The following is a 115,343-nucleotide window of genomic DNA, read 5'->3' as shown; positions in this document are numbered from 1 at the left end:
CACTCATGAAATTGGCTTTGCCCGCGAGGCGGCAAATCAGATTGTGTTCATGGTTGATGGGCAAATCGTCGAACAGGGAGATGCCCGTCGGGTACTAAACCATCCGCAACACCCCCGCACCATCAACTTCCTCAATAAAGTGCTGTGATCAGCGGGGCGTCAACTACGCCCCGCTCTGTTAGAGCAACGCGAAACGGCGTTTTTCAGCGGTAAAATCCAGCGGTTTGATGCCGCGCTGATTACGATCCTGCTCGGTCAGTAGTGCCGGAGGAATAAACCAGGTCACTTCAAACAGTAACCCATCCGGATCGTGCCCATAGATACTTTTGTGCACGCCATGATCTTCCTCCAGCCCAAGAATGCCTCGCTGCGCCAACTGGTCGCGGATGCGCTCAAGTTCGTCCAGGCTGTCGACCTCCCAGGCCAAGTGGTACAACCCGGCCGGCGGCTCGTTTTCCGCCGGTGGCTCACCGTTGCCGCGAAATACCCCGGCCCGCTGCTGCCCCAGGTTCTTGCTGAACAGCGCCAGATCGTGATCGTTATCCGAATCGGCCGCCTGGGTAAACACCGCTTTATCCGGGCTGCCTGAGGGTTTAAGCTTAAACCCCAGCACCTGATGATAAAAATCCGCGCTTTGCTGCACATCGCTGACATACAGCACCGCATGGTTAAGCCGTTTAATACCCATCGATTTTCCCTTTCAGAAATGAATTAAAGTCAGAAAGAAAATAGCATGTGGCCACAAACCCACTAAATGCCGTAATCGCATTATCAAATGCCGGGCACGCAACCTGTCACTGCAAGGCATTCCGCGCTATCATATGCACTGTATTGAGCGACTTTATGAGAATGATGATGAACGGCAAGATAACGACTTTTTTTGAAGACAAAGGCTTCGGCTTTATTACCGATGAGAACGGGGAAAATCGTTATTTTCACGTGATTAAAGTGCAGAACCCGGAGCTGATTAAGAAAAACGCGGCGGTGACCTTCGAACCGACCAACAACACCAAAGGCCCATCGGCGTTTGCGGTCAAGGTACTGGCGTCGAGCAAGTACATCATCATCGCCAACGAAAGAATCAAGATCACCAGCATCAAAGCCTTCAACACCTTCACCAAAGAAGTGCCGGTGAAAGCGGACGTGGATAAAGAAAATACCGTGCTGTCGGTCGGCCTGTTGATGAACCGCATTCGCCCGCAGTCCGAAGAAGCGCCGCAAACCATGCAAACGCTGCGCATGCTGACCATCACCACCTTCCAGAACGACACCCATACCTTCTCTGAACATGAGATCGACATGGATGAAACCCTGAAAGTGTTGAAAAGCCTGTAATCACAACCACCGCCAGCCGCATATACCCTATGAATTTCGAGTTGGCCGCTCTGGCGCGTCCATGCGCTCGCGGCATTTGTACATCCCTGTACAGCACAGCCAGACGACCAGCTAGCTCATCCCCAGGCGCTTACTAAAGTCAAGTAACTGGGGGGAGATAGTGCAGGTAACAACGCTGCAGCTTGAAAGGCGACGGGTATAAAACATTCTAAGCAATTTGATACCACCTGTGTTAGCGTGGGCTTTCACCTGACACAGGCCATTTTATTATGTCTGATACCAGCAGTGTTAAAGGCTTTATCAACCGCTCTACCAAAATCGCCTGCCCGAAATGCGCCTACGTCACCACCCAAAAATGCTCGACTCTGCGGCAAAATGTCATGCTTATCTGCCCAAATTGCGGTACCGAGTTTGAACCCAAGCAGAACTGAAGCTCTTATTTAAACATGATGTGGCCAACGCTGTTGCCACTCACCGCGTTAAACGACTCCACCCGGTTACGCCCCTGCGACTTGGCGCGATAAAGCGCGATATCTGCCATATTCATTAGCTGTTCCAAGGATTTAACTTCGTTCATCCCCAGACTGGCGACGCCAACGCTGATGGTGATATTCAACGGCACTTTGCCCGTGGGGAGCAAATCGGCTTTTTGTACCAATTGCCGCAAATGTTCTGCCAGTGCCACCCCCTGCGCTGCCAATGCTCGCGGCAGCATAATGGCAAACTCTTCCCCCCCCAAACGGCCAAATAGCTGATCGTGACGCAACTCACGCCGCACGATATGGGCGAATGAAGCCAGTATCTGATCGCCCGCCAGATGCCCATGGGTATCATTAATCTGTTTAAAATGGTCAATATCGATCAGCAGCAGCGACACCGCCTCCTTCGATATATGTTTGTGCTCCAGCAGTTCGCCAGCCTTGCGAGTCAGTGCATTGCGCGCCAGTACGCCAGTCAGAAAATCGTGATTAGCGCTGTGCTCCAGTCGCCGCATCAGCTTGCGGTTAACGGCAATTGAGCTGGCAAGGATCAGCGGCCCCATCACCAGCATGGCGATCCCCAAACGGGCTGACATCAGCGTGTCGAGGAAGGCAACGTGGTTGTTCGGCGTTTCATACAACATCAGGTTGGCGGAGATACTGCTGATCTCGGTCATCCCCGTCAGCAACGTCAACAACGTCACCGTGAACAGTTGGTAGCGCACCGCACACCACAGCAGCGCAGGAATGGGGAATGCAATCGCTCCCGGACCGCCGATATACACACTGAACACCAGTGAAAACAGCAGCGCCAGCAGCGGCATACTGGCGCGCAGCTGCCAGTTGATTTGCATACGCAACAGTTGTTTGAGACGCGGTGCCGCCAGCAGCACCGGCAACAACAGCAGGTTGGTCGAGAACTGCTCGCTGAACCAGGCTAACCAGGCGATAACGACCGAGTTGTTGTACAGGCTGTCATTACGCAGTATCGATAAGGTCGACGCCACCGCCGCGCTACTCAGGCTGGCGGTAAACATATAAAGGATTGTCTGGGGCTTGCCCATCCGGCGCTGCGACTTTGGCAGCAGCGATATCACGCCATAACCGGTGGCAATCAGCGACATATTGCAGGCGTTCAGCCACATCGCCAGCGACAGGCTCTCGCCGTTGGCCAAATCGGCGCCGGTCATGCCAATACAGATGACCAGCCAACCGGCTGGCCTGGCATAGGCGGGTTTACGTAATAACAGGCCGAGTAAAATCGCATTTACCGGCCAAAACAGCGAAAGCGATCCTATTGGGCGGGTAAAAATACCCAGCATGGAAAGCAAAAAGGCCAGCAGAAAAAGTGTAATCAGCTGGATAGCCGCAGGCAAGCCATGTTTGTCGCTTATTCTGGCGTTCATCGCCTTACCCATACATTTATAATAACCAGAGCAATTCTATGCATATTCCCTCGCCCGGCATAATGCAAATGACATAAAAACCAGAGGCAGACTTAAAAAATACAGGCAGATCAGTCACAAAGATACATTCATTTTTATTTAACGGAATGTTCTTAACTCAAGCCGTCAACGGCAGAGTACATGAAAAAATAATGTTCAAGGATATCTAACAGCATAACGTAAAGCATCGCCAATCAGCACAACGCAAAAACCATAAAAATAAAAAGGGTATTTTACTTGCTGCACGAACCATTCTGTTGATTATTATTTTTCAGCCAGTGACTCCTGACAACAATTAAAACCAGGAATGTAAAAAAAAGCCCGCACAGTGTGGGCTCGCTTGAAAAGCAGCTAATTGACAGTTACGACACAGCCATTGCATGACCGTGTTGCTGCTCATTGTATCGCCGGAAGCTTAAGCCCACCTTAGCAACAAAAAACCCGGTCTAGGAACCGGGAATGTTTGTACAAAATGCAGTGTTAGCCCAAGCAGGCTAATAACATTCGCCATTTTACGCTGCAATTGTGTAGAAAAAATGAGCGCAGGGGAATGGCTATTAAGCCAGTTTGGCGGCAAAGCCCGCCACGCGCTGCCCGTAAAGGCTGGCCGTTTCCAAATCGCCAGACAACATTTCATCCACACCGGCGTCAGCAGGCGTTTGCACCAGCAGCCCTACCGAGCCTCCCAGGTTGTTGATATCGGTACGCTGCGCCGAATTGGGATTCGCGGGCATCAGCCCCAGGCTGCCCCACAGGCCACCATGCTGCGAGGCCAGAGTTTGCAGAGCGATCAGCGTAACCTGCTTATCACCGTTCAGGCTGGCGCTCCACCGAAAACCTTGTCCTGCCACTTACGGCCGAACCAGACTTTTGAACTGGCATCGGCAAACTTTTTAAACTGCCAGGACGGGCCCCCCATACAGGTCGGCGAACCAAAAATAATGGCATCCGCCTCATCGAGTTTCTGCCAGGCTTCATCGCTGATATTGCCTTCCTGATCGATAGCGATCAGTTCCGCTTGCGCGCCCTCGGCAACAACCTTTGCCAAACGCTCGGTGTGGCCGTAGCCGGAATGAAAAATAACCACTGTCTTCGCCATTAGGAACGCCCAGATCGTGGCAGTAGAGTGCCGACGGCACCCGAGGATATTCTTATCCAATCTAATCAACTGACCTTGGGGTGAATACCAAATTTATCTGACAGAGTTATTCAAAAAAAACGGGCAGCACTCATGCGCCAATGGCCTGTGGGCCCTGCTGTCGGGCGAAGTCAATAATCGCACGCAGCGGCCGCGGTATTTGCCGGTTGGCGGGGTGCCATAACGCGCCAAAGAGAACGGTACTCGACGAGCCATGGTTCGCAACAAAGGTATGCTGACCGAGCACAATATTACCATTGCCGAAACGGTATTGACGCTGGCTAGCGAGGCGGGTTTTAGCCCTTCTCAGATAGCCCCGGCCTGGACGCAGCACAACCCGGCAGTGATGGCCCCGATCATCGGTGCACGCACGCTGGCACAACTGGAAGATAACCTGGGAGCGCTGGAGGTCAGGCTGACAGAAGAGCAGTGGCAGCGTCTGGACACGACAAGCGCCATTGAACTGGGCTTCCCTCATGATTTTCTGGCGCTACAGGTTACGCGCGATATCATGTTTGGCGGTTTGACGATTGAGCGCAGATAAAAAAAATCCCGCTCAAGGCGGGATAAACTTAACAGGGATGGGGTAATACACTACAGGGAATGGATAACACACAACATCATCGGGTAGGACTACATTACCAATCCCAATGTATAGAACTGTCATCCCTGAGTAAGTTTGCTCCGGCAGATGTAACGCTGGATGCAAATGTGACATTTTTACTCTGTACTTCCTTACTCCAGTCCGGCGTAATCCCCGCGTCGCACTCACAAAAATGATTAATAAACAATCAATAAAGGGCTATTGCCGGTGCCAGATGGTAGAATGAGGTTCCCTACATCTACCCGGTGAAAGATATGTCTATCTTTGATGCCCTTAAGATGTTCAGCAGCACAACGATAAAAGTGACGTGTCCAGAATGCGCACACGTATTTGAACAAAATAGCCGCAAGGTGCGTAAAAACATCACCCTGATTTGCCCCAAATGCGGCCACTATTTCCTTCCTGACGAAAAGTAGTGCCTGCAACACCTCGCCGCCGTTAATGCGAAAGTACGTTAGCGCTGATTTTGAAAAAAAACCTCAGCGCCAACGCAAAATCCACTCCGAATTAACGTTAAAACATCTTCTGGAACATCGGAACTAATAATTTATTACCGTACTCACTGACATGATTATCATCATAATAGATAGGACGACCATCATGAGTGCTTTCGCACTTGCCATTTTTACAAAGTAGCGGCAACGGATTCAGGATCTTCACGCCGCATTTTGCTGCTGCTTCATCCTGAGCTTCCCACACAAATGAGTGGCGCTTCATATAATCACTTTCAGAAAGGTAAATATGTGGAGCTTCTTTGCCAAGCATCATTGCTCTGGAGATAGTTTTTGACACATTAGATGTCATTTCAGGCATAGGCCTGACCATAAAGACAGGGTGTTCAGCCGCCAGTTCACAGGCAGTATCTATCATGGATGCCTTAAATTCAGCCAAAAACTCAGGCGTTGGCGTCTGATATACGGTGGAAAAATAAACTATCGGGGTATTCATTCTTTCTGCAATAATCTGGCGCCCAAATGCATAGACTGAAGTCCTGTTAACGATGACGATTGGGATCGATTTATCAAGACCAGCTAATTTTTTCCGCTGCCACTGATTGAACCCATAGCAGTCTTGATTATCTGTTGCTTCACCAGGAACAGTTTTTGCACCATAGATTGTTGGGCAACCAGCATAAGTAAGATTTAAGACCCCATCATTTTTGCTCGGTAATGCAGCTTCCACCGCAGTAGTCATGGCATTAGCATGGCTGTCGCCAACGAGTATTGCCTTAATCTTGCTGCCGCCAAAAACGCACCCAGGAGAGGTTGTACCCGATATTGCAAAACAGCCCACCCGGCTTGGATTGGAATTAAGACTCTCGTTAGCGATAAGATCAATCTTTGCCGGAACTCTATCAGGATAATTAAATTTAAACATCGCTACGGATGCAACACCAATAATCATCATGCAGGCAGCGATACTGAACACATTACCCCATGCAGTTTGTCTGGATAATCCTTGACGCGTAGGATTTTCAATCAACCTCAACGACAACTCACCCAAAATGACGCTTAAAATGAGCCCGCCAATCATCCATGTCCATAATCCGGCAGTATTGTTGTACGCCAGAAATACCACAATCGGCCAATGCCAAAGGTAGATAGAGTAAGATGAAACCCCAATACGCTCCGCAACGTAGTTTGACGTAAAGATAGACCCTTGCCTGCCAGCAGCAAGCACCAACATTGCCCCACCAACCGGAACCAATGCATAAACACCCGGCCAGGCAAGCTTGGGTGTGAAAAAGACAATCGCAAAAGTAATCATGATGAAACCCACTAGTTCCATCAGATTTTCTTGGTTCTTAGAAAATTTCGCGTTACGGGTTAGCCACCATACAGCACCGCCTCCCAGCATCTCCCAAGCCCGCGTTGGCAATAAGAAAAACGCGGCAGAAGGCAATTTGATCGATAAATAACAGGCAAGGGAAAACGAGAGAATAAACCCAGCGAAGATCGTGAATTTTATCCCGCCAGCTTTCCAAAACCTCCACATAATCAGCAAGATAATGGGAAGAATAATATAAAACTGCCATTCAACAGATAGGGACCAGGTATGAAGCAACCACTTTTCATGAGATGCAGCATCGAAATAACCCGACTCTTTCCAGAACTTTACGTTTGAAATAAATAGAATCGCGACTAAAACATGCTTTGAAAGCGTGCTGTAATCTACCGTAGTGAGGAAGAACCAGCCAAGGACAAGCAGAGTCAAACACAAAGCCAGCAGTGCTGGGATAATTCTACGGGCGCGGGCCAGATAGAACCGCCAAATTGAGAATTTACCGGTTTCCAACCCAGTGACGATAATCTGCGTCATCAGAAAACCAGAAATAACAAAGAAAACATCCACCCCGACAAAACCGCCAGCAAAACCAGGTATACCAAAGTGGAAGAGAACAACAGCGATTACAGCCCAGGCACGAAGCCCGTTGATGTCATGCCGAAAAGTCCTTGCAGTAGAAGACATATATAATACTCATCTATCAAAATTATGAGGATAGCTAACAGCTTGTAATGTTTCTTGACGGTGCATTTTGCATCATGTGCAGAATTTTACCTATAGGAGGAATGACTAATCAGATTTTTACGGCGGATTCTTAAAGAAGTGATATCGTTCAGTAACTGACTGCCCTTAGCTACAGCGCTCAGTACTTTACACCACGCCACACTTGACTACCATTGCTTCTGCAGTCCACATCAGTACTCGTTACAGTACAGGCAGGTGTAGTGGCATAGTTAGCTTCGAAACCGCAGCACGGAACGGCGACCCCTTCGAGAAATTTATCAGCGTGGAGGGTATTCCCAACGTATCCCGCCAGAAGTGCAGCGACTACCTGAAAACTCAGACGATCCGCTCATGGATGCGCGAAGTTGGTCTGGTTCGGCGCGGCTGGTCGGCAAAGACAGCGATCGGCATGCGTGCTGATGAACCGCAACGCGCTGACTCTAACAAGGCTGCAGCCAAGCGTTACAACCTGGTCTATCCGCTTTGCCGCTGTTTAGTGGCATAAAGGGGCCCCTAATTTCCATTGAACGAGATGAGCCCCCTCAAAGGCCCCCAGAGACCACTTGATTTGGGTATAACTGAGTTGACCTCGATAGAGCTCGTGACAGAAAAATTCAGTAATTTCAGGGAGTATAAAGGATAAAAAGCGAATTCAGTAGAGGTGTGTTGACTTGAAAATGGTACGCCCTACAGGGCTCGAACCTGTGACCTACGGCTTAGAAGGCCGTTGCTCTATCCAACTGAGCTAAGGGCGCATTGGGATGCGGCAACCAAAGTTGCGGAGTGCGATTATACGGTCAGAGGTTACTGAGTCAATGCCTTTTCATGACGTTACGGCGGCAAGCGTGCTTTATGGTGTTTTTTCAACCATTACCGCCGCCGCTCGTTGAGTCGGATCGGAAACGGGTTGTTCAGGAATACGCTCCGACTGTTGCTCTGTGGAGCGCTGCTGGCAAATGCGTGCCGAGTGCACCATTGCATTAATATTGCCCCAATCGACATGTTCGGTCGCCAGCAGGTTGCAAGCGACCGACAGCGATTGACTTAGCGTGGCGTTGACCGGCGCGGCATTTAACGAAGCCTGCCCCGTGGGTACCCATGCCAATAGCAGAATCCCAATGCCTTTGATGTGGCTCATACGTAGAACCGCCGACACAGCGCCCCCAAACGTGCCCGCCAGGCGGGGCGTGCTTTGTGGGCGCTAAGCTGGTGCAATGCGACCAGCTGCGCTACGTCCGCCGGGTGCAGCGACGAATCAAACACCGTTTCACCCACATGTTTAGGCGGATAAGTCGGGTTATCAATTGGGTGATGCCGTGGGTGTAGCCGAGTGATGATCATCATGATGGTTGCTCCGTTAGCCCCTGTGACCGGTGCTAATACCGCAGTGTGAAAAGTCACAGCTTAAGTAGCACGAAGTAAAAAAGGCGTAGAGGATCATTCTGTTGGCATAAAAAAAGCGTAAATCATGCCTGGCAAACGCCGTCGAACACGATTCAGCGCCTGACAGCGCGCTCCGCTTCTGACAAAATAGCGCCATCCCCGGCTTTTCTTAATTGATGGATTTCCTCACTGATGTCAGCAAAGATTATTGATGGTAAAACGATTGCGCAGCAGGTTAGAAACGAAGTGGCTGAGCAAGTTAAACAACGTCTGGCCGCCGGCAAACGTGCGCCGGGCCTGGCAGTCGTGCTGGTTGGCGAGAACCCGGCCTCACAGATTTACGTCGCCAGCAAGCGCCGCGCCTGTGATGAGGTGGGCTTCCTCTCCCGCTCCTACGATTTGCCTGCCACCACCAGTGAGGCAGAATTGCTGGCGCTAATTGATCGGCTGAATGCCGACGGCGAAATCGACGGCATCCTGGTGCAGTTGCCGCTGCCTGCCGGCATCGATAACGTCAAAGTGCTGGAGCGTATTCATCCGGATAAAGATGTCGACGGTTTCCACCCTTACAACGTCGGCCGTCTGTGCCAGCGCTCACCTAAACTGCGCCCATGTACCCCGCGCGGCATCGTCACTCTGCTCGAGCGTTACAACATCGATACCTATGGCCTGAATGCCGTCGTGGTTGGCGCATCCAACATCGTTGGCCGCCCGATGAGCATGGAGCTACTGCTGGCCGGTTGCACCACCACAGTGACTCACCGTTTCACCAAGAACCTGCGTCATCACGTTGAAAACGCCGATCTGCTGATAGTCGCGGTCGGTAAACCGGGCTTTATTCCGGGTGATTGGATCAAACCGGGCGCGATCGTGGTGGATGTCGGCATCAACCGTCTGGAAAGTGGTAAAGTAGTCGGCGATGTAGAATTCGATGCCGCCAGCGAACATGCGGCCTACATTACTCCGGTTCCGGGTGGCGTTGGCCCAATGACCGTTGCTACACTGATCCAAAATACCTTGCAGGCCTGCGAGGTTTATCACGACGTTCAACCTAAATAAGTAAGGCAGTATGGAAACTTTTAATCTGGATAATCACCCGCACGTCGAACTGTGCGACCTGCTCAAGTTCCAGGGCTGGTGTGAAAGTGGCGGTGCCGCCAAAGAAGTCATCGCCGATGGGCAGGTGAAAGTAAACGGCAAGGTAGAAACGCGCAAGCGCTGCAAAATCGTCGCCGATCAGGTGGTGGAGTTTAACGGTGGCAAGGTTGTAGTTAAGCCGTAAGCCGTGCTCCGTAGAAAAGCCATTAAAAAAATGCCGGGATAGCCCTTCTGCCCGGCATTTTTAATATTCCCCCTTCACGGCTCAATGACGCTTAGCATGTTATACAATTCATGCAGTGCCGCACGTCTTCTGATCGTCAGCTTGAGGTTCACTTCTATTTTATTTTTTTAATGTCGCGTATCGTCATCGCATCAATGAAATTTTTCTGCTGATTAAGCTCGACCATCAACGATGGCAGACCTTCTTTTTCATCGAGTATCAAACGTACTTTCACTTTCCCTAAGTGTTGGTGTTGCGATTGCAGTAAAAAAATATAAGGGCTAAGTTTTATTGCCAGTAAAAACAACCCTGTAGCCAATAATGCGTGCAGATGGAAACTCGCTCCGCAGGCGATGCCAACCCCTGCTGATGCCCAGATGATTGCTGCAGTCGTCAGGCCCGAAATCGCATCGTCATGACGATGTAAAATCACACCGGCGCCTAAAAAACCGCCCCCACTGATAATTTGTGCCGCCAGCCGCATAGGATCACTGCGGATATTGATGGAAATCTCAGCGTAATACTCGGCAGACTGAATTGACACTACCGTTAATACACAACTGGCAACGGCAATAATGACGCAGGTTTTAAACCCGACGGGCTTGCCCTTGGATTCCCGTTCCAAACCAATTACGCCCCCCAAAACAAACGCCGATAATATCTTGGCTACCGTCGCCAGATGAAATGGCCCCAATCCGCCAAGTTCCGATAACAAGCTGTCCATGAGTGCCCCATTTCCTACAGCTAACCATTTAACTGGGTTATTGTTTGACGGGTTTCAAAGTGACCGGGGTTTTCTCTTTGGGCAGATAGTCCTTGAAGAAAATAAAGAAGAAGACCGAAACAATGGCCGCAATTATCGCCGAGAATATCCAGAAACTTTCCCATTGCGGCAGTGACTGTGGTCCTTTCTCCGTCACCGTACTATTAAAGATTTGCCCACAAATCGTTGAAGCGAAAAGTAAGCCAAAACCATTTGAGACGATAAAACGCAGACTCTGCGCCTGAGCTTTAATTTCTGGTCGTGCCTTACGGTCAACATAGATATCACCAACAGTGAAGAAAAAGTCCCAACAGAAACCTTGCAACATCAGACCTATCAGGACAAACATCATGTTGACCTCAATCGCTGCATGGGAGAAGAACATGGAACGGATGATCCAACAAACCGCCCCCATCATCAGAGTGACTTTGAAACCCGCTTTCAGTAAGAAAAATGAAAGCAAAAACATAAAGATAACTTCGCAAGCGATCCCCACTTGCATCATTGATGCCGCATTATCAAAACCGAGTGCCTTCAAAAATACCGGGATATAGGCTGAGTAGGCAGTTTTTGGGATCATCAATACAAAGATGCTCAGCATCAAAATTGTGAAGTTGCGATCTTTAAATAGCGCCAGTGCATCCAGACACAGCAAATCGCGCAGACCAAACGCGCTGCCTTTGGCCTTCGGCGGTGTATCTGGCAAAGTAAAACAGTACAATCCCAAGGCAACTCCAGTAGTCGAAGCGATATACCAGGTCATGGTATCGCCGGAATAGCCCATCTGACCAATGATGAAACCAATCGCCATAAAGCCGAAAGTGCCAAATACGCGAATCACTGGAAAATACTTCACACCGTTGATGTGATTGAAACTGATACTGTTTGCCAATGCTGTTGTTGGGTAGAACAACAGCCCAACCAGGAAGATCATCACCAACGTCATGGTGGTATCATGTGCTTCGATAAACTGTGGCACACAGAGGATCACCCCAGCGTTAATCAGATGCAGAATGCCCATCACTTTCTGCGAAGCAAAAAAGCGGTCCGCCACCATACCGATAAATAACGGCGAAATTATCGTTGCCAGCCCCAGCAATGCATAAGAGGAACCGATAATGGTCGCCATACCATAGGTGCTCAAGACCAGACCCATAGTCATATTCCAAGCGCCCTGCATGAAATACTGCACAAACATCATGATCAGCAAGCGAGGTGTCTTGTTAAGATCCATGAGTGCCTCCGCTAATTGAGGTTGACGATCAGACCGTCATAGGCGACGGTAATATGATTATCCCGGCAGGCCGCAACTAATTCTTCATGCAGCAATTTACCGCTGTGGGAGATGTGCGATACCACGACCTGACTATTGGCACGCAGGCATTGCATGGTCTTCAACTTTTCCTGTGCAGCAAATACCGTTTCCAGGCTCATATGGTTATCCGTACGATCATCACCGTTAAAACCATAGGTGCATTCAAGCACCACCAAATCCAAGGTTCTTCCCTGTAGCCATTGCCAGGTAAGTTCAGGGAACCAACCAGAATCATGACCATAGAAAATCGTTTTTCCGGCCTTTTCGATCACATATACGTAGCACAATTCCCATTTAGCATGGTTGGCCAACAACGGAGTGATCTTATAGCCATGACTTTCTACGGTAACGAAGGGCACCAGGCAGTGGAAAGCAAAGCGCTCTTTACTGTAACCGGGCAGAACAGCAGCGCAGCCATTGATTGCCAGGTCATTACCAAATATCGCCAACGGATTATCAATATTGAAACCATAGCCCTCCATCCTGCTGAACAGTTCACCCACGTTAAAATGGTCTGGGTGCGTATGGGTAAAAAGCAGATCGGTAAGCCCGCTAGCATCCAGCCCATCACGCAATAGTTGCTGACTAAACTCCGGGGCCATATCAATTAACATCACATCGTCAATAATCACAGATGAGTGGGTACGTAGATCTTTCCCTTTCAGAAAGCGAGCTTGCTGACAATGTTCACAACGACAAAACGGATTTGGGATCCCTTCAGAGGCTGCTGATCCCAGGAAATTTATTTTCATTTTTTATCCTTTTTATTCAAATCATTAATGCCAAACCCAATGACGTTTTTTCATCCAATAAAAATTGGAACGTGTCAACAATACTATTTGAGATAAAAAGTGAACAACGTACAAAACCCACATTAGTGACAATCTTCAAAATATTTATTTTTTATTCATTTAAATCAAATAATTAATTAAAAAAAACCAAAAAAATATGATTATTTTATTACATTACCCCCACTCAAATACCGAACAAAAAACAATCAAGTTAAAATGGAACGATCTAATATTTAATCTAAGTAAAAAATTGAGATAGCGATGTCTGCATGCGAATGCTAGCATCAAAATAGGTGGGTCAACGTGATGAGAAAAATGGCAACTATCAAGGATATAGCGAAGCTGGCGGGGGTCTCACACGGCACAGTTTCCAACGTATTGAACGGACGTGGCAATGTCAGTGTTGAGAAGATAGAAGCCGTCAAACAGGCTGCCAAACAAATGGGGTATCAGATCAATGCTCAGGCGCAATCTTTGCGCACCAGTAAAAACAGTGGTGTCGCGCTGATCCTACCCAATATCAACACAGAGCAATTCCATCAACTCTACCGTGGGCTGCAGCAATCGCTGCAATCCTTTTCTGCCGATGATTTAGATCTGTATATCACTAACGATCTCCCTTCTGCAGAGAAGAATATTCTGCAGACGCTAGCAGCAAAGTCCTACCGCACAGTCGTTACCGTCTCCTGTCTTAGTGACAGCGAAATCTACTACCAAACGTTACGATTACCAGCCGAGCAGATCCTGTTTGTCTATCGCAATCCCTTACAGTCGCAGGTTACATTCAACCTAGACTTTGCCCAAGCGGCGCGGGCGATTGGCTCGGAGATTGCCAAGAGTTCCCCTCAACACGTAGGTTTGCTTTGCGAACCAATCAATTACACCAACAGCCAAAATTTTATCAATACATTGAAAGAGACTTTGGCGCAGTTAAGTCCATCGACTCAATTAACAATCGTCCCCTCACCCGCCAGCGAATGTCCGACTGCCGCGTTTGCCCTTTTTGACAGGCTCCAACCTCAAATACTGGTTGCTCAAGACAGCGAAAAGAGCCGTTGTCTAACACTGGCGGCTTATTTAGGCAGCGATAAGCCATGTCCGCCTATCTGGCAATTAAGCGACGATCAACCTGCCATCGTCACGAATCTATACAATTATCAGATGGATTACGCCCGATTGGGGTTGGAAATAGCCCGTTACATCAGTGCTGAAGAACCACAACCCAAACATCAGGTTATTGCCAACCGCGGATTTGCTTTCGATGTCCAGCCCCCCCCAGCAATGCCTTACCGGGGTGAGACACTGAACATGTTGATTCTGCCAAGCCCCTCAACCGAAGCGCTAAAGAAACTGTTGCCGCATTTTTATCGCCAGACAGGCATCAAGGTTAATCTCGCCGTTTACCCGTATGATGAAGTGTTTGAGATCCTCTCAAACCTGCATTTGCACCCTTATTACGATTTACTGCGTATCGACATGGCTTGCTTCCCTTGGTTTGCCGAAAAAACACTCACGCCGTTGGCGAAGATAGCGCCTGGACTGCCAGAGTTACTGAATAACTTCTCTGAGGAAATCTGCCATCATTTCAGCAAACTTGATGGTAAAGCTTACGCATTCCCGTTTGATGCCAGCACACAACTCCTGTTTTATCGCCGCGACTTGTTTGAAGACCCAACAATCAAGCGCATGTTCTACGAAAAGTCAGGTAAAGAGCTGAAGGTTCCAAACAGTTTTGAAGAGTTCGACGTAATTACTGACTTTTTTACCACCCTTCATCAGCCTGGAAACCCACAACGCCCAATGGGGTCATCAACTACGCTGGGCAGTGCAGGATTGATCGCCACCGAGTATCTGATTCGTTACTACGCCCTGGGTGGCAGGTTAGTGCATGAAGATAAACCAGTGCAACTTGAGCCCTCTTTGGCCATTGATGCCTTGCAGCTATACCTTAAGCAACTCGCGGTCACCATGAATCTGAGCTGCGAATGGTGGAGTGCCTCGGTAGCCAAATTTGAGCAGGGGCAATTGGCGATGTTGATTATGTATATGAATTTATTCAACGATGTCGCACACAGCCCCCAGTCCCCCGCTATCGGTTATGCGCCGGTGCCGGGCAACATCCCACAGATGGGAGGCGGCTCGATTGGAATGTCCCGTTTCAGTGACAAGAAAGCGCCTGTTGAACAGTTCTTCCGCTGGCTGTATTCGTCAGAAATTACCGAACAACTGGTGCTTTTAGGGGGTAACAGCGCACATCAAAGCATTTACCAAAATCAGCGTATTCTGCACCAGTATCCCTGGTTCAAATTACTGCGTGATAATCCCAGCAACGGGGTACGTGAATCTCGCGGACAGCAAGACAAACTGTTCAATTTACGTCATGCCGAGATCATTATCGGCCAGGGGATCACCAACGTAGTGAATAAAATGATGTCTTCAGAACAGGCAATAACCTATATCAACCAACGCCTGATGCACGAAACCGGCGTCTGAAAACAAAAAAACCGGCTGGCTTACACCACCCGGTTTTTCAAATTGCCTAACTCTTCGCTTACTTACGGCGCCAGGTCGTCCCCTGCGGGCCATCTTCCAGTACGATGTTCATCTCGTTCAAGCGATCGCGCGCAGCATCCGCCAGCGCCCAGTCTTTAGCTTTACGGGCATCGTTACGTTGCTTGATCAAAGCTTCGATCTCCGTCACTTCACCGTCGTCTGCCTGTGCACCGCCCTTCAGGAACAGTTCCGGCTCTTGCTGCAACAGGCCCAGTACCTTCGCCAGCTTACGTAATTCCGCTGCCAGCCCATTAGCGGCATTCAGGTCTTCAGCCTTCAGGCGGTTAACTTCGCGCGCCAAATCAAACAGGACTGAGTAAGCTTCCGGGGTGTTGAAATCGTCATCCATGGCTTCGCGGAAACGGGCTTCAAACACTTCGCCACCGGCCGGTTGGGCGTTAACGTCGGTACCGCGCAGCGCGGTGTACAGACGTTCCAGTGCGGTACGCGCCTGTTTCAGGTTCTCTTCGCTGTAGTTCAGTTGGCTGCGATAGTGCCCAGACATCAGGAAGTAACGCACAGTTTCGGCGTCGTAGTAACCCAGCACGTCACGGATGGTGAAGAAGTTATCCAGCGATTTCGACATTTTTTCTTTGTCGATCATCACCATACCGGAGTGCATCCAGTAATTTACGTACGGGCCGTCATGTGCACAGCTTGACTGAGCAATCTCATTCTCGTGGTGCGGGAACATCAGATCGGAACCGCCGCCGTGAATGTCAAAATGGGTACCCAACTGCTTGCCATTCATGGCAGAACATTCAATGTGCCAGCCTGGACGACCTGCGCCCCACGGAGATTCCCAGCTCGGCTCACCCGGCTTGGACATTTTCCACAGCACGAAATCCATCGGATTGCGTTTTACGTCATCGATCTCTACCCGCGCACCGGCCTGCAGTTGATCCAGATCCTGGCGTGACAACAAGCCGTATTGCGGATCGCTGTCGATAGAGAACATCACGTCGCCGTTGCTGGCCACGTAGGCATGCTCGCGATCGATCAGGCGCTGGGTGATCTCAACGATCTCGGCAATATGCTGAGTGGCGCGTGGTTCGATGTCCGGGCGCTCAATCAGCAGAGAATCGAAGTCGGCGTGCATCTCTGACAGCATGCGCGTGGTCAGTTGATCGCAGCTTTCGCCATTCTCTGTAGCACGGCGGATAATTTTATCGTCAACGTCGGTAACGTTACGCACGTAGTTCAGCGAATAGCCGAGATAACGCAAATAGCGCGCAACGACGTCGAAAGCAACAAAGGTACGCCCGTGGCCAATATGACACAGGTCATAGATGGTTACCCCGCACACGTACATGCCCACTTTACCGGCATGAATGGGTTTAAATTCCTCTTTTTGACGACTCAGGGTATTAAAAATCTTTAGCATCGGGACATTCCGTGGTGTGCGTGATAACAAAAATGGTAATTAGGCGATTCACCCAGCAGCGTATTGAAACCCGAAGCCTGATCTAATGCAAGGTTAAGGCCGCGCTTTGCTAAGCTGAGAGGTGGAAAACGGTGAGAAATCAGCGATCGCCACAAATGTTATAATATAACAATTTTCATTTTACCACAGCCAGCGTGCGGTTTACCCGCTGCTGACTGATTAAAGGAGATATGTTATAACGGCGGTCTGATTGTTCACTCGATCCTTGTGACATCTCAATTCATCTTGTTAGGACTAAAACTATGGTTACTTTCCACACTAATCACGGCGATATCGTTATCAACACCTTTGCTGACAAAGCGCCGGTTACCGTTGAAAACTTCCTGAACTACTGCCGTGAAGGTTTCTACAATAACACCATTTTCCACCGTGTTATCAATGGCTTTATGGTTCAGGGCGGCGGTTTTGAGCCTGGCATGACCCAGAAAGACACCAAAGCGACTATCAAGAATGAAGCCAACAACGGTCTGAAAAACACCATCGGTACCCTGGCAATGGCTCGCACCAACGATCCACACTCTGCGACCGCACAGTTCTTCATCAACGTGGCAGACAACGACTTCCTGAATTTCCGCGGCGAAAACGCGCAGGGCTGGGGCTACTGCGTATTTGCTGAAGTGGTTGAAGGCATGGACGTGGTTAACAAGATCAAAGCGGTGAAAACCGGCCGTAGTGGCATGCACCAGGACGTACCGGTAGAAGACGTGATCGTCACTAGCGTTACCGTCAGCGAGTAATCGCGGCTGCATGAACACGCTGTTCATCGCAGATCTGCATTTAAGCGCACAGGAACCGGCAATCACTGCCGGTTTTCTGCGCTTTTTGCGGCAAGATGCCATTCACGCCGACGCCCTGTACATTCTTGGCGACCTGTTTGAAGCCTGGATCGGCGATGACGATCCCGAGCCGCTGCACGGCGAAATCGCCGCGGCGCTGAAGGCGCTGCAACAGGCTGGCGTACCCTGCTACTTTATCCACGGCAACCGCGATTTTCTGGTCGGTAAACGCTTTGCCCGTGCCAGCGGTATGCAACTGCTACCGGAAGAGAAAGTGCTGGAGCTATATGGGCGAAAAATCCTGATCCTGCATGGCGACACACTGTGTACCGACGATCAGGCCTACCAACAGTTTCGCCGTAAGGTACACAATCCGCTGATCCAAAAACTGTTTTTGGCCATGCCGTTGCGCTGGCGTCTTAAGATCGCAGCCAAAATGCGTACCCGCAGCCAGCAGAGTAACCAGTACAAGTCGGACTCCATTATGGACGTCAACCCACAGGCGGTTGAACAGGCAATGCTACGCCACCAGGTTCATTGGATAATCCACGGCCACACTCATCGTCCGGCGGTACATGAATTGGCACTGAGCAACGGCAAGGCCCACCGTGTAGTGCTGGGAGCCTGGCACGTTGAAGGCTCAATGATAAAAGTCAGTGCCGACGCCGTCGAGCTGATCCAATTCCCGTTCTAAGTTCCTGACTTGTCGCACAGGTAAAAAAATTCACGCTTTTGGCAATGAAAACCGGCGACGCAACCGTTTTCCTCGCCGTGCGCTCATGGTATGCTCTGTGCCCTCATTCGGCCTCCCGCCGCAGGCAACCGGCCGTCGTTTGTACAATACAGGAGCCTTACACCCATGGGAGCCAACGCCGCTTCAGCCACCCACGCTGGGGTTAAAATCGCAATTGTAATGGGATCGAAAAGTGACTGGGCCACTATGCAGTTTGCCGCCGAAGTCCTGACCTCGCTCGATGTCCCGTTCCATGTCGAAGTCGTTTCCGCTCATCGCACGCCAGACAAGCTGTTCAGCTTTGCCGAGCAGGCAACTGACAATGGCTTTGACGTGATCATTGCCGGTGCTGGCGGTGCTGCGCACCTGCCGGGCATGCTGGCAGCAAAAACGCTGGTTCCGGTGCTGGGTGTTCCGGTGCAAAGCGCCGCCCTGAGCGGTGTAGACAGTCTGTATTCGATCGTACAAATGCCGCGCGGTATTCCAGTGGGTACGCTGGCCATCGGCAAAGCCGGCGCAGCCAACGCTGCCCTGCTGGCGGCGCAAATTCTGGCACTGCACGATGCCGCGCTGGCGCAACGCCTGGCCGATTGGCGTCAGGCACAAACTGACGAGGTGTTGAACCACCCGGATCCGCGGGAGGAAGCATGAAGCCGGTTTGCGTACTGGGCAACGGTCAGTTAGGGCGCATGCTGCGCCAGGCCGGTGAACCGCTGGGCATCGCCGTGTATCCGGTGGGCCTCGACGCCGAACCGGAAGCCGTGCCCTACCAGAACAGCGTGATCACCGCCGAAATAGAACGCTGGCCGGAAACCGCGCTGACGCGCGAACTGGCAACCCATAACAGCTTCGTTAACCGTGATATTTTCCCTCGTCTGGCGGACCGCCTGACGCAAAAACAGTTGCTCGACCAGCTTGGCCTGGCCACCGCGCCGTGGCAACTGCTGGCTGACGCCGCCGAATGGCCACGGGTGTTCGCTACCCTGGGTGAACTGGCGATCGTCAAACGTCGCGTTGGCGGTTACGACGGCCGCGGCCAGTGGCGCTTGCGCCCAGGGCAAGAAGCCGAATTGCCAGCCGATGCCTATGGCGAATGTATCGTCGAGCAAGGGATAAACTTCTCCGGTGAGGTGTCGCTGATCGGCGCACGCGGGCATGACGGCCACTCGGTGTTCTACCCGCTGACCCATAACCTGCATGAAGAAGGCATTCTGCGCACCAGCGTGGCGCTGCCGCAGCCTGACCCTGCCCTGCAACGGCAGGCTGAACAGATGCTGGCGGCGATCCTCGACGAGTTGAACTACGTCGGCGTCATGGCGATGGAGTGTTTTATCGTTGGCGACAGCCTGCTGATTAACGAGCTGGCGCCCCGGGTGCACAACAGCGGCCACTGGACGCAAAACGGCGCCTCCATCAACCAGTTCGAACTGCACCTGCGCGCTATTCTCGCCCTGCCGCTGCCAAAACCGGTGGTGAGCACGCCGTCGGTGATGGTCAACCTGATCGGCACCGCCGTGAATCAACAGTGGCTGGCGCTGCCGTTGGTGCATTTGCACTGGTATGAGAAAGAGGTGCGCGAAGGCCGCAAGGTCGGTCATCTCAACCTGAACGATCCGAGCGCCGCCGCGCTGCAACAGGCGTTGCAGGCACTGGCACCTCTGCTACCGGCCGAATACCAAAGCGGCTTGGCCTGGGCACGGCAAAAGCTGGCTTAAAGGTTTACTCCACGCAAAAATAAAGGGTTCAGTTCACCGATAACTGAACCCTTTTTCTATGGTGCTATACCTATTGCTGTTATATTAAGATAAATATGCGGGTAAATCGGCGGCAAGTCTACTTATCAGTTCACCATTCACGTGATAAAATTTCGTCCGAATACAGTTAATTTCCCCTCTAAAAATACAATGCAATTACATTAATCTTCATGGGCAATGATAATTGGGAAAAGATTACCGTTGGCCCCACGCCGAAATATTGGCATAACCAAAATCATAAAATCCTGCCGACTCGACACGTCTTGCGATTGCTTCTATTTCATTGAGGCTGTTATTTTTAATTGCAGAGATGTCTTTAGCAAAAAGGCGAATAGTCGCGGCCATAAATCTTCCCATCGCCGTTTCGCCAACCGTGGGGGCGCAAAGATCGATACGGACATTCCGTATCCCCAGAGCAGTCAACGGCGCGGGAAGAGAACGCCCCCAGTCAGCGCTGGTCCCGATGGAGTTGGCGACAACCTCCCAAACCCCCATAGCAGCCTGCCGGTACTGATGGTTTTGAGAAGACTCTATGGGAAAAGGATGGGCTTCTTCAATAAATATCCATCCATTGGGTTTTAGCCAAGAAACTATCTTGGACAATATTTTTTCGCGCTCATTGAGATGGCACAATAACCATCGGGCATGAATTAAGTCGAAACTTTCCGGCTCAAAGGCATCCGTAATGACGTTATGTTCTATCGCGCGAAATGAATATCCCTCCGACAGATTTGTCAGATCTAAGTCCGTTCCTATAACCTCCCCATCGGGACAACGCCTGGATAACTCCTCAGCAAAACTCCCTGAGCCGATACCTATATCCAGACAACGCCAATTTTTATTAACGGGTATTTTTTCAAGGATTTTATAACTATATGGGTCGATTGATTGCGCAAGAAACTTTAGACGTTCCGGTTCTGAGGGAGGGGAACCAATTACGCGAGCATAGCTAGACTGAGTGTTACTCATAATGATTTACCCGTTGCGTTAATTTTATTTAATAAAGGTAGCAGGTATTATGAAAAAGTGGCAAACCATCAAAAAACCAAAAATAAAAAAATATTAATAAAAAATAATAATTCATAAAAAGGGATGCAGGAAAAAAATCCATTACGTCAGCCAGGTGTCTGCCCGTATTTCAAACTTCTTCGCGATCGATGAATTCTCGTCAGGGCAGAACACTCTCTGAAGACCAAATACTAAAGCGGCCGGATATGGGCGTAACAAAAACTACTCTGAGGGTTTACGCCGCACTAAAACAGAGGGTTCAGTTCACCAGTGAACTGAACCCTCTTCTGTTGCTCAGGGAACCTTAGCGCCGATAACCCTGCGGATTTTTGCTTTGCCAGTTCCAGGTATCGCGCATCATCTCATCGATCCCACGCTGCACTTCCCAGCCCAGTTCCTGCTTAGCCAAACTGACATCCGCCCAAAAAGCGGGTAAATCCCCGGCACGGCGCGGTAAGATCTGGTAAGGCACGGCAACGCCAGCGGCCTTTTCAAACGCATGCACCATCTCCAGCACCGAATGCCCTACACCGGAACCCAGGTTATAAGCTTTAAAACCGACGATCCGCTTCAGATGATCCATCGCCGCCAGGTGGCCCTGCGCCAGATCCATCACGTGAATATAATCGCGCACGCCGGTTCCGTCTTTGGTGGGATAATCGCCGCCGAATACGCTCAGGTGATCCCGCTTACCGACGGCCACCTGAGCAATATAAGGCAACAGGTTATTCGGGATGCCGCTGGGGTCTTCTCCCATCAATCCAGACTCATGGGCGCCCACCGGGTTGAAGTAGCGCAGAGAGACAATGGAAAAGACCGGTTCCGCCTTAGCGAAATCCTGCAGGATCTGCTCCACCATCCACTTGGAGGTGCCGTAAGGGTTGGTCGTGCCGCCGATCGGCATGTCCTCTCGGTAAGGCACCGGCGTCTCTTCACCGTACACCGTCGCCGAAGAGCTGAAGATAAACTGATGGACCCCAGCGTCGCGCATGGCCTCCAGCAATACCAGCGTGCCCGCTACGTTGTTCTGATAGTACTCCAGCGGCTTGCGGGTGGATTCTCCCACCGCTTTCAGGCCAGCGAAATGGATCACCGAAGCGATCTTGTGCTCGCCGAATATCCGGTTCAGGCACGCCGCGTCTCGCACATCCCCTTGGTAGAACACCGCCGCTTTACCGGTCAGTTGCTCTGCACGGAGCAAGGACTCTTCGGAAGCGTTGACCAAATTATCTACCACTACCACCTCTTCACCGCGCTCCAGCAGCGCCAATATCGTATGTGAACCTATGTATCCGGCACCGCCGGTCACTAAAATCGCCATCATGCTCCCCTTTCATCAGCCTCAGGCGCCAGCGCCCGAGGCATAAGCCTGTTTCATGCGCGCAGCCAGCCGACTAGCGCGTACCGATGTTGCGTAATGGCTTGCCGGCCATCAGATTGCGTTCGATATGTTCCAGAGAGATATTTTTCGTTTCCGGGATCAACGCCAGCGTGATGAAGATAAACACCAGGTTAAGCGCCGCGTAGACCCAGAAGGTAGAGGCGCTGCCCAGCGAATTGAGCATGGTCAGGAAGGTCGCCCCGACGATCATGTTGGCGATCCAGTTGGTGGCGGTGGAACAAGTGATACCAAAGTCACGGCCTTTCAGCGGTTGGATCTCAGAACACAGCACCCAAATCAGTGGGCCGGCGCTCATGGCAAAACCGACGATAAACATCAGCAGCATGATAACGGCGAAGTATTGCTCGGCCGGAGAATTCATCCCCACATGCATCATCGTCCCCAGGGCTCCCATACCCACCGCCATGACGATAAAGCCCAGCGTCAGCGTCGGTTTTCGGCCCCAGCGGTCAACCAGCCCGATGGCGATAAAGGTGGCCAGCACGTTGACCAGGCCAACGATCACCGTACCCCACATCTGCTGTGCGGTACTGGCAAAACCCGCCAGCCCAAAAATCTTCGGCGCGTAATACATAATGACGTTCATACCGGTGAACTGTTGCATCACCTGCAGCAGCACGCCAAGAAAAACGGCACGGCGGAAGTTTTTATTGTCTTTAAACAGCGACCAGCCGCTCTGTTTCAGCTTGAGGCTCTCACGAATTTCATTCAGTTCATGCTGCGCCTGGGCACTGCTGTCGCGTAGCTTCTCCAACACCTGACGCGCCTGCTCATGGCGGTTACGTGAAGCCAGCCAGCGTGGGCTATCCGGCAGGAAGAACACCCCGACCAGCAGCAACACGGCTGGAATGGTGATCACCCCCAGCATCCAGCGCCAGGCACCGGTGTAACTGAACGCGGTATCAGACAGATAAGCCGCCAGGATGCCGATGGTAATCATCAGCTGGTACATGGAAATCATGCTGCCGCGAATTTTTTCCGGCGCGATTTCAGACAGGTAAATGGGCGCCGTATAGGAGGCGACACCCACCGCCAGCCCGAGCAGGATGCGGGACACCAACAAAACTTCTACGTTAGGCGCTGCCGCTGAGCACAAGGAGCCCAGCACGAACAGCACGGCACCAATCATCAGGCTGTATTTACGCCCGATACGGAAGTTCATCCAACCACTGCCCACGGCACCAACCGCAGCGCCAAACATCATTGAGCTAACCACCCACTCCTGCTGGGAACTGGTCATATGAAACGAATCGGTGATAAACGGCAGAGCCCCCGCAATAACGCCGATATCCAGACCAAACAGCAGCCCGGCCAGGGCGGCCAAAAAACAGACAAAGAAAGTCATGCCTGCATTGCTTTGGCTTTTCTCAGCCGCCGACACTTTGACGGTAGTACTCATACTGCCTCCAATCGATAACGTTCTTAAGTTGCCATTATGATAGGAGGCAATCCGTCAGAGGTAAGTGAGTGCGATCACATTAGTGGAAGCGATTACACAAATTTATCTTAAGCATAATAAACGCCTAACCACCATAAAACCGTAAAATATCCTTGATTAAGAAAGATAATAATCGTATTTACTGTTTTGAAATGAAGATACCGCAACATATTTTTACCATATCGCAAGGTATCCCCTTTAATAAGGCAACCACTAATTGTAACCGATTTCACACCATAATCGGCCGAATGCAGTGGATTAAAGGCCTGCAGTTGGAGGGATAGCGAAGGAGATAAGGAGATATAGAGGGATATCGATCGTTGTTCGGCTGGCCCGCTCACCTGGGCCAGCTCGATATTCAGCGAGAATTAACCGTCGTAACTGCGGAACAGCGCCTGCCCGCGCAGCAAGCGCACACCCAGCCAACCACCGCACAGCGACAACAGCAACGCACTGAGTAGCGGCAGCGCCCACCACAGCACCGGTGTTGGTGCCCATGGGAAGTCAAACACCTGGCTTTGCAACAACCACAGTGCCGCTTCAGCGCCCACCGTGGCGGCAATGCCTGCCACCATCCCCAGTAGAGCAAACTCACACCACAGCGTGCTGCGTAACAAGCGTTTGCCAGCGCCGAGCGTGCGATACACCACCAGTTCCTGACGCCGCTGACGCATCCCCACCTGCACCTGCGCCATCAGCAACAGGCCGCCGCAGATCACCACCAGCACCACCATCACTTCCAGTGCGCGGCTCACCTGCTGCAGCACGCCGCCCACCTGTTTAAGGATCGATCCGATATCCAGCAGGCTGAGCGTCGGGAACTGGCGATTAAGCTGGGTCAGCATCTGCCCGTCGCCGTCGTAACGGAAACTGGTGAGCCAGGTTTGCGGCTGGCCGTCCAGCGCACCCGGCGGGAAGATGAAATAGAAGTTCGGTTTCAGACTTTCCCAATCCACCTGGCGCAGGCTGGTAACCCTGGCGCTGAACGACTGGGTATCACCGCTGAAGGTCAGCGTATCGCCCAGTTTGATTTTGAGTCGTCCGGCAATGCCCTGATCCATCGACACCTCACCGGCTTTCGGCGGCCAACTGCCGGCCACCAGTGGATTGTGCGCAGGAAGATCGGCCAGCCAGGTCAGGTTCAGCTCACGATTCACCGCCTCGCCGCCCGGATCGTCCTCATGCACCCGCTCGGTCGCCACCTGCTGATTAATCTCGGTCAGGCGCACGCGGACAATCGGATAGTAGGTCTCCGGTTTAATTTGATGCTGTTGCAGGAAGGTTTTCACCTGTGGCACCTGCGCCTCAGTCATATTCAGCAGGAAGTAGTTCGGGCTGTCCGGCGGCAGTTGTTGCTGCCAACGCTCAAGCAGATCACCACGCAGCACCAGCAATAACGCCAGCAGCATAAACGACAGCGAGAAAGCCGCCAGTTGGCTGACCGTGACCCAGGGTTGATGCAGCAGACGGTTAACCGCCAGTCGCAGTGCCAGGTTCTTCAGCGTAATGCGCCGCAGCAATAACAAGCTGCCCCAGCCGATAGCGCCCAACAGCAGCGCCAGCACCACAATACCGGCAAGGATCGACCACAGCAGCGTGCTGGCCCCCATTAATGCGGTCAGCAGCGCCACCACTATCACCGCCGTCACCGGCAGGAAATAACGCAGCGGCCAGACGTTAGCCACCACGTCGCGGCGCAACACCCGCAGCGGTTGGGTTGCCAGCAATTGCCGGTACGGCCGCAGCCCCACCAGCAGCGAAATCATCAGCAACGCGCCGACCGCCCACAGCCATGGCCAGGCCCCGGCGGCAGGCAGCTCCGCCGGCAGCACAGGTGCCAGCAGGCGGATCAGCACCGCTTCAAAACCCAGGCCGATAATGCCGCCACACGCTGCCGCCAGCAGGATCACCGCCAACCACTGGCCGACAATCAGCTTGCGCAAGGCGCTGCGGCCGGCACCCAACGTTTTCAGCACTGCGATCAAGTCATAACGGCTGCGGCAGTAGTGGCTCATCGCCACCGCCACGGCGGCAATCGACAGCAGCAAGGTTAGCAACGCCGACAGCAACAGGAACTGTTGCGATCGTTGCAGCGATTTACTCAGCGCACTACCGGACTCCTGCAAGCCAAACCAACGCTGGTCGGGCTGGAGTTGCGGCGTCAGGCGCGTTTCGTAACGCTGAATGCCCTCCGGGGCACCGGCAAACATATAACGGTAGGTCAGACGGCTGCCCGGTTGCACCGCCCCAGTTTTGTCCACGTCCGCCAGATTGATCATGATGCGCGGTGCCGTCTGGAACGGGTTAAAACCGGAATCCGGTTCCTGAATAATTTCACCGGCTATGCGCAGGCTGGTATCACCCACGTCCAGCGAGTCTCCCACTTTCACATTCAGCAACGCCAATAGACGCGGCGCCACCAGCACGCTCCCCGGTTCCAGTTTGACGTTGGCCGGGCGGGTCTCCAGCTTGCCGTACAGCGGATAGGCCAGGTCGGTGGCCTTCACATCCGCCAACTGGGGCCGATCGCCAGCATAGGTCATGGTGCTGAACGACAACTGTCGGCTGACTTTCAGCCCCTGTTGCTGCGCGTCCAGCAGCCAGCCTTCCGGTACCGGCCGGGCGCTGCGCAGTACCCGATCGCCGGCAATAAAATCGCGGCTCTGCTGGCTCAGGCCTTTGTCCATGCGATCGCTGATACTGCCCAATGCCAATACGCAGGCCATCGACAGCGTCAGCGCCAGCCAAACAATCAGCAGTGACGGCGAACGCCACTCACGCCAAAACCAGCGCCAGATCATGCTTCCTCCCACAGCTGGCCTTCGCGCAGGCGCAGCCGACGCTGGCAGCGAGCCGCCAGGGTTTCGTCATGGGTGACCAGGATTAACGTGGTGGAGAAATCGCGGTTGAGGGAAAACAGGAGATCGGCGATGCGTTCGCCGGTCTGGCGATCGAGGTTGCCGGTGGGTTCATCGGCAAACAGCACCCGCGGTCGGCCACTGAACGCCCGTGCCAGCGCTACGCGCTGTTGCTCACCGCCGGAAAGCTGTGCCGGCAAGTGGTCAAGGCGCTGGCCCAGCCCAAGTTGCTCCAGCAGTTGCACCGCCTGATCACGGCTCTGGCGATCGCTTTCGCCACGCAGCAACGCCGGTAACTGGACGTTTTCCAGCGCATTGAGCGTCGGCACCAGCATAAAGGATTGAAAAACAAAGCCGACATTTTTGGCGCGTAGCGCGGCACGGCCTTCTTCATCCAGCGCGGTCAGTGACTCGCCCAACAAATACACCTCCCCTTCACTACCGTCGTCCAGCCCGGCGAGGATCCCCAGCAGCGTTGATTTGCCCGAACCGGATTCGCCAATCAGAGCAATTGTCTGTGCGGGTTTGACAACCAGCTCGACTCCGGTAAGGATGGAGAGCTGATGCTCACCCTGACCAACGTGTTTACTAAGATGATGAACTTCAAGAACGTTTTCCGCTGGCATCTTCCCTTCCTTTTGCTGTTGGGATTATTCAGTTTACGCGCTGTCGCCGCCGATACCTTATTGATATTAGGCGACAGTTTAAGCGCCGGTTACCGCCTGCCGGTGGCGCAAGCCTGGCCGACGCTGTTGGCCGACCAATGGCAGAAAAAACCGGGTGAACCGCAGTTGGTCAACGCCAGCATCAGCGGCGACACCACCGCTCAGGGGCTGGCACGCCTGCCCGAGCTGCTGAAACAACATAAGCCACGCTGGGTACTGATTGAACTGGGTGCCAACGATGGTCTGCGCGGTTTCCCGGCGCAGGATCTGCAACGCGACCTCAGCCAAATCATCACGCTGGTGCAACAAGCCGGCGCGCAGCCTCTGCTGATGCAAATCCGTATTCCGCCCAACTATGGCCGCCGCTATACCGAGGCCTTCAGCGCGATTTACCCGCAGCTTGCCAAACAATTCGACATTCCACTGCTGCCGTTCTATATGGAACAGGTGGTGGTGAAAGCGGAATGGATGCAGGATGACGGATTGCATCCCAATAAGGATGCCCAACCGTTTATCGCCACCTGGATGGCGGAACGCCTGGAACCGTTAGTAAAACACGAGTCCAACTAAATAGGGCTGTACACTAGGTAAAGTTATGCAAAAAGCAGTATTGATAACCGGCTGTTCCAGCGGGATTGGATTGATTGCCGCGCAGGATCTGCGTAACCGAGGCTACCGGGTGCTGGCCGCCTGTCGCAAGCCGCAGGACGTTGAAAATATGCGTCAACTTGGGCTGGAAGGCATTGAGCTGGATCTGGACGACAGCGCCAGCGTCGAACGCGCCGCCGCACAGGTGTTCGAACTGACCGACGGCCGCCTTTATGGCCTGTTCAACAACGGCGGTTTTGGTGTGTACGGCCCGCTGAGCAGCATATCCCGCCAGCAGTTGGAACGGCAGTTCGCCACCAACCTGTTCGGCACCCACCAGTTGACCCAGTTGCTGTTGCCGGCGATGCTGCCGCACGGCGAGGGGCGTATTATTCAGACCAGTTCGGTGATGGGGCTGGTGTCCAGCGCCGGACGCGGTGCCTATGCGGCCAGCAAGTTTGCGCTGGAAGCCTGGTCCGACGCACTGCGAATGGAGCTGCACGGCACCGGCATTCAGGTCAGCCTGATAGAACCCGGTCCGATCTCCACCCACTTTACCCAGAACGTCAATCAGGCGCAGAGCGACAAACCGGTGCATAACCCCGGTATTGCCAAACGTTTGACGCTGCCGCCGGAGGCGATTTTACCCAAATTACGCCACGCGCTGGAAAGCCCAAGGGCCAAACTGCGGTATCCGGTGACCCTGCTGGCGCACGCACTAAGCGTTTTACGCCGCATTCTGCCCGGCCGCTGTCTGGACTGGGTGTTACGCAGCAACGGTTAATTTGGCTGTCCGGGGTTGAAGAATGCCGTCCAGCCCCCATCTAAAAGCCAATGGCTCCGCAAGATCAGAGAGAAAATTACATGCTAGCTCAAGCTGTTGTTGATATTAACGAAACAAACCTGCACCAGACGCTGGAACAGTCAATGTCCATGCCGGTGGTGTTCTACTTCTGGTCGGATCGCAGCCAACACTGTCTGCAACTCACCCCGATTCTCGATAAGCTGGCGGCAGAATATGCCGGTCAGTTCCTGCTGGCAAAAGTGGATTGTGACACCGAACAGGCCATCGCCGCTCAGTTCGGCCTGCGTTCGCTGCCGACGGTATATCTGTTCAAAGATGGTCAGCCGGTAGACGGTTTCCAGGGCCCCCAGCCGGAAGAAATGATCCGTGAATTCCTGCAGCGCTTCCTGCCAAAGGAAGAAGATCTGAAACTGGCGCAGGCGACCGAGCTGTTGGCCGAAGGCAATGCGGCAGAAGCGCTGCCGCTGTTGAAAGACGCCTGGCAAGCCAGCCAGCAACGCAGTGATATCGGTTTGACACTGGCAGAAACCCAGATCGCGTTGAACCGTACCGAAGATGCCGAAGCCGTGCTGGCGACCATTCCGTTGCAGGATAAAGATACCCGTTATCAGGGCCTGATGGCGCAGATTGAACTGCTGAAACAGGCTGCCGACACGCCGGAAATTCAGCTGTTGCAACAGCAAGTGGAGCAGCAGCCGGAGAACGTCGACTTAGCCGTGCAACTGGCGCTGCAACTGCATCAGGTTGGGCGCAATGAAGAAGCGCTGGAGCTGTTGATCGGGCATCTGAAGAAAGATCTCGCCGCCGCCAACGGCAGCGCGCGTAAAACACTGATGGATATTCTGGCCGCACTGGGCACCGGCGACGCACTGGCCGCCAAATACCGCCGCCAGCTGTATTCTCTGCTCTACTGATATACCCTTCGTCTTTCCAGCCGCATCGTTGTTGGCTTCACGTTCGAACCCCAGTCACTTAGTTATCTAAGCTCCTGGGGTTTCTCGCGTTTGCCGCCTAGATGCAACTGGAAATCCATTGGGTCTCTATCTCAAAGTAAATAATTGAGGAAATATCCTCTAAATAGTTCGAGTTGCATCAAGGCGGCAAGTTTGTAAGTCCCCAGGAGCTTACTCAAGTAAGTGACTGGGGTGAGCAAACGCAGCCAACGCCGAGGCAGCTTGAAATATGACGAGGATATTAGCGGTAAACCCGCACACCGCCTTCCACACCTTTCGGGCTGAACAACACCTGCCATAACTGAATATCACGCGAGCGGAATGCCCCCGCACAGGCGTTCAGGTAATAGGTGAACATACGTTCAAAACGTTCAGAATAGCCCTCAGACAGCATCGGCCACGCCTGTTTGAAATTCTCATACCAGGCCATCAGCGTGCGATCGTAATCGGCGCCGATATTGTGCCAATCCTCCATCACAAAGCGCCCTTCGCTGGCTTCGGCAATATGGCGCACCGAAGGCAGACAGCCATTGGGGAAGATATACTTGTTTATCCAGGCATCGACGTGAAGATTAGTTTGGTTGGCACCAATGGTGTGCAGCAGGAACAAACCATCGGGCTTAAGATTACGCGCTGCAACACGGAAGTAAGTGTCGTAGTTTTTCGGCCCCACGTGTTCAAACATGCCAACAGAAACAATACGATCAAACTGGCGGTTCAGGTCACGGTAATCCTGTAGAAGGATTTCGACGTCAAGACCTGCACAGCGCTCCTGCGCCAGTTTTTGCTGCTCGGCCGAAATGGTCACACCGTGCACTGTTACGCCGTAGTTTTCCGCCGCATACTGCGCCAGCCCACCCCAGCCACAGCCGATATCCAGCAACGACATGCCCGGTTTCAACTGCAGCTTTTCGCACAGCATTTTCAGCTTGGCCAACTGAGCCTGCTCCAGCGTTTCGGCCTCTTTCCAGTAACCGCAGGAATATTGCATATAGGGATCGAGCATTGCACGGAACAGATCGTTGCCGATATCGTAATGCTCTTTGCCCACCTGCCAGGCGCGTTTGCGTGACTGAAGATTGAACAACCGGGTATAGGCGATGCGCGCAATGTCGCTCAGGTTTTTTGGCAAGCGTTCATCAACGCCGGCCTGCAAGACGCGGGTGAATAGTGCGTCCAACCGCTCGCAGTCCCACCAGCCGTCCATGTAACTTTCGCCGAACCCCAGCGAACCCTCCTGCAAAATGCGTTTAAACAACGCCGGGTTGCGTACCTTGATATCGCAGGCACGGTTGCCATTGATGGCAATACCGGCAGCGGACAGCAATTCCTCCACAATGCGATACCAACGATCTTTTTTTGGGGCGAGTTCATCAACACTGATTGAGTCCATAACAATCCTTGGAGAAATGTCATTTCAAAAAGCATAGTCGCAAATAAAAATGACAAATATTCGAAGTGAAAAGCGGCAATGTTTTTTACTCTAGCCAAGACGGACAACGTCATGAAATGAATTAAAATTATTGGAAACATGCCAATTTGGAATGTTAATGGCCCAACGCCCCTGATTTATTAGTCTTTGCCCTGTAGCTGGCGTAATATCTGTTTACATATGTCTGACAGGAGGTTTGCCATGTTTACCCTTATTCCCATCGTGATTGTCGTCGCGCTGATCATCGTATTCGCCGGCGTCAAAATTGTTCCGCAGGGCTTCCAATGGACGGTGGAACGCTTCGGCCGCTACACCAAAACGTTGATGCCCGGCCTTAACCTGGTGGTGCCGTTTATGGACCGCATCGGCAGAAAAATTAATATGATGGAACAGGTGCTGGATATTCCCTCGCAGGAAATTATCTCGCGCGACAACGCCAACGTAGCCATCGATGCGGTGTGTTTTATCCAGGTCGTCGATCCGGCACGCGCAGCTTATGAGGTCAGCAATCTGGAACTGGCGATCGTCAACCTGACCATGACCAACTTCCGTACCGTGCTTGGCTCCATGGAGCTGGACGAAATTCTCTCGCAGCGTGACAGCATCAACAGCCGCCTGCTGCATATCGTCGACGAAGCCACCAATCCGTGGGGCATTAAAATCACCCGTATCGAGATCCGTGACGTACGCCCACCGGCAGAGTTAGTCTCGGCAATGAACGCCCAGATGAAGGCCGAGCGAACCAAGCGTGCAGATATTCTGGAAGCCGAAGGTGTGCGTCAGGCCGCCATCCTGCGTGCCGAAGGCGACAAACAGTCACAAATCCTCAAGGCGGAAGGTGAACGTCAGTCGGCGTTCCTGCAGGCCGAAGCCCGTGAACGTGCCGCTGAAGCGGAAGCGCGAGCCACACAACTGGTTTCTGACGCTATCGCCAGCGGTAATATCCAGGCGGTGAACTACTTTGTGGCGCAGAAGTACACCGATGCGCTGCAAAAAATCGGCTCTGCCAACAACAGTAAAGTCATCATGATGCCGCTGGACGCCAGCAGCCTGCTCGGTTCCATTGGTGGCATTACCGAACTGTTGAAAGACAACAAAGGCAAGTAATCATGCTCGAACAAATTGCAGCAAACCCACACTGGTTTTGGCTTTCCCTCGGCGGGCTGCTGCTGGCAGCAGAAATGCTCGGTGCCAGCGGCTACCTGCTATGGAGTGGCGTATCGGCGGTGGTGGTCGGCGCCATCGTCTGGCTGCTGCCGCAGCTGGCCTGGGAGTGGCAGGGGGTGATTTTTGCCGTACTGACCGTGGTGGTGGCCTACCTGTGGTGGTACTGGCTACGCCAGCGTCCGGCCGCAGCGTCCAGCGGTTCGCAGGTGCTGAACCAACGCAATCGTCAGTTGATTGGCACCCGCGCTACGCTGACCGAACCCATGCACAACGGTATGGGCCGCATTAACATCGGCGACAGCAGCTGGCGCGCACAGGCCAGTGAAGATCTGCCGATGGGCACAGAGGTAGAAGTCATTGCCGTTGAAGGCATAACTCTGGTGATCCGCGCCATTCCCCGTTAATGGTTATGGCAACAGCCCGCCAGATTGTTAATGATCGGACATTCGGCTCCGTCATCACCCGGACATTGATCCGCCAGCGTCACCAAACGCTGGCGCATCTCACCGAGTTCGGCGATGTGCTTTTCAATGTCCGCCACTTTTTGCAGCGTACGCGCTTTCACATCGGCACTGTGACGGGCCGGATCGTTAAACAGCGCCACCAGCTCACGACATTCATCCAGATTAAATCCCACCTGCCGTGCCTGGCGCAGCAGTGTCAGTTCTTCGATGTGCTTCGGACTGTAGCTGCGATAGCCGTTGTCGGTACGGATCGGCGCAGTCACAAGCCCTTTCTCTTCATAAAAGCGAATGGCCTTGCTGGTTAAACCGGTTTTTTTCGCTACGTCGCTGATATTCATTTTCACTCCTTGACCTTCCCCTTGCTGGAAGGTTTATCCTTTATTCTTAGTGAAAACAGGTAAAGCGGTCAACCTTTAAACACCGTTCTTGAGAGGAATCGAACCATGTCACAAATTACCGTACTGGCATTGCAGGGGCTGACCTGCATGCATTGTGTTGGCAGCACACGTAAAGCTTTAGAGGCTGTGCCTGGCGTTACCGCCGTGGAAGTCGCCCTTGATAGCGCCAAAGTGACTGGCGATATCGCGCCACAAACGCTGATTAAGGCAGTAGAAGAAGCCGGTTATCAAGCCACCCTGGCCTAACCCCCATCGTCTGAGCCAAGATCACGGGGCGCACATCATCGCGCCCCATTTCCTTTGGGATAATTCCTTCACTCTTCAGACTTTCTTGTCTGCCTGATAGCGTTTAGCATGGGGTAAGTATTACACCTCTCACCTTTCAAGCTGAAAGGCGAACAAGTTATTCAGGAGCCACGCCGTATGGGTCAACTGTTACGCCGCATCGCCGCCTTTCTCGGTCTGATCTCTCCCATGAGCTACGCCTACCCGGCGCTGGATATTCGACTGCCTGGCGATCGTCAGTTCCATCTGGTCGGCAGCATTCATATGGGTACGGTAGATATGTCGCCGTTGCCGGCCAAACTGGCCGCACGCCTGAAGCAGGCAGATGCCTTGATTGTGGAAGCCGATATTACCGGCGCAGCCTCCCCCTTTGACCATATCGAACAGCAAACGGAACTTGAGCAACGGCTCTCTAAACCCGAGTTTCAGCAGTTACTGACGCTGTGTCAGGAACTGGGCGCCGATGCGGAAACCTTTTCCACCCTGCCCGGCTGGCAGGTGGCGCTAATGATGCAGGCCCGCCAGGCGCAGCGTTTGGGGTTGCGTGCCGAATACGGGGTGGATTATCAACTGCTGCAAGCTGCCAGAACACAGCATAAAAAGGTGATCGAACTGGAAGGTGCGGAGCAGCAAATGGCGATGCTGGAGCAGTTACCCGAAGGAGGCATGGCCCTGCTGCGTGATACGCTGGAACACTGGCATACCAACGCACGACTGCTGCAAACCATGGTGAGCTGGTGGCTGGACGCGAAACCCAGCGGTATGCTGGAAACCCTGCCCGCCACTTTCAGTGCCGATCTTTACGACGTGCTGATGCATCAGCGCAACCACGACTGGCGACAAAAACTGGAGGCGTTACCGGCCGGTAACTATGTGGTAGCGGTGGGTGCGCTGCATCTGTACGGCGAGGATAATCTGCCGGCGATGCTGCAGGGGCAGTAAAAAAGTGGCCAATATCGCTACTGGCCAGTCAAAGAGGAATTTCTTGTATTGTAGTTATACGCATAGCAACCGTGTTAACGGTTACAGTACACAGGGTAGCAACCGAGTGAACATCTTGGCAACCCGCTTTACGCTGGCATTGCTCAGGTTGCTGTTACCATTATATTTTTGTAATTTTGTTGCATCCCGTTGCAACCTTGAGCAGCGGGAGAAATAGGAAAACACATGACGCCCGCAGTGATCCTGCTAGAGAAACAAAAAATCGCCTTTACTCTTCATCCCTATCATCATGACAGTGCCGAAACCAATTTCGGGGATGAAGCGGTGAAGAAGCTTGGACTGGATGCCGACCGCGTCTATAAAACGCTGCTGGTGGCGTTGAATGGCGATGCCAAACATCTGGCGGTGGCCGTCACACCGGTTGCCAGCCAATTGGATTTGAAGAAGGTTGCCCGCGCCCTGGGGGCTAAAAAGGCCGAAATGGCCGATCCGTTGCTGGCACAGCGCGTCACCGGTTATCTGGTGGGCGGCATTAGCCCACTGGGGCAAAAAAAGCGCCTGCCGACGGTGATTGACAGCCCGGCACAGCAGTTCGCCACCATTTACGTCTCCGGCGGCAAACGCGGGTTGGACATTGAGCTGGCGGCAGAGGATCTTTGTCGGCTGCTGACCGGCAGCTTCGCCGATATCGCCAAGCGCGACTGAATCGATAGGGGGAGACTTACGCCTCCCCCGCTGACGACTTACTGATAAACAATCTCGCCCTTCGGCTCATAGGCCGCCGCATCCAGCGGTGAGTGCTTCTCAATGTACTGTTTCAGGACTTCGGCATCGATAAAGCCGGTGTTGACGTAGCTTGGCAAAGTATCCAGCTTCGGATAGCCGTCACCGCCCAGCGCATTGAAGTTCAGCGTGGCCATACGGTAAGTTTTATCCACCTGCAACGGTTCGCCTTTGATTTTGACATTGCTGACGCCCTGCTTGCCGTCCGCCGTCAGGCTGACGTTGGCAAACTGTGCATAGGCACCGGAATCCACTTTCATATTAGCCACCGTCGCCAGGTATTTCTCCACCTCGCTGCCTTTCATTTCGACGTAGACCAGCGTGTTGCCAAACGGCTGTACCTTCAACACGTTTTTATAGGTAATGTTACCAGCTTCAATCGAGTCACGTACCCCGCCCCCACTCATTACGGCAAAGTCGGCCTCGGCACGTTCCATCTGTGCTGCCAGCAGAACGCGTGACAGGTTGGTTTGAACAAAGCGCACCTTACTGCGATCGCCTTCCAGCTTGCCATTAACGCTGCCAATTTTCACGTCCAACTGCGCCTTGCCCTTTTCCTGGAATGGCGTCAGTAGTTTCATCATCGACGCATCTTCCGCGATTTGCTGGGTGTAATACACGCGCTCGCTGGTGCCGTCGGCTTTCTCCACCTTCTTCTTCAGATTGACCGGGATCAGCTGATAATGCACCAGCTTCAGTTCACCGTTACGGAACTGGAAATCGGCACGGCCGACATACTTGCCCCACTCGTGCGCCTGCACGATCCAGGTACCGTTCTGACGATCCGGCGAGCACGGGGTGCCCGGAACATAATCCACCTGCTTGTGGTTTTCACCAGCCATACAGACCGGATCCTGCGAGTGGCCACCGACGATCATGTCCAGATAACCGGCAGGCAGGCTGCGCGCCATTTCGACATCACCGGGTGCGTTAGAGCCGTGGTTACCATCATCGTAATGGCCCATATGGGTCGCGGCGATGATCACGTCAGGCTTCTCGTCCTTACGCAGTTGCTCTACGACCTGTTTGGCTTCCTGCGCCGGCACGTGGAACTCGATGTCGGTGAAATATTCCGGGTTGCCAATCTTGGAAGTGTCATCGGTGGTCAGGCCGATCACCGCAATTTTGATGCCCTGCTTGTCGAACAAGGCATAAGGCTTGAACAGACGCTGCTGGGTGCTTTTCTGATAAATGTTGGCCGAAAGCAGTGGGAAAGTGGCCCACTTTTCCTGCTGGCGCAATACGCTGAGCGGATTGTCGAATTCATGGTTGCCGATCGCCATCGCGTCATAGCCCACCAGATTCATACCACGGAAGTCCGGCTCGGCATCCTGCAAATCGGATTCCGGCACGCCGGTATTAATATCACCACCCGAAAGCAGTAACAGGCTACCGCCCTTGGCAGCGACCTCTTGGCGAATGCTGTCCACCAGCGTTTTTTGTGCGCCCAGACCATATTCACCGTGGTCGTTCTGCCAGAAATGGCCGTGGTGATCGTTGGTGTGCAGAATAGTGATGTCGTAGGTCTTATCCTTTTCCCAGGCGCTGGCGGCTCCCGACAGGAAAGTCAGGGACACGGCCAAAGCGCATGCGGTGGTCTTTAACGAAAAGCGCATGGCGGAACTCCATATGATAATTAACTGTTTTTTTAGAGGTTGACGAAATTGTAGCGCGAAACAAAGGTAACAAATTTCAAATTTTTGCGATATGCATCAAATTATGTCGGATATGGTAAATTTTGAACAAATTGCCTAAGATATCTGCTCTTTCCTCTAAAACTTACCAGGCTAATAATAAAATGACCGACCGTAGCGAAACCGCCCTGCCACCGGCCAAGGGCTGTGCGGTTAAAAGGACTGCTTTCTCCATTCTCGGTGCCATCAGCGTCTCTCACCTGCTCAACGACATGATTCAATCGCTGATTCTGGCGATTTACCCGATCCTGCAGGCTGACTTCAGCCTCAGCTTCGTGCAGATCGGTATGATTACTCTGACCTACCAGCTCACGGCGTCCTTATTGCAGCCGCTGATCGGCTACTACACGGATAAACATCCGAAGCCGTATTCGCTGCCCATCGGCATGGGGTTTACCCTGTGCGGGCTGCTGTTGCTGTCCGTGGCCAATACCTTCCCGCTGGTGCTGTTGGCGGCGGCATTGGTCGGTACCGGCTCTTCGGTATTCCATCCTGAATCCTCCCGTGTAGCGCGGATGGCTTCCGGTGGCCGACATGGCCTGGCGCAGTCACTGTTCCAGGTCGGCGGTAACTTTGGCAGTTCCCTCGGGCCTCTACTGGCGGCGCTGATTATCGCGCCTTATGGCAAGGGTAACGTCGCCTGGTTCTCCCTGGCAGCGCTGCTGGCGATTGTGGTGCTATTGCAGGTCAGTAAATGGTATCAACAGCAGCATCGGGCAACAAAAGGCCAGCCTAAAACGGCCTCTTTGGTGAAACCGCTGCCGAAACGTACGGTTACCTATGCCATCAGCATCCTGCTGGTGCTCATTTTCTCCAAATACTTCTATCTGGCCAGCATTAGCAGTTATTACACCTTTTATCTGATGCACAAGTTCGGTGTTTCAGTGCAAAACGCGCAATTTCACCTGTTTGCATTTCTGTTCGCTGTAGCCGCAGGTACCATTATTGGTGGGCCTCTTGGCGACAAGATAGGTCGAAAGCGTGTTATTTGGGGTTCCATTCTTGGTGCTGCGCCATTTACGCTTGTTTTACCCTATGCATCTCTGTATTGGACCGGTATTTTAACGGTATTTATAGGGGTAATACTCGCTTCGGCGTTTTCTGCCATTCTGGTTTACGCTCAGGAACTGATCCCAGGAAAAGTGGGTATGGTTTCCGGTTTATTCTTCGGTTTTGCTTTTGGCATGGGGGGATTAGGTGCGGCGGTTCTTGGTTATGTCGCAGATTTGACCAGTATCGAACTGGTTTATCAAATCTGTGCTTTCCTGCCACTAATCGGCATTATTACCGCATTGCTGCCCAATATGGACCATAACTCACAATAACCCTGCTGTAGTCCCGGTTTGAGTTTATCGCCAAACCGGGTCATCCCCCACACAAACCCATATCCTTTGACTTATTAAGTGTTAAATCTCCTCATTGGCATTCCAAAAGTGGAATCCTCTGCTTTTTCGCAAAATAGCTATATTTAGCCAAGCACGTCGCGAACAAATGCAATAAACTAAATGTGTCTTTTCGTAACTATGTTGCGTTTCCCCTCTGCTGCCATGCATAGCTAGAAGGAGTCTGGATGCATAATTCAACACCGTTAATCACCACCATTGTCGGAGGCTTGGTCCTCGCCTTCCTCCTCGGTATGCTGGCCAATCGCCTTCGCATCTCCCCGCTGGTCGGGTACCTTGCCGCAGGCGTGCTCGCCGGCCCTTTTACCCCCGGTTTTGTTGCCGACACCTCGCTGGCTCCGGAACTGGCGGAAATCGGCGTGATTTTGTTGATGTTTGGTGTTGGCCTCCACTTCTCTCTTAAAGACCTCCTCGCAGTAAAACATATCGCCATTCCCGGTGCCGTGGCCCAGATTGCCGTGGCCACCTTGCTGGGTATGGGGCTATCGAAACTGCTCGGCTGGGATTTGATTTCCGGTCTGGTGTTCGGACTTTGCCTATCCACCGCCAGTACCGTGGTATTGCTGCGTGCGCTGGAAGAACGTCAGTTGATTGATAGCCAGCGTGGGCAAATCGCTATCGGCTGGCTGATCGTAGAAGACTTGGCGATGGTGCTGACGCTGGTATTGCTGCCGGCATTCGGCAATATGCTGGGCAATAACAACGCCAGCAGCGGCCAGTTACTGATTGAGTTGGCAGTGACCATTGGTAAAGTCATCGCCTTTATCGCGCTGATGATTGTGGTTGGCCGTCGCCTGGTGCCGTGGATCCTTGCGAAAACCGCCAGTACCGGCTCACGTGAACTCTTTACCCTAGCCGTGTTGGCATTGGCACTCGGCATTGCCTACGGCGCGGTGAAGCTGTTCGATGTTTCCTTTGCCCTGGGGGCATTCTTTGCCGGTATGGTGCTCAATGAGTCTGAGCTGAGCCATCGAGCGGCCCACGACACCTTACCGCTGCGCGATGCCTTCGCCGTGCTGTTCTTTGTCTCGGTCGGCATGCTGTTTGATCCGATGATCCTGATCAACGAGCCTCTGGCGGTGCTGGCAACGCTGGCGATTATCGTGTTCGGCAAATCTGCGGCCGCATTCCTGCTGGTAAAAATGTTCGGCCACTCCAAACGTACCGCGCTGACCATCTCCGCCAGCCTGGCGCAGATTGGCGAGTTTGCCTTCATCCTGGCAGGGCTCGGGATCACGCTGGGCATGATGTCGGAACATGGTCGCAATCTGGTGCTGGCAGGGGCTATTTTGTCGATCATGCTTAACCCACTGCTGTTCACCCTGCTCGAACGTTATCTGGCCAAGACCGAGACCATAGAAGACCAAATCCTGGAAGAAGCGGTAGAGGACGAGAAGCAGATCCCTGTCGATATGTGTAACCACGCGTTGGTGGTTGGCTTTGGCCGCGTCGGCAGCCTGTTGGGGACCAAGCTGGCCGAAGCCGGTATTCCGCTGGTGGTGATCGAAAACTCACGGCCACGGGTGGAAGCATTGCGTGAACAGGGCATTAAAACGGTGCTGGGCAACGCCGCCAATCCGGAAGTGATGGATCTGGCACGGCTGGACTGCGCACGCTGGCTGCTGTTGACCATCCCCAACGGTTACGAAGCCGGTGAGATCGTAGCCTCTGCACGAACCAAGCGGCCGAACATCGAGATTATCGCCCGGGCGCACTACGATGATGAAGTGTCGTATATCTCTGATCGCGGGGCGGATCAGGTGGTGATGGGTGAACGGGAAATCGCCAACAGCATGCTGAATATCCTTAAGCTGGATACACTGACTGAAGAAGAGAAAATGGGCGGTTGCCCGATCTGATGTGACAAGCGATGTAAAAAAGGTCCGGCTCGCCGGACCTTTTAGGTTGCTGACAAAGCAGGAAAAAGCGTGGTTTTTCCTGCTTTATGGTGAGCAGCCGAAAATCAATAAATTGATTTTCCTGATTTTTATTTATCGACCTCTACTCGCTCTGGGCAGGAATGAGGTTTGTCATCAGTCTGAAAGGTCCGGCTCGCCGGACCTTTTTGTTTTTTTACCGTTCCCAGTAAGACTCTTCCAGACTGTCTTCCCGTTCCGGCAAGCCGCGCGTCAGACGCGGTGAATGCTGGTTCAGCACCTGATAGCTGACACGGTTGGCGTATTTACACACCTGCGCCAACGAGGAGTAAGTCAGGTAACTGCGAACGTGCTTGCTGGAGTTCGGCACGTTATTGCGGTGAAAACCGTTAGCGGCAATATCATGCAACAGCGCTGACAGCGCCCCATCACCGGCACCGTTGGTGTTCATGATTTTTTCCGGTCCACCCATGTAGGGTGCAATGTGCGAATAGATGCGGAACGGGGTTTCGCAGCTTTCACGACGCATCGCGCGGCTGAACTCATAGCGGTTGAATTCGGCGATATGCCCCGGCAACAGCGGATGCTGAGTTTCACGCTTGTTGGCCTCTTCGGTGTAGCCCGCCATATACAGGCCGCTTGGCCCGGCGGTGCACAGCACCAGATCGACCCACTCCAGCGCCATGTCTGAAGCAGTCAGCGGATCGCTCAGCCCGGTCAGTTCCAGCGCTTCATCTTCGTTCATCGCCAGGATAGAAACGTGCTGTTTCAGGAAGTCGCGCCACCACTGTGGATTGTCGGCGATCACGTACTTGGTGCCGAGCGTCAGTACCACCGGCACATCGTGCTTTTTGGCAAACTCGATCGCCTGCATGGTAGCCGCCGGCATCGGTTCACCTTCCTTGCAACGCACCAGATAGGACGTCAGCACCAATGCCGAGGCACCGGCAATCACCTCTTCCTTCACGCTTTCCGGACGCAGTTGGTTCATCTGCCCAGGGCTAATGGCGAAGGTACGCTCACCGCTTTCACCGATCAGCGTGAAGCAGCGCCCAATGGCACCGTCAACCGCCTGCAGGTGGTTAAGATCGGTACGGCTGGAGGTATTGCACAGATAGCGGTAGGCGTAGCTGCCAATCTTGATGTTGCTGCACATCACGCCAAGCAGCACCGAACGGTCATCCGCCAGCACGGAATAGTTGTGCAAAGTATTGCCAATGGTACCGCCGGCAAACTGATGGGTGATTAAATTGTTGTCGATCAATTCCTGATACAGCGCCTCGGCGACGTCATCCTCGATCACCAGAGAATGTCCCAGACTCAGGCCATAGCGCTGGACGAAGCTGTCGTCCACTTTGGCTTCGATATCCACCAGCGTCTGGTCAATACCGACGACATAAGAGGTGCTGACTTCATTTTCGGGCTGAGCCTGCTGCAAGAGCGGATCGCGGGCGTTCACCGGAAAATAGTGTTTGGACTTACGTTTACCAGGAAATTTCATTTAATTGGCGGCAGTGGCAGTTAACAGGCAGAGAATGTTAGCACATTCCTGCCTGATTGATGATGGCTGTCACCATTTTGCGTTCTGAGGATCAGAGGCGCTGTGCCACCAGTTGCTGCATCATATCAATGTGCGCCGGCTCGTCGTTGAGCGCCGAAATGTACTCGAACTTCTCACCGCCGGCCTTAAGGAAGATCTCGCGGTTTTGCTCTTTGATCTCCTCCAGCGTTTCCAGGCAGTCCGCCGAGAAACCGGGGCAGATCAGCTGAATATGCTTAACGCCCTGAGCCGGCAGGCCTTTGAGGGTTTCGTCAGTATATGGCGTCAACCAGGGCTCACGGCCAAAGCGCGACTGGTAGGTCAACATGACCCGATCCGCTGCCAGTGGCAAGGTATCGGTCAAAGACCTTAGCGTATCTTCGCAGCGCTGCGAGTAGTCATCACCGAGACGCACATAACGCTTGGGAATGCCGTGGAACGACAGGACCAACCTATCCGGTTGACCATGTTCGGCAAACGACCGCTCAACGCTCTGACGCAGCGCGGCAATATAGGCCGGGTGCTCGGCATAGTCGCGGATAAAACTGACTGACGGCAGACGGCGATACCCCTTCAGTACGCGGGCCACACCGTCCCATACCGCGGCGCTGGTCGAGCAGGAGTATTGCGGGTACAGCGGCAACACCACCAGATTGGTCACCCCTTGTGCCAGCAGCTTGTCAATCGCCTCTGCCAGGCTTGGGGAACCGTAACTCATACCCAGTTCAACCGGCGTGTTGGGCATACGTGCGGCCAACGCGCACTGCTGGCGGCGGCTGTAAACCAGCAACGGAGAACCTTCGTCCATCCATACCGACTGATACAACTTGGCGACACGCGGTGAACGGATCGGCAAGATAGCGCCGTTGAGGATCGGCCACCAAATCAGAGGGGCCGTATCCACCACGCGGTCGTCACTGAGGAATTCCTTTAGATAGCGTTTTACCGCCGACGAGGTCGGAGCATCCGGCGTGCCCAGGTTCACCAGCAATACTCCGTGTTTCTCTTGCTTCATCTCAGTTCCCCTTGGTTCATTGCAAGCTAACCCCCGGTTCTGGGTCAGGGGGTTAACGTCAATTAATGGCGCCCATTGTAACGGAAAAGCGCCTCATCGGAACCGATATCAGCAACAGGTACAGCCCATAACAAAATAGATTGATCTCAGCCTTGCGCCAACAGCCACACCGCCGCCACATTGCGGGCCGTGACCTCAAGATTATCGGCCGCGTCCGTCAGGGCTTCCTCCAGCGTGACGACCCGGTCAAGCACCGAAAAAGCGGCGTCAATGCCATGCTGGTGCACCACCTGATAATCTTTCGACAGGCTGCCGGAAATGCCGATCACCGGCAAACCATTACGTTTGGCTACCCTTGCCACGCCAATCGGCGTTTTGCCGTGGATCGACTGGCTGTCCAGTCGCCCCTCTCCGGTGAGCACCAGATCGGCGTCACGAAGCGCCTCTTCCAGCCGCAAAGTTTCAATCACGATCTCAATGCCAGGACGTAAGCTAGCGTTGAGCATGCCGAGCAAGGCTGCCCCCATTCCGCCCGCTGCACCGGCGCCCAATGCGTTAAGCACCTCACGGCCGGTGGCCTGCTGCAGCAAACTGCCGAAATGGCTTAGTGCCGCATCTAACTGCGTCACCATCTCCGGCGTGGCTCCCTTCTGCGGGCCAAACACCGCCGAAGCCCCATAAGGGCCACATAAAGGGTTATCCACGTCACAGGCAGCCGTTACGCTCACCTGCTGCAGGCGTGGGTCTACCGCTGAAAGATCAATTTGCGCTAACCGGGCCAGCGCCGCGCCACCCGGCGGCAACGGTTGCTGTTGGTCATCCAGCAGCCTGGCCCCCAGCGCCTGCATCATACCGGCACCACCGTCGTTGGTAGCGCTACCGCCGATACCCAGAATAATCGCCTTCACGCCGCGTTCCAGCGCCGCCAGGATCAGTTCACCAGTACCGTAACTGGTGGTAATACGCGGATCGCGCCGCTCTTTGGGGGCCAGATGCAGGCCGGAAGCGGCCGCCATCTCGATAACGGCAGTTTCCCCCTCCCCCAACAAGCCGTAAAAGGCAGTGACTGGCTGGCCCAACGGGCCGGTGACCTCAACCCGGACAATTTCTCCGCCGGTGGCCGCCACCATCGAATCCACCGTGCCTTCACCGCCGTCCGCCATCGGCAATTTTACATACTGCACCTGTGGGTAAATCTGGCGGAATCCGCGTTCGATGGCCTCGGCCACCTCCATCGCACTCAGGCTTTCTTTAAACGAGTCTGGGGCAATAACCACTTTTTTCAGCGTTTTCATCAGTATTCCTTATCCCGCCAGATTAAATACGCCAAACATCAACGCCGAGACGGCCGCAATGGTAAAGCCGATCAGGGTTTCATACGGCAGTAACTTCAGCCGTTGATGAACCACCATATTGACGCTGCCGCCGGTAGCGTGGAAGAAACTGCCGTGTGGCAGGTGATCCAGCACCGTAGCACCGGCATGGATCATCGCTGCCCCTGCCAGCCCACTGACTCCCAGCTCCAGCAAGGTGCTGCTGAATACGCCGGATGCCACGGCGGTACCGGCGGTGGTGGAAGCGGTCGCCATCGACATCAATGCCCCGGAAAGCGGGGCCAACAGCCAGGCTGGCATACCGGTGTGGGTCAATCCGTTAATTAATGCGTCCTTCAGCGCCGAGTTGGCGATAATGCCCGCCAGCGTACCCGTGCCGAGCAGCATAATGGCCACCGGTGCCATGCGGCTCAGGCCAGAAACCATAAACTGATTACACTGGCGAATACGCCCCATCAATAACGCCCCTACCAATCCGCCGGCAGGTAGCGCAATCAGCGGATCGACAGCAATACCGGCGATCGGCCGCAGCGACAACAGCACAATGGCAACCAACGGTGCGCTGATCGCCGCCGCAAAACCTGGGCGAGAACCTTCAGCATGCTGCGTCAGTTCCTCTGCCAGCACCTTGTCACCTTTGTTGCTCAAGCGCCGGGCCAGCAGATAGGCTACCACCAGCCCACACAGGCCAGGCACAATGCCGGCCATCATTACCGAGGTCAGCGGCACGTGGAAGTTATCGGCGGCCGCAATGGTGTTCGGGTTGGGTGACATCACGTTACCGGCCTTGCCGCCACCGATCATCGCCAACAGGATGGCACCGCGCGAGATCCCGGCCTTCTGGGCAATGGAGAGTGCGATCGGCGCTACGGTGATCACCGCCACGTCGATAAATACCCCAACCGCCGTCAGGATCAGTGTAGCTATCGCCAACGCCAGCAGCGCACGGGTTTCCCCGACCTTGCGGACAATGGTTTCAGCAATGGTATGTGCCGCGCCAGACTCAATCAGCACCCCGGCCAATACCCCCGCGGCCAGAATGCGCATCACGGCGTTGGTGATGCCCTGAGCGCCGGTGATCATCAGCGTCACGGTCTGAACCAGATCGGCGCCGCCACACAGCCCACCGGCCAGCGCACCGGCAATCATACCGTAGGCTGGTGGAACCTTGCGTAAAATCAGAACGATAGCGACAACCAATGCCACCAGCGCCCCCAATGTGGATACCGTTGTCATTATTATTTTCCCCGTTGTTGGTGTGGGGAAAACATATCCTGAGCGCCGAACATTAGCGTGAGAGGAAGCCACAAAAACCCAGCGGGTGGCGCACCGAAAAGTTGTGGTTTTACACAATTCAGTGGTGCATCAGCATGCCGATATATAGCTGCAAGGCATCCGTTAACTGATTGATTTTCAATCCGGTAATCGCCTCAATGCGCTGCAAGCGATAGCGCAGGGTATTGACGTGAATATGCAGCTCAGCGGCGGTCTGCGTCTGATCACAATTCCGCGAAAAATAGTGCCGCAGGGTGCTGCGCAGGACGCCTTTTTCATCACTGGCACCCAGGATCTGCCAGGGGCGTGAAAGCTCCTGCGCACGCCAGTCTTCGCCCAAATCGCACAGCAATGACGGCAGCGGATAGTCTTGGTAGAACAGCGTCTTGTGGCGCAACTTCAAGCGCTGCGCCATCGCCTGCGTGGCGCGGGCCGTCAGGTTAGAACGATGAAGCCCCATCTCACTGCTAAAGAAACCGCCGATAATCAAACGCAGGTTGAAACGCGACTGTAGCTGGCTTTGCAACTGCTGCGCCTGCTTGCGCTCCTGCTTCAAGTTCCATTCCCCTTGCACCAGGCTGGCGGGCCGCAGCAGAACCATTTCGTTTAGGCCGGTGATGGCGAGCAGCGCTTCACGCTGGGTGTGTTCCAGCTCCTCCAATAGTTCACGCAACAAATTCGGCTGGGGATCCTGTAACTCCAGGATCCAGACGATACGCGGCAGTTGCAGATCCAGGCCCAGATAGGCAGCCATCGCCTCCAGTGAGGCCGATGCCGGCTGCGACTGCAGCAACTGATTCGCCAGCTCCTCGCGATAGCGCTTTTCCCACTGGTTTTGGCTGAGCAATGCTGCCTGCTCCACCATCAGCTCAGCCGCCATTTTCACCAGTTCGGCATAGGCACGCACCTGAGCGGGCTCGCCGGAAATGCCGATCACCCCCACCTGCTGGCTGCGAAAGCTAAATGGCAGGTTAATTCCTGGCCGTACACCTTTAAGATGCGATGCGGTCACCGTATCGATTTCCACCACCCGGTTCTCGGTTAGCGCCAATACCGCGCCCTCATGGCGCTGGAACAGGCGTGAGGGATTACCGGAAGCGATGATGACACCGTTGCTGTCCATAACGTTGACGGAATGGTTGATGATGCTCATCGCCCGCTGCACGATCTGGCGTGCGGTGGATTCTGCCAGCAAATTGGTGGTTCTGAGCATCAGGAAGGTCCCCATGGGTGATTACGAAGGCAGTTATACGTCATTTATCGCGGGTGATTAAAGCTCACGGGCTCAACAAGCCACGGCGATCACAGTTCGGCTGGAAAATGGCGAAAAAAAACGCCAGACCGATAAGGCCTGGCGCTATGCACCGCCATGAAAAACCGATCAGCCGAGGATGGTCGCCAGTTCAGCGCTCACTTCGGTCACTTTACGGGTGCCGTCGATTTTACGGTATTGGGTGTTGCCTGCTGCAGCTTCTTTGCTGTAGTAGGAAATCAACGGTGCCGTCATCTGGTGGTATTCAACCAGACGTTTGCGCACGGTTTCTTCCTGATCGTCTTTACGGGTCGTCAGGTCTTCGCCGGTTGCGTCGTCTTTGCCTTCCACCTTCGGCGGATTGAATTTAACGTGGTACACGCGGCCAGATGGCGCATGCACGCGGCGACCAACGATGCGATCAACGATCAGTTCGTCCGGTACGTCGAATTCCAGCACATAATCCACGTTGATACCGGCTTCTTTCATCGCGTCAGCCTGTGGAATAGTGCGTGGGAAACCGTCCAACAGGAAGCCGTTACGGCAGTCTTCCTGGGTGATGCGTTCTTTAACCAGTGCAATGACCAGTTCATCGGTTACCAGCTTGCCGGCATCCATGATTTCTTTCGCCTGCTTGCCCAGTTCACTGCCGGCCTTCACGGCTGCGCGCAACATATCACCAGTAGAGATTTGCGGAATACCGTATTTCTCCATGATGAATTGAGCCTGAGTACCTTTACCAGCGCCCGGAGCGCCCAGCAGAATGATACGCATTGCGTAAATCCCCTTGCTATGTAGTTTTTATAAAATTGCGAAAACACTCAACCATACCATTTCAGGGGGGGCTGGCTCAAGGTACGCGAGGAAATCGATTGCGGAGCCGAAGGGACGAAAAAGAGGATAAAACGCGGAAAATCAGTGAGAAAAGCAAAAAAAACGCCTCCAACCTTTAGGTCAGAGGCGTATAGAGTGACAATTATGCGGACAACAGTTTATTCATGCGGCGGATAAACTGATTTGGGTCTTCCAGCGTGCCACGTTCGGCCAGCAGCGCCTGATCCAATAACAGGTCAATCCATTCGCCGAATTGTTCGTTATCGCCCACATCGGATGCGCGTTTGACCAGCGCATGCTCCGGGTTCAGTTCGAAGATGTATTTCACGGCCGGCGCTTCCTGGCCCGCAGCGGCAAACAATTTCGCCATCTGGGTACTCATTTCATCGGCGTCGGTGATGACGATGGCCGGCGTGTCGGTCAGGCGGTGCGTCAGACGCACATCCTTCACGCGATCGCCCAGCAGGGTCTTCACGCGGTCAACAAATGGCTCCAGCTGCTTCTCAGCGGCCTTCTGCTCTTCGGTTTCATCCGCCAGCTTGTCCAGCGCGTCGTCCGCCTTGCTGACCGACTGGAACAGCTTGCCGTCAAACTCGGTCAGATAGCTCATCATCCATTCATCAATGCGGTCAGAAAGCAGCAGCACTTCGATGCCTTTCTTACGGAACAGCTCCAGGTGCGGGCTGCTCTTGGCGGCGGCATAGCTGTCGGCAGTGATGTAATAAATTTTCTCCTGCCCTTCGGCCATACGGCCAACGTATTCTTCCAGCGAAACGGTTTGCGCCGAGCTGTCACTCTGGGTAGAGGCGAAACGCAGCAGTTTGGCGATGGTTTCTTTGTTGTTCGCGTCTTCCGCCGGGCCTTCTTTCAATACCAGACCGAACTGCTGCCAGAACTTCTGGTAGCCTTCCGCGTCGTCTTTGGCCAGTTTTTCCAGCATCTGCAGCACACGCTTGGTCAGCGCACCGCGCAGGTTTTGCGTCACGCGGCTGTCTTGCAGAATTTCACGCGAGACGTTCAACGGCAGATCGTTGGAATCTATCAGACCACGCACGAAACGCAGGTAATTCGGCATGAACTGCTCAGCGTCGTCCATAATGAATACGCGCTGTACGTACAGTTTCAGACCGTGCTTGTGATCGCGGTTCCACATATCCCACGGGGCCTGGGCCGGGATATACAGCAGGCTGGTGTATTCCTGCTTGCCTTCCACACGGTTGTGGCTCCAGCTCAGCGGGTCAGTAAAGTCGTGAGCAATGTGCTTGTAGAACTCTTTGTATTCTTCGTCGGTGACGTCAGCCTTGCTGCGGGTCCACAGGGCCTGCGCCTTGTTGATTTTTTCCCAGGTAACGGTGCCGTCTTCTTCGTTTTTGGTTTCAATCTCAACCGGCAGTGCGATGTGGTCGGAGTATTTACCGATCACCGAACGCAAACGCCAGGCGTCGAGATATTCATCTTCACCTTCGCGCAGATGCAGGGTGATTTCGGTACCGCGATCTTCTTTGCTGACGTCGGCAATGGTGTAATCGCCCTCACCGACCGACTCCCAGAACACGCCCTGATCGGCGGCTGCACCGGCAGCTCGGGTACGCACGGTGACCTTATCTGCCACGATGAACGCAGAGTAGAAGCCCACGCCGAACTGACCGATCAGTTGGCTGTCTTTGGCCTGATCGGAACCGATAGATTCGAGGAAGGCTTTGGTCCCTGATTTTGCAATGGTGCCCAGGTTTTCAATCACTTCTTCGCGGCTCATACCAATGCCGTTGTCGGCAATCGTCAGCGTACGCTGGTCTTTATCGAAGGAAAGACGCACACGCAACTCGCCGTCGCCTTCATACAGCTCAGGCGCGGACAGCGCGCGGAAACGCAGCTTGTCGGCGGCGTCTGAGGCGTTTGAGATCAGCTCGCGCAGGAAAATTTCTTTATTGGAGTACAGCGAATGAATCATCAAATGAAGCAGTTGTTTTACTTCAGACTGGAAACCACGGGTTTCTTGACCTTTCATACTCATTGATTACCTCAAAGATATAGCTACCAAAATCGGACAATGAGGATCAAGTGGGGGTCAGGACATTGTTTTTCAAGCGACTGGGGGGAATTTTTTTGGAAAGTAGCGGGGCCGCGATGGCCCCGCTCAGCGTCAGAATTTGATAACGTGGCGACCGGCGAGGGAATGCGACAGCGTGGTGCCGTCGACCATCTCAAGCTCGCCCCCTACCGGCACGCCGTGGGCGATGCGGCTGGCCACTACGCCATACTGACCACACATCTCGGCGATGTAGTTGGCGGTTGCGTCACCTTCCACCGTCGGATTGGTCGCCAGGATCACTTCGGTAACGCTTTCTTTTTCCAGCCGTTGCTCCAACCGATCCAGACCTATATCACCAGGGCCAATGCCGTCCATCGGCGACAGGTGCCCCATCAGCACAAAGTAGCGCCCGGCGAACTGACCGGTCTGCTCGATGGCGTGAATATCAGCCGGGCTTTCCACCACGCAGATCTGGCCGTTTTGTTGACGGCGCGGATTGGCGCAGATGGTGCAGATATCCTGCTCGGTGAAGGTACGGCAATCGGCACAGTGGCCGATTTCCGACATGGCACGGGTCAGAGCCTGCGCCAAACGCATGCCACCGCTGCGATCGCGCTGCAACAGTTGGAATGCCATGCGCTGCGCCGACTTCGGGCCAACGCCCGGCAGGCAACGCAACGCCTCCATCAGTGTTTCAAGGAGCGGGCTGGTTTGCATCAGAACGGCATCTTAAAGCCAGGTGGCAGTTGCATGCCATTGGACACAGACGCCATCTTCTCTTTCTGGGTTTCGTCGATACGACGTGCGGCGTCGTTGATCGCAGCAGCGATCAAATCTTCCAGCATATCTTTATCGTCTTCCATCAGGCTCGGATCGATCTCCACACGACGGCAGTTGTGCGCGCCATTGATGGTGACTTTCACCAGGCCAGCACCGGATTCGCCAGTCACTTCCAATTTGGCGACTTCTTCCTGCATCTGCTGCATTTTTTCTTGCATTTGCTGGGCTTGCTTCATCAGGTTGCCCAGACCGCCTTTACCAAACATAGTCGTCTCTCGTCGCTAGGGCCGCGCACTTTACGCAGCGTTTAAATGGGGCGAATACTCTCTTCATCCAGGTCCGCGTCGAAGAAACGGCGCAGGGTCTGGATATGGGTATCCGCAACGATCGACTGGCGCGCCTGCGCCAGTTTTTCTTCATAAATGGCTTGTCGCCACTCCAGCGGAGTCCGCTCCGCCGGATTATCGTCTTCCACCACGGTCAACTCAACCGGGCTACCGTATAGCTCGCTGAGCGCATCGGTCAGGACCTTCTGCGCCGAAGGCGAATTCAGATGGCGCTGCGACGACCGCAGGTGAAGACAAATCTTACCGGGTTCCAACTGTTGTTTAACCGCGTTTAATGCCAGTTGCTGCACCAGTTTTGGAATTTTAAGCTTATCGATTTCCGCCGCCCAGGCATCGCGTTCCAGCGATTCAGCCACCAGTTTGGCCGACAGCTCGGGCGTTTTCTCATGCTCAAGCGCGGTGCGCAACGCTTTCGGCGTAGCCAGCGGCTCCGGCTCGGCCTCCGGCTCGGTCAGTGCGCGCCAGCGGTAAGCCTCCGGCTTGGCCGGTTTTTCCTGCACGATCTTTTCCGCCTGGCGCTGCTGGCTGCGCTCAGTCACGGAAGCCAACCGCTCCAGTGCCGAGTTCGCCGGCCGCGCTTTTCCAGGCGCCGCCGGTTCACTCTTTTTTGTTGTGGATGCTCCCTGCTGCCTCAGCAGTTGGGTACGCGCCTTTAATAATTGCGCGGTGGCATCCGGTAAATTCGCTTGCTGGCTGTTTTGCGGTGCAACCTGCCCTAACGGCGGTGGTGTGTCCTGAAACTGCGGCGGCTGGGCCGCCTGAGCCTGTGGTTGTGCCATTTGCACCGGCGCGGTTTGCACCATGGCTACCGGCTCCGATATCACCGCTTTCGGGTGAAACGCCAGCGCACGCAGCAGGGTCATTTCAACCCCCATGCGACGATCCGGCGCAAAGGCCAGCTCTTTGCGGCCAACCAACAGCGTTTGGTAATAGAGTTGTACATCAGTCGGCGGCAAAGTACGCGCCAGCTCACGCAGCCGCTGTTCAATGGCAGCGTAATGATTATCCAACACCGACGGCAGCAACTGTACCATCGCAATACGGTGCAGCAACGCCAGTGTCTCGATCAGCAGATTTTCCCAATCGACACCGCGCGAAGCAGCCTGCGCGACCTGGGCCATCACCTTCTCGCCATCGGCACTGACCAGCGCTTCGAGGATCGCCAGGGGTTGTTCATCGTCAAGCGTACCGAGCATTTGGCTGACGGTGGCGGTGGTCACCTGCCCCTGTCCCATGGCAATCGCTTGGTCAGTGAGGCTCAGTGCATCACGCATGCTGCCATCGGCGGCACGCGCCAATAGCTGCAACGCACGCTGATCGCTGGTGATCTGTTCTGCCTGCAGCACCGTTTCCAATTGGCTGCGGATCTGATCGACATCCAGCGCCTTCAAATGAAATTGCAGACAGCGGGACAAAATGGTCACCGGCAACTTTTGCGGATCGGTGGTTGCCAACAGGAATTTGACGTGCGAAGGCGGCTCTTCCAGCGTTTTCAACAGCGCATTAAAGCTGTGGCGCGAGAGCATGTGCACTTCGTCAATCAGGTAAACCTTGAAGCGGCCACGGGCGGGGGCGTACTGGACGTTATCCAGCAAATCGCGGGTATCTTCCACCTTGGTTCTGGACGCGGCGTCAATCTCGATAAGATCGACAAAACGCCCCTGCTCAATCTCGCGGCAGTTATCACATTGACCGCACGGCGTGGCGGTGATGCCGGTTTCACAGTTCAGGCCTTTGGCCAGCAGGCGCGCAATGGTGGTTTTACCCACGCCGCGCGTGCCCGAGAACAGATAGGCGTGATGGATCCGCCCCAGCGAGAGGCCGTTAGCCAGTGCAGTCAGGACGTGTTCCTGTCCGACAACATCTGCAAACGTTTGAGGGCGCCACTTACGGGCTAGAACCTGATAGCTCATTAATACCGGAAAAGTCGAGTAATCTGGAGGGTCATGCTAACACAGCCCCGCGGCGATCCGCGAGGCCGTTGTGGTAATGCGGATCAGTGGCCGGAGAAGTTGACCAGGCTGTAGCATTCAATACCCAGGGTATTTAAACGCGCTTCACCGCCGAGCTCCGGCAGATTGATAATAAAGGCGGCGTCTGTCACTTCCCCCCCCAAACGGCGGATCAGTTTTGCGGTAGCTTCTATAGTGCCACCCGTGGCCAGCAGATCGTCCACCACCAGCACTTTATCACCGGCGCTGATAGCATCGGTGTGAATTTCCAACTTGTCGGTGCCGTATTCCAGCTCATAGCTCTCGCTGAGGGTGGCACGCGGCAGTTTGCCCGGTTTGCGCACCGGTACAAAACCCACGCCCAGCGCCAACGCCACCGGTGCGCCAAACAGAAAGCCGCGCGCTTCGGTGCCAACCACTTTGGTCACGCCCGCTTCGCGAAAACGCTCAACCAGCAATTCGATGCTGGCAGCGTAAGCCAGCGGGTTTTCCAGCAGGCTGGTGACGTCGCGGAACAGTATGCCCGGCTTAGGGTAATCCGGGATGGTTTTGATACTGTCTTTAATAAACTGAAGCTGCTGCGCAGTAGCGGTCATAATTGTTGCCTGATAAAACTGCCTGATGACTTGCGCGCAGGTCATCTTAACCCGCACACGAAAACGGTCAAATCTATGCAAACTGGCGGACAAATGCAACCGACGGTGTGCGATCAGTGCTGTTTTTGTTGCGGCAGGTCAACAACCGGCAACCGTGACATAAAGATCAGCAGAACGGCCAGCATCACTAACAGTAAGCCGCGCACCCACCAAAGCTTCACCAACCACAGCGAAACCGCAAACGTCAGCACAATCATCAATACGGCCTTCCATTTGGTCCCTGGCGGCAATGCGCGGTGCTGTTGCCAGTGGCGCAAGTAGGGGCCAAACCATGAACGGTACAGCAACCAGCCGTGAAATCGCGGGGATGAACGGGCAAAACACCATGCGGCCAACAGTAAAAAGGGCGTGGTGGGCAGCAGCGGCAATACCACGCCCAGCGTCGCCAGCACCACCGCCAGCCAACCGAGGATTATCAATAACCAACGCGTCATGGGGCTCCTTGTCCATCAACCTGTCTGACGTCACTTTATCACCAGCCTCCCCAGCATCACCAGTCGCAACGGCCGGAATATGCTTACAGCGCTTGTTTCACGGTGTGAACGCGTGCAAGCTGAACCCACTATCATCGTCATGGAGCCAACGTGAGTACTCAGCGTCTTTTACAAGTGTTAGAACAACAGATCACGGTGTTAGCCGGCGAAATCACGCCGCAAGGCGACGCGCCGATCCCTCAGGCACGCTTTGACGCTGCGTTATTTTCCAACCGTGGCACCCGGCTGCGCGATTACCTGACAGAAGTACAAAAGAACTTCGCCCAGTTGCAGACCGCCGCCAACGACAGCCGCACCACCCAGGTAGCCTTTCTGGCCGAGAGACTGGTGGCGCAGATCACCGCTCTGCAGCGCGAATTGGCGACCCAGGCACTACGCCGGAAAAATCAACCCAGGGAAGTCGTGGCGGCCGATTTGTACCATAAGCTGGCTGAGCATCAGGATTATGAGCGTCGGATCATTTCGATGATCCAGGATCGGGAAAGCCTGTTAGGTAGACAGACCACGCTGGCAGCTCAGCAAAAACTGCAGCATGAGCTGGCGGCGCTGGAAGGCCGATTGATGCGTTGCCGTCAGGCGCTGGCACGAATCGAGCGCAGTATTGAACGTAAAGAAAACGGTTTTTGAAGATTTATCACAATATTTTAATGTTTATTCCCCGCCGCGGACCTTGTTCACTATACTCAGCCGAAGCGAAGCATCACTCATTCATCTCAATTTAAACGTGGGTTTTATGTCTCTAGAAAATGCCTCAGCAGAATTGCAACTGGCGGTAGATCTGATTTACCTGCTGGAATGCAATGAGATCGATCCGGCCACCGCGCTGGCGGCGCTGGATATTGTCAAACGGGACTACCAGGAAAAGTTGCAGCGCAACGGTGTTACCTCCCCTTATCTGCCTGTCGGCCAGTAAAAAGGGTTCAGCCTGCGCTGAACCCTTGCTTCTCATTCCATTATCATCCTGCCAACGTACCGCCTTCATCCGGCGATAATGTCCGTTTCACTTCCTGCACCTCGTTGCCCTGCTGATTGTGCAAATACACCTCAAGCTGGTTGAAGGCGATATTGATATCGTTCTCACGGCACAGGCGTTCGATCGAGCGGTTCAGTTCGTCAACGGTGTAGCTGCGGTCACGCAACTCACGCACGTAAAGGCGCAGTTCGTGATCCAGCGTGCTGGCACCGAAATTAAGGAAGAACACCTGCGGCTCGGGATCGGTCATCACCCGCGGGTTATCGCGCGCCGCCTGTAAAAGTACCGCTTTCACCTTGTCCAGGTCAGATCCGTAGGCTACGCCAACCTTGATCAATACGCGGGTAATGGTGTCTGACAGCGACCAGTTGATCAACCGCTCGGTGACAAACGCCTTGTTCGGGATGATCACTTCTTTGCGGTCAAAATCGGTGATGGTGGTGGCACGAATACGGATTTTACTGACCGAGCCTGAGAAACTGCCGATAGTAATGGTATCGCCGATACGGATCGGCCGTTCAAACAGGATAATCAGACCGGAGACAAAGTTGGCGAAAATCTCCTGTAAACCGAAGCCCAATCCGACGGTCAAACCGGCCGCCAGCCACTGCAGCTTATCCCAGGATACACCCAGCGATCCCAGTGCGGTCACCGCACCTACGGTGGTGATCAGATAGGTCAGTATGGTGGTGACGGCGTAAGAGGTCCCCTGCCGCAACTGCAGCCGCGACAACACCACCACCTCCAGTAAACCCGGCAGGTTGCGCGTCATGACGTAGGCAACGATTACCGCAGCTATTGCTACCATCATATTGCCCAACGTTACCGCCTGCGCCACGCTGCTGCCGGCAACGGTAGCGGTGTAATGCCATAGCGTGATGCTGTCCAGATACGAAATCACCGTCACCAGATCGGACCAAATGGCATAAAAAGCACTGGCGAAGATAATAAACAGCGCCATGGTGGTCAGACGCAGCGACTGCTGGTTGATTTGATCGAGCGCTAAAGGAGGTTCTTCAACCGGTTCCAGCCCTTCGGCTCCCTCTTTCTCTTTCGCCAGGCTCTGACGACGGGCCAGCGCACGGCGGTAGGCCAGGCGGCGGGCCGCGACGCTCAATCCCCGGATCGCAGTCAGATAGACAATATTCCACAGGAAAAACAGGTACAGACTGTCGATCCAGCGGCCGGCCAGCCGCAGCGTGGTGTAGAAGTAACCGGCAAACATCAGCCCAAGCAGGATCAACGGCGTGGCCGCAATGGCGGTCACTATCACCAACCGTACCGCGTGCGAACCTTTCTCGCGCCAACTGTCACGGCACATCGGGAACACCAGCACGGTCAGCAGTGCCAACGTCAGCATGACCACCACTTGGCCAATCACGTCTTCCACCAGCCGCAGCGGCGCTTTCTCGCCCAGTACCGACCAGAAGATCAACGGCAGCAGCGCCATGCCCAAGCGCACCGCCTGACGGCGGTAATGCGCACAAAGCTCAGGGGTGAAATTGAAGTGGCGCTCACAAACGCCGCCCACTGCCAGCATGCGGTAGGTGAAGCCGAAAATCAGCCAAAACAGTGCCAACTGCTGCGACAGCGCCCAGATGAAATCACTGAGGCCAATTTCGGCACGCTCCCCCCAAAATCCCGCCCCCAGCAGCAGCGCCGAACCGGGTAATACCTTCAGCAAGGTCAGTAAGATGGCTTTTGGTGTGTGCAGTTGGCCATCGCGCTTTAACTGCCCGACATCGTTGGCCAGCCGTTGCAAATGGCTGTCGATCAGCTTGTAACGCCAGCGTAACAGACCGAGCAGCAGCAGCAGCGGGATCAGCACCAGCAGTGAATTCAAACCGCCCTGCACTATTTTGCCAAGTTCTAATTTGAAATCGAGGGTGGCAAGCTGATCTCTGACCGCCCCCGGCAGGGCTTTCAACCACGCCAAATCAACCGGTTTGTTACTGTTAACCCAGAAAATTTGCTGGGTCAGCGTATCCCGCAGTGAGCTGTTAACGCTGGTCAACTGCTGCTGGTTGATCTGCAGGTTGATCGACTGCGCCAATTGATTGCTTAGCTGTTTGTTCAACTGATCCAACAGTTCACGCCGCATATCGACGATTTCGTTTAAAGCGTCAAGCACGTCTCCACTGGCCTTTTCTTTACTGTCGGCAACCAGCTTATTGATGTAATCGTCGCCTTTGAACAGGTCGTCGCGCTGCTGATTGATATCAAACTGTTCCAGACGCAGATCGGCGATACGCGTGCCCATGTCTGCCACCAGCGTCCCCTGCGGCAGGCTTTGCTGCTGTTGATACAAAATACGTGACAGCACCAGACTGCCTTTGAGCACCTGGATCTGTTCTTTCAGATTGCGTTCCGCCTGCAAGCCACGATCGAGCCAGTTCTTTACCCGAATATTCTGCTGGAACAGCACGTTGCTCTCTTCGGTGGCGGCAATCAGCCGTTGGCTGAGCTGGCGGTTAACGTCTAGCTCCTTACTGACCAGCTTATCGTGCTGAATGTCCGTAGCATCTTCCGGGTTCTGCGCCTCTTTGGCGGTTTTTTCCGACAGTGTCAGGCGCTTGCTGTTGACCACTTCTTGCAGCAACTGCACGTTGTGATCCAGCGCATCAATATGCCCGGTGGTATAATCGCGCTGTTTTTGCAGTAGATCCTGCAGGGTGGTGTTGGCTTCCAGGCTTTTGCGCTGCAGATCAATTTGCGCATTGAGCAACGTCTGTTCGGTTGCCAGCATGACTAACTGGCTGTCGCGCAGTGAATTTTGGCCCGGCGTCCGATCGTTGATCTGGTTACGGATCTCCTGCAGACGCTGCGAGGCGGTGTACATGCTGCTCTGCACTCGCTCTGGCTGGGTCTGCAGTGAAACCAGTTGGCTGTTATAGGTCGACAGGTTTTCCTGCGCAGTCTGCAGATCGTCGAGGGTTTGATAAAGGCGACTTTCCAACTGGCGCAGCGAAAGCTGCAGCAGCTCGCCCCTGGCGGCCGTGCCATCTACCGGCGTCTTGAGTGCATCAAGATCGGCGGTTACCTGACGCAGTTTGCCCGGCGCCAGTTGCAACTGCTGTTTAAGCTGAGCGCTATCTTGTTTGGTGCGTTCAATCGCATCCAGCAGCTCAAGCGTGCGGGCCAAATCTTGCTGGGTGAGCTTATTGACCGAGGTCAACGTCTTTTGCTTGTTCAGCGCTTCAATCTGGCTTTGAATTTCGCTGCGGGACGGCAGGTCGCCATTAAAGGACGCATAGGCCACAGGTTGGCACACCGCACAAACAGCAATCAGTAAAAACAGGGCAAGGGTGCGGGAAAGGCCCACACTCAGGAATGAGGGAAACGCCAGAAAAGAACCTTTAGCTAACCTGCGATGCATGATTTGGCTTCGAATCAATAATAAAGAAGCTTAAAGATTATCACGATCGCAGATAGCCAAAGAATAAGAAAAGCATTGCTGGTGATGTACAGATGTCGCAGGATTAGAATGTCAGCACTTTCTCGGCCGCCAAAGTCCACTGCGCCAGCTCGACCAGGGTACCGATCTCTACTCCATCCGCCAGTGGCAGTTGGCTCACGCCACGTGCGTCGGCGCAGGTCTTGCACAGTTTCACCGGGACCTGTTGCGCAGTGAGAATCTCCAACATCTGCTGTAAATGGTACCCTTCACGCGGCTGTTGTCCAGCCAGCCCGGCTACCACCGCATCAGACATCAGAAACAGTTTCAGGTCGAGATCGCTTTGCTGCTCTTTCAGAGTCATGGCCAGACGCAAGGCGTTAAACAGGGATTCATTGCCATAAGCGGCACCATTGGCAATCAACACAACGGATGACATGGTGTTTCTCCTAACTATGAAGGATAGATTTCGACGCTGCGGGGCTGCGTCGCCAGTTCTTCCGGCTTGACTCGTAAAGCGGGACTGAATTGGACCATTTCGAGGAAGGAGTCGATCAGCGCCATCGCTTCGGCTTTCAGATCAAAGCTCTCCGGCATAAACAGCCAATTCTCCATCAGGCCGGTAATATAGGCATGCAGGATAATTGCCGTGCGGCGAGTGTGCAAATCAACGGGCAGTTGGCCATGCTCAATACAGCCACGCAGCACCGACTCAATGCGTTCATAACCTGTCAGGTACAAGACTTTACGCGCTTCATGCAGCGGCATCATCTCACCGACGAATTCGCACTTGTGGAAAACGATCTCCAACAGCGCTCGGCGGCGGCTGTCATCAACCGTAGCCGTCAGAATGTAAATCAGAATTTCTCGTAAAATACGCAGTGGATTCTCAGGGAACTTTGCTTGATACTCTAGTTCCAGATCGCCAATTTTTGACTCTGATAATTCCCAAACTTCGTTAAACAGGTCTACCTTGTTCTTGAAGTGCCAATAAATTGCACCACGCGTAACTCCGGCAGCAGTAGCAATATCTGTCAGTGACGTTGCGGAAACGCCACGTTCAGAGAATTCTTGCACCGCAGCATCAAGTATGTGCTGTCGAGTTTCCAGCGCCTGCTGTTTGGTTTTTCGTGCCATGACGTTGTTTTTTAGGGGGAGTGTGATTTACATACATTCGCGTATGTATGTACCATAGCACGCACATATAATTAACGCAGCAATGGGTTTTTAAGCTTGTGATCCATTGATCATTTTGAAATCGGACACTTGAGGTTTTTCTATGAACAAAAACAGAGGGTTAACGCCTCTGGCGGCAGTTCTGATGCTTTCAGGCAGCTTAATGCTTACAGGATGTAACGATAAAGAAACCCAACAGCAAGGCGCCCAACCACCGGCTCCCGAAGTGGGTGTAGTGACATTGAAGGCCGAGCCTCTCAATATGACTACCGATCTTCCTGGCCGTACCGCTGCGTATCGTATCGCCGAAGTTCGCCCTCAGGTCAGTGGCATTATCCTGAAACGCAACTTTGTTGAAGGCAGCGATATCAAGGCAGGCACTTCCCTGTATCAGATTGATCCTGCAACCTACCAGGCAAGCTATGACAGCGCCAAAGGTGATCTGGCCAAAGCACAGGCCAGCGCCTCTATCGCGCGCGTAACGGTCAACCGCTACAAACCCTTGCTGGGCACCAGTTACATCAGCAAGCAGGATTACGATAATGCCGTTTCCAACCTGCAGCAGGCTGACGCCACTGTGATAGCCGCAAAAGCGGCGGTAGAAACTGCGCGTATCAACCTGGCTTACACTAAAGTGACATCCCCAATTTCCGGACGTATCGGCAAATCTTCCGTAACCGAAGGCGCGCTGGTCAGCAACGGTCAAACCACGGCGCTGTCTACCGTGCAACAGTTGGATCCGATTTACGTCGACGTTACCCAATCGAGCAACGACTTCCTGCGCCTGAAGCAAGAACTGGCCAGCGGTGCGCTGAAACAGGAAAACGGCAAGGCCAAGGTGAAACTGCTGCTGGAGAACGGTGCGCAATACGCTCAGGAAGGCACGCTGGAATTCTCTGACGTCACCGTGGATGAAACCACCGGTTCTATCACCATTCGCGCCCTGTTCCCTAACCCGAACGATACGCTGCTGCCAGGTATGTTCGTTCGCGCCCGTCTGGACGAAGGCGTACGTAGCGATGCATTGCTGGTGCCACAGCAGGGTGTAACGCGTAACACGCGTGGCGAAGCTACCGCGATGGTGGTGGGCGCTGACGATAAAGTCGAAATGCGCACGCTGAAAGCGGACCAAGCGATTGGTGACAAATGGTTGGTTACCGACGGTCTCAAAGCCGGCGACCGCGTGATTGTCACTGGCCTGATGAAAGTCCGCCCAGGCGCTCAGGTAAAAGTGCAGGAAGTTGACACTCAGGCGCAAAAGCAGCCGCAGTCTGAAGCGCAGAAGTCATAAAAAGGAGCCGTTAAGACATGGCTAAGTTCTTTATAGATCGCCCGATTTTCGCTTGGGTAATCGCCATCATCGTCATGTTGGCGGGTGTGCTGTCAATAATGAAACTGCCGGTTGCGCAGTATCCAACTATTGCACCACCAGCGGTTAGTATTTCCGCAAACTATCCGGGCGCAGATGCAAAAACGGTGCAGGATACCGTGACTCAGATTATCGAACAGAACATGAACGGTATCGATAATCTGATGTACATGTCCTCCACCAGTGATTCCTCTGGTAGCGTAACCATTACACTGACGTTTAACTCCGGAACAGACCCTGACATCGCTCAGGTTCAGGTACAGAACAAACTGTCATTGGCTACGCCGTTACTGCCGCAAGAAGTCCAGCAGCAGGGCCTGAAAGTTGAAAAGTCCAGCAGCGGCTTCCTGATGGTAGCCGGCTTCATTTCCGACGATCCTAGCATGACTCAGGACGATATCGCGGACTATGTGGCCTCCAACATCAAGGACCCGATCAGCCGTTCAGCCGGCGTGGGTGAAGTGCAGCTGTTTGGTGCCCAGTACGCGATGCGTGTCTGGTTGGATCCAAATAAGCTCAATAACTTCCAATTGACCACCACGGATGTGACATCCGCCATTACCGAGCAGAACAACCAGATCGCCGCAGGGCAATTGGGCGGGATGCCACCGGTGCCGGGTCAACAACTTAACGCCTCAATCATCGCGCAGACCCGTCTGACCTCACCTGAAGAGTTCGGCAAAATTCTGTTGAAGGTGAATGCCGACGGTTCTCAGGTTCGCCTGAGCGACGTGGCACACATTGAGCGCGGAGCTGAAAGCTATGCCGTGACCGCACGTTATAACGGCAAACCGGCGGCGGGTCTGGGTATCAAACTGGCTACAGGTGCCAACGCCCTGAACACTGCACAGGGTGTGAAAGACGCGCTGAACAAAATGCAGCCTTTCTTCCCGCAAGGGATGAAAGTGGTTTATCCGTACGACACCACGCCGTTCGTTAAAATCTCGATTAATGAAGTGGTGAAAACGCTGATCGAAGCCATCATCCTGGTATTCCTGGTGATGTATTTGTTCCTGCAAAACTTCCGCGCAACCTTGATCCCAACCATTGCGGTACCGGTGGTGTTGCTGGGTACCTTTGCCATTCTGGCAGCCTTCGGCTTCTCGATAAACACCCTGACGATGTTCGGCATGGTGCTGGCGATAGGCTTGCTGGTGGATGATGCCATCGTGGTGGTAGAGAACGTCGAGCGTGTGATGTCCGAAGAGGGACTGCCGCCGAAAGAAGCCACCAAGAAATCGATGGGGCAAATCCAGGGCGCGTTGGTCGGTATTGCCATGGTGCTGTCGGCAGTATTCGTTCCAATGGCGTTCTTCGGCGGCTCGACCGGTGCCATTTACCGTCAGTTCTCCATCACCATCATTTCCGCGATGGCGCTGTCGGTACTGGTTGCGTTGATTCTGACGCCTGCACTGTGCGCCACCTTGTTGAAACCCGTAGCGAAAGGCGACCACGGGGTTAAAACCGGCTTCTTCGGTTGGTTTAACCGCATGTTCGAAAAGAGTACCCATCACTACACCGACAGCATAGCCAACATTCTGCGCAGCACCGGTCGTTATCTGGTGATCTACCTGCTGATCGTGGTCGGCATGGCGCTGCTGTTCCTGCGCTTGCCTTCCTCGTTCCTGCCGGACGAAGATCAGGGCATTTTGCTGACCATGGTGCAGTTGCCTGCGGGTGCTACCGAAGCTCGTACCTCTAAGGTGCTGGAAGAAGTTACCGACTACTTCCTGACCAAAGAAAAAGACAACGTGGTTTCAGTGTTTACCGTTGCGGGCTTCGGCTTTAACGGTAATGGTCAGAACAACGGTCTGTCGTTTGTCAGTCTGAAAGACTGGTCTGAACGTAAAGGTGAAGGGAATAAAGTACCGGCGATTGCAGGCCGCGCAATGGGCGCGTTCTCGCAAATCAAAGATGGCCTGGTATTCCCGTTCAATCTGCCGGCGATTATCGAACTGGGTACCGCGACCGGTTTTGACTTCCAGCTGATCGACCAGGGTGGTGTGGGACATGAGAAACTGACCGAAGCACGTAACCAGTTGCTGGGCATGGCTGCCGAGCATCCGGACATGCTGGTGGGCATGCGCCCTAACGGTCTGGAAGATACGCCGCAGTTCAAGCTGATTATCGACCAGGAAAAAGCCAAGGCGCTGGGTGTCAGCATCACCACCATTAACAGCACGCTGAGCACCGCGTTGGGTGGTTCTTACATTAACGACTTCATCGACCGTGGTCGTGTGAAGAAAGTGTACGTACAGGCTGATGCCCCCTTCCGTATGTTGCCGGAAGACATTAATAAATGGTTTGTCCGCGGCACCAGCGGCCAGATGGTTCCGTTCTCCGCCTTCTCCTCGGCGAAATGGGAATACGGTTCACCGCGTCTGGAACGTTATAACGGCCTGCCTTCCATGGAAATTTTAGGTCAGGCAACGCCAGGCAAGAGTACCGGTGAAGCCATGAACCTGATGGAAGAACTGGCCTCCAAGCTGCCGAGCGGCATTGGTTATGACTGGACCGGTATGTCCTATCAGGAACGTCTGTCCGGCAACCAGGCTCCGGCACTGTATGCCATCTCGATTCTGGTGGTATTCCTGTGTCTGGCAGCATTGTACGAGAGCTGGTCAATTCCGTTCTCGGTCATGCTGGTTCTGCCACTGGGGGTTATCGGTGCGTTGCTGGCAGCCACCATGCGCGGCCTTAACAACGACGTTTACTTCCAGGTGGGGCTGTTGACCACCATAGGTCTGTCGGCGAAGAACGCCATATTGATTGTGGAATTCGCCAAGGATCTGATGGATAAAGAAGGCAAGGGTCTGATAGAAGCCACATTGGAAGCGGTGCGTATGCGTCTGCGTCCAATTCTGATGACTTCCTTGGCATTCATCCTCGGGGTACTGCCGCTGGTTATCAGCAGCGGTGCAGGCTCCGGCGCACAGAACGCGGTAGGTACCGGCGTTATGGGCGGGATGATTACCGCGACCGTGCTGGCCATCTTCTTCGTTCCGGTCTTCTTCGTGGTGGTTCGCCGCCGCTTCAGCAAGAAGTCTGACGATATAGAACACAGCCACCCAGTTGATCATCACTGATTAAAGTAGTGCTCCCGAACCTCTGAATACAAAGGCCGCTTATGCGGCCTTTTTCTTTAGCTTCATCGCCTTAATGCAAACCACTCTCATTAATTTATCGGCAGACGCATTTTGTACTTGATCCGCCTTGCCGTGCGGCGCATAATGAATGTTATAGTATAACATAACATTGGAACGCATCATGAAAGCAGGCATCCACCCAAACTACCGTACCGTGGTGTTCCACGACCTCAGCGCCGATACCTACTTCAAGGTGGGTTCGACCATTAACACCGATCGCACCATTGAGCTTGAAGGTGAAAGCTGGCCGTATGTCACCCTCGACATCTCTTCCGCTTCGCACCCGTATTACACCGGCAAACAGAAAGAGTTCTCTAAAGAAGGTAGCACCGCGCGCTTCCAGCAGCGTTTTGGCCGCTTTTTTACCGGCAATAAGTAACAGGGGATCCACATGCAGGTTTTGAGTTCATTGCGTTCGGCGAAGAATCGCCATCCGGATTGCAAGGTCGTGCGCCGTAAAGGCCGTATCTATGTGATCTGTAAAACCAACCCCCGCTTCAAAGCGGTACAGGGACGTAAGAAAAAGCGCTAAGTAAAGCAGTGATCTGTCTGTCGCAAAGCCCCGTTGCTGCTCAACGGGGCTTTTTTTATGGAGAAACGGAAACGCTTTCAGTGGCCCTATCCTGATGAAAGGGCCACTGCGGTTTACTTCATGCTGCCGAGCAAGGTATCAACGTTGTGTTTGAACGCCTGCACGTAAGTAGCTGCCGGCCCTTGCGGTTTGGACAGCGCCTCTGGATACAGTTCACCACCGGCTTTGGCACCCGTGGCGGCAGCAATTTGCTTCACCAGGCGCGGATCGGTTTGGTTCTCAATAAAGTAGACATTAACCTTCTCCTGCTTGATCTGTTTGATCAGCCCGGCCACGTCGCTGGCACTCGCCTCAGCTTCGGTAGAGAAGCCGACCGGGGCAAGGAAGGTGACGCCATATTCTTGGCCAAAATAGCCAAAAGCATCGTGACTGGTCAGCACCTTGCGCTTTTGCTGGGGCACTGCGGCAAACTGCGTTTTGGCCCACAGATCCAACTTCTGCAGTTGCTGGATATACTCCGCACCACGCTGACGGAAATAGTTGGCATCCTCAGGGTCTGCGGCAATCAGCGCGTTCATCACGTTGGTAGCGTACTGCACGCCATTCTTCATGCTGTTCCAGGCGTGGGGATCGGTGACCTCTTTGCCGTCTTCGTTCATCTGGCGCGAGTTGATCCCCTGCGATGCGGTAATAACCTGCCCCTTGTAACCCGAGGCACTGACCAGGCGATCGATCCCCCCTTCCAGCCCCAGGCCACTGACGAACACCACATCAGCCTGCGACAGTAGCTTGCTATCTTTCGGGGAGGGTTCGAAACTGTGCGGATCGCCGTCCGGCCCCACCAGCGTAGAGACATTGACGCGTTCTCCCCCCACCTGCTTGACGATATCCCCGAGGATAGAAAAACTGGCGACGGCATCCACAGTCTTTGCCATGGCCAATGGACTGGACAGCAGAGCAGCGACTGCCAGCGATATAGGTAAACGTTTCATACTTTCTCCTTGCACTTGGTACTTCTCAACGGCGCGCCAGGGAATAAATCCCCCCACGCGTCCCAAACAAAATTGACCCAAAGAAAATCACGCTGGCGCTGAGCACGATCGCCGGCCCGGCAGGCAATGACGCGTAATACGACCATTCCAGCCCGACAAGGCTTGAAAGCATGCCGATACCCATAGCCACCGCCAACATATGTGGCAAATTACTCGCCCAAAAGCGCGCGCTGGCGGCGGGAAGCATCATCAGCCCGACTGACATCAATGTGCCGAGGATCTGGAAACCAGCGACCAGATTGATCACCACCAGCGCCAGGAACAATCCGTGTATCAGCGCCAGCCAACGTGGTGCGCTGACGCGTAAAAAGGTGGCATCAAAAGATTCAATCACCAGGGCACGGTACAGTGCGGCCAATGCCAGCAGCGAAAAGCTGGCTATCGCCCCCACCATCACAATCGCATGAACATCCACTGCCAGAATCGAGCCGAATAACACATGCAGCAAATCAACGCTGGAACCGCGCAGCGAGACTAAAGTGACACCCAACGCCAGCGAACCCAGGTAAAAACCGGCGAAACTGGCGTCCTCTTTCAGCGGCGTTCGTCGGCTGACCAGCCCGGATAGCATTGCCACCGCCAGCCCGGCAATAAAGCCACCGACGCCCATCGCCACCATCGACATGCCGGAAATCAGATAGCCTATCGCCGCACCGGGCAAGACCGCATGAGATAGTGCATCTCCGACCAAACTCATGCGCCGCAACAGCAGAAAAACCCCCAACGGCGCTGCACTGAGCGACAAGGCAAAGCAAGCCACCAGCGCACGGCGCATAAAACCGAACGAGGCAAAAGGATCGACAAGGAGATCAACTAACGTCATTGCGCCACCGCCATTTGACACAGCGGCGAGCTGGCAATATTCAACGCTGGAATGTGTTCCAGCACCCGATCTGCCGCCCCCCAGTGACAACACTGTGGCGTCAATAATAAGGCCTGCGGGAAATGCTTCGCCACCATCGACATGTCATGCAGCACCGCAATGACCGTCCTTCCCTGTCGATGCAACTGAGCGATCACTTGCAGCAATAGCTGGATTGTGGCGCTGTCGATACCGGTAAAAGGTTCATCCAGTAAAATCAGCGGTGCCTGCTGGACCAGCAGGCGGGCAAACAATACTCGCTGCAGTTGGCCACCGGAAAGCTCACCAACCGGGCTACGGGCCATAGAAGTCATCCCTAGGGTATCCAGCGCCTCGGCAATCTGCAGTGCAGCACGCTTATTCAGCCCAGCAAACATCCCCATCTGCGGCCAGCTTCCCATCGCCACCAGATCGCTGACGACTATTGGGAATTGACGATCCAGCTCGGCCTGCTGTGGCAAATAAGCCATGCGCGGTAATTTATTTCCGCTAAAAGACAGGGCCCCACTTTGTAGAGGCAAAAGACCGGCCAACGTTTTCAACAATGTTGACTTACCGGCACCGTTCACGCCGACGACGGCAGTCAAAGAGCCGGCGGTGAAGTGACCGCTGAGCGGCGGAAAAAGCGGAGTACTACCATAGCCCATGACAGCCTGTTTTAAGCTAATCATGGCAACGCTACCGCCCAGTAGATGCCTAGCCAGAGTATGGCCAGTAACAAAATGGCAATGCCACAGCGCAATCGGGCAGAGGCAGTGAACAAGGAGTTTAAAGACGGCATAGCGCCATCTTGCGGTGTGGATGTCAGTTTCATGGCCGGACGGAAGGAAAGTCAATTGTTATATTATAACATCACAAACATTTCACTAACTCAAGCCCCCATACTACGATTAATGCAACTGAACGTAACAAGGGATGCGCTACTTTCGCTGGCAATTCACCGGCTTGACAACGTCAGTGTTACTCCTTCCTAAATATACCGAGAAGTATCAGGGTTATTAATCGATAAACAACGTTGGGATTCTGTAAAAAAGCCAACTGTTAACGAAAAGTTTACCGACGAATTGATAAAAAAGGAGTAACATTAATAGATAGAATCGCTATACTGTCAGGCATTAAATGCAAGTAACTCTTCGCTGCGGCACAATGACGGAAGCACTTTCTGTTAAAAAACTAAAGAAAGTGATTAACGAAAAAATATCAGAGTTGGTGCCTGCATTGACCAGCGGCCAGAGTTTTTATTCTGAAAGCGCGCGTTATGCTGAAGGTTCATTAGAAATACTTGATATTCAGGAATTGAACAGCCGCCAGTATTCAATGAGTTACCGCTATAAATGGACAATTTTCAATGCCTGTCTGGATATCAACGCCGAGGAATACATCAGCGATAGCGTCACTTTCAGCCTTGCCGAAGCGGGACTCATCTTTGACATCATTGATAACTCCCGTCCATCTACCGCAGATGAATTGTAAGTTTACGTAATAACAGCAGGCCAGATGCGAAGAAATGATTTATATTCATTATACGGGAAGTTTATTTTATCATCATCTTTAAGCTACCTCTGTCTATGATGTAAATCAGCTTACTCACAGAGTGTTATCAACACCGAAATTAAGACTTACGGAGGGGATGATATGGATGAGTATTCGCCTAAACGGCACGATATTGCTCAGCTGAAATTCTTGTGTGAAAACCTGTATGATGAAGGTATCGCCACTCTGGGCGACAGCCACCATGGCTGGGTGAACGATCCGACGTCTTCCGTCAACCTCCAGCTTAATGAGTTGATCGAACATATTGCTTCGTTTGTGATGAGTTATAAAATTAAATACATGGACGAAAGTGATTTATCGGAACTGGTCGAAGAGTACCTCGATGATACCTACACGCTGTTCAGCAGTTACGGTATAAATGATTCCGATCTGCGTCGCTGGCAGAAAACCAAGGCGCGATTATTCAGAATGTTCTCAGGAGAGGACATCTGTACGACAATGAAAACTTAGGGGATAATTATCCCCAAATTATTCTATTCGACGGTTTATAACACCAAAGGTTATCATGACTAAAATTGATTATCTGATGCGTTTACGTAAATGCACCACGATCGAAACACTGGAACGCGTTATTGAAAAAAACAAGTATGAGCTTTCAGATGACGAATTGGAGCTGTTTTACTCCGCGGCAGACCACCGTCTTGCCGAGCTCACCATGAATAAACTGTACGATAAAATCCCTGTTGCCGTTTGGAAATTCGTACGGTAATCCAGGTGATAAATGCGTTGAGCCGATACCTTTGTCGGCTTCAATGTTTACAGCAAGTACGCATATATCTTATTGACTTACATTGATTTTCATTCACTGCCCCTATCCTGTAATAATAGTCGGTAGCCCCCCTCAGTAATAGCCACTGTCAATTACCCGCTCCTTATTACACCGCCAGAAAATCCATCGGATAACGGCGGCGCACCAGCGGAAAAACCGGCACGCCAAACAGTACGCAAGCTACAACATACGGTGCAGAATCGCATTCTTTTCAAAGTAGTGATGCTTTATCACCGCAGCCACGTGGAGCACAATCATTCCCGCCAGCGCCACACACGAACAACGGTGTATGACAAAAAAGAATCTGTTCACCTCCAGGCTGTCCACCGGCCGGGGGAAATCTATAACGCCAAAGACCTGAAACCCCTTTTCCAACATTAAAAAACCGCTGATCAATACCACGAAAATAAGCAGGTAGAATACCTCGTGCAGCAAATGCACCAACCCCTTCCCATGCCCTTTCAGCATTTCGCCATAGGGGACCGAGGGTCTGAAAAAACGCCAGAGAAAACGTGCCATCATCAGCGGCGTCAGCACCAGAGCCAACGACATATTGGTCTCCGAGAAAAAGGTAAATATCCGCTCATTCGGCATAAAATGCAGTGAATATCCGACAATCATGACGTAAAACATCGCGACGGCAATGATCCAATGCAATAGGCGGCTGAAGAGATCGTAACGAGTTCGGATGCCAATCGTTTCAGTTTGATGTTGCATAAAACCCTCTTAAAAGCGGCCATTGCTGGCCGCTGAATATTCTGTTCGTTATCGGCTTACTTCTTCACAACCCACGCGTCCTGCCAGTTGGATCCCACGCCCGGCTCAAACTGAGTCGCGCCGCGGTTCCACTGCATGCAGTAACCGCTGTAAGGGAAAGGTTTGCACTGATAAACCTTGCCGTCTTTCGGTTGCAGCACCGTGGTGCCGGCGGTGTATTTACTCAGCGCGTTCGGGAAGACGAAGTTGTAGTCGCCATTGCCGCCGCCACCGGTGGATTCTGCTTCCAGATTGAAGTTTTCGATATCAGGCTGAATGCTATGCCCGTTATCGTTAGTCGCAATCACCTTCAACATATGGTGACCTTCGCTGACGTTGTTCAGCTCCATGCTCAACGGCTGGCTGGCGTCATCTACGATGACTTTCAGGTAGCCTTTCTCGGTCTGATGATGGTCGAACACGCGCGCTTCGACGGTCAGCTTGCCCTTCACCTCAGCGTTAAAGGTCAACTGGGATTTACCGTCTTTGATCTTGGTGCTCGACAGCCCGCTAATGCGGATTTCCTCGGTAACGGCCGGTGTTTCTTCCTCATAGGAAATCACCACGCTCTTCAGCGTGCTGCCTTTCTTGGCGAAGACATAGTTGTTACCGGCGATTGGGTTGACGTTGCCATCTTTATCTTTAACACCGGCGCGCACGTCGGCATGGGTGGCGTTAATTTTTTCCGCGAGCGCCTGGCTCCAGCGATTTTTATCAGTCAGCGCTTCGCTGTTGATATCGAGTTCGACCTGTTTGGCAATCACTTCGCCGGCATCACTGAAGAAACGGGCGATAACCTTATCGCCGAGCAACAGGTTTTTGCCGTTGATCTGCCCTTGCAGTTGCTGGTTCCACTCGGAAACAATGCCGCTATCTTCAAAGTTAACGTCGACAGCCTGATAGAAGCTGTTTACCGTGTCGTTAATTTCCCACACGCCGTAAATCACCTGGTAACCGGTTCTTTCCGGAACTACGCACTGGTGAACCTCACGCTCTTTTGGCGCATTGCCGTGGCCATCGACTTCACAGAAAGGCTCACTTTCGAAAGATTCACGCGACAGCGGCTTATTCACATCCCAGTTCTGCTTGGTGATGTAATAACGCCAGTTGTTGGTTTTATGCTTGGCGGTATGGTACCAAGTGAAGGCCTGCGGACCCGGCTTCATGGTATTCAGCGCCCAAATGTTGATGCCCTGACGGTCAAGTGGCTCAAAGCCCCCGACGCTGCCGCTGGCCAATTGGCCATCCAGAGGCCGGTCATTAGCAGGAAAACCAGAGATTTGCTCCACGCTCTGCGGTTCATACTGCGCCCGACCGCAGTCGGTGTTTGAACCCAGTTTGCATTTAAATGCGCGGCTCTCAGGGACTTCAATATAACCGTGTGACCATGCAGCGGAAGAGGCGACAAGTGTTGCCATCATCAAGGCAATTTTTGATAATTTCATTACTACTCCAGTTAAACTGTTCGGCTTTCAACTGATAAAAGTCAAATAACTTTCAGTCGAATTATTTACTGTTCTAATGAACGCGGAAACTTCCCGCCCCAAGAGAATAAAACGAATAATTAAGCCTGAGATACTTAGGTTGCCTTAACTTAATGCACATTAATGGCAGCAAACCCTTAGTAAATATGAAGAATACTTAAAAAAAAACGAGAGCATTGAAACCATAATAATCCGAATATAAAATAACCAGCCACTCCCAATACCGAATATGAGAATAGCGTGTTTACTAAAAATATTGCTGCGTTAACGATATCCCTCGGACTGCTGTCCGGCTGCCAGCATTCTGCAGAACATAAAACCACACCGCCAACGGCTGAGCATCAGCTGGAACAACTGTCCTCACTGGTCGGAGCCAGCCAGTTTCTTCGGGAAAAATGCAGCCGTGCCGACATCCCGACCAATGATAAGTTGGCCGCAGCGGCATTGAATGAAGCAAATAAAAAAGGTTGGCCAAGCCAAGACGTGAATCAAACCCAATTACTCGATGCGGCCAAAGGGGTATTTGCTCGGCTGAATGCCGACGCTACGCCCCTGGCGCAGAAATGCAGCAGCTTTAACCAGTCGCTGGCGCGTTTTCTTGAGCATACGCGCTAACCGACAACCGGCTGGATAATCCAGTGGTAAAGCATCCACGACCATCCGGCTATCGCCAGTCCTGGCCCGAACGGCAAGGGCTGCGAGCAGCTGCGGGAGCGCATCACGCGCAGTAGCAGCAGCCAGATCAGGCTGCTGGAAGAACCGATAAGCAGGATAGACGGCAGGGCTTCATATCCCCCCCACGCCCCCAACGCCGCCAGCAATTTAAAGTCGCCATATCCCAAGCCTTCACGCCCGGTCGATAACCGGAAACCCCAGTAAAGCAGCCAAAGGGTGAGATAACCCGCTACCGCCCCGATTACCGCGGCGGGTAAAAATTGCGGCTGCGCGATGCTATGCCACAACAACCCGGCCCACAGCAATGACAGCGTTAAACAATCGGGCAATAGCTGCTGTTCCACATCGATAGCCGACAGTGCCAACAATAATGAAAATAACGCCAACATGAAAAACCAGTCGATACCGACGCCGATAAAACAGGCTATCGATATACCGGCCAGCATGGTAACTAATTCCACCAGCGGATAACGTGAGGAAATATCCCCCCGGCAGTGGCGGCAACGCCCGCGCAATATCAACCAACTCAGCAGTGGAATATTATCATAGGGTTTTATTTTCTCTAAACAATGCGGACACGCTGACCCTGGCAGAAAAAAATTAAATACATCCGGATGACGGCCATTAACCCTTTCATCCTCTTCACGCTCAAGCATCTTGGGCAGTCGGTAAATTATCACATTAATAAAACTGCCCAAACAAAGGCTCAGCACTGCGCTGAATAATAACCAGTAGTCACTGGCCATATTTTCAATGACGGATAACATATTTTCCTCTGAATGAATAAAACCGGGATCGCTTATAAAATGGCTTGCTGCGCCGCCACCAACAGTTGGCTGACCTTCACCACGCCCTGATCCCGTTCGCTGCGTTCGACGGCCAGTTGCACCACCCGAATCCCTTGTTCGCGCTGCAATTCGGCCAGCCAGATCGTTAAACGCGCGAACGGGATCGAAGCTAACGTCATCCGCACGCCTTCTTCGCTTTCTTCCCAGGCCGTAACGGGAATTTGATTTTCTTGCGCGCTCTGCCGCAGGCGTTCCTGCAACAGCCCAGGGAGGGCGGCGTCAGGAGGTAATCGCGATTGCAACCGGGCGACGTTGCCCATCTGCACATTAAGCGCCTCCAACCGCTGCGTATTTTTTTTCACCTGATGAAACTGATACAGACAATAACTGAAGGCAGCCAACAGCATCAGGCTCAACGCCACCGCCACCTGCAGGCTTTTATCGGCTCTTAAATCGGCTATCCGCGCTTTCATTGCTCTTCTCCAACCGTCAGGGTCACCAAATTATCCGAAGGCCCTTCCGTCATAGCGATGCTGATGCCATTGTCTTCGGTTGGCAGCGCCAGTTGCGTATCCTCTTTTAACAGGGTGATAACCAGCTCATTTTTAGCGCCATCGAAAATTAACGATTGTAGTTGCGGCTGTTCCCACAGAGATAGCGCCTCGGTGGCATAAGGCAACAGCTTAAACAGCTGAGGCTCCTTCAATATATTTTGCATCTGTCTGACTTTTTTTCTGGCCTCCTCAACAGGCGAAGCCGTTAGCGGCTGCCCCGGCGACAGATGCTGATATAAAGCAGCCATCTGCCTTTCGGCTTGCCCGGCCTTCAGTTGATGGTACAAACCGCAAACCAGCAACGAACAACTGACCAATATCAACGCACAGGCGATCTTTCCCGGAATAAACCGCGGCCATCTGAGGGCGGGTTTAAATTTCCCCTGCAGCAGGTTGCTCTTGCTGCGCCCGGCTTCGTTCGCCAATTGCCATAGAGGATCCCCTGCACAGGATCCGCTCTCCCATGTCGAGGGCACACTGCCACCGGCGTGAATGCAAAGATCCGGCGTGACCGGAAGTTCAGTGTCCTCCCATGCGCACGGCAATTGCATGCCCTGCCATTTTCCCGTTCTTATCAACCATCGATCGGGCCAATAGGCCACGCTGCACTCTCCGGGCAGGGGCAATGCCAGCACGTCCGGGAGCATTTTATCGGCATGAAGGCCGCAGGCACGTAGCCGTTCGCACCAGGTTTGCATTTGCGTCAGTGTGACCCCGGCAATGCCGAAATTCATCTGCTCCTTGCCCAGGATTACCCAGTGCATCTGCTCCACGTCGGTCAGCAGTTCACTTTCATGCTGGAACGCCAACGCCATCGGTGTCACCAGCCTGGATTTCCCCTGAAACTGCGTATTGCGCAGCACCACATGGCGCGCAGGAACCAGCACCACCACTCTGCTATTCCGCGCCATGGCCGCCAGCTCGGCACCCGCATTATCCAGATCGAGGCTGGCGGCAAAGACGCTTTGCGCTTCCCCCACCTTGCCCCAACGCACATCGGCGACGGCGCCGTGTCCCAGGGCGATTAACAGAATATTGTCCGACATACTCTAGTGTTCTCCCCAGCCAAACTGGCGCCGAATGACCTTCATGCCGGTACTGTTCCGTTGCAAGATGCTGACCAAGCGATACCTGCCGTCATCCAGTTTCACCCGCAGTTCCACAGTAAAGCGGTTGCCGGTAGTGACCAGTCCATCAGCCAGGCCGCCGTCTTTCAGCTTACGCAGTTCGGGGTAGTTATCCGTGGTTAAAAAGTCCAATGAGCTCCAGCCAAGCTGCGGCCGACCGGCGATGATCGCCAGGAGTTGCTCGTTCCCCAAAGCATTCAGCAACATCGCCCTGATCAGCGGCAACTGCCGCTCCGTGGCGGTGTTAAGGTTAATTTGCAGCGTATTATCCGGTAAGGCGCAGACCAATGGCGCTATACGCAGGTACAGTTCACGGTTTATGACGCCGATCTCCCGCAACTCACTAGCATCTTCAATCAGATAGCCCGTTTCAGACGTACCGCGTTGTGCGCTGATTTTCATAATAACAGCGTCGGCGATAGCACCGGCCTGCGGCTCGTCAACGCCCAGATTGGTGAGCAACAGCATGAATATCCGCTTCTCTCTCGCTATTTTCGGCTTTTCGCCCCCAGCGTCATCCACCGGGGATGACGCCGCGAGCGCATTCAAATTAAAACAAACATCGGCGCTGACGATACGCACTGAAATCTCTCCCTCTTCCGTGCGCATGGCCATATCTTCACGCGCCCATGCCTGCCCCAAACTCACCGAGACCTGCTTATCCAACGCCTGTTGCAACTGCCTTTTGGCATAGATTTCTCCGCCCAACAGCAGCCATTTGGCCCTTAATTGATCCTGCTGAAACTGCGCTCGCGTCAACGACCGCTGCCAGTAGCTATTGATATTCACCGCAATAATCGTCATCACCGACATCATTAACAAAACCATCAACAACGCCATTCCCCGCTGTTTATTCATGATTGTTCCTCAGGCGACAGCGGGACAATGCGCCGCACCACGCCGAAAGAACCTGTTTCGACGGTGATCTCGACTGCCTGAGGCAGCCAGGTGCTGGCATGCCATGCCGCTAACCATTCGCCTTGATAATAAAAACGCAGTTGGAACCGCAACACATCCGACAACAACGCCACACTGCGCGCGGCAGACGGCGGGCTGTTCAGGGCTGGGGAGCTCAGGCGGTCCAATCTCCCCTTCTGAAACCGATATTCCACCCGCTCCAGCGTCGAACGCGGCAGCCTGGCACCGGGGTTATGCCAGTAATTTCTGATCATCGTGACCCGATAGCCGCCATCCCTCTCCGCAGCCCCGCGCGCCATAAACTCAGGTATGCCGGGTTGACCGGCCAAACCGGCCGGTGTGCGGGTGAGTGCATGAGTAAAGTCCCGTTCAATGAGGGTTAGCGCCCGTTGCAACTGAACCATTTGCGTCGATTTTCGCTGGGTGATCTCACTGTTTCTCAATACACCTTTGAAAATCATCATCGCCGTGAGCGACAGCAAAGAAAAAATAACGATGGCCAGCATCATTTCCACCAGAGTAAAACCGCGCTCCGCGTCCCTGTTCATGGCAATTCTCTGTAGGCCAACAGCCTGATCAAGGCGCCTGGCGCCTGCGGATCGCGCCGAACTTCCATTTCTATCGCCCGCATCCCGGCATCCGTGGTGTCTCTGCCGCGATAACGCCAATACCAGGTTTCATCCGCCATTTCCGTCGTCCCCTGACGCCATGCCTGCGCGGGCAGGACTCTATCAAGCTGCAACAAAGTCAATTGGTTATCCGCTACCCACAGGGCAATATTCTTCGCCTCGATGGCCCCCAGGCTTTGCACCTGCCCTCCGGTTGTTTTGATTAACGCCATGCAACCAATGGCGAATATCATCAGCGCAACCATCACCTCCAGCAGGGTCATGCCTCGCTGCCGTTTATATTTAAGCTTCATCACAGTGGGCTTCTGTCGTTTCAAATGTAAAGAAACCGGTCGCGCTGAGCTGCCACTGGCATTTTCCCTGCAGCAATGTGACGGAAAACACGGTGGTTTCACCCCCCGGATACAGCCAAACCTGCGGTTCCTCCTGCGGTGGCCACTCGCCTTTCAGCGAAACCGCCTGCCGTTCCAGGGCCAACGACAGTTCAACCTCGGCCGGTAGCGGTGAGCCTATCGCCACCGCAGTTTTATCCTGCGGTTGACCGTCGGCGACAATACGCCACCCCTTGCGGCTGAACGCCACGCCATAGGTTGTTCCTTCACGCTCAGCCCGTTCCGCAACCTCATTCAGCTGCCAGGCCAGTTGCTCACCCTGCCTTGCCAGTTGATTTTCAACTGCGGGAGAACGCAGCATCACCAGGCTGCTGGTGATGCCTAACAACAGCAGCACCAGCATAATTTCCAGCAGGGTAAAACCGCGTTCGCACCTCATCATTACTCTGCTTTATCCGCCGTTTTCTCAGGCCAGTTACCGATGTCATCCTCACTGTCGGCAATACCATCCTGGCCGCTGGAAAACACGTCCAGCTTCCCGTGCTTGCCGGGATTACGCAGTTGATACTCATTGCCCCAGGGATCCTGCGGCAGGCGGCGGATATAACCGTCTTCAGGATAATTGCGAGGAATCGGCGCCACTTCAGGCTTGGCCGACAGCGCCGCCAACCCTTGCTCCGAACTTGGATAACGCCCGTTGTCCAACTTGTACATATCCAGCGCATTCTCCAGGGCGACAATATCGCTGGTCGCCTTTTGCTTATCCGCTTTCTCTTTATTTCCCATCAGGCTGGGAATAGTCAAACTGGCCAATAACCCCAGAATCACAATCACCACCATAATTTCCAAAAGCGTAAAACCCTTTTGACGAAACTTGCGTACACGACTGCTCTTTCTCACTTTATTTTCCGTTAACATCTTTCTCATCCAATCATGTTATTGAGCTGCAATATTGGCTGCAGGATAGCCAAAATAATAAACAGCACCGAACTGGCCATCACTATCACCAATAAAGGTTCAAACAGCCCCAGAGCCAAGGTTATTTGCCGATTAAAGGCATCCTGTTGCATATTCGCCGCCCTCTCGAGCATCATTTCCAATTCACCGCTGCGCTCACCGGACATGATCATGTGCCGCATCATCGGCGAAAAAAGCGCGGTCCCCTCCAGAGACGGCGACAACCCTTCGCCTTCACGCACCCGTTCCATCGCCGCCAGCAACCGCTGCCGGGCATCATCATTGCCCAACACGCTGGCGCTGATGCGCATCGCCTCCAGCAACGGCACCGCACTGGCGTTCAAAATACTCAGCGTTTTGGCGTAGCGCGCCGTATTCACGCCAAGGGTCAACTTGCCGATAACCGGCAGCCGCAGGATAAAAGCATGCCACCGGGTACGCCTGGCCGGCTCCTTCAGGCGATAGCGAAACAAACCGATGCCCACCAGCAACAACATCAGCACTGCCAGCCCCCACTGTCGGATGACGTCACTGGCACCGATCAGCAGCCGGGTAGACAACGGTAGGGCCTGTTTCATATGAATAAATTGCTCTATGACTTTAGGCACCACCGCAGTAAGCAAGATGGCTACTACCCCGATCGCCACCACCGTCAGCACCATTGGGTACACTAATGCCTGAGTGATCTTGTTTTTCATTTGCTGACGCTGTTCGACATAGTCGGCCAAACGCTCCAGCACCGGCGCAAGATGGCCGGAGATTTCGCCGGCAGTCACCATGGCGCAGTACAGGCGATCAAAAATAGGCGGGTATTGCCCCAAGGCATGCGCCAGGGAAAACCCCTCCAGGATCCGCAGACGTACCTGCGTCAGCACCGCCTGCAAGCCTTTCTTTTCCGTTTGCCGCGCCACCGCCATCAGCGCTTCTTCTAGCGGCAACGCGGCGGACATCAACGTCGCCAACTGACGGGTCAACAACGCCAGATCGCTGCTCGTGACGCCGGAGGTCAGCCTGAATCCAGCCAGCTTGTTGAACCTGTGCGTTTTTTTGGCTTTAACCGCCAGCACCTGCCATCCTTTTTCACGCAGCAGGTCACGGGCATGGCGCAAGGAATCTGCCTCGAGCTCCCCGCGTCGGGCACGCCCTTGCCTGTCGCAGGCATGATAATCAAACCTCATCGCCATCCCCTTCGCGGGTCACTCTCAGCACCTCTTCCAGGCTGGTCTCGCCGGCGCTCATTTTGGCGATCCCATCCTGACGTAAAGACTGATAGCGCGAGGCGGCCAGCCGCATGATGTCGATCTCGCTGTCACCGCGGTGGATCGCCAGCCGCATGGATTCATCCAGCACCAGTAGCTCATGCAGCCCGATACGGCCAAGGTAGCCCTGCCCACTGCAGGCGTTACAGCCTAGAGGCCGCCAGCAAGTGACATCCTGATCCACAGGCAGATCAAACGCCCGCCGTTGCCGAGCAGACAAGGTGTAGGGTTCGCGGCACTGCGGACACAGCCGCCGCACCAGGCGCTGCGCCAACACGCCGCTAAGCGAACTGGACAGCAAGAATGGCTCAACCCCCATATCTCGCAGGCGGGTAATGGCGCCGATCGCCGTATTGGTGTGCAACGTGGACAACACCAGGTGCCCGGTCAGCGAAGCCTGAACCGCAATCTGCGCCGTTTCGCCGTCGCGGATCTCACCGATCAGCACCACATCGGGATCTTGGCGCAGCAACGCGCGCAGCCCACGGGCGAAAGTCATGTCCACCTTCGGATTCACCTGAGTCTGCGCAATGCCACTCAACTCGTACTCGACGGGATCTTCGATGGTCATGATGTTGCGGTTTTCGTCGTTAATCTGGTTCAACAAGGTATAGAGCGTGGTGCTCTTGCCGGAGCCGGTCGGCCCGGTAACCAGGATGATGCCATGCGGCTGCTGAATCAGACGCATAAGCGCCTGTTGACGCTCCTGCGTCATCCCCAAACTGGGCAGATCCAGTCTGACGCTATTTTTGTCCAGCAGGCGCATAACTACCCGTTCGCCGTGGCTGGCCGGCATCACCGATACGCGCACGTCGATCGCCCTTCCACCGACCTTCAACGTCATGCGTCCATCCTGCGGCACCCGTTTTTCAGCGATGTCCAGTTTCGACATCACCTTGATGCGCGACACCAGTAGCGCGGCCAACTTGCGCTGTGGCGCCAGAATGCGTTGCAGCGCACCGTCAATCCGAAAACGGATCACCAATTCGCTTTCGTAGGTTTCGATATGGATGTCTGAGGCACGGGCTTTGATTGCCTCGCTCAGCATGGCGTTGATCAGGCGGATGATTGGCGCATCGTTCTGCTCATCCAGCAGGTCCTGTTGCTCCGGCAGCTCTTCCGCCAGCGTGTAAAAGTCCAGCTCGCCGCCCAGATCGTCGATCATCTTCTGCGCATGACCGGCCTCCTGCTGGTAATACGCCACCAGTTTTTGTTCAAAGATTTCAGGCTCCAACCGCACCAACATCGGCTCGCCCAGCAAACAGCGGTATGCCTCCATCAGCGCGGCCTGAGCCGTTTGCTGATGGCAATACAGCAGTGTGCCGCTCTGTTCGGCGACGGCGAGCACGCCGTGCTGGCGCGCCCAGGCAAAAGGCAACAGGTGGCCTGAGGGGCTCGGCGTCATGATTTTCCCTCTTGGTCATAGAACGCATTGACCTGCGAAATGACGCGGAGAAACGCTTGATTGTCACCCGCGGTTTGGCCGGAGGAGATTTCCTCGCGCAACGCCGTTTTCAACTCGATATCTTCCCGCTGCTCAACATCAAATTTGCCTACTTTACGTTGGCTCTGCTGAGAGAATCCTTCGGTCGTCCGAATGATGGTCGGGCGGATGAATAGCATTAAATTGCGCTTGCTCTCTTTCACCGACGTAGAACGGAACAGCGCGCCCAATACCGGAATTTTTCCCAACAGCGGAACGCTGCTTTCCACCTCTGAATTAGTTTTATCCAGCAGACCGCCAACCACTACCGTTTCACCGCTGTCGACCAACACGGTGTTATTTACCGTACGGATATTAAAAGTGGCGCCCAGGGAATCGGCGGAGACCTGCGTATTGTCGGCAACGCTGGAGACTTCCTGCTCAATCTGCATCAGGACCGATTGCCCCTTGTTAATCTGCGGTTTTACCTTGAGTTTTATCCCCACGGTTTTACGCGAGACGGTATTGAAAACGTTATCGCTGTTGGTGGTTTGCGAACCGGTCAAAATAGGTACATCCTGGCCTACGCTAAACTCCGCTTCGGCGTTATCCAGGGTGACAATGCTCGGCGTAGCCAGAATATTATTTTGATTATTGCTGGCGATGGCGGATAGCAATACCCCCCAGTTTCCGCTGTAAAAGCCGGTCATCAAACCACTGGCCTTGTTGAAAGCCTCGAGCATGCCACCGTCAAAACCTGATGAAACGCCAGGTACATTGCCGCCAAACTGCGTGCCACCGCCGTATTTATTGGCCCACTGGACGCCGATATTCAGCCCCTGGCCATCCTGCACTTCGACAATCACCGCCTCAACCAGCACCTGAGCACGGCGGACATCCAACTTGGTCACCACCTCTTCCAGGTCGCGCATCACATCCGGCGCAGCGGTGATGATCAACGCATTGGTTTGCTCATCGGCTTTGATCACCACATTTTTCAACAAGGCTACATTGGTTGCCGCACCTTCTTTTTCATTTTGCAAGCCTGAGCTAATCCCCGTCAGCACCTCGACCAGGCTCTGCGCCTTGGCGTATTTCAGTTGAATGACTTGGGTATTGCCTTGATTGACGCTCTTGTTATCCAGCTGATAAATCATGTCCTTAACATATTCGCGGATCCGATCGTCGCCGGTGATCATCACGGTATTGGTTCTTTCATCCGCGACCAGCCGCAGCGTCGCAGCACCCGCCATCCGCTGCTTGCCCTCTTCGCGGAACAGCGCATTGACCATACGCACAATCTCGGCCGCCGCCGCATGCTTCAGCGCAAGCGTTTCTATCTGATTGCTGTCGTCCTGATCCATCTCCCGAACAATATCGATCAACCCATTCACTACCGCGGCTCTGCCGGTGATCAACAACGCGTTGCCCTGTTCATAGTGCGCCACGCTGCCTACGCCCACGCTGTCATTCAGTTGACGTAATAATGGGGAAATATCCTTGGCCGCGATATTGCGCAAAGGAACAATACGCATCACAACCTCATCCCCTTCCCCAATCAGCTCACCGCCGGCCTGCGACAAAGCGGCTCTTTTCCCGTCTTTCGCCACAATGACTTTAAGTACGTTATTTGGCATACCGATGACGGTATATCCGTACACGTCCAGCACGTTCAGGAAGAATTGATAATATTGTTTATCGTTAAGCTGCTCATAGCTACGTACGGTGACTTTGCCTTTCACCGCCGGATCAATAATGATCGTTTTGCCCAGGTTTTTACTGACCGTATTGATAAACTCCTGAATATCCGTACCTTTGAAATTGGCAGAGAATGACGCTGCATGCGTTATCCCGGGGGTAACCGCCAACATTAATACCACCACCAGTTCCCGCCAGGGAAGGCGGGCCAGTTGATGGCCAAAATGGTAAAAAAGATGCGTAATCACAATGTAGCCTTATGACCTTAAAAAGTTCCAATTCTAAAAAGAAAGCACACCTAGTCTTTTAAAATCATCAAGGCGTAGTATCCATTCTCGTCAAGCAATATCTTGTCTTGCAGTATCCGTAATACGACGACGTTACTGTTAGCAATGCGATCGCCCATACCATAACTGGCCTGTTTGCCGGAGCGTTCTATTATCGCCAGGCTGTGTTTGGGGTTATCGCTAAACAGCAAGCCGGTAACTTTGCCCGCCAAACGCGTTTCAGGGGCATTGTTGATAACATCGTCGCTTATCCCCTGCGAGCTAATCTTATAGCTCATGCCGTTATTTCCCTCTCCCCGACTTTCCCCATAGCGGCCAAAAAAATCAGCATTGTTGATTTTTTCTATATCATCTTGCGCAGGGAAACCAACATAACGTCCCCTTTCAGGCACGAAATTACGCTGCGACGATACATCTGTCTGTTCGAGATGATAAATTTTCCAAAGCTGAGAAAAAATAAACACCGCATTCGCCAAGAAGAAAAATGAAATAAAAAAAACAATAAACCGTTTACTCACTTAGGCCTCGGGGTAATCAGATAAATTGGCGGCACGTTTTCATCAGGCGCTAAGCAGACACACCCACAAACATCGCCACCGAAAACAGCAGAGTCAACGTCAGTGCAATTTTGTAGTTAATGGTTTCCAAAATGCCCTTCTTCCCTTTTTTACTTTCCGCCAGTTTTTTATTTTCAGATCCAGCACCCTCAGTGGTTTCCCGCTCGCAGGCCTGAAAACTCAGCATGACGCCAAATCGGGGAATGGTTTTAATCACCTGACCAGGGATACCGTGCCGCGAAAACAACGACCGACATTGAAATATAATTTGATGATAATTGTTATCGCTGATGGTTTCATGATTGCAAAACCATACTGCGCGAATGATATCATTCTTTTTATATATACCACTAAGCAGACAGAGAATAAACCGACGCTGCAACTCAGTCATTTCAATAACGATGTTCTCTCTTTTAAAAAATAATGTTTTATTATTGTTATCCAATACAACTGACTCATTTTCCATCAGGGTGTCATTCAGAGCAATGTCATGTATATCCACATCTCACCTATTTCTAGAAAAAATAATAATCAGGTATTTTTTGCATTCTCACTCCCAAACGCCCCTGTTCAGGGAAGAAGCAAAACAATAGCGCGATTAAAGATACCATCTAATAAAACATGAAAAATAAGGAATGGCAACAGCATCCAAACACAATATATAAGATAAAATTAATAATATTTCAAAAAACAAATAAAAACAAAAATAATCAATAAAAACAACAAATTACATGAATATATAAAATAAATAAAATAACATATATAAAAATATATATCATTTTCTATAATTATAGAAATCCTGATGTGGGGCGGGAGTCAGGAATAGAAAAGCTAAACCTGACTATAATAACAAAGGAGACGAATAGTAGTTCACTAATAATTCCCATCGTTACTATGTTCTCACGCCTCAGATTATGATTTCACATTACAAATAAACATCGGGACATAAACGCTACTAAACATCAGAGTGTCCTTATCAAGATAATTTATATGATAGAAGTTAGATTCACTATTAAAAAAATAGGAGTACACTTCAGAGGGTAAGGTATCTCTTACCGAACGCTGTTCATTGTCATATTGGAATTTATAAAAATCATCTTGTGCGACATACGTAAAATTAACATTGCGACGCACAAAAAACCGCTTATCTCCGCTGCTCGCCACCCCATTCAAAGTCATAATACCCTTATTGCTTGTAAAAAAAACGTAGTGCATTTTTAAAACAAGACGAATATCCATTGGTATGCTGGAATTATCCAAATCATTGGCGTAAGTGAACTTCGCATTAGCTTCGCAGGCAATGCCCTTTAAATCCTGATGGGAATGGGTGAGATAATATATACTACTGCCAAAAACAATGCACAGAACAATGAGTATCATCGACAGTACGGTTAACTTTTTTTCCATGCGCGGATATACTCGCTTTCACAATGATGATAAAAATGATCGCTGTCCATTACACATTTTGCGATAAACTGACGGCCACTGTCTTCTGTGGTGTTAAGTGAGTGATTGAGCCCTGTAATAATCACTTCATCCTTACCACATCGATTGCCATAAAGATCCTTTTCGGTCAAAAACTGCAGGTAGCGATCCGTTTTTTTATCGAGATACCTTCCAGAGTAATAAATCGGGCAACCTTTGACCACACCAAGATAAGAGATAAACGGGTGTTTCTCATTTTCACGGTAATGCTGATAATAAAAAAACAAGAAAACCAGGATGGCAAGCGGTAATGCAATTGATAAGGTACGAAGTAACGTAATCAGATAATAACGATGTGCATATGGCCTTTGGGTACCACTGGTGTCAGACATTAACGGGGGGGCATCTTCCGGCGATTGGCTGGGAGGGGCAATTTCCAAGATTTTAATTAAAATGGTTTTATTAATTCTATAACCTGTTTTAGCCACCGTGATTATCAAGCGATCGCTGAATCCTACGGAAAGCAATGCCCGGCGAGTCAGGCTAATATATTGGTTCAAGGTTGCGGAAGATACACTCAGACCTTGCTCACCCCAAACCTGCTTAAAAATATCCTCCCTGCTGACCGGCTTCACGCCATGCTCAAGTAAGCATTTGAATACTCTGACATTCAGGCTCGATAAAAATACTTCCTTACCATTTCTCATACTCTTTAAAGAGCCGTTCTCGGTATTAAAGGCAACTTTGTTATCAATGATATAAATCATGTTACAGCCTAATCTGATGCCTGATTAATGTCCAAAACGCCGTACAACCCCATTATAGTCAATATCAAAATTATTGCCTGACAACGCCAAGCATTCACAATATTTTAACCACAACATCGATACCCCGCAACATCAAGATAATTATCATCCTATTCAGATATCGCTGAAAAAGAAAAAACATCGAGACCAACATTCTTGAGACATTATATTATTTTTTAGGTAAAAATCTGATCGGATGACTGATTATAACGTCTATTTATCGAGCGGACAGGTTAAACGACGATAGACAAAACAGTGCGTAAGCGGTGGGGGAGGAAAAAGCGGAAGCTGAAATTGGTGGAGGCCCTGCCAGCTACATCCCGGCACACACGTCACCTGCTGCGGCTGCTTCCTTCCGGATCTGACCGAGTTCACAAGTTAGTGTTGCGGGAGAACCAACAGGGCCCCCATTGACGGCTTCCAAGACTGCGAAGCGGTGGGCATTATCGGTGATGGCCAGCCAAATAGCAAGCCAACCGGGGCCAACCGCTGTTTTCTTACCCACCTCGACTGTGGCACACTTTCATCCTTGGTTTTTGCCGCAGCAGGAAAACAGAAATGGAGCCAGAAGATGCCTCATTCAGCCAACGCGTATTCCATGTGGTGGCAGCCATTCCCTATGGCAAGGTCACGACCTATGGCGAAGTGGCGCGGCTGGCCGGTTCACCACGCGCCGCACGTCAGGTCGGCGGCGTATTAAGGCGCCTGCCCGAAGGCAGTAGCCTGCCCTGGCATCGGGTGATTAACCGACACGGCCAAATTTCACAGCAGGGAGAAGACTTTCAGCGCCAGCGCCAGGCGTTGCTTGAAGAGGGGATTATCTTTGGCACGCACAGCACAGTTGATCTGCTGGTTTACGGCTGGCGCTGGTAATAACAAAACAGCCTTTGGCCGAAGCGCAAAGGCTGTTGAAGGTTTACTGTTTCAGTGCTGCCAGCTTACGGCATGGTTGTCGGGGCTGCCTGAACCGCAACGCCCTGTACCGGGACCATTACCAGGTCAGCACGGGTGCCGTTACGGTTTACCACTTCCTGGATTGTATCGGTAATAAAGGTCATCTGCCCATTTACCGTAATTGCCGCACTCAGGATGATGCGTGCATTAGGCTGAATATCGGCCGGGTTGTACGGCAGGACAAAATTAAACGGTGCCTGTTTACCCTCGGTGCGAACCGCACGCTGGGCAATGACTTTAGACGGAGCATCCGCCAGTGAGGCATCAGAGAGCGTGACTGTCAGTACTGCATCCGGTGGCAGCGCGATGCGCTGGCGAATGTTAACCGAGCCAGTCACCGCTGGGCCCTGAATCTGCGGTTGCGCAATCGCCGGGTTTCCCGTTGTTGGTACAGGCACATTCGCACTCTTTTGGGCACAGCCCGCCAGGGTGATGGTCAATGCAGCTGCCCCACCTACGATTTGCCAGAGTTTCATGGATCGCTCTCCTTTTTTATTATCAACATGTTGGTGGCTTTCACCACCGCACCTATTAAACTTAGCACAAAACACTGAATAATCCATTTAGTCCTGCCTATTAATCACTTAGCCCTCTAATAACGCTCAGCATTCAGTCAATATTCTCTGTGCTATAACGCAATATATTGACGTCTTGCCGTGATATTCCGCACACTGCGCAAAATGATTATTAAAAGGGTAGTAACTTTATGAGCCAGGCACTGCAAAACCTCCTCGATCTGCTGGATCTGGAGAAAATTGAAGAAGGGCTGTTCCGCGGCCAAAGTGAAGATCTGGGGTTACGCCAGGTCTTCGGCGGGCAGGTGGTGGGCCAGGCACTGTATGCCGCCAAGCAAACGGTGCCTGCGGAGCGCAGCGTCCACTCGTTCCACAGCTATTTCCTGCGTCCGGGCGACAGCAGTAAGCCAATCATTTATGACGTGGAAATTCTGCGCGACGGCAACAGCTTCAGCGCCCGCCGCGTCAGCGCCATTCAGCACGGCAAACCGATTTTCTACATGACCGCCTCCTTCCAAAGCCCGGAAGAAGGCTTTGAACACCAGAACACCATGCCCGATGTTCCACCGCCAGAAGGGCTGATGAGTGAATCAGACATTGCCCAGAAGCTGTCGCATATGCTGCCGGACAAGGTGCGTGAGAAGTTTATCGGCCAGAAACCGATTGAGATGCGTCCGGTCAAATTCCACAATCCGCTGAAAGGCAGCGTGGAAGATCCGCACCGCTACGTATGGTTCCGCGCCAACGGCACCATGCCAGACGACCTGCGCATCCATCAGTACCTGCTGGGTTATGCGTCCGACTTCAACTTCCTGCCGACGGCGCTGCAGCCACACGGCGTCGGTTTCCTGGAGCCGGGCATGCAGGTGGCAACCATCGATCACTCAATGTGGTTCCACCGCCCATTTCGCATGGATGACTGGCTGCTGTACGTGGTGGAAAGCACTTCCGCCTCCGGCGCCCGTGGATTTGTACGCGGTCAATTCTATACCCGTGACGGCGTATTGGTTGCCACCACGGTACAAGAAGGCGTGATCCGCCAGCGCGAAGCCTGATAAACCCAGGCCAAAGAAAAAGGGCGATGGTAACATCGCCCTCAGATTGCTAACAACGTTCTTTGCAGTTAAAAGTCCTGATCTGAGGACTAATAAAAAACAAAGAATTATATCTTCTGATTTACCCCAAACATCCGAAAACCACGTTTTTCGGGTGTTTGTCATCAGGCTAAGGGCGATGGTGGCATCGCCCTTTCTGCATCATCATTATTTTCTAGTTATTTAGCGCACTGCCCTTCTTCAAGGCTTATTGGTTATAGGCACTCTCGCCATGGCTGTTGACGTCCAGGCCTTCGCGCTCCTGCTCTTCCGGGACGCGCAGCCCAACGATGGCCCCCGCCACTTTAAAGGCGATAAAGGCCGCCACACCTGACCACACCAGCGTGATCACCACGCTCAGCAACTGGATCCACACCTGATGCCCCATGGTCACGCCTTCTGCGTAGCCGGTGCCGCCCAGTGAGGCCGAGGTGAATACCCCGGTCAGCAGGCAACCGACGATACCGCACACGCCATGCACACCGAACACGTCACAGGTATCATCTACCTTCAGCCATTTCTTCAGCGTGACCACGCCCCACAGACCGGCGATACCGCCAACCAGGCCGATAATCAACGCCCCACCAACACCCACGGTGCCTGCAGCCGGCGTGATGGCCACCAGACCGGCGATCATGCCGGAACAGGCGCCCAACAGGGAAGGTTTGCCGCGAACAATCCACTCGGCAAAGGTCCAGGAGAGGATAGCGCCGGCAGTGGCCACCACGGTATTGAGGAATGCCAGTGCCGCAATGCCATTAGCCGCGCTGGCAGAACCGGCGTTAAAACCGAACCAGCCGATATACAGGATGGAAGCGCCGGTAAACACCATTGGCAGGTTGTGCGGTTTGAAAGCTTCCTTACCGAAACCGGCACGCTTACCCAGTAGATAAGCGCCAATCAGACCGGCACTGGCAGCATTGATGTGCACCACGGTACCGCCGGCAAAGTCCAGCGCGCCGTCAGCGGCCAGGAAGCCGCCGCCCCACACCATGTGGGCAATCGGCAGGTAAGAAATGGTGAACCAGATGGCCGCGAAGATCACCACCGCTGAGAAGCGGATACGCTCGGCAAAGCCCCCCACCACCAACGCCACGGTAATACAGGCGAACGAACACTGGAACACCACGTGGATCATCTGGCTAAAGGTTCCGGTAACGCTGTCAATACCTATGCCTTTCAGCATTGCCGTCTGGAAACCGCCGAAGAAGGCATTGCCTTCGCTGAAAGCCAGGCTGTAGCCATAAAGCACCCACAACACGCACACCAAAGCAAAAGTGACGGTGACCTGGGTCAACATGGAAAGCACGTTTTTGGAACGCAGCAAACCACCGTAAAACAGAGCGACACCCGGCAGGGTCATGAACAGCACCAAAGCAGTGCAAATTATCATGAAGGCGTTATCCGCCTTGTCTGCGACCGCCGGAGCGGCCAGTGCCAAAGAAGGAACCATGGTTACCGTACTCAGGCCCAACATGGATAAAAGTTTTTTCATTATCAATCCATCCCCATTACTTTACTGAGCCAGTGATTACAGTGCTGCTTCGTCTGTTTCGCCGGTGCGAATGCGAATGACACGTTGCAATTCGGCAACGAAAATTTTGCCATCACCGATTTTGCCGGTGTAGGCCGCTTTACTGATAACATCGACCACTTCATCCAACTGATCGTCAGCGATAGCGATGTCGATTTTTACCTTAGGTAAGAAGTTGACGCTGTATTCGGCCCCACGATAGAGCTCAGCATGCCCCTTCTGGCGACCAAAGCCTTTTACTTCGCTTACGGTCAGCCCCTGAATGCCCACAGAGGATAGGGCTTCACGCACGTCCTCCAGCTTGAATGGTTTAATCACCACGGTCACCAGCTTCATATTGCCCCTCCACGAATTAAGCCCAAACTCCCCCCGGTACAAGACTTATAAAGCAAAGGCTATGCCATAAATGGATTTGTACGCGGATTCAGCAAATTAACCAGCAGGATGGGGATCTGACATGCGACGGTCGGCTGGCAGAGCGCGATCAGCTGATGAGCCGGTTAAATATTGCGCACTATTTTGGTGCGAAGCGCGTCGAAAAAGTGCAGTGAAAGGGATTTAAAACGGATCTGTGCCTGTTTGTGGTGCGTGGCGCTCAAAACAATAAGGGGGCCGCAGCCCCCCGAGATCATGCGGTTGGTATTCCTTCACGGGTCGCGGCGGCCAATTCTTCACCCACCAGTTGCAGCTGATACATCTGGTAGTAACGCCCCTGCTGCGCCAGCAGTTGCTGATGGTTACCCTGCTCGACAGCCTGACCACGGTGCAACACCAGAATCGAATCGGCATCCACAATGGTCGACAAACGGTGAGCGATCACTACCAGCGTGGTGTGCTCGCGGATCAAACTCAACGCCCTCTGAATAGCTTGTTCCGTACCCGAGTCAATGTTGGCGGTAGCTTCATCGAGGATCAGGATCTGCGGTGCCTGTACCAGTACCCTGGCCATCGCCAATAGCTGCTTCTGACCCACCGACAGATTATTACCCTGTTCACCCAGCCGGGTGTGAATGCCTTCAGGGAAAGAGCGAACCAACTCAGCCAGTTGCACCCTTTCCAATGCCTGCCAGACCGCATCTTCACTGATATTGCGCCCCAGAGTCACGTTGACCAGCACCGATTCGGCAATCACCACCGGATCCTGTTGCACCATAGCGACTCCCTGACGCAGGATAGCGTGTGAAAGGCTGGACAGAGGACGCCCGTCGAGACGCACTTCCCCCTGATCGACCGGGTAATAACCCATCAGCAGGTTGGCCAGCGTGCTCTTGCCGCTGCCGGTATGGCCGACCAGCGCCACGAAGCCGCGTGAAGGCACCGACAGAGAAATATGCTGCAGCACCTTCTTGTCATCCCGGTAGGAAAAACTCAGGTCGTCAATATCAATACGACCACTCTCCAGCGGACGATTGTCCGTGCCGTAGCTCTGCTGACTGCGATCCATCAGTTCGAAAATACGCTCACCGGCCACCACTGCCTGCTGCAAAATCGACTGTTGCGAGGTCAATTCAATCAACGGCTCATTCAAACGCCCCAGATAGTTGATAAAGGCATACAACACACCTACGCCGATCGCCCCCTCACCGCTGAAGCCGAACAACATCAGCAGGCCGCACAGCACCAGCGCCGAAAACAGGCTGAGCAGCGGACGCAACAGGAAACCGTCCAGGCGCAGCGTCTGCATACGCGCGGTATAGTGGGAACGGCTGGCAGCGCTCATGCGCTCGCCGAAGCGGATCTGCTGGCGGAACTGCTGGATCACGCCCATGCCGTTAATCACTTCGTTAAAGCCGTCGTTGATGTCCGCCAGATAGCTCCGCACCCGGCGCACAATAGGTATGCTGTAGTATTGATAAATTCCCATCACCACAAATACCGCCGGGAAGATGCAGATAGCCACCAGCGCCATGCGCCAGTCGAGGCTGAACATGGCCACCAGCATAGCGCCAATCAGCGCAGCGCTTTTCAGCACCGTGGACACCACCATCACATACAGATCTTTAATCACCTCGGTGTCATTGGTCACCCGTGAGATCAACTGCCCGACGGGCTGAGTATCAAAAGCGCTCAGCGGTTGGCGCAATGCTGCGTCCATCACGTCCGTTCGCAGCCGTTGAACCACCCCGACCGCCGCCTGGTTAAACAACAATGCCTGAAAATAGTGCAGTGCCGCCGCCAACAGCTCCAGCAGAATATAGGCCGCCGCCAACCCGCAGACGATAGTCAGCGGCAACTGCCCCTTGGCAACGTAGTTATCGATAAAGTAACTGACCAGGATCGGCCCGGCGACTTCCGCCGCCGCCGCGACCCACAGCATCAACACCGCCAGCCCCAGCGGTTTGCGATACGGCGATCCATAAGCCAGTAACCGTTTCAGCGTCGGCCACAGCTTTTGCATCTTATTCATTGGCTTCACTCTCCTCACCGCTTTCCGGGGCCTCATCCAATGCCGCCTCCAGTTGCTGATAGCGATACATATCGCGATACCAGCCGGATTGAGCTGCCAGGGACACATGCTGCCCACGCTGTGCCACATCGCCATGCTGGATCACCAGAATTTCGCTGGCTTCGGTCAACGCCGAAAGTCGGTGTGCGCTGATAATTACCGTGCGGTTTTGCCCCCAACTGCGCAGGTTATGCAGGATCTGGTGTTCGGTACGGCCATCCACCGCCGACAACGCGTCGTCGAGGATCAGAATTTCCGCGTCCAGCAACAGGGCGCGCGCGATGGAAATACGCTGCTTCTGACCACCGGAAAGCATCACGCCACGCTCACCCACTTCGGTTTCATAGCCTTGCGGCAAGCGCAAAATATCTTCATGCACGCTGGCCAGGCGGGCCGCATGCTCAATCTGTTCCTGCGTCGCTCCTGGGTTGCCGAGCGCAATATTGTTCGCCACGCTGTCAGAGAACAAAAACGGGGTCTGGCTGACTACGGACAACCGCGAACGCCAGTCGTCGAGTTTCACCTGGGTCAACGGCAGCCCCTGATAGCTTATCTGGCCGTCATCAACATCAAATTGGCGCTGGATCAGTGACAACAGCGTCGATTTACCGGCCCCGGTCGGGCCGCACAGGCCGAGCATTTGCCCCGGTTCCAGCTTCAGCACCACATCGTGTAGCGCCGCGTGGGTATTGCCCGGGTAGTGAAATGCGCGAATGTCGATTGCCAAATTGCCACGCCCAGTCGGCAAGGCTTGCTCGCCGTCCGTCACTGCCGGCGCTTCATCCAGCAGGCTGCGGATACGGCTATAGGCCGCGCTGCCACGTTCAACGATGTTGAACATCCAGGCCAGCGCCAACATTGGCCAAATCATCAGGCCGAGGTACATCACGAAGCTGGTCAGTTGGCCCAGCGTCAGGGTGCCGTTCACCACCATCCAGCTACCGCCGCCGATAGCCAGCAGATTGGCGGTACCGATGGCGATATAAATCGTCGGGTCGAAACGGGCATCCACCCGCGCCACGTGCATGTTTTTGGCGCCGGTCTGGGCGGCCACTTCGGCAAACTGATTGGACTGATGATCTTCCAGGCCAAACGCCTTGATCATGCGGATGCTGGTCATGCTTTCCTGCGCCTGATCGTTCAGGCTGGAAAACGCCGCCTGCGCCGATTTAAAACGCTGGTGTAACTGGTCGCCGTAGTACTTGATGACGATCGCCATGATCGGCATCGGGATCAGCGACAGCAGGGTCAGCTGCCAGCTGATTTGGGTACTCATCACTACCAGCACCGCCAATCCCATCACCAGCGAATCCACCAGCGTCAATACCCCTTCACCGGCGGCGAAAACCACCCGGTCGACATCATTGGTGGCGCGCGCCATCAAATCACCGGTACGGTGACGCAGGTAGAATGCCGGGTTCTGACGGCTAAGCTGGCGGTAGAAGTTTTCACGCAGCTCCACGGCAAGCTGATAGGATGCACCAAACAGCAGCACCCGCCACACGTAGCGCAGCAGGTAAACCACCACGGCAGTACCGAGCATCAGCCCCAGCCATGCCATTAATACGCCGCCGGACATCTGTTTTTCGGTGACGCCATCCACAATGATCCCCACCAGCTTGGGCGGCAACAGTTGCAGTATGGCAATGATGATCAGCAGCACCACCGCCCCGAGGTAGCGGCGCCACTCGCGGCGGAAATACCAGCCGATTTGAGCAAATAGTCTCACGCAGTTTTATTCCAGGATGTAAAATACTCGTCGGCTTTCAAGCCGCAGTGTTGTTTCCTGCACTCGCTCACCCCAACGATTTACCGGAGTATGCGTCTGGGAATGAGCGAGCTGGTTGCCTAGCTGCAACTTGAAATTCAAAGTGTCTTGGTTTTGTCTCTCGTTCTGCCTCAGCAGAGTAGGATACCACCGTTACTTTGCCAATTTGGTGAACTTTTCACTCAGGAACCGGCAGTGCGGTGGTGTATTTGATTTTTTCCATCGCGAAGCTGGAAGTGACATCGATCAGCCCCGGCACGCCGTTCACCAGACGCTTGTAAAAGCTGTCATAACTTTTCATATCTGCCACTTCCACCTGCAACAGGTAATCGTACTCTCCCGCCATACGATAGAACGCCAGCACCTCCGGCATCTGCTTGGTCAGTTGCACAAACTGTTGATACCACTCGCTGCTGTGCTGCTGGGTTTTGATCAGTACAAATGCCGTCAGGCCCAGGCCAAGCTTTTCGTTATCCAGCAGCGCGACTCGCCCACGGATATAACCTTCTTCTTCCAGCCGCTTGAGCCTTTTCCAGCAAGGTGTTGACGTCAGATTGACCGCGTCGGCCAGCACCTGCAGGGGTTGCGTACAGTCCTGTTGCAGCATGCACAGTAATTTACGGTCTGTTTTATCTAACATATCGTCAACCAGGAGAATAATTTTCTCTCATTAGGCGATTAAACAGGGAAAATTGCAATCTTTTTTCCTCATCATTCACGTACTCTATTCTTCATTGTCAATAATGTTCAACAGGACACCGATATGGATAACAAGCTCAAGAAGATCGGGATCATTGCTATTTTGTTTACTCTGGTCGCACTGACTTGGGGAACTACCTGGATGGCGATGAAAATAGCAGTCAGCGTCATCCCACCGATTTACGCCACTGGGCTGCGTTTTCTGGTGGCTGCGCCACTCTTGCTGCTGTTGGCTTATTTCACCCGGACTCCACTACTTTTTCCGAAAGGGAAGCGCGGGTTCCAACTCTTGGTTTGCGTCGCCTATTTTGCCATTCCCTTTACGCTGATGATTTATGGCGAGCGCTATGTCAGTTCAGCATTGGCTTCAATCATTTTTGCCAATATGCCTGTCGCGGTACTTATGGTCTCCGTTATGGTATTAGGGGAACGGATCAGCATATCGCAGTTAACAGGCTTAATTATTGGCGTTATTAGCTTATCCGGCATCTTGTTGCTGGAATCGACCGGCAATGGGGAAAACCGATGGCCTGGCATTGCCGCCCTGCTGGCGGCAGTATTCATTCATGCTGTTATGTATGTATTGTGTAAAAAGCACGGCCAGAAGATTTCAGTACTGACCTACAATGCCTTACCTTGTCTGGGTGCCGGCATCTTACTGTTTACTTTGGGCTATTTTACGGAAAAACCGGACACCAGCTTGTTTACTCCCTACGCTCTGTTATCAGTAGGATATCTCGGCCTGGTTGCGGGAGTTTTTGGCATACTGGCCTACTTTGCCTTGCAGCAGCGGGCATCGGCATTCCAGGCCTCACTGGTATTCCTGGTGTTTCCTTTGATTGCTATTACCATCGAAAAACTTGTCGATAAAACGACTATCACTAACACATCTTTATGGCTGATCGCTCCGCTGTTAATCGGCATTCTGATGACGCTCTATACCACCAGGAACGTGAAGCAGCCAAGCCCAAACACGAAAAACAAGCCTCAGTTAGAGGTCTCGCCATAATAAAAAAAGCCGGGTAAGTCATACCCGGCTGCGGCCAATAAAGCATCATAATTCGGGGGAATAGGTGAGGTAGGGTGAACGCAGCCAATGTTGCAAATAGTGGGCCACCGCCTGCTGTTCGCAGTGGCCGATAACCGGTAGCTGTGGCAATAGCGACTTTAGCTGTGGCAGGGCATTGCCCATCACCACCCCGTGCCCTACCGTCGCCAGCATTTCCTTATCGTTCATCGCATCACCAAACGCCATACAGTCCGCCATCTTCAGCCCCAGATGGCGGCTCAGCATATCCAGCGCCGAGCCCTTGTTGCAGCCCAGTGGCAAGACTTCCAGGCATTTATAAGCCGAGAAACAGAGATCGACCCGCGCTGCAAACTGCTGGCGCAGCTGCACCTGAAGTTTCAGCAGTTCCTCATGCGGCCCAACAAAACAAACCTTGCTGTTGCCGAACACCGGTAAACGCCGCAGTTCGGCAAGCTGGTAATGGAAGCCGCTCAGGTGGTGGGCCTGCAACATTTCCTCCGGCAGCGCAAACTCGGTCATCCAGCCTTCATCACGGAAAACGTGCATGCTGGCGTCGGTATGCCAATGGGTATGCAGCACCTCTTCGGCAATATCGGCCGGCAAATCGGTAGCCTGCAGTTGCTGCCCCCGGTTGTCATAGACCCGCGTACCGTTGCCGGTAATCAGATAACCCTGCAAGCCTAACTGCGCCATGATCGGTTGCACATCAAGATAGTGGCGCCCGGTGGCGAAAGTCACCACCATCTCACGTTCAAGGAGTTGTTTTAGCACTGCCAGTGTCTCCGGCCCGACCCGGTGGTCCGGTGTCAACAAAGTGCCATCCATATCAAAAGCCGCCAGGCGATACATAAAAACCTCGTGAATGTGAAGGCGATTACAGTCCCAGCAGTATGGGATGGTATTTACGGAAGTAATAGTGAACAATTCCGGAAAACTGTTCCGGATTTCCTTCATGCGCCTGACCCACCGCCTCAGCCAGTATCAACGCCTGTACCAGCAACTCGGTGGCACGCCGGTCGCCATTACCGTTGGCGAGCTGGCGGCGATGTTCTATTGCAGCGAACGCCATGCCCGCACGCTGGTGCAACAACTGCAGGAACAGGGCTGGCTGAGCTGGCAGTCACAGCCCGGGCGCGGTAAACGTGCGCACCTGCACTGCCTGAAAACACCGGATGAACTACGTGCAGCCCATCTGCAAAAGTTGCTGAAGGAGGGCGATCATCAGGGGGCGCTGGAAATGGCGCAGTTGGATCCACAACATTTGCAGGAGCTGCTCAGCCCACATCTCGGTGGGCAATGGCAGGCCGGCAGCCCAACGCTGCGTATTCCCTACTACCGCACGCTCGAATCGCTGGATCCGCTGACCCTTACCGGCCGCGCCGAACAGCATTTGGTTGCCACCCTGCATGCCGGGTTAACGCGGTTTATTACCGGTAATCCCGAGCCGCAATCCGACCTGGCCCACCATTGGCAAATCAGCCATGACGGCCTGCGCTGGCAGTTCTTTCTACGCAGCCAATTGCGCTGGCACAACGGTGAGCCGTTGACCGGCCAGCAACTGCTGCAAACGCTGGAAAAACTGCAGCAGCATCCTCGCAGTCAACCGAGCCTGGCCAACGTTGCCGCTATCAGTCTTCCCCATACGCTGTGCCTGCAGTTTGATTTGCAGCACCCAGACTATTGGTTGGCGCACCGGCTGGCGGAGTTGCCTTGTCTGCTGACCCATCCGGAGGCTTCGGGCATGGGAGCCGGCCCGTTTAAGCTGACGCTGAACCAACCGCACCTGGTCCGATTGGAACAACACCCGTTTTACCATTTGCAGCATCCTTTTCTTGAGAGCATCGAGTATTGGATCACTCCCGAGCTGAACACCGGTGAAGCTTATACCAGTTGTCAGCATCCGGTACGCATTACCCTCGGTCAGCAAGAAGAGATGGCATTGGCGCGGCCGGTACAGCGCAGCATGAGTCTGGGTTGGTGCTATCTGGCGCTGAATTTGAAGCGCGACGTGCTCAGCGAGGCTCAGGGGAAAAAACTGCTGATGCTGATCCAGCAATCCGGTTTGCTGGCCAATCTGCCGGTGCCCAACAGCGTCATCACCCCCAGCAGTGAGATGCTGCCCGGCTGGGCAATTCCACAGCATCAGGTTGACGAGGATATTGCCCTGCCCGCTAAATTGACGCTGTTGTATCGGCCACCGGTAGAACTAGAGACAGTCACTGTGGCCTTGCAACAGCTGTTGGCACAACACGACTGCGAGCTGGAGCTGCGCTACTACGCAGGTAAACGCTGGCAAAGCGCCGAACAAATCGAACAGGCCGATCTGCTGCTGGCGGATAATCTGATTGGAGAGTCACCGGAAGCCACGCTGGAAAGCTGGCTGCGGCAAGATACGCTGTGGCGCGGTATCCTGCCAGACGCTCGCTGGCAACACCAGCAACAAACACTGCAACAGATCCAGCAGCTCCCGGTACAGCAAGCGCGTTACCAGCAATTGAAAGATTATTATCAGCAGCTTATGGCGGCGGCGATCATCACTCCGCTGTTTCACTATCAGTATCAAATCAGCGCGCCGCCGCGCATTCATGGCGTCACCCTGACGGCCCATGGTTGGTTCGATTTCTGTCAGGCCTGGCTGCCGCCGCCGGTGGAAAATTCGACTCCTCCATCAACCGGCTGAATCTGCCCGGCACAGCGGTATGCCACCATTTCTGCTACCATTGCTGCCGCAACGCATTTTTATCTTACCGCCCGAATGTATATCGGGTAGGGTCTCAGCAATAAATTGAGGTTATTTTATGAAGCGCGCGGTTGTCGTTTTCAGCGGTGGACAAGATTCCACGACCTGCTTGATTCAGGCATTGCAACAGTACGACGAAGTTCACTGCGTCACCTTTGACTACGGCCAGCGTCATCGTGCCGAGATTGAGGTGGCTCAGGAACTGTCAGTGGCCCTGGGGGCCAAGGCGCATAAGCTGTTGGACGTAGGCCTGCTCAATGAGCTGGCGATCAGCAGCCTGACCCGTGACAACATTCCGGTTCCCGCCTATGACAGCACGCAGAGCAATGGGTTACCGAGCACCTTTGTGCCGGGTCGCAACATTCTGTTCCTGACGCTGGCGGCGATTTATGCCTATCAGGTCGAAGCTGAAGCGGTGATCACCGGCGTGTGTGAAACCGACTTCTCCGGCTACCCAGACTGTCGCGACGAGTTTGTCAAAGCGCTGAACCAGGCGATAGTGCTGGGCATCGCCCGCGATATCCGCTTTGAAACGCCTTTGATGTGGCTGAACAAGGCAGAAACCTGGGCACTGGCAGATTACTACCATCAACTGGAGCTGGTGCAGCAGGAGACTTTGACCTGCTACAACGGCATCAAAGGCGATGGCTGCGGTGAATGTGCGGCCTGTCATCTGCGCGCCAACGGCCTGCAGCAGTACCAAATCAACAAGGCCGAAGTGATGGCGAGCCTGAAGCAAAAGACCGGGCTGGCCTAATTGAATAACGGCGACACAGCTTGCCGGTCGTTGCTTTACCTGTCTTCCAGCGGCGTGAGCACCTGCAGGTGTTCGCGCAGTTGCCCCTCAATCGGCAATGCCCGCTGGGTTTTCAGATCGACACAAACAAAGGTCAGCAATGCATCTGCTACCGGAGCCCCGCTGGCATCCTGCGAGACCTTCTGGCTCAACACGCCGCTTTTGCCGTTTAGCTGTACCATCTGGCTGTCAATGCGTAACTTGTCGCCCAATACCGCTGGGGTGCGATAGTTAATGTTGATGTTCACCACGATAAAGGCGATGTTGTTTTCCGTCATCCAACGGAAGCCTTCCTGGTTCTCCAGCCAATCCCATCGCGCCTCCTCCAGGAACTCCAGATAACGGGCGTTGTTCACGTGCTGATAAACATCAAGATGATAACCACGGACTTTGATAAAGGTCTGGTGCATAGGTGACAACAGCTCCTGCCTGGTGATTACAGAAAGAAGGAGCCGCAAGCGACTCCTTCACCCATTTGGTCAAGGTGCCAAACTGGTAAGACCTGTAAAATGTAGCAGAGGAAAAAGGGCTGCATTATCACTTTGCCACACAGCCGTGATCGAAATCACATTTTGAGCCGCGTGCGATTCCTTTCAAACAGGGCTGGCCCAATGCCCGGTACTTCCTGAAGCTGCTCAATCTGCGTAAAGGGGCCATTCTGCTCACGGTAGCGCACAATGCTCTCCGCTTTTTTCAATCCAACTCCCTTGAGTATGCTGGCCAGTTGTTCGGCATCCGCCTGATTGATACTGACCGATACCTCATCATTGGCAGCCACCACGGCCTCTGCGCCTTGCCCTGTATTAGCCGCCGGTGCCGAGAGCACCGGTTGCCCGGTAACCGCTTTTTCTTCCACGGCCAAAGAAGGCCCGCTCAGGCAGAGCAGTGCCACGGTCAGCAAGGCTTTGAAGCTAAAGCCACTCTCATTTATCGCTTTTATTTCTGTAGGTTGCATGCTGTATCCTCCTTGTGTGTAACAGCAAGCTCACCTTGCCGCAGCGAAGACACTTCAGCAATTGGCGGATTTCAGATATGGAAAAGGCCGCGAAAGCGGCCTTTGAGGATTACATTGCGTTGCAGAAAACTGCGGCGCTTTACTGAGGTTGCTGCTGCTCAGCGGCACCCATGGTGATCTTGGCTTCTTTGCGCAGGCTGGCCAGCAGAGAGTCAAAGGACACGCCAGTCGCACCTTCTTCCATCTTGCTGACGAAGGTTTTCATTTCTTCAGCCGGCAAGGTGCCTGGCTTCACGGCATCCAGCGCAATCAATACCACGTTGTCCTGACGGTCCTGCGACATGCCATAAACCGGCTTGCCTTCCTGCGGATGCGGCAGCGCGAACACGCTCTGCACCAACTGGCTGTCTTCCGGCGCACGCGCCATCTTCTGCACACTGCCAAAGCTCAGCCCGGCGGCTTTCATCGCCTCGTCGCCCTTACCCTGTTTCAGCTCAACCAGCAGCTTCTCGCCCTGCAGTTTGGCTTCCTGTTCCGCTTTGTTGCGCTTGACCAGTTCTGCCACGCGATCTTTCACCTGGTCAAACGGTTCAATGCCCTCTGGCTTGTGGCCAGACACGCGGATCACGAAGGCACGGTCGCCATCAACGGTGATCACGTCGGAGTTGCTGCCCGGAGAGCCGCCTTCACCAATCAGGGAACCGTCGAAAATCGACTGAATGACCGGTTTGAAGTTCAGCGCTGCCGGGATGTTGTCGCGGGTAAACCAGTCGGTCTGCACCGCCTTCACGCCTGCGGCCTCTTCGGCCGATGCCAGAGACTCGTTATCGCTGGTTGCAGCTTCACTCACCTTCTGTTGCAGTGCGTAATAAGCATCTACCGCTTTCTCCTGCTTAACCTGCTTGGCGATAGCGTCACGCACTTCGCTCAAAGGTTTGACTTTTTCCGGTTCGATGTCGTTCAGGCGGATCACCAGATAACCTACCGAAGACTTCACGACGCCGGAAAGCTGGCCTTTTTCGGTCAGGTTAGCCTGCTTGAGTTCGTCTGCAGTGGTGTCCGGCTCCAGCCAGCCCAGTTCACCGCCGGTACGGCGTGAAATGATGTCGGTGGATTTGTCTTTCGCCAGGGCGGCAAAATCGCCGCCTTTTTTCAGTTCATCCAGTACCGCATTGGCTTCCGCCTCGGTTTTCAACTGGATCACGCTGTAGTTCTTGCGCTCAGGCTGGCCGTAGCTGCTTTTGTGCTGGTCGTAATAGGCACTGATATCCACGTCGGCTATCGTCACCTTGTCTTGCATAGCAGCGGCGTCCATTGGGATGTAGCTTACTTTGACCTGTTCTGGCGCAATAAAACTGTTCTTGTTCTGGCTGTAGTAGTCTTTCAGCTCGTCGTCGGTCACGGTCTGCTTGGCCTGCAACGCTTTCAGATCCAGCGTAGCCAAGCGCACATCGCGCTGTTGCAGCACCAGTGCCGTCATATCCTGAACTTCGGCAGGCAGAATGAAGCCCGAACCGCCAAAGGCCTGGATCACCTGCTGGTTAACCAGCTGCTGGCGCATTGACTGTGCAAAGTTATCGGCGGTGTAACCCATGCGGCTAATCAGATCGAGATATTTAGCGTTATCGAACTGGCCGTTAGTCTGGAAGTAAGGCGCCTTGCGGATGGCATCTTTTACCTGATCGTCGCTGACGCCCAGGCCTAATTTCTTAGCATATTGGTCCAACAGCATGTTGTCGATCAACTGAGACAACGCCTGATGGCGCATCTGCTGCATATAACCTTCGTTGCCCGCCAGTGCAGAGAACTGGTCACCCAGCTGTTGCTGCATGCGACTGCGTTCGCTTTGGAAAGCCTGTTCCAGCTGAGCGCGCTCGATCACCTGACCATTTACTTTCGCTGCATAATCGCCGGAACCGCCGATCAGGTAGTTACCCACCCCGGTCAAAATAAATGACAAGATGATCAGGGCCAGGATGATTTTGAGCACGACGTTATTAGCTGCCGCGCGTAAATTGTCCATCATAGTGTGACAACACTCCGCTGTGATGTGGATTAAAAACACCCTTGCGCAGGCGCGTTCCCTGCGACAAAAATAAAAAAAGCGCATCAATCTGATGCGCCTTATATCTTACCTTACCAGCACCGTTGCGTCAGGTGATTGTTTATTACAAAGCCCTGTAACGCTAAACGGTTAGACGCAAACAATCAGTTTACTGCGTCTTTCAGCGCTTTCCCTGCACGGAAGGCCGGAACTTTGGCTGCCGCGATTTTGATCTCTTTACCGGTTTGCGGGTTACGACCGGTACGGGCCGAACGTTCACGCACGGTGAAGGAACCGAACCCCACCAGGGCCACGTCATCCCCTTCCTTCAAGGAATCAGTAACGGATGCAATCACTGCATCTAAAGCACGTCCAGCTGCCGCTTTGGAAATATCAGCACCTGCGGCAATTTTGTCGATCAGTTGTGACTTATTCACTCTATCATCCCCTCTAGAATTCAAACGTCGCACCGAAAAATCCCTACGGTTGCGACAGCGCAGCTGTTATATCAATCCCATCGTGCCTTGGCAAGCCACCGTAAGCGTGACAAAACGCGGGCCGACAGCTGTCTAACTTAGCGGTACAAAAAAAGACTGGCAAGTCCGAAATGACTTGCCAGCATAAGTTTTATCAATGGTTTTTGCGATACATCACTATTTTGCCGCTACCGGCAGTGCGCCGAAGGCCGGATTGAGCAACGCAAGGTCCAAAACTTCATCAATTCGCTGCACCGGATGAATATCCAGATCGGCGATAACATTGGCCGGGATCTCTTCCAGATCGCGTTTGTTTTCATACGGGATCAGCACGGTTTTGATGCCGCCGCGATGTGCCGCCAGCAGTTTCTCTTTCAGGCCACCAATCGGCAGAACCTGACCACGCAGTGTGATCTCACCGGTCATCGCCACATCGGCACGAACCGGGTTACCCGTCAGGCAGGAAACCAGCGCGGTACACATCGCAATACCGGCGCTTGGGCCATCCTTAGGTGTAGCGCCTTCCGGCACATGCACGTGAATGTCGCGCTTCTCGTAAAAATCAGGGTTGATACCCAATTTATCCGCACGCGCACGCACCACGGTCAGTGCAGCCTGGATAGATTCCTGCATCACTTCACCGAGCGAGCCGGTGTAGGTCAGCTTGCCTTTACCCGGTACGCAGGCGGTTTCAATGGTCAGCAGATCGCCACCCACTTCCGTCCATGCCAGACCGGTAACCTCGCCCACACGGTTTTCGGTATCCGCACGACCGTAGTCGACACGCTGCACACCCAGGTAATCTTTCAGGTTGTCGCCGTTGATCTCGATATGCTTGAGCTTCTTGTCCATCAGCAGCGTTTTCACCGCTTTACGGCACAGCTTGGAGATTTCACGCTCCAGGCTACGCACCCCGGCTTCGCGGGTGTAGAAGCGAATAATGCCGGTAATGGCGCTGTCGTCGACCGTCAACTCACCTTTTTTCAGGGCGTTACGCTCTAGTTGCTTCGGCAACAGATGCTGCTTGGCAATATTGAGTTTCTCGTCCTCGGTATAGCCGGACAAACGGATCACTTCCATACGATCCAGCAACGGCGCAGGAATGTTCATCGAGTTCGAGGTCGCCACGAACATCACGTCGGACAGATCGTAATCCACTTCCAGATAGTGATCGTTAAACGCCACGTTCTGTTCCGGATCCAGCACTTCAAGCAGTGCAGAGGCCGGATCGCCACGCATGTCGGAAGACATCTTGTCGATCTCATCGAGCAGGAACAGCGGGTTCTTCACCCCAACCTTGGCCATTTTCTGGATCAGTTTGCCCGGCATTGAACCGATATAGGTACGGCGGTGACCGCGGATTTCCGCTTCGTCACGCACGCCACCCAGCGCCATACGCACATACTGGCGGCCGGTCGCTTTAGCGATCGACTGACCCAACGAGGTTTTACCCACGCCAGGAGGCCCTACCAGGCACAGGATCGGCCCTTTGATTTTGCTTACACGGCTCTGTACTGCGAGATACTCAAGGATACGGTCTTTGACGCGCTCCAAGCCGTAGTGATCGATATCAAGCACTTCCTGCGCCTTGAGCAGGTCTTTTTTAACCTTGCTGCGCGCATTCCACGGCACCTGCAGCATCCAATCGATGTAGCCACGCACCACGGTTGCTTCCGCAGACATTGGCGACATCATTTTCAGCTTTTGCAGTTCCGCTTCGGTTTTTTCACGCGCGTCTTTCGGCATTTTCGCCGCTTCGATCTTGCGCTTCAGCGCTTCATGCTCGTCCGGCGCATCGTCCATCTCGCCCAGTTCTTTCTGAATCGCCTTCATCTGCTCATTCAGATAGTACTCGCGCTGACTTTTTTCCATCTGTTTTTTGACGCGATTGCGGATGCGTTTCTCAACCTGCAGCAGGTCGATTTCCGATTCCATCATCGCCATCAGGTATTCAAGACGCTCGGTGATATCGAACATCTCCAGTACCGACTGCTTGTCGCTGAGCTTCAGCGGCATGTGCGCGGCGATGGTATCCGCCAGACGCGCAGCATCGTCGATGCTGTTCAATGACGTCAGCACCTCCGGTGGAATTTTCTTGTTCAGTTTGATGTAACCTTCAAACTGATTGATTGCAGTACGTACCAGCACTTCTTGTTCACGCTCGTCAATCGCGGGTGACTCAAGATATTCTGCCTGGGCAGCAAAATGCTCGCCGCTGTCGGAAAGCGTAGTAATACGCGCCCGCTGCAGGCCTTCGACCAACACTTTTACCGTGCCATCAGGCAATTTCAGCATTTGCAGGATCGACGCTACCGTGCCGACTGAGAACAAATCATTAATGCCAGGTTCATCCGTTGAGGCCTCTTTCTGTGCCACCAGCATGATCTTTTTATCGTGATCCATTGCTGCTTCGAGGCACCGAATCGATTTTTCCCGGCCAACAAATAACGGGATCACCATGTGCGGATAAACCACCACGTCGCGCAACGGCAACACGGGGATTTCAATGCGTTCGGAACGCTCAGGGTTCATAGAGCTCTCTCTTAAGTTTAACTTCCGCCAGGTTGAGGGGGAATCTCATGAGACGCAAGCATCAAACGTTTCACAAAATCTGGTTAATGAGTATATGGGGATGAATCTCTTACATTCAACGGCAAGAATGCAGGAAATAAAAATGGGGGATAAAATCCCCCATTTTGACATTAACTTTCTGGTTTGACTGGCTAATTATTCGCCTGAAGCCTGTGCTTCCGGTTTGCCGTAAATCAGCAACGGTTTGGACTGGCCGGCGATAACCGACTCGTCGATCACCACTTTGTCGACGCTTTCCATTGAAGGCAGGTCATACATGGTGTCCAGCAGTGCGCCTTCCACGATAGAACGCAGGCCACGTGCACCTGTTTTGCGTTTCATCGCCTTTCTGGCGATGGCGTTCAGTGCTTCTTCACGGAATTCCAGCTCCACACCTTCCAGATTGAACAATGCCTGATACTGTTTGGTCAGGGCATTTTTCGGCTCTTTCAGGATCTGGATCAGCGCATCTTCGCTCAGCTCACTCAGCGTGGCCACGACCGGCAGACGACCGATGAACTCCGGGATCAGGCCAAACTTGATCAGATCTTCCGGTTCAGCCTGCAGCAGCAGTTCACCTTCGGTCGCTTTCTCAGACTCACCCTTCACGGTAGCGCCAAAACCAATACCGGCACCAGTATTAACGCGCTGACCGATCACTTTATCCAGGCCAGCGAATGCCCCGCCGCAGATAAACAGGATTTTCGAGGTATCAACCTGCAGGAATTCCTGCTGCGGATGCTTACGGCCACCCTGAGGGGGAACGGCAGCAATAGTGCCTTCGATCAGCTTCAACAGCGCCTGCTGCACGCCCTCACCCGAAACGTCACGGGTAATGGACGGGTTGTCTGACTTACGAGAAATCTTATCGATTTCATCGATGTAGACGATGCCGCGCTGGGCTTTCTGCACGTCGTAGTCACATTTCTGCAGCAGCTTCTGGATAATATTCTCCACGTCCTCACCCACATAACCGGCTTCGGTCAGCGTGGTGGCATCGGCCATGGTGAAAGGCACATCCAGGAAGCGTGCCAGCGTTTCTGCCAGCAAGGTTTTACCGCTACCGGTAGGACCAATCAGCAGAATGTTGCTTTTGCCCAACTCGATACCGTTGCTGGTATCGCCGTTGCGCAGGCGTTTGTAGTGGTTATACACCGCTACCGCCAGCACTTTCTTTGCCGGTTCCTGACCGATGACGTAGTCATCCAGGTGGTGGCGGATCTCGTGCGGCGTCGGCAGCGCGCTGCGCTCACGATGCGGTGAAACTTCTTTAATCTCTTCGCGAATAATGTCGTTACACAGGTCAACACATTCATCGCAGATATACACTGACGGACCGGCAATCAGCTTACGCACTTCATGCTGGCTTTTGCCGCAGAAAGAGCAGTACAGCAGCTTTCCTGAACCGTCTTTGCGCTTATCTGTCATCAGTAAACCTCTTCTTTAGTCTTTGTCCCGCAGGAAAATCACGGCGGCCGTGCGCCCCGAATTCATACCGGGAATGCCGATAATGCTCACCAGAGCGAGCCACGCCCGCTCTGATTACTATAGTCTATCGGCTCGCACAATTACCTCGCCAGCCGCGTGGTGTTACTTGCGGTGCGTAAGAATGCCGTCAACCAGACCGTATTCTACCGCTTCTTCCGCGGTCATAAAGCGATCGCGCTCGGTATCGCGTTCGATCTGCTCCAGTGTCTGGCCGGTGTGTTCTGCCATCAGCTCATTCATACGCGCCTTCACCTTCAGGATTTCACGCGCATGGATTTCGATATCCGTCGCCTGGCCCTGATAGCCGCCCAGCGGCTGGTGGATCATCACGCGTGAATTCGGCAGACAGAAACGTTTGCCCTTGGCACCCGCGGTCAGCAGGAAGGAGCCCATCGAGCACGCCTGGCCCATACAAATGGTGCTGACGTCCGGCTTGATGAACTTCATGGTGTCATAGATTGACATGCCTGCGGTGATCACGCCACCCGGGGAGTTGATGTAGAGGAAAATGTCTTTTTCCGGGCTTTCTGCTTCGAGGAACAGCATCTGCGCCACAATCAGGTTGGCCATGTGATCTTCGACCTGGCCGGTCAGGAAAATAATGCGCTCTTTCAGCAGGCGGGAATAGATGTCGTAAGAACGCTCCCCGCGTGAAGTCTGCTCTACCACCATCGGCACCAGGGCCATGTTAGGTGCAAATTGATCTCGTTCGCCACTGTATGACATTACCGTCTCCTAATAGAAATTGCCTTGGCGGCCAGGGTTACACCCTATTACACCGATTCTACTTGAGAACGGTCATGATGACTATGCTCAAGCATTCGACCCACGCCACACGTACCCGACGGTTTTTCTTATCCCGCGCACTCTGGCAAACAGCCTATACCCGTCATCTTTCAAGTCGCAGCGTTCAAATCTGTTCCCGACAGATTTGTCGCTCCCCCCAGTTACTTACTCGAGTAAGCGCCTGGGGATAAGCGAGCTGGGCGCCTAGCTGTAACTTGAAAGCTATAGGGTATATATACATTTTTACAGATTGGGGCCACAGTCAGAATTTCAAGCCCGGCAGAGTATTTTTAGCGGTTATCCTGCACACCCTGACTGCAAGTGATAACCATCATGCCAGACTGTGCCAAGACCAACAGTGTAAATATAGTGCATATTGTCACGCTTAACCTGAGATTAATCAGCAACGTGGCAAAAAGAAAAGCCCGCAACCGAGGGTTACGGGCTTTTTTAACGCCAGAGCCGGCAAGCCGGCCCTGAGAGCGCAACAAGTTGCGCCCTGGCATACAGACATTACGCCTGTTGAGTCTGGTTCATCAGCTCGCTGAAGGTAGTGGCTTTCTCAGTCACTTTCGCTTTTGCCAGCAGGGCTTCAACCGCTTGTTCTTCCAGAGCAACGTTGCGCATGTTGTTCATCAGCTCTTTGTTTTTGCTGTAGAACTCAACAACTTCACTTGGATCTTCGTAAGCGGAAGCCATTTCTTCGATCAGCGTTTTAACGCGCTCTTCGTCAGCTTTCAGATCGTTGGTGCTGATCACTTCGCCCAGCAGCAGACCGACAACTACGCGACGCTTGGCCTGCTCTTCGAACAGTTCGCGTGGCAGTTCCAGCGCTTGCTTCTCGTTGCCGCCGAAACGTTGTGCAGCCTGACGGCGCAGAACGTCAACTTCGCCGTCGATCAGCGCAGCAGGAACGTCGATTTCGTTAGCGCTGACCAGGCCGTCGATTGCCTGAGTCTTGATGCGGTTACGCACAGCGCCTTTCAGCTCGCGCTCCATATTCTTGCGAACTTCGGTACGCAGGCCAGCAATGGAACCATCAGCCACGCCGAAACGTTTGATGAATTCTTCAGTCAGTTCTGGCAGTTCACGCTCTTCCACTTTCTTCAGAACGATGTCGAACTTTGCCGCTTTGCCCTTCAGATTTTCAGCATGATAATCTTCTGGGAAGTTAACGTCGATGGCGAATTCTTCACCGGCTTTATGACCGACCAGACCTTCTTCGAAGCCTGGGATCATGCGGCCCTGGCCCATGGCCAGTACGAAATCAGAGGCTTTGCCGCCTTCGAATTCTTCACCGTCGATAGAACCAGAGAAGTCAACGGTCACACGGTCTTCAGCCTGAGCTGCGCGATCGGTTTCTTTCCAGGTCGCCTGCTGCTTGCGCAGGGTGTCCAGCATGGTGTCAACGTCAGCGTCGTTAACTTCAACCACCGGCTTCTCAACTTCGATGCCGTCCAGGCCTTTCAGCTCAACTTCCGGATATACTTCGAACTCAACGGCGAAAGTGAAATCTTCACCTTCTTTGTACTCGCCTGGCACGTAGTTTGGCGCGCCAGCCGGATTGATCTTTTCTTTGATGATCGCATCAACGAAGCTGCGTTGCATCGCATCGCCCAGTACGTCTTGACGAACTGAAGCGCCATAACGTTGCTCAACGATGTTCATCGGTACATGGCCTTTACGGAAGCCATCGATACGAACGCTTTTTGCAGCGTTGATCAGCTCTTTTTTAATAGCCTGCTTGATTGTATCAGCAGGTACAGTAATAGAGAGACGGCGCCCAAGGCCTTGAGTGGTTTCTACTGAAACTTGCATCTTGTTACCTCAAAAAAATCACAGTGCTCGGTCAACTCCGTTCGAAGAACCAGGACGGCTACATTACAGAACCGAGTTTCCTGATGACAGAAGTGTCCCGAAACCATTCCGGAAAAATAAGACGCGACATTATAGCGATGCAAGCGGAGCGAGTCGAGGAAAGCAAGGCAGCGGCGGCGCGCTAAAACTCACACTTTTGTCGATTTGATCGCCAAAAGGCCGCCGAAGCCGACCCGGCCTTGGCTGCATTGCACATCGGCTGTGTCGTCGTCAAAAACAGAAACGGCCCGCAGGCCGTTCCAAAATTCGTCAGTAGTAATACCCCAAATCGTGGTCAAAGTTCCACTGATACCGCAAATTTAGCCGTCAGGCCAAGGTACCGGCACCACGACAAGGGGGCGAGGCCGGCACGGTATCCTGCAACCCTTCCCACTCTTTCAGGGTGTAAGTGTGCAACGCCAGCGCATGTACACCATCGGATAACTCTTCCGACAGGACGCCGTAAATCGAGCGATGCCTCGTCAGGAAACGTTCGCCGACGAAGCGATCGCTGACCAACACCACCTTGAAATGACTTTCTGAACCCGCCGGAACGTTATGACGATAGCTTTCATCAACGACTTCCAGATACGCGGGCTCAAATGCCGCCCTTAACTTTGCTTCTATTTGCTCGCGAATCATAGGATCTCCTTACTACACCGGCAGAGGACCGTCCCCATCTATTTCAATATTAGCCTCTTTCTCCCCTTTTAGACCATTGCGCAGGTAAATTTCTCTTCTTTGCGGACAAAAAACGGCCAACATCCGTCATCGCTTGAGGTTTTTCTGATTGAGACGGTCAAAAAAGCATGTTTTTATCAACGACAGGTAAAAATTTGTCACTCCGGTGCGTTCTGCGCTTCCTCCGGCCGGCGGCGATGCTATGATATCGACAATTTGTTGTTGGCTATCCCGCTCTGATTATTACAGAAAGCTTGCTCAAGCCAGCCTCTCTATATTGGGCAGCTTAAAATCCATCGAGAATGAGACAGTAACTATGTTAAAGAAACTTTGCCTTCCACTGTTGGCCGCACTGCTGTTGGCCGGCTGTGCTACCAGCAGCAACACCCTGAACGTGACTCCAAAGATCGTGCTACCACAGCAGGATCCGACTCTGCAAGGCGTCACCATCAGTATTAACGGCGCGGATCAGCGCAAAGATCAAGCCCTGGCTAAAGTCAATCGCGACGGCCAGTTGGTAACGCTGACACCATCACGCGACCTGCGCTTCCTGCTACAGGAAGTGTTAGAGAAACAAATGGGCGCACGCGGCTATATGATCGGTGCCGACGGCGCCGTTGATCTGCAAATCGTAGTGAATAACCTGTACGCAGACGTCTCCGAAGGCAACCTGCGCTACAACATCACCACCAAGGCCGATATCTCAATCATCGCTCAGGCGAAAAACGGCAATAAACAGGTGAAAAACTACCGATCAACCTATAACGTCCAGGGCGCCTTCACGGCAACCAACGATAAAATCACTAACGCAGTCAATAGCGTACTGGGTGACGTTATTGCCGATATGGCGCAGGACACCAGCGTCAACGACTTTATCAAGCAAAACGCGCGTTAATCCGCGAACGCCTTGCACCGCCCGGATAGTCGGGCGGTGCAGACAGGGAACTCATGTCGAAAAACTATCTTAACCTCTTCACCCAGCGTAACTCCGCGATCCTGCTGCTGCTGGGCTTTGCCTCGGGTCTGCCACTGGCGCTGACCTCCGGCACGCTACAAGCCTGGATGACCGTCGAAGGCATCGATCTGAAAACCATCGGCATTTTTTCGCTGGTCGGTCAGGCCTATGTGTTCAAATTCCTGTGGTCACCCTTTATGGACCGCTATACCCCGCCATTCCTCGGGCGCCGACGCGGCTGGCTGCTGATCAGCCAGCTGCTTCTGGTAGTATCGATTGTGGCGATGGGCTTTATGCAACCGGCACAGCATCTGTGGTGGCTGGCAGCATTAGCGGTATTGGTGGCGTTCTGTTCTGCATCGCAGGATATTGTTTTCGATGCCTATAAAACCGATCTGTTAAGCGCTGAAGAACGCGGTGCCGGTGCCGCCATTTCGGTTCTGGGCTACCGCTTGGCGATGCTGGTGTCCGGCGGGCTGGCGTTGTGGCTGGCGGATCGTTACTTCGGCTGGCAGTCAACCTACTGGCTGATGGCTGGATTGATGCTGATCGGCATCGTCGCTACTTTGCTGGCACCAGAACCGGACGACAGCATTCCGGCACCGCGTACCATGGAACAGGCGGTAGTCGCCCCGTTGCGTGATTTCTTCGCGCGTAACAATGCCTGGCTGATTTTACTGCTGATTGTGATGTACAAAATGGGCGATGCCTTTGCCGGCAGCCTGAGCACCACCTTCCTGATCCGCGGCGTAGGGTTCGATGCCGGGGAAGTAGGGCTGGTGAACAAAACCCTCGGCCTGTTCGCCACTATCGTCGGGGCGCTGTTTGGCGGCGTGCTGATGCAACGCCTCAGCCTGTTCCGCGCCCTGATGCTGTTCGGCATCCTGCAGGCGGTCTCTAATCTCGGTTACTGGATATTAGCGGTTACCGATAAAAACCTCATGACGATGGGCAGCGCTATCTTCCTGGAAAACCTGTGTGGCGGCATGGGCACCGCCGCCTTCGTTGCGCTGCTGATGACGCTGTGCAACAAATCATTTTCCGCTACCCAATTTGCCCTGCTGTCGGCGTTATCCGCCGTCGGCCGAGTCTATGTTGGCCCAATTGCCGGCTGGTTTGTCGAAGCGCACGGCTGGCCACTGTTCTATTTATTCTCGATTGCCGCTGCCCTGCCCGGCCTGCTGTTGCTGCGCCTGTGTCGACAGACGCTTGAATATACCCAGCGTACGGATAACTTCATGCCACGCACCGAATTCCGTCAGTTTTACCGCTGGGCGTTGCGTATGCTGACCCTAGGTTGCGCGCTGCTGGGGCTGTGGTTGATTCTGCTTATCACCAACGCTCTCGACTGGAGCATCTTGCCAGGTCTGGCCGATCGGTTACTACAGATGGGTGCCGCACTGAGCCTGGTGGGGATTGCGATGGGTAGCCTGTTGGACTATCTGGCGTTGCGGCGCACCCGGTTGGCCTGATATCGTCGGCCGGTGGTAACACCGGTCGGCAAAAATGCATCAGTGTGATGTATTTATTTAGTTAAAAAATATAATTCCCGTCCAAATTATTTTTTATCCGAATGTGGCGCTCAGGAAATAAAATTAAATTCACCTTTAATACACAATTCTTTTACATTAAATAAACCTTTCATTCGTATTTCAAAAAAGCGTTTTTACCTGCCGGATTCATCATACCTTTAGTTTTCCTTAACATACGAATTGCCCGGCACGATTCAGCCTGCCAACGCTTTGTTGCCATTAGTAAATTGTCACGCAACGTGACATCTGTGACCCCCTTAACAGAAAGAGTCAACAAGGCGCTGACACTCCCTTAAGCATGTTTACAGTACTGCAACCTTCCCGTAAAATGCTCGCACACATGAAACGACAATAGAGCCTTTGTAATTGAGGTCGTTAGATGAGACTTAAGAAATACAATAAAAGTATTGGGATGTTGTCATTAATTGTCTCCACTGTAATGCTTAGTGGTTGCAATATGGTATTGATGAATCCTAAAGGAGCAATTGGTGTTGAGCAACGGACACTGATTATCACTGCAATCGCATTAATGTTGATCGTGGTGGTACCAGTTATCTTTATGGCGTTCGCCTTTGCCTGGAAGTACCGTGCTTCCAACAAAGATGCAAAATACAGTCCGAACTGGTCACATTCCAACAAAATCGAAGCGGTCGTCTGGACCATTCCTATCATTATCATCGCCATCCTTGGCACCATTACCTGGAAGACTACCCACGAGCTCGATCCGTTCAAGCCGATTGTCACTGACAAGAAGCCGATGACGATCGAAGTGGTGTCGCTCGACTGGAAATGGCTCTTCATCTACCCAGAGCAAGGCATTGCAACGGTTAATGAACTGGCTTTCCCGAAAGACGTTCCAGTTGAATTCAAAATCACCTCTAACTCGGTAATGAACTCGTTCTTTATTCCTCAGTTAGGTGGGCAGATTTATGCGATGGCCGGGATGCAAACCAAACTGCACCTGATCGGCAATGAAGCAGGCAAATACGACGGTATTTCAAGCAGCTTCAGCGGTCGCGGGTTCTCCGGCATGAAATTCACCGCCATTGTCACCCCAACCGAAGGCGACTTCGATCAGTGGGTTGCCAAGGTGAAAGCATCGTCGAATAACCTAAACGCCACCAGCGACTTTAACAAACTGGCAGAGCCGAGTGAAAACAACCCGGTCGAGTACTTCTCCAGTGTCAAACCGAATTTGTTCAAAGAAACTATTGGCAAATTCATGGGTGATATGGACATGCACAAAGGCGCTACTGCGCACGAAGGTATGGACATGAGCCAAGGTATGGACATGGGTGAACATGCTCACGCCGGAGCCGAGGAATAAACTGATGTTGGGAAAATTAACGATTGATGCGGTTCCGTACCACGAACCGATCATCATGGTCACCGTTGCTGCAATTGTTATTGGGGGCCTGGCACTGCTGGCGCTGATAACCTATTTCGGCAAGTGGAAATGGCTATGGAACGATTGGTTGACTTCGGTTGACCATAAAAAAATTGGTATCATGTACATCATCGTGGCAATGGTTATGTTGCTGCGTGGTTTTGCCGATGCCATCATGATGCGTAGTCAGCAGGCGCTTGCGTCCGCCGGCGAGGCCGGATTCCTGCCGCCGCACCACTACGACCAAATCTTCACCGCCCACGGCGTCATCATGATCTTCTTCATGGCGATGCCTTTCGTGGTCGGTCTGATGAACGTAGTGGTACCTTTGCAAATCGGTGCGCGCGACGTTGCCTTCCCGTTCCTGAACTCCCTGAGCTTCTGGTTCTTCGTGGTGGGCGTAGTGCTGATCAACATCTCTCTGGGGGTTGGTGAGTTCGCGCAAACAGGTTGGCTGGCGTATCCACCGCTGTCGGGTAAGGAATACAGTCCTGGCGTCGGGGTCGACTACTGGATCTGGAGCCTGCAGATTTCCGGTATTGGTACCCTGTTGACCGGTGTGAACTTCTTCGCCACCATTCTGAAGATGCGTGCTCCTGGCATGCCTCTGATGAAGATGCCGGTGTTCACCTGGGCGGCTCTGTGTACTAACGTCCTGATCATCGTTTCTTTCCCAATTCTGACTGTTACCATCGCGTTGCTGACCCTGGATCGCTACCTGGGCACCCATTTCTTTACCAATGATATGGGCGGCAACATGATGATGTACATCAACCTGATTTGGGCCTGGGGTCACCCAGAGGTGTATATCCTGGTTCTGCCAGTGTTTGGTGTGTTCTCTGAAGTTACCGCGACCTTCTCAAGAAAACGCCTGTTCGGCTATACCTCACTGGTATGGGCAACCATCGCGATTACCGTTCTGTCGTTCATCGTATGGCTGCACCACTTCTTTACCATGGGGTCCGGCGCGAACGTAAACGCCTTCTTCGGTATCGCCACCATGATCATTTCCATCCCTACCGGGGTGAAAATCTTCAACTGGCTGTTCACCATGTACCAGGGCCGCATTCAGCTCAACTCCGCTATGCTGTGGACCATCGGCTTCATCATCACTTTCTCCGTGGGTGGTATGACCGGTGTTCTGTTGGCCGTGCCGGGCGCGAACTTCGTGCTGCACAACAGTCTGTTCCTGATTGCCCACTTCCATAACGTTATCATTGGTGGTGTGGTGTTCGGTTGTTTCGCAGGCCTGACCTACTGGTTCCCTAAATCCTTCGGCTTCACGCTGAACGAAAAATGGGGTATCCGTGCGTTCTGGTTCTGGATCATCGGCTTCTTCGTGGCCTTTATGCCACTGTATGCTCTGGGCTTTATGGGTATGACTCGTCGTATCAGCCAGAACATCAACCCAGAGTTCCACCCACTGCTGCTGGTAGCGGCGGGCGGCGCGGCTCTGATCGCCTGCGGTATCCTGTGCCAAGTGATTCAGGTGTTCGTCAGTGTGCGTGACCGTGAGCAGAACCGTGACCTGACTGGTGACCCATGGGGTGCTCGTACGCTGGAGTGGGCGACTTCGTCTCCACCGCCGTTCTATAACTTTGCCGTAGTGCCGCAGATTCATGACCGTGATGAATTCTGGGACATGAAAGAAAAAGGCGTAGCTTATAAGAAACCGGCTAAATACGAACCGATTCATATGCCGAAGAATACAGGTGCCGGTGTGATTATTGCTGGCTTCAGCTTGGTATTTGGTTTCGCGATGATCTGGGAAATCTGGTGGATGGCGATCGCTGCCTTCGTAGGTATGATCGTGACCTGGATTGCCAAGAGCTTCGATGAAGATGTTGATTACTATGTGCAGGTTGATGAGATCGAGCGCATTGAAAACCAACACTATGAACAAATCAGCAAAGCAGGCGTGAAACATGTCAACTGATACTCTGACTAACCATAACGCAGCCCATGCAGAGCATGGGCACCACGACGCAGGAGAGACCAAAGTCTTCGGATTCTGGATCTACCTGATGAGCGACTGTATTTTGTTTGCGAGCTTATTCGCGACTTATGCAGTATTGGTGAACGGAACCGCTGGCGGTCCCTCTGGCAAAGACATCTTCGATCTGAAGTTTGTCCTGGTTGAAACCTTCCTGCTGTTGTTCAGCTCCATCACCTACGGTATGGCGATGATCGGCATGAACAAAGGTAAGGTTAGCAGCGTTAACACCTGGCTGTTCCTGACCTTCCTGTTCGGTCTGGGCTTCGTCGCGATGGAAATCTACGAATTCCATCACCTGATCGTTGAAGGCTATGGTCCGGATCGCAGCGCGTTCCTCTCCAGCTTCTTCGCTCTGGTTGCAACCCACGGTCTGCACGTAACTACCGGTCTGGTTTGGATCATCATCATGATGATTCAGGTCAGCAAGCGTGGCCTGACCGCAACCAACAAAACCCGTTTGATGTGCCTGAGCCTGTTCTGGCACTTCCTGGACGTGGTCTGGATCTGCGTCTTCACCGTTGT

Annotated in this window: 107 protein-coding genes, 1 tRNA gene, 1 other RNA gene, 4 pseudogenes and 1 other annotated feature (2 of these 114 only partly in view); of the genes and pseudogenes, 42 read left to right on the top strand and 71 right to left on the bottom strand. The window is 53.3% G+C overall.

Annotated features, from left to right (window positions below; genetic code table 11):
* Window positions 1–148: the 3' portion of an amino acid ABC transporter ATP-binding protein gene (locus ACUTSU_RS04880; RefSeq protein WP_445649777.1), read on the top strand. 680 nt of this gene lie to the left of the window's left edge; only the last 148 of its 828 coding nucleotides appear in the window; the start codon falls outside the window, past its left edge; its stop codon occupies window positions 146–148.
* Between the two features lie 30 nt (window positions 149–178).
* Here ACUTSU_RS04880 and ACUTSU_RS04875 read toward each other — a convergent pair whose 3' ends face one another.
* Window positions 179–688 carry a VOC family protein gene (locus tag ACUTSU_RS04875; protein ID WP_445653828.1) on the bottom strand — a complete coding sequence of 170 codons (510 nt, stop codon included), beginning with the start codon at window positions 686–688 and terminating at the stop codon, window positions 179–181.
* A 167-nt stretch (window positions 689–855) separates the two neighbouring features.
* On the opposite strand from ACUTSU_RS04875, the gene ACUTSU_RS04870 reads away from it, so the two are divergent.
* A complete protein-coding gene (locus tag ACUTSU_RS04870) occupies window positions 856–1,335 on the top strand; it encodes a cold-shock protein (protein ID WP_445650239.1) in 480 nt (159 codons plus the stop codon).
* 269 nt (window positions 1,336–1,604) lie between these two features.
* Window positions 1,605–1,766, top strand: coding sequence for a YnfU family zinc-binding protein (locus ACUTSU_RS04865; RefSeq protein ID WP_174353239.1), 162 nt, complete (start codon window positions 1,605–1,607; stop codon window positions 1,764–1,766).
* 5 nt (window positions 1,767–1,771) lie between these two features.
* Here the strand turns inward: ACUTSU_RS04865 and ACUTSU_RS04860 are convergent, their stop codons facing one another.
* Together ACUTSU_RS04860 and ACUTSU_RS04855 are read right to left on the bottom strand one after the other, a co-directional pair.
* A complete protein-coding gene (locus ACUTSU_RS04860; RefSeq protein WP_445649776.1) occupies window positions 1,772–3,220 on the bottom strand; it encodes a GGDEF domain-containing protein in 1,449 nt (482 codons plus the stop codon).
* 596 nt (window positions 3,221–3,816) lie between these two features.
* Window positions 3,817–4,358 (bottom strand): annotated as a pseudogene (locus ACUTSU_RS04855) (flavodoxin family protein).
* Window positions 4,359–4,590: 232 nt separating this feature from the next.
* Between ACUTSU_RS04855 and ACUTSU_RS04850 the strand changes: the two are divergent.
* Together ACUTSU_RS04850 and ACUTSU_RS04845 are read left to right on the top strand one after the other, a co-directional pair.
* Window positions 4,591–4,941 (top strand): annotated as a pseudogene (locus ACUTSU_RS04850) (aldo/keto reductase); the annotation flags it as partial.
* Between the two features lie 314 nt (window positions 4,942–5,255).
* The gene (locus ACUTSU_RS04845) at window positions 5,256–5,417 is read left to right on the top strand and encodes a YnfU family zinc-binding protein (RefSeq protein WP_445649775.1); all 162 of its coding nucleotides are present in this window, start codon (window positions 5,256–5,258) and stop codon (window positions 5,415–5,417) included.
* Window positions 5,418–5,514: 97 nt separating this feature from the next.
* Here ACUTSU_RS04845 and ACUTSU_RS04840 read toward each other — a convergent pair whose 3' ends face one another.
* The 4 genes from ACUTSU_RS04840 to ACUTSU_RS04825 form a co-directional block, all read right to left on the bottom strand.
* Window positions 5,515–7,470 carry an acyltransferase family protein gene (locus ACUTSU_RS04840; RefSeq protein WP_445649774.1) on the bottom strand — a complete coding sequence of 652 codons (1,956 nt, stop codon included), beginning with the start codon at window positions 7,468–7,470 and terminating at the stop codon, window positions 5,515–5,517.
* A 717-nt stretch (window positions 7,471–8,187) separates the two neighbouring features.
* Window positions 8,188–8,264, bottom strand: a tRNA-Arg gene (locus ACUTSU_RS04835).
* Window positions 8,265–8,359: 95 nt separating this feature from the next.
* The gene (locus ACUTSU_RS04830) at window positions 8,360–8,647 is read right to left on the bottom strand and encodes a hypothetical protein (RefSeq protein WP_445649773.1); all 288 of its coding nucleotides are present in this window, start codon (window positions 8,645–8,647) and stop codon (window positions 8,360–8,362) included.
* Entirely contained in the window at window positions 8,644–8,853 is a 210-nt protein-coding gene (locus tag ACUTSU_RS04825; RefSeq protein ID WP_445649772.1) for a hypothetical protein, read from the bottom strand. Before ACUTSU_RS04825 ends, ACUTSU_RS04830 begins: the two co-directional genes overlap by 4 nt.
* Window positions 8,854–9,084: 231 nt before the next feature.
* Here ACUTSU_RS04825 and folD point away from each other — a divergent pair, with 231 nt between their 5' ends.
* Together folD and ybcJ are read left to right on the top strand one after the other, a co-directional pair.
* Window positions 9,085–9,951 (top strand): bifunctional methylenetetrahydrofolate dehydrogenase/methenyltetrahydrofolate cyclohydrolase FolD, encoded by an 867-nt coding sequence (gene folD, locus ACUTSU_RS04820; protein ID WP_445653827.1) that lies wholly within the window; start codon window positions 9,085–9,087, stop codon window positions 9,949–9,951.
* Between the two features lie 10 nt (window positions 9,952–9,961).
* Window positions 9,962–10,174 carry a ribosome-associated protein YbcJ gene (gene ybcJ / locus ACUTSU_RS04815; RefSeq protein WP_012005606.1) on the top strand — a complete coding sequence of 71 codons (213 nt, stop codon included), beginning with the start codon at window positions 9,962–9,964 and terminating at the stop codon, window positions 10,172–10,174.
* Window positions 10,175–10,248: 74 nt separating this feature from the next.
* Here ybcJ and ACUTSU_RS04810 read toward each other — a convergent pair.
* From ACUTSU_RS04810 to ACUTSU_RS04800, 3 genes and pseudogenes are all read right to left on the bottom strand, one after another.
* A pseudogene (locus tag ACUTSU_RS04810) lies at window positions 10,249–10,937 on the bottom strand (MgtC/SapB family protein).
* Window positions 10,938–10,974: 37 nt separating this feature from the next.
* Complete coding sequence (locus tag ACUTSU_RS04805; RefSeq protein WP_445649771.1) at window positions 10,975–12,210, bottom strand: MFS transporter; 1,236 nt, start codon at window positions 12,208–12,210, stop codon at window positions 10,975–10,977.
* Window positions 12,211–12,221: 11 nt separating this feature from the next.
* Window positions 12,222–13,043 carry an MBL fold metallo-hydrolase gene (locus tag ACUTSU_RS04800; RefSeq protein WP_445649770.1) on the bottom strand — a complete coding sequence of 274 codons (822 nt, stop codon included), beginning with the start codon at window positions 13,041–13,043 and terminating at the stop codon, window positions 12,222–12,224.
* 354 nt (window positions 13,044–13,397) lie between these two features.
* Here ACUTSU_RS04800 and ACUTSU_RS04795 point away from each other — a divergent pair, with 354 nt between their 5' ends.
* Window positions 13,398–15,575: an extracellular solute-binding protein gene (locus ACUTSU_RS04795; protein WP_445649769.1), complete on the top strand. Its 2,178-nt coding sequence runs from the start codon at window positions 13,398–13,400 to the stop codon at window positions 15,573–15,575.
* Window positions 15,576–15,633: 58 nt separating this feature from the next.
* Here ACUTSU_RS04795 and cysS read toward each other — a convergent pair whose 3' ends face one another.
* Window positions 15,634–17,019, bottom strand: a complete 1,386-nt coding sequence (gene cysS / locus ACUTSU_RS04790) for a cysteine--tRNA ligase (RefSeq protein ID WP_445649768.1) — start codon at window positions 17,017–17,019, stop codon at window positions 15,634–15,636.
* A gap of 302 nt (window positions 17,020–17,321) precedes the next feature.
* Between cysS and ppiB the strand changes: the two genes are divergently transcribed.
* The 4 genes from ppiB (at window position 17,322) to purK (ending at window position 20,303) form a co-directional block, all read left to right on the top strand.
* Complete coding sequence (gene ppiB / locus ACUTSU_RS04785) at window positions 17,322–17,816, top strand: peptidylprolyl isomerase B (protein ID WP_012005604.1); 495 nt, start codon at window positions 17,322–17,324, stop codon at window positions 17,814–17,816.
* A gap of 10 nt (window positions 17,817–17,826) precedes the next feature.
* Window positions 17,827–18,549, top strand: a complete 723-nt coding sequence (locus ACUTSU_RS04780; RefSeq protein WP_445649767.1) for a UDP-2,3-diacylglucosamine diphosphatase — start codon at window positions 17,827–17,829, stop codon at window positions 18,547–18,549.
* Between the two features lie 165 nt (window positions 18,550–18,714).
* Window positions 18,715–19,239: a 5-(carboxyamino)imidazole ribonucleotide mutase gene (gene purE, locus ACUTSU_RS04775; protein ID WP_017891880.1), complete on the top strand. Its 525-nt coding sequence runs from the start codon at window positions 18,715–18,717 to the stop codon at window positions 19,237–19,239.
* Window positions 19,236–20,303 (top strand): 5-(carboxyamino)imidazole ribonucleotide synthase, encoded by a 1,068-nt coding sequence (purK, locus tag ACUTSU_RS04770; RefSeq protein WP_445653826.1) that lies wholly within the window; start codon window positions 19,236–19,238, stop codon window positions 20,301–20,303. Before purE ends, purK begins: the two co-directional genes overlap by 4 nt.
* Window positions 20,304–20,537: 234 nt before the next feature.
* On the opposite strand, the gene ACUTSU_RS04765 is transcribed toward purK, so the two are convergent.
* The 5 genes from ACUTSU_RS04765 to ybbA all read right to left on the bottom strand — a co-directional run bounded on the left by ACUTSU_RS04765 (window position 20,538) and on the right by ybbA (window position 27,674).
* Window positions 20,538–21,311, bottom strand: a complete 774-nt coding sequence (locus tag ACUTSU_RS04765; RefSeq protein WP_445653825.1) for a class I SAM-dependent methyltransferase — start codon at window positions 21,309–21,311, stop codon at window positions 20,538–20,540.
* 343 nt (window positions 21,312–21,654) lie between these two features.
* Entirely contained in the window at window positions 21,655–22,671 is a 1,017-nt protein-coding gene (gene galE, locus ACUTSU_RS04760) for a UDP-glucose 4-epimerase GalE (protein WP_445650238.1), read from the bottom strand.
* Between the two features lie 73 nt (window positions 22,672–22,744).
* A complete protein-coding gene (locus ACUTSU_RS04755; RefSeq protein WP_445649764.1) occupies window positions 22,745–24,151 on the bottom strand; it encodes a sugar porter family MFS transporter in 1,407 nt (468 codons plus the stop codon).
* Between the two features lie 407 nt (window positions 24,152–24,558).
* Window positions 24,559–26,991 carry a putative ABC transporter permease subunit YbbP gene (ybbP, locus tag ACUTSU_RS04750; protein WP_445653824.1) on the bottom strand — a complete coding sequence of 811 codons (2,433 nt, stop codon included), beginning with the start codon at window positions 26,989–26,991 and terminating at the stop codon, window positions 24,559–24,561.
* Window positions 26,988–27,674 carry a putative ABC transporter ATP-binding protein YbbA gene (ybbA, locus tag ACUTSU_RS04745; protein WP_445649762.1) on the bottom strand — a complete coding sequence of 229 codons (687 nt, stop codon included), beginning with the start codon at window positions 27,672–27,674 and terminating at the stop codon, window positions 26,988–26,990. Before ybbA ends, ybbP begins: the two co-directional genes overlap by 4 nt.
* On the opposite strand from ybbA, the gene tesA reads away from it, so the two are divergent.
* The 3 genes from tesA (at window position 27,645) to ACUTSU_RS04730 (ending at window position 30,020) form a co-directional block, all read left to right on the top strand.
* Entirely contained in the window at window positions 27,645–28,283 is a 639-nt protein-coding gene (gene tesA, locus ACUTSU_RS04740) for a multifunctional acyl-CoA thioesterase I/protease I/lysophospholipase L1 (RefSeq protein ID WP_445653928.1), read from the top strand. The genes ybbA and tesA overlap by 30 nt on opposite strands.
* A 25-nt stretch (window positions 28,284–28,308) precedes the next feature.
* Complete coding sequence (locus tag ACUTSU_RS04735) at window positions 28,309–29,085, top strand: SDR family oxidoreductase (protein ID WP_445649761.1); 777 nt, start codon at window positions 28,309–28,311, stop codon at window positions 29,083–29,085.
* A gap of 80 nt (window positions 29,086–29,165) precedes the next feature.
* Window positions 29,166–30,020 (top strand): co-chaperone YbbN, encoded by an 855-nt coding sequence (locus ACUTSU_RS04730; RefSeq protein ID WP_409327254.1) that lies wholly within the window; start codon window positions 29,166–29,168, stop codon window positions 30,018–30,020.
* A gap of 280 nt (window positions 30,021–30,300) precedes the next feature.
* Here the strand turns inward: ACUTSU_RS04730 and cfa are convergent, their stop codons facing one another.
* The gene (gene cfa / locus ACUTSU_RS04725) at window positions 30,301–31,452 is read right to left on the bottom strand and encodes a cyclopropane fatty acyl phospholipid synthase (protein ID WP_445649760.1); all 1,152 of its coding nucleotides are present in this window, start codon (window positions 31,450–31,452) and stop codon (window positions 30,301–30,303) included.
* 240 nt (window positions 31,453–31,692) lie between these two features.
* On the opposite strand from cfa, the gene ACUTSU_RS04720 reads away from it, so the two are divergent.
* Window positions 31,693–32,598, top strand: a complete 906-nt coding sequence (locus tag ACUTSU_RS04720; protein WP_445649759.1) for an SPFH domain-containing protein — start codon at window positions 31,693–31,695, stop codon at window positions 32,596–32,598.
* A gap of 2 nt (window positions 32,599–32,600) precedes the next feature.
* Entirely contained in the window at window positions 32,601–33,062 is a 462-nt protein-coding gene (locus tag ACUTSU_RS04715) for an NfeD family protein (protein WP_445649758.1), read from the top strand.
* On the opposite strand, the gene cueR is transcribed toward ACUTSU_RS04715, so the two are convergent.
* The gene (gene cueR / locus ACUTSU_RS04710; protein WP_445649757.1) at window positions 33,059–33,460 is read right to left on the bottom strand and encodes a Cu(I)-responsive transcriptional regulator; all 402 of its coding nucleotides are present in this window, start codon (window positions 33,458–33,460) and stop codon (window positions 33,059–33,061) included. The genes ACUTSU_RS04715 and cueR overlap by 4 nt on opposite strands.
* A 105-nt stretch (window positions 33,461–33,565) precedes the next feature.
* Between cueR and ACUTSU_RS04705 the strand changes: the two are divergent.
* The 3 genes and pseudogenes from ACUTSU_RS04705 to ybaK all read left to right on the top strand — a co-directional run.
* Window positions 33,566–33,763 (top strand): annotated as a pseudogene (locus ACUTSU_RS04705) (cation transporter); the annotation flags it as partial.
* Between the two features lie 180 nt (window positions 33,764–33,943).
* Window positions 33,944–34,747 (top strand): TraB/GumN family protein, encoded by an 804-nt coding sequence (locus ACUTSU_RS04700; protein ID WP_445653823.1) that lies wholly within the window; start codon window positions 33,944–33,946, stop codon window positions 34,745–34,747.
* A gap of 225 nt (window positions 34,748–34,972) precedes the next feature.
* Window positions 34,973–35,452, top strand: coding sequence for a Cys-tRNA(Pro)/Cys-tRNA(Cys) deacylase YbaK (ybaK, locus tag ACUTSU_RS04695; protein ID WP_445649755.1), 480 nt, complete (start codon window positions 34,973–34,975; stop codon window positions 35,450–35,452).
* 38 nt (window positions 35,453–35,490) lie between these two features.
* Here ybaK and ushA read toward each other — a convergent pair whose 3' ends face one another.
* The gene (gene ushA / locus ACUTSU_RS04690) at window positions 35,491–37,146 is read right to left on the bottom strand and encodes a bifunctional UDP-sugar hydrolase/5'-nucleotidase UshA (RefSeq protein WP_445649754.1); all 1,656 of its coding nucleotides are present in this window, start codon (window positions 37,144–37,146) and stop codon (window positions 35,491–35,493) included.
* Between the two features lie 182 nt (window positions 37,147–37,328).
* On the opposite strand from ushA, the gene ACUTSU_RS04685 reads away from it, so the two are divergent.
* Complete coding sequence (locus tag ACUTSU_RS04685; protein WP_445653822.1) at window positions 37,329–38,549, top strand: MFS transporter; 1,221 nt, start codon at window positions 37,329–37,331, stop codon at window positions 38,547–38,549.
* Window positions 38,550–38,794: 245 nt separating this feature from the next.
* The gene (gene ybaL, locus ACUTSU_RS04680; protein WP_445649752.1) at window positions 38,795–40,486 is read left to right on the top strand and encodes a YbaL family putative K(+) efflux transporter; all 1,692 of its coding nucleotides are present in this window, start codon (window positions 38,795–38,797) and stop codon (window positions 40,484–40,486) included.
* A 214-nt stretch (window positions 40,487–40,700) separates the two neighbouring features.
* On the opposite strand, the gene ACUTSU_RS04675 is transcribed toward ybaL, so the two are convergent.
* The 12 genes from ACUTSU_RS04675 to ACUTSU_RS04620 all read right to left on the bottom strand — a co-directional run bounded on the left by ACUTSU_RS04675 (window position 40,701) and on the right by ACUTSU_RS04620 (window position 53,955).
* Window positions 40,701–42,005: an inosine/guanosine kinase gene (locus ACUTSU_RS04675; protein ID WP_261090298.1), complete on the bottom strand. Its 1,305-nt coding sequence runs from the start codon at window positions 42,003–42,005 to the stop codon at window positions 40,701–40,703.
* Window positions 42,006–42,096: 91 nt separating this feature from the next.
* Window positions 42,097–43,059: a ferrochelatase gene (hemH, locus tag ACUTSU_RS04670; protein WP_445649751.1), complete on the bottom strand. Its 963-nt coding sequence runs from the start codon at window positions 43,057–43,059 to the stop codon at window positions 42,097–42,099.
* Window positions 43,060–43,205: 146 nt separating this feature from the next.
* Window positions 43,206–44,354, bottom strand: coding sequence for a glycerate kinase (locus tag ACUTSU_RS04665; protein WP_445653821.1), 1,149 nt, complete (start codon window positions 44,352–44,354; stop codon window positions 43,206–43,208).
* A 9-nt stretch (window positions 44,355–44,363) separates the two neighbouring features.
* Complete coding sequence (locus ACUTSU_RS04660; protein WP_012005580.1) at window positions 44,364–45,629, bottom strand: GntP family permease; 1,266 nt, start codon at window positions 45,627–45,629, stop codon at window positions 44,364–44,366.
* A gap of 118 nt (window positions 45,630–45,747) precedes the next feature.
* Window positions 45,748–46,881: a sugar diacid recognition domain-containing protein gene (locus tag ACUTSU_RS04655; RefSeq protein WP_445649749.1), complete on the bottom strand. Its 1,134-nt coding sequence runs from the start codon at window positions 46,879–46,881 to the stop codon at window positions 45,748–45,750.
* Between the two features lie 168 nt (window positions 46,882–47,049).
* Entirely contained in the window at window positions 47,050–47,694 is a 645-nt protein-coding gene (gene adk / locus ACUTSU_RS04650; RefSeq protein ID WP_012005578.1) for an adenylate kinase, read from the bottom strand.
* A gap of 202 nt (window positions 47,695–47,896) precedes the next feature.
* Complete coding sequence (htpG, locus tag ACUTSU_RS04645; RefSeq protein WP_445653820.1) at window positions 47,897–49,762, bottom strand: molecular chaperone HtpG; 1,866 nt, start codon at window positions 49,760–49,762, stop codon at window positions 47,897–47,899.
* A gap of 135 nt (window positions 49,763–49,897) precedes the next feature.
* On the bottom strand, window positions 49,898–50,503 hold the full coding sequence (gene recR / locus ACUTSU_RS04640) for a recombination mediator RecR (RefSeq protein WP_012005576.1): 606 nt from the start codon (window positions 50,501–50,503) through the stop codon (window positions 49,898–49,900).
* On the bottom strand, window positions 50,503–50,832 hold the full coding sequence (locus ACUTSU_RS04635; RefSeq protein WP_012005575.1) for a YbaB/EbfC family nucleoid-associated protein: 330 nt from the start codon (window positions 50,830–50,832) through the stop codon (window positions 50,503–50,505). Before ACUTSU_RS04635 ends, recR begins: the two co-directional genes overlap by 1 nt.
* 41 nt (window positions 50,833–50,873) lie before the next feature.
* Window positions 50,874–52,826, bottom strand: a complete 1,953-nt coding sequence (gene dnaX / locus ACUTSU_RS04630; RefSeq protein ID WP_445649747.1) for a DNA polymerase III subunit gamma/tau — start codon at window positions 52,824–52,826, stop codon at window positions 50,874–50,876.
* Window positions 51,477–51,541 (bottom strand) — a sequence feature (DnaX frameshifting element). Its footprint overlaps the gene before it by 65 nt.
* Before the next feature lie 83 nt (window positions 52,827–52,909).
* On the bottom strand, window positions 52,910–53,461 hold the full coding sequence (gene apt, locus ACUTSU_RS04625; protein WP_445649746.1) for an adenine phosphoribosyltransferase: 552 nt from the start codon (window positions 53,459–53,461) through the stop codon (window positions 52,910–52,912).
* Window positions 53,462–53,574: 113 nt separating this feature from the next.
* Window positions 53,575–53,955 (bottom strand): DUF454 family protein, encoded by a 381-nt coding sequence (locus ACUTSU_RS04620; RefSeq protein ID WP_445649745.1) that lies wholly within the window; start codon window positions 53,953–53,955, stop codon window positions 53,575–53,577.
* 150 nt (window positions 53,956–54,105) lie between these two features.
* Here ACUTSU_RS04620 and priC point away from each other — a divergent pair, with 150 nt between their 5' ends.
* Together priC and rsmS are read left to right on the top strand one after the other, a co-directional pair.
* Window positions 54,106–54,642, top strand: a complete 537-nt coding sequence (priC, locus tag ACUTSU_RS04615) for a primosomal replication protein PriC (RefSeq protein ID WP_445649744.1) — start codon at window positions 54,106–54,108, stop codon at window positions 54,640–54,642.
* A 106-nt stretch (window positions 54,643–54,748) separates the two neighbouring features.
* The gene (gene rsmS, locus ACUTSU_RS04610) at window positions 54,749–54,928 is read left to right on the top strand and encodes a pleiotropic regulatory protein RsmS (protein WP_012005570.1); all 180 of its coding nucleotides are present in this window, start codon (window positions 54,749–54,751) and stop codon (window positions 54,926–54,928) included.
* Between the two features lie 43 nt (window positions 54,929–54,971).
* Here the strand turns inward: rsmS and mscK are convergent, their stop codons facing one another.
* The 3 genes from mscK to acrR form a co-directional block, all read right to left on the bottom strand.
* A complete protein-coding gene (mscK, locus tag ACUTSU_RS04605; protein WP_445653819.1) occupies window positions 54,972–58,364 on the bottom strand; it encodes a mechanosensitive channel MscK in 3,393 nt (1,130 codons plus the stop codon).
* Window positions 58,365–58,467: 103 nt separating this feature from the next.
* Complete coding sequence (locus ACUTSU_RS04600; RefSeq protein WP_445649742.1) at window positions 58,468–58,821, bottom strand: DsrE/DsrF/TusD sulfur relay family protein; 354 nt, start codon at window positions 58,819–58,821, stop codon at window positions 58,468–58,470.
* 14 nt (window positions 58,822–58,835) lie between these two features.
* Window positions 58,836–59,519, bottom strand: a complete 684-nt coding sequence (acrR, locus tag ACUTSU_RS04595) for a multidrug efflux transporter transcriptional repressor AcrR (protein WP_445649741.1) — start codon at window positions 59,517–59,519, stop codon at window positions 58,836–58,838.
* A gap of 142 nt (window positions 59,520–59,661) precedes the next feature.
* Between acrR and sdeX the strand changes: the two genes are divergently transcribed.
* The 4 genes from sdeX (at window position 59,662) to ykgO (ending at window position 64,605) form a co-directional block, all read left to right on the top strand.
* Window positions 59,662–60,849 (top strand): multidrug efflux RND transporter periplasmic adaptor subunit SdeX, encoded by a 1,188-nt coding sequence (gene sdeX / locus ACUTSU_RS04590; RefSeq protein WP_445649740.1) that lies wholly within the window; start codon window positions 59,662–59,664, stop codon window positions 60,847–60,849.
* A 17-nt stretch (window positions 60,850–60,866) separates the two neighbouring features.
* Window positions 60,867–64,013 (top strand): multidrug efflux RND transporter permease subunit SdeY, encoded by a 3,147-nt coding sequence (gene sdeY / locus ACUTSU_RS04585; RefSeq protein ID WP_445649739.1) that lies wholly within the window; start codon window positions 60,867–60,869, stop codon window positions 64,011–64,013.
* Between the two features lie 181 nt (window positions 64,014–64,194).
* Window positions 64,195–64,452 carry a type B 50S ribosomal protein L31 gene (locus ACUTSU_RS04580; protein WP_174353276.1) on the top strand — a complete coding sequence of 86 codons (258 nt, stop codon included), beginning with the start codon at window positions 64,195–64,197 and terminating at the stop codon, window positions 64,450–64,452.
* A 12-nt stretch (window positions 64,453–64,464) separates the two neighbouring features.
* Entirely contained in the window at window positions 64,465–64,605 is a 141-nt protein-coding gene (gene ykgO, locus ACUTSU_RS04575; protein WP_012005563.1) for a type B 50S ribosomal protein L36, read from the top strand.
* 113 nt (window positions 64,606–64,718) lie between these two features.
* Here ykgO and ACUTSU_RS04570 read toward each other — a convergent pair whose 3' ends face one another.
* From ACUTSU_RS04570 to ACUTSU_RS04560, 3 genes are read right to left on the bottom strand one after another with little or no spacing between them, the layout of a single operon-like run.
* A complete protein-coding gene (locus tag ACUTSU_RS04570) occupies window positions 64,719–65,597 on the bottom strand; it encodes a metal ABC transporter solute-binding protein, Zn/Mn family (protein WP_445653818.1) in 879 nt (292 codons plus the stop codon).
* Between the two features lie 25 nt (window positions 65,598–65,622).
* Window positions 65,623–66,480, bottom strand: a complete 858-nt coding sequence (locus ACUTSU_RS04565; protein WP_445653817.1) for a metal ABC transporter permease — start codon at window positions 66,478–66,480, stop codon at window positions 65,623–65,625.
* The gene (locus ACUTSU_RS04560; RefSeq protein WP_445649736.1) at window positions 66,477–67,190 is read right to left on the bottom strand and encodes a metal ABC transporter ATP-binding protein; all 714 of its coding nucleotides are present in this window, start codon (window positions 67,188–67,190) and stop codon (window positions 66,477–66,479) included. Before ACUTSU_RS04560 ends, ACUTSU_RS04565 begins: the two co-directional genes overlap by 4 nt.
* Window positions 67,191–67,638: 448 nt before the next feature.
* Between ACUTSU_RS04560 and ACUTSU_RS04555 the strand changes: the two genes are divergently transcribed.
* The 3 genes from ACUTSU_RS04555 (at window position 67,639) to ACUTSU_RS04545 (ending at window position 68,782) form a co-directional block, all read left to right on the top strand.
* Entirely contained in the window at window positions 67,639–67,992 is a 354-nt protein-coding gene (locus ACUTSU_RS04555; RefSeq protein ID WP_445649735.1) for a hypothetical protein, read from the top strand.
* A 162-nt stretch (window positions 67,993–68,154) separates the two neighbouring features.
* The gene (tomB, locus tag ACUTSU_RS04550) at window positions 68,155–68,523 is read left to right on the top strand and encodes an Hha toxicity modulator TomB (RefSeq protein WP_004940312.1); all 369 of its coding nucleotides are present in this window, start codon (window positions 68,155–68,157) and stop codon (window positions 68,521–68,523) included.
* A gap of 55 nt (window positions 68,524–68,578) precedes the next feature.
* Window positions 68,579–68,782: an HHA domain-containing protein gene (locus tag ACUTSU_RS04545; RefSeq protein ID WP_021180142.1), complete on the top strand. Its 204-nt coding sequence runs from the start codon at window positions 68,579–68,581 to the stop codon at window positions 68,780–68,782.
* A gap of 240 nt (window positions 68,783–69,022) precedes the next feature.
* Here the strand turns inward: ACUTSU_RS04545 and ACUTSU_RS04540 are convergent, their stop codons facing one another.
* Window positions 69,023–69,559, bottom strand: a complete 537-nt coding sequence (locus ACUTSU_RS04540) for a cytochrome b (RefSeq protein ID WP_445649734.1) — start codon at window positions 69,557–69,559, stop codon at window positions 69,023–69,025.
* Between the two features lie 56 nt (window positions 69,560–69,615).
* Entirely contained in the window at window positions 69,616–71,043 is a 1,428-nt protein-coding gene (gene gbpA, locus ACUTSU_RS04535; RefSeq protein WP_445653816.1) for an N-acetylglucosamine-binding protein GbpA, read from the bottom strand.
* A 279-nt stretch (window positions 71,044–71,322) separates the two neighbouring features.
* On the opposite strand from gbpA, the gene gspS reads away from it, so the two are divergent.
* Entirely contained in the window at window positions 71,323–71,697 is a 375-nt protein-coding gene (gene gspS, locus ACUTSU_RS04530; RefSeq protein WP_445649732.1) for a type II secretion system pilot lipoprotein GspS, read from the top strand.
* Here the strand turns inward: gspS and ACUTSU_RS04525 are convergent.
* From ACUTSU_RS04525 to ffs, 16 genes are all read right to left on the bottom strand, one after another.
* The gene (locus ACUTSU_RS04525) at window positions 71,694–72,524 is read right to left on the bottom strand and encodes a prepilin peptidase (RefSeq protein WP_445653815.1); all 831 of its coding nucleotides are present in this window, start codon (window positions 72,522–72,524) and stop codon (window positions 71,694–71,696) included. The two genes, gspS and ACUTSU_RS04525, sit on opposite strands and share 4 nt — an antisense overlap.
* Before the next feature lie 32 nt (window positions 72,525–72,556).
* The gene (gspM, locus tag ACUTSU_RS04520; RefSeq protein WP_445653814.1) at window positions 72,557–73,018 is read right to left on the bottom strand and encodes a type II secretion system protein GspM; all 462 of its coding nucleotides are present in this window, start codon (window positions 73,016–73,018) and stop codon (window positions 72,557–72,559) included.
* The gene (gene gspL, locus ACUTSU_RS04515) at window positions 73,015–74,145 is read right to left on the bottom strand and encodes a type II secretion system protein GspL (protein ID WP_445649729.1); all 1,131 of its coding nucleotides are present in this window, start codon (window positions 74,143–74,145) and stop codon (window positions 73,015–73,017) included. Before gspL ends, gspM begins: the two co-directional genes overlap by 4 nt.
* A 3-nt stretch (window positions 74,146–74,148) precedes the next feature.
* Entirely contained in the window at window positions 74,149–75,084 is a 936-nt protein-coding gene (gene gspK / locus ACUTSU_RS04510) for a type II secretion system minor pseudopilin GspK (protein WP_445649728.1), read from the bottom strand.
* Entirely contained in the window at window positions 75,081–75,692 is a 612-nt protein-coding gene (gene gspJ, locus ACUTSU_RS04505; protein WP_445649727.1) for a type II secretion system minor pseudopilin GspJ, read from the bottom strand. Before gspJ ends, gspK begins: the two co-directional genes overlap by 4 nt.
* Window positions 75,689–76,066 (bottom strand): type II secretion system minor pseudopilin GspI, encoded by a 378-nt coding sequence (gene gspI, locus ACUTSU_RS04500; RefSeq protein ID WP_445650237.1) that lies wholly within the window; start codon window positions 76,064–76,066, stop codon window positions 75,689–75,691. Before gspI ends, gspJ begins: the two co-directional genes overlap by 4 nt.
* Window positions 76,056–76,547: a type II secretion system minor pseudopilin GspH gene (gspH, locus tag ACUTSU_RS04495; protein ID WP_445649726.1), complete on the bottom strand. Its 492-nt coding sequence runs from the start codon at window positions 76,545–76,547 to the stop codon at window positions 76,056–76,058. The genes gspI and gspH overlap by 11 nt, the downstream gene beginning before the upstream one ends.
* Window positions 76,547–77,023, bottom strand: a complete 477-nt coding sequence (gene gspG / locus ACUTSU_RS04490; protein ID WP_445649725.1) for a type II secretion system major pseudopilin GspG — start codon at window positions 77,021–77,023, stop codon at window positions 76,547–76,549. Before gspG ends, gspH begins: the two co-directional genes overlap by 1 nt.
* A gap of 5 nt (window positions 77,024–77,028) precedes the next feature.
* Window positions 77,029–78,240, bottom strand: a complete 1,212-nt coding sequence (gene gspF / locus ACUTSU_RS04485; RefSeq protein WP_445649724.1) for a type II secretion system inner membrane protein GspF — start codon at window positions 78,238–78,240, stop codon at window positions 77,029–77,031.
* On the bottom strand, window positions 78,230–79,726 hold the full coding sequence (gspE, locus tag ACUTSU_RS04480) for a type II secretion system ATPase GspE (protein WP_445649723.1): 1,497 nt from the start codon (window positions 79,724–79,726) through the stop codon (window positions 78,230–78,232). The genes gspF and gspE overlap by 11 nt, the downstream gene beginning before the upstream one ends.
* On the bottom strand, window positions 79,723–81,615 hold the full coding sequence (gene gspD, locus ACUTSU_RS04475) for a type II secretion system secretin GspD (RefSeq protein ID WP_445650236.1): 1,893 nt from the start codon (window positions 81,613–81,615) through the stop codon (window positions 79,723–79,725). The genes gspE and gspD overlap by 4 nt, the downstream gene beginning before the upstream one ends.
* Before the next feature lie 125 nt (window positions 81,616–81,740).
* Window positions 81,741–82,247 (bottom strand): type II secretion system protein N, encoded by a 507-nt coding sequence (locus ACUTSU_RS04470; RefSeq protein WP_445653813.1) that lies wholly within the window; start codon window positions 82,245–82,247, stop codon window positions 81,741–81,743.
* 49 nt (window positions 82,248–82,296) lie between these two features.
* Window positions 82,297–82,788: a winged helix-turn-helix domain-containing protein gene (locus ACUTSU_RS04465; protein WP_445649721.1), complete on the bottom strand. Its 492-nt coding sequence runs from the start codon at window positions 82,786–82,788 to the stop codon at window positions 82,297–82,299.
* A 410-nt stretch (window positions 82,789–83,198) separates the two neighbouring features.
* Window positions 83,199–83,693 carry a FidL-like protein gene (locus tag ACUTSU_RS04460; protein WP_445649720.1) on the bottom strand — a complete coding sequence of 165 codons (495 nt, stop codon included), beginning with the start codon at window positions 83,691–83,693 and terminating at the stop codon, window positions 83,199–83,201.
* Entirely contained in the window at window positions 83,678–84,478 is an 801-nt protein-coding gene (locus ACUTSU_RS04455) for a winged helix-turn-helix domain-containing protein (protein WP_445653812.1), read from the bottom strand. Before ACUTSU_RS04455 ends, ACUTSU_RS04460 begins: the two co-directional genes overlap by 16 nt.
* A gap of 343 nt (window positions 84,479–84,821) precedes the next feature.
* Window positions 84,822–84,918, bottom strand: an RNA gene (ffs, locus tag ACUTSU_RS04450) — signal recognition particle sRNA small type.
* 157 nt (window positions 84,919–85,075) lie between these two features.
* On the opposite strand from ffs, the gene ACUTSU_RS04445 reads away from it, so the two are divergent.
* Window positions 85,076–85,390, top strand: a complete 315-nt coding sequence (locus ACUTSU_RS04445) for an MGMT family protein (RefSeq protein WP_445649718.1) — start codon at window positions 85,076–85,078, stop codon at window positions 85,388–85,390.
* Between the two features lie 65 nt (window positions 85,391–85,455).
* Here ACUTSU_RS04445 and ACUTSU_RS04440 read toward each other — a convergent pair whose 3' ends face one another.
* Window positions 85,456–85,947 carry a YbaY family lipoprotein gene (locus ACUTSU_RS04440; protein ID WP_445653811.1) on the bottom strand — a complete coding sequence of 164 codons (492 nt, stop codon included), beginning with the start codon at window positions 85,945–85,947 and terminating at the stop codon, window positions 85,456–85,458.
* Between the two features lie 230 nt (window positions 85,948–86,177).
* Between ACUTSU_RS04440 and tesB the strand changes: the two genes are divergently transcribed.
* Window positions 86,178–87,041, top strand: a complete 864-nt coding sequence (gene tesB / locus ACUTSU_RS04435; protein ID WP_153857814.1) for an acyl-CoA thioesterase II — start codon at window positions 86,178–86,180, stop codon at window positions 87,039–87,041.
* A gap of 247 nt (window positions 87,042–87,288) precedes the next feature.
* Here tesB and amtB read toward each other — a convergent pair whose 3' ends face one another.
* The 5 genes from amtB to ACUTSU_RS04410 form a co-directional block, all read right to left on the bottom strand.
* Window positions 87,289–88,575, bottom strand: coding sequence for an ammonium transporter AmtB (gene amtB / locus ACUTSU_RS04430; RefSeq protein WP_445649716.1), 1,287 nt, complete (start codon window positions 88,573–88,575; stop codon window positions 87,289–87,291).
* A gap of 36 nt (window positions 88,576–88,611) precedes the next feature.
* Entirely contained in the window at window positions 88,612–88,950 is a 339-nt protein-coding gene (gene glnK, locus ACUTSU_RS04425) for a P-II family nitrogen regulator (protein WP_012005549.1), read from the bottom strand.
* A 292-nt stretch (window positions 88,951–89,242) separates the two neighbouring features.
* A complete protein-coding gene (locus tag ACUTSU_RS04420; RefSeq protein WP_445649715.1) occupies window positions 89,243–91,021 on the bottom strand; it encodes a SmdB family multidrug efflux ABC transporter permease/ATP-binding protein in 1,779 nt (592 codons plus the stop codon).
* Window positions 91,014–92,789 carry a SmdA family multidrug ABC transporter permease/ATP-binding protein gene (locus tag ACUTSU_RS04415; RefSeq protein WP_445649714.1) on the bottom strand — a complete coding sequence of 592 codons (1,776 nt, stop codon included), beginning with the start codon at window positions 92,787–92,789 and terminating at the stop codon, window positions 91,014–91,016. Before ACUTSU_RS04415 ends, ACUTSU_RS04420 begins: the two co-directional genes overlap by 8 nt.
* Window positions 92,790–93,006: 217 nt before the next feature.
* Complete coding sequence (locus ACUTSU_RS04410) at window positions 93,007–93,468, bottom strand: Lrp/AsnC family transcriptional regulator (RefSeq protein ID WP_445649713.1); 462 nt, start codon at window positions 93,466–93,468, stop codon at window positions 93,007–93,009.
* Between the two features lie 123 nt (window positions 93,469–93,591).
* Between ACUTSU_RS04410 and ACUTSU_RS04405 the strand changes: the two genes are divergently transcribed.
* Window positions 93,592–94,536 carry a DMT family transporter gene (locus ACUTSU_RS04405; RefSeq protein WP_445653810.1) on the top strand — a complete coding sequence of 315 codons (945 nt, stop codon included), beginning with the start codon at window positions 93,592–93,594 and terminating at the stop codon, window positions 94,534–94,536.
* 45 nt (window positions 94,537–94,581) lie between these two features.
* Here ACUTSU_RS04405 and cof read toward each other — a convergent pair whose 3' ends face one another.
* Complete coding sequence (gene cof / locus ACUTSU_RS04400) at window positions 94,582–95,406, bottom strand: HMP-PP phosphatase (RefSeq protein ID WP_445649711.1); 825 nt, start codon at window positions 95,404–95,406, stop codon at window positions 94,582–94,584.
* A gap of 103 nt (window positions 95,407–95,509) precedes the next feature.
* Between cof and ACUTSU_RS04395 the strand changes: the two genes are divergently transcribed.
* On the top strand, window positions 95,510–97,237 hold the full coding sequence (locus tag ACUTSU_RS04395; protein WP_445649710.1) for an SgrR family transcriptional regulator: 1,728 nt from the start codon (window positions 95,510–95,512) through the stop codon (window positions 97,235–97,237).
* 118 nt (window positions 97,238–97,355) lie between these two features.
* Window positions 97,356–98,054: a 7-cyano-7-deazaguanine synthase QueC gene (queC, locus tag ACUTSU_RS04390; protein WP_445649709.1), complete on the top strand. Its 699-nt coding sequence runs from the start codon at window positions 97,356–97,358 to the stop codon at window positions 98,052–98,054.
* A gap of 35 nt (window positions 98,055–98,089) precedes the next feature.
* Here the strand turns inward: queC and ACUTSU_RS04385 are convergent, their stop codons facing one another.
* From ACUTSU_RS04385 to bolA, 9 genes are all read right to left on the bottom strand, one after another.
* The gene (locus tag ACUTSU_RS04385; RefSeq protein ID WP_017891839.1) at window positions 98,090–98,503 is read right to left on the bottom strand and encodes an acyl-CoA thioesterase; all 414 of its coding nucleotides are present in this window, start codon (window positions 98,501–98,503) and stop codon (window positions 98,090–98,092) included.
* A 155-nt stretch (window positions 98,504–98,658) separates the two neighbouring features.
* Window positions 98,659–99,048 carry a ComEA family DNA-binding protein gene (locus tag ACUTSU_RS04380; RefSeq protein WP_445649708.1) on the bottom strand — a complete coding sequence of 130 codons (390 nt, stop codon included), beginning with the start codon at window positions 99,046–99,048 and terminating at the stop codon, window positions 98,659–98,661.
* 139 nt (window positions 99,049–99,187) lie between these two features.
* Entirely contained in the window at window positions 99,188–101,074 is a 1,887-nt protein-coding gene (gene ppiD / locus ACUTSU_RS04375; RefSeq protein ID WP_445653809.1) for a peptidylprolyl isomerase, read from the bottom strand.
* A gap of 182 nt (window positions 101,075–101,256) precedes the next feature.
* Window positions 101,257–101,529, bottom strand: coding sequence for a nucleoid-associated protein HU-beta (gene hupB, locus ACUTSU_RS04370; RefSeq protein ID WP_017891836.1), 273 nt, complete (start codon window positions 101,527–101,529; stop codon window positions 101,257–101,259).
* 216 nt (window positions 101,530–101,745) lie between these two features.
* Window positions 101,746–104,100 (bottom strand): endopeptidase La, encoded by a 2,355-nt coding sequence (lon, locus tag ACUTSU_RS04365; RefSeq protein WP_135315388.1) that lies wholly within the window; start codon window positions 104,098–104,100, stop codon window positions 101,746–101,748.
* A gap of 195 nt (window positions 104,101–104,295) precedes the next feature.
* Window positions 104,296–105,567, bottom strand: a complete 1,272-nt coding sequence (gene clpX, locus ACUTSU_RS04360; protein WP_445649706.1) for an ATP-dependent protease ATP-binding subunit ClpX — start codon at window positions 105,565–105,567, stop codon at window positions 104,296–104,298.
* A gap of 162 nt (window positions 105,568–105,729) precedes the next feature.
* Window positions 105,730–106,353, bottom strand: coding sequence for an ATP-dependent Clp endopeptidase proteolytic subunit ClpP (clpP, locus tag ACUTSU_RS04355; protein WP_012005535.1), 624 nt, complete (start codon window positions 106,351–106,353; stop codon window positions 105,730–105,732).
* Between the two features lie 573 nt (window positions 106,354–106,926).
* Window positions 106,927–108,231 (bottom strand): trigger factor, encoded by a 1,305-nt coding sequence (gene tig, locus ACUTSU_RS04350; RefSeq protein ID WP_445649705.1) that lies wholly within the window; start codon window positions 108,229–108,231, stop codon window positions 106,927–106,929.
* 366 nt (window positions 108,232–108,597) lie between these two features.
* Entirely contained in the window at window positions 108,598–108,912 is a 315-nt protein-coding gene (gene bolA / locus ACUTSU_RS04345; protein ID WP_012005533.1) for a transcriptional regulator BolA, read from the bottom strand.
* 355 nt (window positions 108,913–109,267) lie between these two features.
* Here bolA and ACUTSU_RS04340 point away from each other — a divergent pair, with 355 nt between their 5' ends.
* From ACUTSU_RS04340 to ACUTSU_RS04320, 5 genes are all read left to right on the top strand, one after another.
* Window positions 109,268–109,846, top strand: coding sequence for a lipoprotein (locus ACUTSU_RS04340; protein ID WP_012005532.1), 579 nt, complete (start codon window positions 109,268–109,270; stop codon window positions 109,844–109,846).
* Between the two features lie 53 nt (window positions 109,847–109,899).
* Entirely contained in the window at window positions 109,900–111,378 is a 1,479-nt protein-coding gene (gene ampG, locus ACUTSU_RS04335) for a muropeptide MFS transporter AmpG (RefSeq protein WP_445649704.1), read from the top strand.
* A gap of 439 nt (window positions 111,379–111,817) precedes the next feature.
* Window positions 111,818–112,765, top strand: coding sequence for a cytochrome o ubiquinol oxidase subunit II (cyoA, locus tag ACUTSU_RS04330; RefSeq protein ID WP_445649703.1), 948 nt, complete (start codon window positions 111,818–111,820; stop codon window positions 112,763–112,765).
* Between the two features lie 4 nt (window positions 112,766–112,769).
* The gene (gene cyoB, locus ACUTSU_RS04325) at window positions 112,770–114,761 is read left to right on the top strand and encodes a cytochrome o ubiquinol oxidase subunit I (RefSeq protein ID WP_445649702.1); all 1,992 of its coding nucleotides are present in this window, start codon (window positions 112,770–112,772) and stop codon (window positions 114,759–114,761) included.
* Window positions 114,751–115,343 carry the 5' portion of a cytochrome o ubiquinol oxidase subunit III gene (locus tag ACUTSU_RS04320; protein ID WP_046374351.1) on the top strand. 25 nt of this gene lie beyond the right edge of the window, so the window shows 593 of its 618 coding nt (coding positions 1–593); it begins with the start codon at window positions 114,751–114,753; the stop codon falls past the right edge of the window. The genes cyoB and ACUTSU_RS04320 overlap by 11 nt, the downstream gene beginning before the upstream one ends.

It is taken from the genome of Serratia sp. NA_13, from assembly GCF_052691735.1.
The sequence above is the reverse complement of the archived record's forward strand: the minus strand, read 5'-3'. Positions and strand labels throughout refer to the sequence as shown.

Bases quoted from the DNA above. Each gene is read 5' to 3' on its own strand.
- ACUTSU_RS04875 (WP_445653828.1), bottom strand. From the start codon at position 688: ATGGGTATTAAACGGCTTAACCATGCGGTGCTGTATGTCAGCGATGTG.
- ACUTSU_RS04870 (WP_445650239.1), top strand. From the start codon at position 856: ATGAACGGCAAGATAACGACTTTTTTTGAAGACAAAGGCTTCGGCTTT.
- ACUTSU_RS04865 (WP_174353239.1), top strand. From the start codon at position 1,605: ATGTCTGATACCAGCAGTGTTAAAGGCTTTATCAACCGCTCTACCAAA.
- ACUTSU_RS04860 (WP_445649776.1), bottom strand. From the start codon at position 3,220: ATGAACGCCAGAATAAGCGACAAACATGGCTTGCCTGCGGCTATCCAG.
- ACUTSU_RS04845 (WP_445649775.1), top strand. From the start codon at position 5,256: ATGTCTATCTTTGATGCCCTTAAGATGTTCAGCAGCACAACGATAAAA.
- ACUTSU_RS04840 (WP_445649774.1), bottom strand. From the start codon at position 7,470: ATGTCTTCTACTGCAAGGACTTTTCGGCATGACATCAACGGGCTTCGT.
- ACUTSU_RS04830 (WP_445649773.1), bottom strand. From the start codon at position 8,647: ATGAGCCACATCAAAGGCATTGGGATTCTGCTATTGGCATGGGTACCC.
- ACUTSU_RS04825 (WP_445649772.1), bottom strand. From the start codon at position 8,853: ATGATGATCATCACTCGGCTACACCCACGGCATCACCCAATTGATAAC.
- folD (WP_445653827.1), top strand. From the start codon at position 9,085: ATGTCAGCAAAGATTATTGATGGTAAAACGATTGCGCAGCAGGTTAGA.
- ybcJ (WP_012005606.1), top strand. From the start codon at position 9,962: ATGGAAACTTTTAATCTGGATAATCACCCGCACGTCGAACTGTGCGAC.
- ACUTSU_RS04805 (WP_445649771.1), bottom strand. From the start codon at position 12,210: ATGGATCTTAACAAGACACCTCGCTTGCTGATCATGATGTTTGTGCAG.
- ACUTSU_RS04800 (WP_445649770.1), bottom strand. From the start codon at position 13,043: ATGAAAATAAATTTCCTGGGATCAGCAGCCTCTGAAGGGATCCCAAAT.
- ACUTSU_RS04795 (WP_445649769.1), top strand. From the start codon at position 13,398: ATGGCAACTATCAAGGATATAGCGAAGCTGGCGGGGGTCTCACACGGC.
- cysS (WP_445649768.1), bottom strand. From the start codon at position 17,019: ATGCTAAAGATTTTTAATACCCTGAGTCGTCAAAAAGAGGAATTTAAA.
- ppiB (WP_012005604.1), top strand. From the start codon at position 17,322: ATGGTTACTTTCCACACTAATCACGGCGATATCGTTATCAACACCTTT.
- ACUTSU_RS04780 (WP_445649767.1), top strand. From the start codon at position 17,827: ATGAACACGCTGTTCATCGCAGATCTGCATTTAAGCGCACAGGAACCG.
- purE (WP_017891880.1), top strand. From the start codon at position 18,715: ATGGGAGCCAACGCCGCTTCAGCCACCCACGCTGGGGTTAAAATCGCA.
- purK (WP_445653826.1), top strand. From the start codon at position 19,236: ATGAAGCCGGTTTGCGTACTGGGCAACGGTCAGTTAGGGCGCATGCTG.
- ACUTSU_RS04765 (WP_445653825.1), bottom strand. From the start codon at position 21,311: ATGAGTAACACTCAGTCTAGCTATGCTCGCGTAATTGGTTCCCCTCCC.
- galE (WP_445650238.1), bottom strand. From the start codon at position 22,671: ATGGCGATTTTAGTGACCGGCGGTGCCGGATACATAGGTTCACATACG.
- ACUTSU_RS04755 (WP_445649764.1), bottom strand. From the start codon at position 24,151: ATGAGTACTACCGTCAAAGTGTCGGCGGCTGAGAAAAGCCAAAGCAAT.
- ybbP (WP_445653824.1), bottom strand. From the start codon at position 26,991: ATGATCTGGCGCTGGTTTTGGCGTGAGTGGCGTTCGCCGTCACTGCTG.
- tesA (WP_445653928.1), top strand. From the start codon at position 27,645: ATGAACTTCAAGAACGTTTTCCGCTGGCATCTTCCCTTCCTTTTGCTG.
- ybbA (WP_445649762.1), bottom strand. From the start codon at position 27,674: ATGCCAGCGGAAAACGTTCTTGAAGTTCATCATCTTAGTAAACACGTT.
- ACUTSU_RS04735 (WP_445649761.1), top strand. From the start codon at position 28,309: ATGCAAAAAGCAGTATTGATAACCGGCTGTTCCAGCGGGATTGGATTG.
- ACUTSU_RS04730 (WP_409327254.1), top strand. From the start codon at position 29,166: ATGCTAGCTCAAGCTGTTGTTGATATTAACGAAACAAACCTGCACCAG.
- cfa (WP_445649760.1), bottom strand. From the start codon at position 31,452: ATGGACTCAATCAGTGTTGATGAACTCGCCCCAAAAAAAGATCGTTGG.
- ACUTSU_RS04720 (WP_445649759.1), top strand. From the start codon at position 31,693: ATGTTTACCCTTATTCCCATCGTGATTGTCGTCGCGCTGATCATCGTA.
- ACUTSU_RS04715 (WP_445649758.1), top strand. From the start codon at position 32,601: ATGCTCGAACAAATTGCAGCAAACCCACACTGGTTTTGGCTTTCCCTC.
- cueR (WP_445649757.1), bottom strand. From the start codon at position 33,460: ATGAATATCAGCGACGTAGCGAAAAAAACCGGTTTAACCAGCAAGGCC.
- ACUTSU_RS04700 (WP_445653823.1), top strand. From the start codon at position 33,944: ATGGGTCAACTGTTACGCCGCATCGCCGCCTTTCTCGGTCTGATCTCT.
- ybaK (WP_445649755.1), top strand. From the start codon at position 34,973: ATGACGCCCGCAGTGATCCTGCTAGAGAAACAAAAAATCGCCTTTACT.
- ushA (WP_445649754.1), bottom strand. From the start codon at position 37,146: ATGCGCTTTTCGTTAAAGACCACCGCATGCGCTTTGGCCGTGTCCCTG.
- ACUTSU_RS04685 (WP_445653822.1), top strand. From the start codon at position 37,329: ATGACCGACCGTAGCGAAACCGCCCTGCCACCGGCCAAGGGCTGTGCG.
- ybaL (WP_445649752.1), top strand. From the start codon at position 38,795: ATGCATAATTCAACACCGTTAATCACCACCATTGTCGGAGGCTTGGTC.
- ACUTSU_RS04675 (WP_261090298.1), bottom strand. From the start codon at position 42,005: ATGAAATTTCCTGGTAAACGTAAGTCCAAACACTATTTTCCGGTGAAC.
- hemH (WP_445649751.1), bottom strand. From the start codon at position 43,059: ATGAAGCAAGAGAAACACGGAGTATTGCTGGTGAACCTGGGCACGCCG.
- ACUTSU_RS04665 (WP_445653821.1), bottom strand. From the start codon at position 44,354: ATGAAAACGCTGAAAAAAGTGGTTATTGCCCCAGACTCGTTTAAAGAA.
- ACUTSU_RS04660 (WP_012005580.1), bottom strand. From the start codon at position 45,629: ATGACAACGGTATCCACATTGGGGGCGCTGGTGGCATTGGTTGTCGCT.
- ACUTSU_RS04655 (WP_445649749.1), bottom strand. From the start codon at position 46,881: ATGCTCAGAACCACCAATTTGCTGGCAGAATCCACCGCACGCCAGATC.
- adk (WP_012005578.1), bottom strand. From the start codon at position 47,694: ATGCGTATCATTCTGCTGGGCGCTCCGGGCGCTGGTAAAGGTACTCAG.
- htpG (WP_445653820.1), bottom strand. From the start codon at position 49,762: ATGAAAGGTCAAGAAACCCGTGGTTTCCAGTCTGAAGTAAAACAACTG.
- recR (WP_012005576.1), bottom strand. From the start codon at position 50,503: ATGCAAACCAGCCCGCTCCTTGAAACACTGATGGAGGCGTTGCGTTGC.
- ACUTSU_RS04635 (WP_012005575.1), bottom strand. From the start codon at position 50,832: ATGTTTGGTAAAGGCGGTCTGGGCAACCTGATGAAGCAAGCCCAGCAA.
- dnaX (WP_445649747.1), bottom strand. From the start codon at position 52,826: ATGAGCTATCAGGTTCTAGCCCGTAAGTGGCGCCCTCAAACGTTTGCA.
- apt (WP_445649746.1), bottom strand. From the start codon at position 53,461: ATGACCGCTACTGCGCAGCAGCTTCAGTTTATTAAAGACAGTATCAAA.
- ACUTSU_RS04620 (WP_445649745.1), bottom strand. From the start codon at position 53,955: ATGACGCGTTGGTTATTGATAATCCTCGGTTGGCTGGCGGTGGTGCTG.
- rsmS (WP_012005570.1), top strand. From the start codon at position 54,749: ATGTCTCTAGAAAATGCCTCAGCAGAATTGCAACTGGCGGTAGATCTG.
- mscK (WP_445653819.1), bottom strand. From the start codon at position 58,364: ATGCATCGCAGGTTAGCTAAAGGTTCTTTTCTGGCGTTTCCCTCATTC.
- ACUTSU_RS04600 (WP_445649742.1), bottom strand. From the start codon at position 58,821: ATGTCATCCGTTGTGTTGATTGCCAATGGTGCCGCTTATGGCAATGAA.
- acrR (WP_445649741.1), bottom strand. From the start codon at position 59,519: ATGGCACGAAAAACCAAACAGCAGGCGCTGGAAACTCGACAGCACATA.
- sdeX (WP_445649740.1), top strand. From the start codon at position 59,662: ATGAACAAAAACAGAGGGTTAACGCCTCTGGCGGCAGTTCTGATGCTT.
- sdeY (WP_445649739.1), top strand. From the start codon at position 60,867: ATGGCTAAGTTCTTTATAGATCGCCCGATTTTCGCTTGGGTAATCGCC.
- ACUTSU_RS04580 (WP_174353276.1), top strand. From the start codon at position 64,195: ATGAAAGCAGGCATCCACCCAAACTACCGTACCGTGGTGTTCCACGAC.
- ykgO (WP_012005563.1), top strand. From the start codon at position 64,465: ATGCAGGTTTTGAGTTCATTGCGTTCGGCGAAGAATCGCCATCCGGAT.
- ACUTSU_RS04570 (WP_445653818.1), bottom strand. From the start codon at position 65,597: ATGAAACGTTTACCTATATCGCTGGCAGTCGCTGCTCTGCTGTCCAGT.
- ACUTSU_RS04565 (WP_445653817.1), bottom strand. From the start codon at position 66,480: ATGACGTTAGTTGATCTCCTTGTCGATCCTTTTGCCTCGTTCGGTTTT.
- ACUTSU_RS04560 (WP_445649736.1), bottom strand. From the start codon at position 67,190: ATGATTAGCTTAAAACAGGCTGTCATGGGCTATGGTAGTACTCCGCTT.
- ACUTSU_RS04555 (WP_445649735.1), top strand. From the start codon at position 67,639: ATGCAAGTAACTCTTCGCTGCGGCACAATGACGGAAGCACTTTCTGTT.
- tomB (WP_004940312.1), top strand. From the start codon at position 68,155: ATGGATGAGTATTCGCCTAAACGGCACGATATTGCTCAGCTGAAATTC.
- ACUTSU_RS04545 (WP_021180142.1), top strand. From the start codon at position 68,579: ATGACTAAAATTGATTATCTGATGCGTTTACGTAAATGCACCACGATC.
- ACUTSU_RS04540 (WP_445649734.1), bottom strand. From the start codon at position 69,559: ATGCAACATCAAACTGAAACGATTGGCATCCGAACTCGTTACGATCTC.
- gbpA (WP_445653816.1), bottom strand. From the start codon at position 71,043: ATGAAATTATCAAAAATTGCCTTGATGATGGCAACACTTGTCGCCTCT.
- ACUTSU_RS04525 (WP_445653815.1), bottom strand. From the start codon at position 72,524: ATGTTATCCGTCATTGAAAATATGGCCAGTGACTACTGGTTATTATTC.
- gspM (WP_445653814.1), bottom strand. From the start codon at position 73,018: ATGAAAGCGCGGATAGCCGATTTAAGAGCCGATAAAAGCCTGCAGGTG.
- gspL (WP_445649729.1), bottom strand. From the start codon at position 74,145: ATGTCGGACAATATTCTGTTAATCGCCCTGGGACACGGCGCCGTCGCC.
- gspK (WP_445649728.1), bottom strand. From the start codon at position 75,084: ATGAATAAACAGCGGGGAATGGCGTTGTTGATGGTTTTGTTAATGATG.
- gspJ (WP_445649727.1), bottom strand. From the start codon at position 75,692: ATGAACAGGGACGCGGAGCGCGGTTTTACTCTGGTGGAAATGATGCTG.
- gspI (WP_445650237.1), bottom strand. From the start codon at position 76,066: ATGAAGCTTAAATATAAACGGCAGCGAGGCATGACCCTGCTGGAGGTG.
- gspH (WP_445649726.1), bottom strand. From the start codon at position 76,547: ATGATGAGGTGCGAACGCGGTTTTACCCTGCTGGAAATTATGCTGGTG.
- gspG (WP_445649725.1), bottom strand. From the start codon at position 77,023: ATGTTAACGGAAAATAAAGTGAGAAAGAGCAGTCGTGTACGCAAGTTT.
- gspF (WP_445649724.1), bottom strand. From the start codon at position 78,240: ATGAGGTTTGATTATCATGCCTGCGACAGGCAAGGGCGTGCCCGACGC.
- gspE (WP_445649723.1), bottom strand. From the start codon at position 79,726: ATGACGCCGAGCCCCTCAGGCCACCTGTTGCCTTTTGCCTGGGCGCGC.
- gspD (WP_445650236.1), bottom strand. From the start codon at position 81,615: ATGTTGGCGGTTACCCCCGGGATAACGCATGCAGCGTCATTCTCTGCC.
- ACUTSU_RS04460 (WP_445649720.1), bottom strand. From the start codon at position 83,693: ATGGAAAAAAAGTTAACCGTACTGTCGATGATACTCATTGTTCTGTGC.
- ACUTSU_RS04455 (WP_445653812.1), bottom strand. From the start codon at position 84,478: ATGATTTATATCATTGATAACAAAGTTGCCTTTAATACCGAGAACGGC.
- ACUTSU_RS04445 (WP_445649718.1), top strand. From the start codon at position 85,076: ATGGAGCCAGAAGATGCCTCATTCAGCCAACGCGTATTCCATGTGGTG.
- ACUTSU_RS04440 (WP_445653811.1), bottom strand. From the start codon at position 85,947: ATGAAACTCTGGCAAATCGTAGGTGGGGCAGCTGCATTGACCATCACC.
- tesB (WP_153857814.1), top strand. From the start codon at position 86,178: ATGAGCCAGGCACTGCAAAACCTCCTCGATCTGCTGGATCTGGAGAAA.
- amtB (WP_445649716.1), bottom strand. From the start codon at position 88,575: ATGAAAAAACTTTTATCCATGTTGGGCCTGAGTACGGTAACCATGGTT.
- glnK (WP_012005549.1), bottom strand. From the start codon at position 88,950: ATGAAGCTGGTGACCGTGGTGATTAAACCATTCAAGCTGGAGGACGTG.
- ACUTSU_RS04420 (WP_445649715.1), bottom strand. From the start codon at position 91,021: ATGAATAAGATGCAAAAGCTGTGGCCGACGCTGAAACGGTTACTGGCT.
- ACUTSU_RS04410 (WP_445649713.1), bottom strand. From the start codon at position 93,468: ATGTTAGATAAAACAGACCGTAAATTACTGTGCATGCTGCAACAGGAC.
- ACUTSU_RS04405 (WP_445653810.1), top strand. From the start codon at position 93,592: ATGGATAACAAGCTCAAGAAGATCGGGATCATTGCTATTTTGTTTACT.
- cof (WP_445649711.1), bottom strand. From the start codon at position 95,406: ATGTATCGCCTGGCGGCTTTTGATATGGATGGCACTTTGTTGACACCG.
- ACUTSU_RS04395 (WP_445649710.1), top strand. From the start codon at position 95,510: ATGCGCCTGACCCACCGCCTCAGCCAGTATCAACGCCTGTACCAGCAA.
- queC (WP_445649709.1), top strand. From the start codon at position 97,356: ATGAAGCGCGCGGTTGTCGTTTTCAGCGGTGGACAAGATTCCACGACC.
- ACUTSU_RS04385 (WP_017891839.1), bottom strand. From the start codon at position 98,503: ATGCACCAGACCTTTATCAAAGTCCGTGGTTATCATCTTGATGTTTAT.
- ACUTSU_RS04380 (WP_445649708.1), bottom strand. From the start codon at position 99,048: ATGCAACCTACAGAAATAAAAGCGATAAATGAGAGTGGCTTTAGCTTC.
- ppiD (WP_445653809.1), bottom strand. From the start codon at position 101,074: ATGATGGACAATTTACGCGCGGCAGCTAATAACGTCGTGCTCAAAATC.
- lon (WP_135315388.1), bottom strand. From the start codon at position 104,100: ATGAACCCTGAGCGTTCCGAACGCATTGAAATCCCCGTGTTGCCGTTG.
- clpX (WP_445649706.1), bottom strand. From the start codon at position 105,567: ATGACAGATAAGCGCAAAGACGGTTCAGGAAAGCTGCTGTACTGCTCT.
- clpP (WP_012005535.1), bottom strand. From the start codon at position 106,353: ATGTCATACAGTGGCGAACGAGATCAATTTGCACCTAACATGGCCCTG.
- tig (WP_445649705.1), bottom strand. From the start codon at position 108,231: ATGCAAGTTTCAGTAGAAACCACTCAAGGCCTTGGGCGCCGTCTCTCT.
- bolA (WP_012005533.1), bottom strand. From the start codon at position 108,912: ATGATTCGCGAGCAAATAGAAGCAAAGTTAAGGGCGGCATTTGAGCCC.
- ACUTSU_RS04340 (WP_012005532.1), top strand. From the start codon at position 109,268: ATGTTAAAGAAACTTTGCCTTCCACTGTTGGCCGCACTGCTGTTGGCC.
- ampG (WP_445649704.1), top strand. From the start codon at position 109,900: ATGTCGAAAAACTATCTTAACCTCTTCACCCAGCGTAACTCCGCGATC.
- cyoA (WP_445649703.1), top strand. From the start codon at position 111,818: ATGAGACTTAAGAAATACAATAAAAGTATTGGGATGTTGTCATTAATT.
- cyoB (WP_445649702.1), top strand. From the start codon at position 112,770: ATGTTGGGAAAATTAACGATTGATGCGGTTCCGTACCACGAACCGATC.